Source organism: Mucilaginibacter gracilis, from assembly GCF_003633615.1.
GTDB lineage: Bacteria > Bacteroidota > Bacteroidia > Sphingobacteriales > Sphingobacteriaceae > Mucilaginibacter > Mucilaginibacter gracilis.
This window is the reverse complement of the sequence record NZ_RBKU01000001.1, coordinates 807,400-922,742: the sequence shown is the minus strand read 5'-3', so window position 1 is coordinate 922,742 and position 115,343 is coordinate 807,400. Positions and strand designations below refer to the sequence as shown.

General features: G+C 43.5%; 98 protein-coding genes, 3 tRNA genes, 3 rRNA genes and 2 pseudogenes (2 of these 106 only partly in view). 49 read left to right on the top strand and 57 right to left on the bottom strand.

Annotated elements, in window-relative coordinates:
• The 5 genes in view from BDD43_RS03860 to BDD43_RS03840 are tightly spaced (at most 49 nt apart) and all read left to right on the top strand, a layout consistent with a single transcriptional unit that may run on beyond the window.
• Window positions 1–1,004, top strand: the 3' portion of a protein-coding gene (locus tag BDD43_RS03860) for an NAD(P)/FAD-dependent oxidoreductase (RefSeq protein ID WP_121196464.1). Its footprint begins 118 nt before the window's first position; the window shows 1,004 of its 1,122 coding nt (coding positions 119–1,122); the start codon falls outside the window, past its left edge; the stop codon is at window positions 1,002–1,004.
• Between the two features lie 5 nt (window positions 1,005–1,009).
• On the top strand, window positions 1,010–1,708 hold the full coding sequence (locus BDD43_RS03855) for a methyltransferase domain-containing protein (RefSeq protein WP_121196463.1): 699 nt from the start codon (window positions 1,010–1,012) through the stop codon (window positions 1,706–1,708).
• Between the two features lie 37 nt (window positions 1,709–1,745).
• Window positions 1,746–2,804, top strand: coding sequence for a sensor histidine kinase (locus BDD43_RS03850; RefSeq protein ID WP_121196461.1), 1,059 nt, complete (start codon window positions 1,746–1,748; stop codon window positions 2,802–2,804).
• Window positions 2,805–2,853: 49 nt separating this feature from the next.
• Window positions 2,854–3,504 (top strand): DUF47 domain-containing protein, encoded by a 651-nt coding sequence (locus BDD43_RS03845; protein WP_121196460.1) that lies wholly within the window; start codon window positions 2,854–2,856, stop codon window positions 3,502–3,504.
• Window positions 3,505–3,506: 2 nt separating this feature from the next.
• The gene (locus BDD43_RS03840; protein WP_121196459.1) at window positions 3,507–4,508 is read left to right on the top strand and encodes an inorganic phosphate transporter; all 1,002 of its coding nucleotides are present in this window, start codon (window positions 3,507–3,509) and stop codon (window positions 4,506–4,508) included.
• 5 nt (window positions 4,509–4,513) lie between these two features.
• On the opposite strand, the gene BDD43_RS03835 is transcribed toward BDD43_RS03840, so the two are convergent.
• Together BDD43_RS03835 and BDD43_RS03830 are read right to left on the bottom strand one after the other, a co-directional pair.
• Window positions 4,514–6,361 carry an ABC transporter ATP-binding protein gene (locus tag BDD43_RS03835; protein ID WP_121196458.1) on the bottom strand — a complete coding sequence of 616 codons (1,848 nt, stop codon included), beginning with the start codon at window positions 6,359–6,361 and terminating at the stop codon, window positions 4,514–4,516.
• 140 nt (window positions 6,362–6,501) lie between these two features.
• A complete protein-coding gene (locus BDD43_RS03830; protein WP_121196456.1) occupies window positions 6,502–7,833 on the bottom strand; it encodes a carbohydrate porin in 1,332 nt (443 codons plus the stop codon).
• A gap of 189 nt (window positions 7,834–8,022) precedes the next feature.
• On the opposite strand from BDD43_RS03830, the gene BDD43_RS03825 reads away from it, so the two are divergent.
• The 6 genes from BDD43_RS03825 to rrf all read left to right on the top strand — a co-directional run bounded on the left by BDD43_RS03825 (window position 8,023) and on the right by rrf (window position 15,491).
• Entirely contained in the window at window positions 8,023–8,223 is a 201-nt protein-coding gene (locus BDD43_RS03825; protein WP_121196454.1) for a hypothetical protein, read from the top strand.
• Window positions 8,224–9,765: 1,542 nt separating this feature from the next.
• Window positions 9,766–11,287 (top strand): 16S ribosomal RNA (locus BDD43_RS03820).
• A 372-nt stretch (window positions 11,288–11,659) separates the two neighbouring features.
• Window positions 11,660–11,734, top strand: a tRNA-Ile gene (locus tag BDD43_RS03815).
• Between the two features lie 107 nt (window positions 11,735–11,841).
• Window positions 11,842–11,915, top strand: a tRNA-Ala gene (locus BDD43_RS03810).
• Window positions 11,916–12,195: 280 nt separating this feature from the next.
• A 23S ribosomal RNA gene (locus BDD43_RS03805) occupies window positions 12,196–15,073 on the top strand.
• Between the two features lie 306 nt (window positions 15,074–15,379).
• A 5S ribosomal RNA gene (rrf, locus tag BDD43_RS03800) occupies window positions 15,380–15,491 on the top strand.
• The 16S, 23S and 5S rRNA genes sit together here with 2 tRNA genes alongside, the layout of an rRNA operon.
• Window positions 15,492–16,141: 650 nt before the next feature.
• Here the strand turns inward: rrf and BDD43_RS03795 are convergent.
• The 3 genes from BDD43_RS03795 to BDD43_RS03785 form a co-directional block, all read right to left on the bottom strand.
• Window positions 16,142–16,330 carry a hypothetical protein gene (locus tag BDD43_RS03795; protein WP_121196453.1) on the bottom strand — a complete coding sequence of 63 codons (189 nt, stop codon included), beginning with the start codon at window positions 16,328–16,330 and terminating at the stop codon, window positions 16,142–16,144.
• 255 nt (window positions 16,331–16,585) lie between these two features.
• Complete coding sequence (locus tag BDD43_RS03790) at window positions 16,586–17,470, bottom strand: hypothetical protein (RefSeq protein ID WP_121196451.1); 885 nt, start codon at window positions 17,468–17,470, stop codon at window positions 16,586–16,588.
• 140 nt (window positions 17,471–17,610) lie between these two features.
• Window positions 17,611–18,729 carry a TPM domain-containing protein gene (locus BDD43_RS03785; protein WP_162846972.1) on the bottom strand — a complete coding sequence of 373 codons (1,119 nt, stop codon included), beginning with the start codon at window positions 18,727–18,729 and terminating at the stop codon, window positions 17,611–17,613.
• Between the two features lie 518 nt (window positions 18,730–19,247).
• Here BDD43_RS03785 and BDD43_RS03780 point away from each other — a divergent pair.
• On the top strand, window positions 19,248–21,131 hold the full coding sequence (locus BDD43_RS03780) for a sensor histidine kinase (protein WP_121196448.1): 1,884 nt from the start codon (window positions 19,248–19,250) through the stop codon (window positions 21,129–21,131).
• Window positions 21,128–21,820, top strand: coding sequence for a response regulator transcription factor (locus BDD43_RS03775; RefSeq protein WP_211339650.1), 693 nt, complete (start codon window positions 21,128–21,130; stop codon window positions 21,818–21,820). The genes BDD43_RS03780 and BDD43_RS03775 overlap by 4 nt, the downstream gene beginning before the upstream one ends.
• A gap of 80 nt (window positions 21,821–21,900) precedes the next feature.
• On the opposite strand, the gene BDD43_RS03770 is transcribed toward BDD43_RS03775, so the two are convergent.
• Both BDD43_RS03770 and amaB read right to left on the bottom strand, forming a co-directional pair.
• On the bottom strand, window positions 21,901–23,556 hold the full coding sequence (locus tag BDD43_RS03770; protein ID WP_121196445.1) for a S8 family serine peptidase: 1,656 nt from the start codon (window positions 23,554–23,556) through the stop codon (window positions 21,901–21,903).
• A gap of 200 nt (window positions 23,557–23,756) precedes the next feature.
• Window positions 23,757–25,298 (bottom strand): L-piperidine-6-carboxylate dehydrogenase, encoded by a 1,542-nt coding sequence (amaB, locus tag BDD43_RS03765; RefSeq protein WP_121196443.1) that lies wholly within the window; start codon window positions 25,296–25,298, stop codon window positions 23,757–23,759.
• A gap of 255 nt (window positions 25,299–25,553) precedes the next feature.
• Between amaB and BDD43_RS03760 the strand changes: the two genes are divergently transcribed.
• Window positions 25,554–26,960: a tetratricopeptide repeat protein gene (locus BDD43_RS03760; RefSeq protein ID WP_121196442.1), complete on the top strand. Its 1,407-nt coding sequence runs from the start codon at window positions 25,554–25,556 to the stop codon at window positions 26,958–26,960.
• 302 nt (window positions 26,961–27,262) lie between these two features.
• Here the strand turns inward: BDD43_RS03760 and BDD43_RS03755 are convergent, their stop codons facing one another.
• Both BDD43_RS03755 and BDD43_RS03750 read right to left on the bottom strand, forming a co-directional pair.
• The gene (locus tag BDD43_RS03755; RefSeq protein ID WP_121196441.1) at window positions 27,263–28,249 is read right to left on the bottom strand and encodes an aldo/keto reductase; all 987 of its coding nucleotides are present in this window, start codon (window positions 28,247–28,249) and stop codon (window positions 27,263–27,265) included.
• Between the two features lie 96 nt (window positions 28,250–28,345).
• Window positions 28,346–29,263 carry a PfkB family carbohydrate kinase gene (locus BDD43_RS03750; protein WP_121196439.1) on the bottom strand — a complete coding sequence of 306 codons (918 nt, stop codon included), beginning with the start codon at window positions 29,261–29,263 and terminating at the stop codon, window positions 28,346–28,348.
• A gap of 87 nt (window positions 29,264–29,350) precedes the next feature.
• Here BDD43_RS03750 and BDD43_RS03745 point away from each other — a divergent pair.
• From BDD43_RS03745 to BDD43_RS03735, 3 genes are all read left to right on the top strand, one after another.
• A tRNA-Asn gene (locus tag BDD43_RS03745) sits at window positions 29,351–29,427 on the top strand.
• A 188-nt stretch (window positions 29,428–29,615) separates the two neighbouring features.
• Window positions 29,616–30,935 carry a site-specific integrase gene (locus BDD43_RS03740; protein WP_121196438.1) on the top strand — a complete coding sequence of 440 codons (1,320 nt, stop codon included), beginning with the start codon at window positions 29,616–29,618 and terminating at the stop codon, window positions 30,933–30,935.
• Between the two features lie 105 nt (window positions 30,936–31,040).
• Window positions 31,041–31,268, top strand: coding sequence for a hypothetical protein (locus BDD43_RS03735; protein ID WP_121196437.1), 228 nt, complete (start codon window positions 31,041–31,043; stop codon window positions 31,266–31,268).
• A 645-nt stretch (window positions 31,269–31,913) separates the two neighbouring features.
• On the opposite strand, the gene BDD43_RS03730 is transcribed toward BDD43_RS03735, so the two are convergent.
• Complete coding sequence (locus tag BDD43_RS03730) at window positions 31,914–32,681, bottom strand: hypothetical protein (RefSeq protein WP_121196435.1); 768 nt, start codon at window positions 32,679–32,681, stop codon at window positions 31,914–31,916.
• 162 nt (window positions 32,682–32,843) lie between these two features.
• On the opposite strand from BDD43_RS03730, the gene BDD43_RS03725 reads away from it, so the two are divergent.
• From BDD43_RS03725 to BDD43_RS03715, 3 genes are read left to right on the top strand one after another with little or no spacing between them, the layout of a single operon-like run.
• Complete coding sequence (locus tag BDD43_RS03725; RefSeq protein WP_121201867.1) at window positions 32,844–33,176, top strand: type II toxin-antitoxin system RelE/ParE family toxin; 333 nt, start codon at window positions 32,844–32,846, stop codon at window positions 33,174–33,176.
• Window positions 33,177–33,196: 20 nt separating this feature from the next.
• Entirely contained in the window at window positions 33,197–34,297 is a 1,101-nt protein-coding gene (locus tag BDD43_RS03720) for a HigA family addiction module antitoxin (protein WP_121196434.1), read from the top strand.
• 20 nt (window positions 34,298–34,317) lie between these two features.
• On the top strand, window positions 34,318–35,436 hold the full coding sequence (locus BDD43_RS03715) for a beta family protein (RefSeq protein ID WP_121196432.1): 1,119 nt from the start codon (window positions 34,318–34,320) through the stop codon (window positions 35,434–35,436).
• Here BDD43_RS03715 and BDD43_RS03710 read toward each other — a convergent pair.
• A complete protein-coding gene (locus BDD43_RS03710; RefSeq protein ID WP_121196430.1) occupies window positions 35,433–36,206 on the bottom strand; it encodes a sce7726 family protein in 774 nt (257 codons plus the stop codon). The genes BDD43_RS03715 and BDD43_RS03710 overlap by 4 nt on opposite strands.
• Window positions 36,207–36,704: 498 nt before the next feature.
• On the opposite strand from BDD43_RS03710, the gene BDD43_RS03700 reads away from it, so the two are divergent.
• Window positions 36,705–40,346: a YobI family P-loop NTPase gene (locus BDD43_RS03700; RefSeq protein ID WP_121196427.1), complete on the top strand. Its 3,642-nt coding sequence runs from the start codon at window positions 36,705–36,707 to the stop codon at window positions 40,344–40,346.
• A 10-nt stretch (window positions 40,347–40,356) separates the two neighbouring features.
• Here BDD43_RS03700 and BDD43_RS03695 read toward each other — a convergent pair whose 3' ends face one another.
• The 35 genes and pseudogenes from BDD43_RS03695 to BDD43_RS03530 all read right to left on the bottom strand — a co-directional run bounded on the left by BDD43_RS03695 (window position 40,357) and on the right by BDD43_RS03530 (window position 70,028).
• Window positions 40,357–41,331: a restriction endonuclease gene (locus tag BDD43_RS03695; RefSeq protein ID WP_121196426.1), complete on the bottom strand. Its 975-nt coding sequence runs from the start codon at window positions 41,329–41,331 to the stop codon at window positions 40,357–40,359.
• 390 nt (window positions 41,332–41,721) lie between these two features.
• A complete protein-coding gene (locus tag BDD43_RS03690) occupies window positions 41,722–42,174 on the bottom strand; it encodes a PH domain-containing protein (RefSeq protein ID WP_121196424.1) in 453 nt (150 codons plus the stop codon).
• Between the two features lie 6 nt (window positions 42,175–42,180).
• Window positions 42,181–42,807, bottom strand: coding sequence for a hypothetical protein (locus BDD43_RS03685; RefSeq protein WP_121196423.1), 627 nt, complete (start codon window positions 42,805–42,807; stop codon window positions 42,181–42,183).
• Window positions 42,807–43,586: a DUF4099 domain-containing protein gene (locus BDD43_RS03680; RefSeq protein ID WP_121196421.1), complete on the bottom strand. Its 780-nt coding sequence runs from the start codon at window positions 43,584–43,586 to the stop codon at window positions 42,807–42,809. Before BDD43_RS03680 ends, BDD43_RS03685 begins: the two co-directional genes overlap by 1 nt.
• Entirely contained in the window at window positions 43,567–44,028 is a 462-nt protein-coding gene (locus BDD43_RS03675) for a M23 family metallopeptidase (protein WP_246001448.1), read from the bottom strand. The genes BDD43_RS03680 and BDD43_RS03675 overlap by 20 nt, the downstream gene beginning before the upstream one ends.
• Window positions 44,029–44,084: 56 nt before the next feature.
• The gene (locus BDD43_RS03670; RefSeq protein WP_147425564.1) at window positions 44,085–44,552 is read right to left on the bottom strand and encodes a hypothetical protein; all 468 of its coding nucleotides are present in this window, start codon (window positions 44,550–44,552) and stop codon (window positions 44,085–44,087) included.
• Entirely contained in the window at window positions 44,518–44,958 is a 441-nt protein-coding gene (locus tag BDD43_RS03665) for a hypothetical protein (protein ID WP_121196417.1), read from the bottom strand. The genes BDD43_RS03670 and BDD43_RS03665 overlap by 35 nt, the downstream gene beginning before the upstream one ends.
• Window positions 44,959–44,978: 20 nt before the next feature.
• Complete coding sequence (locus tag BDD43_RS03660; protein ID WP_121196415.1) at window positions 44,979–47,009, bottom strand: type IV secretion system DNA-binding domain-containing protein; 2,031 nt, start codon at window positions 47,007–47,009, stop codon at window positions 44,979–44,981.
• Between the two features lie 61 nt (window positions 47,010–47,070).
• A complete protein-coding gene (locus BDD43_RS03655) occupies window positions 47,071–47,508 on the bottom strand; it encodes an RsmD family RNA methyltransferase (protein WP_246001446.1) in 438 nt (145 codons plus the stop codon).
• A gap of 111 nt (window positions 47,509–47,619) precedes the next feature.
• On the bottom strand, window positions 47,620–53,127 hold the full coding sequence (locus tag BDD43_RS03650; RefSeq protein WP_246001445.1) for a helicase-related protein: 5,508 nt from the start codon (window positions 53,125–53,127) through the stop codon (window positions 47,620–47,622).
• Window positions 53,128–53,140: 13 nt separating this feature from the next.
• Window positions 53,141–53,527, bottom strand: a complete 387-nt coding sequence (locus BDD43_RS03645; protein WP_008506562.1) for a hypothetical protein — start codon at window positions 53,525–53,527, stop codon at window positions 53,141–53,143.
• A gap of 11 nt (window positions 53,528–53,538) precedes the next feature.
• A complete protein-coding gene (gene traN / locus BDD43_RS03640) occupies window positions 53,539–54,390 on the bottom strand; it encodes a conjugative transposon protein TraN (protein ID WP_121196410.1) in 852 nt (283 codons plus the stop codon).
• A 9-nt stretch (window positions 54,391–54,399) separates the two neighbouring features.
• Entirely contained in the window at window positions 54,400–55,590 is a 1,191-nt protein-coding gene (traM, locus tag BDD43_RS03635; RefSeq protein ID WP_121196409.1) for a conjugative transposon protein TraM, read from the bottom strand.
• Window positions 55,587–56,012, bottom strand: coding sequence for a hypothetical protein (locus tag BDD43_RS03630; protein ID WP_008506559.1), 426 nt, complete (start codon window positions 56,010–56,012; stop codon window positions 55,587–55,589). Before BDD43_RS03630 ends, traM begins: the two co-directional genes overlap by 4 nt.
• Window positions 55,990–56,604 carry a conjugative transposon protein TraK gene (gene traK / locus BDD43_RS03625; RefSeq protein WP_121196407.1) on the bottom strand — a complete coding sequence of 205 codons (615 nt, stop codon included), beginning with the start codon at window positions 56,602–56,604 and terminating at the stop codon, window positions 55,990–55,992. The genes BDD43_RS03630 and traK overlap by 23 nt, the downstream gene beginning before the upstream one ends.
• 66 nt (window positions 56,605–56,670) lie before the next feature.
• The gene (locus BDD43_RS03620) at window positions 56,671–57,129 is read right to left on the bottom strand and encodes a hypothetical protein (protein WP_317128743.1); all 459 of its coding nucleotides are present in this window, start codon (window positions 57,127–57,129) and stop codon (window positions 56,671–56,673) included.
• 109 nt (window positions 57,130–57,238) lie between these two features.
• Window positions 57,239–58,960 (bottom strand): group II intron reverse transcriptase/maturase, encoded by a 1,722-nt coding sequence (gene ltrA / locus BDD43_RS03615; RefSeq protein WP_246001443.1) that lies wholly within the window; start codon window positions 58,958–58,960, stop codon window positions 57,239–57,241.
• Window positions 58,961–59,073: 113 nt separating this feature from the next.
• Complete coding sequence (locus tag BDD43_RS03610) at window positions 59,074–59,265, bottom strand: hypothetical protein (protein ID WP_121196404.1); 192 nt, start codon at window positions 59,263–59,265, stop codon at window positions 59,074–59,076.
• Window positions 59,266–59,586: 321 nt separating this feature from the next.
• Window positions 59,587–60,318: a hypothetical protein gene (locus BDD43_RS03605; RefSeq protein WP_246001441.1), complete on the bottom strand. Its 732-nt coding sequence runs from the start codon at window positions 60,316–60,318 to the stop codon at window positions 59,587–59,589.
• 15 nt (window positions 60,319–60,333) lie between these two features.
• A complete protein-coding gene (locus BDD43_RS03600; RefSeq protein WP_246001440.1) occupies window positions 60,334–61,077 on the bottom strand; it encodes a hypothetical protein in 744 nt (247 codons plus the stop codon).
• 96 nt (window positions 61,078–61,173) lie between these two features.
• Complete coding sequence (locus BDD43_RS03595; RefSeq protein ID WP_211339649.1) at window positions 61,174–61,641, bottom strand: hypothetical protein; 468 nt, start codon at window positions 61,639–61,641, stop codon at window positions 61,174–61,176.
• Window positions 61,642–61,696: 55 nt separating this feature from the next.
• Complete coding sequence (locus tag BDD43_RS03590) at window positions 61,697–61,927, bottom strand: DUF4134 family protein (RefSeq protein WP_246001438.1); 231 nt, start codon at window positions 61,925–61,927, stop codon at window positions 61,697–61,699.
• Between the two features lie 97 nt (window positions 61,928–62,024).
• The gene (locus tag BDD43_RS03585) at window positions 62,025–62,318 is read right to left on the bottom strand and encodes a DUF4134 family protein (RefSeq protein ID WP_121196401.1); all 294 of its coding nucleotides are present in this window, start codon (window positions 62,316–62,318) and stop codon (window positions 62,025–62,027) included.
• Window positions 62,315–62,677 carry a hypothetical protein gene (locus BDD43_RS03580; RefSeq protein ID WP_121196400.1) on the bottom strand — a complete coding sequence of 121 codons (363 nt, stop codon included), beginning with the start codon at window positions 62,675–62,677 and terminating at the stop codon, window positions 62,315–62,317. Before BDD43_RS03580 ends, BDD43_RS03585 begins: the two co-directional genes overlap by 4 nt.
• A complete protein-coding gene (locus tag BDD43_RS03575) occupies window positions 62,674–63,030 on the bottom strand; it encodes a hypothetical protein (RefSeq protein WP_121196399.1) in 357 nt (118 codons plus the stop codon). Before BDD43_RS03575 ends, BDD43_RS03580 begins: the two co-directional genes overlap by 4 nt.
• Window positions 63,027–63,656 carry a ParA family protein gene (locus BDD43_RS03570; RefSeq protein WP_121201866.1) on the bottom strand — a complete coding sequence of 210 codons (630 nt, stop codon included), beginning with the start codon at window positions 63,654–63,656 and terminating at the stop codon, window positions 63,027–63,029. Before BDD43_RS03570 ends, BDD43_RS03575 begins: the two co-directional genes overlap by 4 nt.
• Window positions 63,657–63,684: 28 nt before the next feature.
• Window positions 63,685–65,073 carry a relaxase/mobilization nuclease domain-containing protein gene (locus BDD43_RS03565; protein ID WP_147425563.1) on the bottom strand — a complete coding sequence of 463 codons (1,389 nt, stop codon included), beginning with the start codon at window positions 65,071–65,073 and terminating at the stop codon, window positions 63,685–63,687.
• A 404-nt stretch (window positions 65,074–65,477) separates the two neighbouring features.
• Entirely contained in the window at window positions 65,478–65,891 is a 414-nt protein-coding gene (locus BDD43_RS03560) for a hypothetical protein (protein ID WP_121196396.1), read from the bottom strand.
• A gap of 30 nt (window positions 65,892–65,921) precedes the next feature.
• Window positions 65,922–66,341 (bottom strand): plasmid mobilization protein, encoded by a 420-nt coding sequence (locus BDD43_RS03555; RefSeq protein WP_121196394.1) that lies wholly within the window; start codon window positions 66,339–66,341, stop codon window positions 65,922–65,924.
• A gap of 258 nt (window positions 66,342–66,599) precedes the next feature.
• A complete protein-coding gene (locus BDD43_RS30515; RefSeq protein ID WP_246001437.1) occupies window positions 66,600–67,037 on the bottom strand; it encodes a hypothetical protein in 438 nt (145 codons plus the stop codon).
• A gap of 322 nt (window positions 67,038–67,359) precedes the next feature.
• Window positions 67,360–67,605: pseudogene (locus BDD43_RS31020) on the bottom strand (DNA cytosine methyltransferase); the annotation flags it as partial.
• A gap of 95 nt (window positions 67,606–67,700) precedes the next feature.
• Window positions 67,701–68,657, bottom strand: a complete 957-nt coding sequence (locus BDD43_RS03545) for a toprim domain-containing protein (protein WP_121196391.1) — start codon at window positions 68,655–68,657, stop codon at window positions 67,701–67,703.
• 51 nt (window positions 68,658–68,708) lie between these two features.
• Complete coding sequence (locus tag BDD43_RS03540) at window positions 68,709–68,984, bottom strand: hypothetical protein (RefSeq protein ID WP_121196390.1); 276 nt, start codon at window positions 68,982–68,984, stop codon at window positions 68,709–68,711.
• The gene (locus tag BDD43_RS03535) at window positions 68,974–69,489 is read right to left on the bottom strand and encodes a hypothetical protein (protein WP_121196388.1); all 516 of its coding nucleotides are present in this window, start codon (window positions 69,487–69,489) and stop codon (window positions 68,974–68,976) included. Before BDD43_RS03535 ends, BDD43_RS03540 begins: the two co-directional genes overlap by 11 nt.
• Before the next feature lie 257 nt (window positions 69,490–69,746).
• A complete protein-coding gene (locus tag BDD43_RS03530; protein WP_147425562.1) occupies window positions 69,747–70,028 on the bottom strand; it encodes a hypothetical protein in 282 nt (93 codons plus the stop codon).
• A 530-nt stretch (window positions 70,029–70,558) separates the two neighbouring features.
• Between BDD43_RS03530 and BDD43_RS03525 the strand changes: the two genes are divergently transcribed.
• Entirely contained in the window at window positions 70,559–70,789 is a 231-nt protein-coding gene (locus BDD43_RS03525; RefSeq protein WP_008506536.1) for a hypothetical protein, read from the top strand.
• On the opposite strand, the gene BDD43_RS03520 is transcribed toward BDD43_RS03525, so the two are convergent.
• On the bottom strand, window positions 70,778–71,980 hold the full coding sequence (locus BDD43_RS03520) for a hypothetical protein (protein WP_121196387.1): 1,203 nt from the start codon (window positions 71,978–71,980) through the stop codon (window positions 70,778–70,780). The two genes, BDD43_RS03525 and BDD43_RS03520, sit on opposite strands and share 12 nt — an antisense overlap.
• Before the next feature lie 155 nt (window positions 71,981–72,135).
• Window positions 72,136–72,786: a Crp/Fnr family transcriptional regulator gene (locus BDD43_RS03515; RefSeq protein ID WP_121196386.1), complete on the bottom strand. Its 651-nt coding sequence runs from the start codon at window positions 72,784–72,786 to the stop codon at window positions 72,136–72,138.
• Window positions 72,787–73,329: 543 nt separating this feature from the next.
• Here BDD43_RS03515 and BDD43_RS03510 point away from each other — a divergent pair.
• From BDD43_RS03510 to BDD43_RS03500, 3 genes are read left to right on the top strand one after another with little or no spacing between them, the layout of a single operon-like run.
• Window positions 73,330–73,617 carry a hypothetical protein gene (locus BDD43_RS03510; protein ID WP_121196385.1) on the top strand — a complete coding sequence of 96 codons (288 nt, stop codon included), beginning with the start codon at window positions 73,330–73,332 and terminating at the stop codon, window positions 73,615–73,617.
• Window positions 73,604–73,861 carry a hypothetical protein gene (locus tag BDD43_RS03505; RefSeq protein ID WP_121196383.1) on the top strand — a complete coding sequence of 86 codons (258 nt, stop codon included), beginning with the start codon at window positions 73,604–73,606 and terminating at the stop codon, window positions 73,859–73,861. The genes BDD43_RS03510 and BDD43_RS03505 overlap by 14 nt, the downstream gene beginning before the upstream one ends.
• Window positions 73,851–74,390, top strand: coding sequence for a hypothetical protein (locus tag BDD43_RS03500; RefSeq protein ID WP_121196381.1), 540 nt, complete (start codon window positions 73,851–73,853; stop codon window positions 74,388–74,390). The genes BDD43_RS03505 and BDD43_RS03500 overlap by 11 nt, the downstream gene beginning before the upstream one ends.
• An 18-nt stretch (window positions 74,391–74,408) precedes the next feature.
• Here the strand turns inward: BDD43_RS03500 and BDD43_RS03495 are convergent, their stop codons facing one another.
• Window positions 74,409–74,918 (bottom strand): hypothetical protein, encoded by a 510-nt coding sequence (locus BDD43_RS03495; RefSeq protein ID WP_121196380.1) that lies wholly within the window; start codon window positions 74,916–74,918, stop codon window positions 74,409–74,411.
• Window positions 74,884–78,345: a DUF6443 domain-containing protein gene (locus BDD43_RS03490; RefSeq protein ID WP_121196378.1), complete on the bottom strand. Its 3,462-nt coding sequence runs from the start codon at window positions 78,343–78,345 to the stop codon at window positions 74,884–74,886. The genes BDD43_RS03495 and BDD43_RS03490 overlap by 35 nt, the downstream gene beginning before the upstream one ends.
• Before the next feature lie 356 nt (window positions 78,346–78,701).
• On the opposite strand from BDD43_RS03490, the gene BDD43_RS03485 reads away from it, so the two are divergent.
• From BDD43_RS03485 to BDD43_RS03435, 11 genes are all read left to right on the top strand, one after another.
• Window positions 78,702–78,986: a helix-turn-helix domain-containing protein gene (locus BDD43_RS03485; protein WP_246001436.1), complete on the top strand. Its 285-nt coding sequence runs from the start codon at window positions 78,702–78,704 to the stop codon at window positions 78,984–78,986.
• 391 nt (window positions 78,987–79,377) lie between these two features.
• Window positions 79,378–79,596 carry a hypothetical protein gene (locus BDD43_RS30510; RefSeq protein ID WP_246001435.1) on the top strand — a complete coding sequence of 73 codons (219 nt, stop codon included), beginning with the start codon at window positions 79,378–79,380 and terminating at the stop codon, window positions 79,594–79,596.
• 112 nt (window positions 79,597–79,708) lie between these two features.
• Entirely contained in the window at window positions 79,709–82,042 is a 2,334-nt protein-coding gene (locus tag BDD43_RS03475; RefSeq protein WP_121196375.1) for a TonB-dependent receptor, read from the top strand.
• Window positions 81,969–83,219 (top strand): PepSY-associated TM helix domain-containing protein, encoded by a 1,251-nt coding sequence (locus tag BDD43_RS03470; protein WP_121196374.1) that lies wholly within the window; start codon window positions 81,969–81,971, stop codon window positions 83,217–83,219. The genes BDD43_RS03475 and BDD43_RS03470 overlap by 74 nt, the downstream gene beginning before the upstream one ends.
• Window positions 83,220–83,310: 91 nt before the next feature.
• A complete protein-coding gene (locus BDD43_RS03465) occupies window positions 83,311–85,668 on the top strand; it encodes a TonB-dependent receptor (RefSeq protein ID WP_121196372.1) in 2,358 nt (785 codons plus the stop codon).
• A 12-nt stretch (window positions 85,669–85,680) separates the two neighbouring features.
• On the top strand, window positions 85,681–86,646 hold the full coding sequence (locus BDD43_RS03460) for a DJ-1/PfpI family protein (RefSeq protein ID WP_121196370.1): 966 nt from the start codon (window positions 85,681–85,683) through the stop codon (window positions 86,644–86,646).
• A gap of 11 nt (window positions 86,647–86,657) precedes the next feature.
• Complete coding sequence (locus BDD43_RS03455; protein ID WP_121196369.1) at window positions 86,658–87,431, top strand: MbnP family protein; 774 nt, start codon at window positions 86,658–86,660, stop codon at window positions 87,429–87,431.
• A gap of 1 nt (window position 87,432) precedes the next feature.
• Window positions 87,433–88,491 carry a cytochrome-c peroxidase gene (locus tag BDD43_RS03450; RefSeq protein WP_121196367.1) on the top strand — a complete coding sequence of 353 codons (1,059 nt, stop codon included), beginning with the start codon at window positions 87,433–87,435 and terminating at the stop codon, window positions 88,489–88,491.
• A gap of 38 nt (window positions 88,492–88,529) precedes the next feature.
• A complete protein-coding gene (locus BDD43_RS03445; RefSeq protein WP_121196366.1) occupies window positions 88,530–89,027 on the top strand; it encodes a DUF3347 domain-containing protein in 498 nt (165 codons plus the stop codon).
• Between the two features lie 41 nt (window positions 89,028–89,068).
• Entirely contained in the window at window positions 89,069–91,252 is a 2,184-nt protein-coding gene (locus BDD43_RS03440) for a TonB-dependent siderophore receptor (RefSeq protein ID WP_121196364.1), read from the top strand.
• Window positions 91,253–91,261: 9 nt separating this feature from the next.
• Window positions 91,262–91,864: a PepSY-associated TM helix domain-containing protein gene (locus BDD43_RS03435; protein ID WP_121196363.1), complete on the top strand. Its 603-nt coding sequence runs from the start codon at window positions 91,262–91,264 to the stop codon at window positions 91,862–91,864.
• Here the strand turns inward: BDD43_RS03435 and BDD43_RS30330 are convergent.
• A pseudogene (locus BDD43_RS30330) lies at window positions 91,779–92,872 on the bottom strand (ISAs1 family transposase). The gene BDD43_RS03435 and the pseudogene BDD43_RS30330 overlap by 86 nt on opposite strands.
• 39 nt (window positions 92,873–92,911) lie before the next feature.
• Here BDD43_RS30330 and BDD43_RS03420 point away from each other — a divergent pair.
• From BDD43_RS03420 to BDD43_RS03390, 7 genes are all read left to right on the top strand, one after another.
• Window positions 92,912–93,514: a PepSY-associated TM helix domain-containing protein gene (locus tag BDD43_RS03420; RefSeq protein WP_121196358.1), complete on the top strand. Its 603-nt coding sequence runs from the start codon at window positions 92,912–92,914 to the stop codon at window positions 93,512–93,514.
• A 23-nt stretch (window positions 93,515–93,537) separates the two neighbouring features.
• Window positions 93,538–95,802 (top strand): TonB-dependent receptor, encoded by a 2,265-nt coding sequence (locus BDD43_RS03415; protein WP_121196357.1) that lies wholly within the window; start codon window positions 93,538–93,540, stop codon window positions 95,800–95,802.
• 255 nt (window positions 95,803–96,057) lie between these two features.
• Window positions 96,058–97,659 carry a DHA2 family efflux MFS transporter permease subunit gene (locus BDD43_RS03410; protein ID WP_246001434.1) on the top strand — a complete coding sequence of 534 codons (1,602 nt, stop codon included), beginning with the start codon at window positions 96,058–96,060 and terminating at the stop codon, window positions 97,657–97,659.
• A gap of 144 nt (window positions 97,660–97,803) precedes the next feature.
• A complete protein-coding gene (locus BDD43_RS03405; protein ID WP_246001433.1) occupies window positions 97,804–98,325 on the top strand; it encodes a Crp/Fnr family transcriptional regulator in 522 nt (173 codons plus the stop codon).
• 7 nt (window positions 98,326–98,332) lie between these two features.
• The gene (locus BDD43_RS03400; RefSeq protein WP_121196353.1) at window positions 98,333–99,163 is read left to right on the top strand and encodes a siderophore-interacting protein; all 831 of its coding nucleotides are present in this window, start codon (window positions 98,333–98,335) and stop codon (window positions 99,161–99,163) included.
• 406 nt (window positions 99,164–99,569) lie between these two features.
• A complete protein-coding gene (locus BDD43_RS03395; protein ID WP_008506486.1) occupies window positions 99,570–99,932 on the top strand; it encodes a response regulator in 363 nt (120 codons plus the stop codon).
• A gap of 16 nt (window positions 99,933–99,948) precedes the next feature.
• A complete protein-coding gene (locus BDD43_RS03390; RefSeq protein WP_040625844.1) occupies window positions 99,949–100,476 on the top strand; it encodes a DUF892 family protein in 528 nt (175 codons plus the stop codon).
• A gap of 13 nt (window positions 100,477–100,489) precedes the next feature.
• Here BDD43_RS03390 and BDD43_RS03385 read toward each other — a convergent pair whose 3' ends face one another.
• Window positions 100,490–100,846 carry a hypothetical protein gene (locus BDD43_RS03385; RefSeq protein ID WP_246001431.1) on the bottom strand — a complete coding sequence of 119 codons (357 nt, stop codon included), beginning with the start codon at window positions 100,844–100,846 and terminating at the stop codon, window positions 100,490–100,492.
• 424 nt (window positions 100,847–101,270) lie between these two features.
• Window positions 101,271–101,585 (bottom strand): hypothetical protein, encoded by a 315-nt coding sequence (locus tag BDD43_RS03380; RefSeq protein ID WP_121196352.1) that lies wholly within the window; start codon window positions 101,583–101,585, stop codon window positions 101,271–101,273.
• A gap of 499 nt (window positions 101,586–102,084) precedes the next feature.
• Between BDD43_RS03380 and BDD43_RS03375 the strand changes: the two genes are divergently transcribed.
• Window positions 102,085–102,687 (top strand): RNA polymerase sigma factor, encoded by a 603-nt coding sequence (locus BDD43_RS03375; RefSeq protein ID WP_121196350.1) that lies wholly within the window; start codon window positions 102,085–102,087, stop codon window positions 102,685–102,687.
• Window positions 102,688–102,701: 14 nt separating this feature from the next.
• Window positions 102,702–103,253 (top strand): hypothetical protein, encoded by a 552-nt coding sequence (locus BDD43_RS03370; protein WP_121196348.1) that lies wholly within the window; start codon window positions 102,702–102,704, stop codon window positions 103,251–103,253.
• 374 nt (window positions 103,254–103,627) lie between these two features.
• On the opposite strand, the gene ltrA (BDD43_RS03365) is transcribed toward BDD43_RS03370, so the two are convergent.
• On the bottom strand, window positions 103,628–105,304 hold the full coding sequence (gene ltrA / locus BDD43_RS03365; RefSeq protein WP_121196347.1) for a group II intron reverse transcriptase/maturase: 1,677 nt from the start codon (window positions 105,302–105,304) through the stop codon (window positions 103,628–103,630).
• A gap of 620 nt (window positions 105,305–105,924) precedes the next feature.
• Window positions 105,925–106,725, bottom strand: a complete 801-nt coding sequence (locus tag BDD43_RS03360) for a hypothetical protein (protein ID WP_121196345.1) — start codon at window positions 106,723–106,725, stop codon at window positions 105,925–105,927.
• A gap of 105 nt (window positions 106,726–106,830) precedes the next feature.
• Here BDD43_RS03360 and BDD43_RS03355 point away from each other — a divergent pair, with 105 nt between their 5' ends.
• The 4 genes from BDD43_RS03355 (at window position 106,831) to BDD43_RS03340 (ending at window position 114,652) form a co-directional block, all read left to right on the top strand.
• Window positions 106,831–108,072, top strand: a complete 1,242-nt coding sequence (locus BDD43_RS03355; protein ID WP_121196344.1) for a FecR family protein — start codon at window positions 106,831–106,833, stop codon at window positions 108,070–108,072.
• A gap of 199 nt (window positions 108,073–108,271) precedes the next feature.
• Window positions 108,272–111,811, top strand: coding sequence for a SusC/RagA family TonB-linked outer membrane protein (locus BDD43_RS03350; protein WP_121196342.1), 3,540 nt, complete (start codon window positions 108,272–108,274; stop codon window positions 111,809–111,811).
• An 11-nt stretch (window positions 111,812–111,822) separates the two neighbouring features.
• On the top strand, window positions 111,823–113,211 hold the full coding sequence (locus BDD43_RS03345) for a RagB/SusD family nutrient uptake outer membrane protein (protein WP_121196340.1): 1,389 nt from the start codon (window positions 111,823–111,825) through the stop codon (window positions 113,209–113,211).
• A 10-nt stretch (window positions 113,212–113,221) separates the two neighbouring features.
• Window positions 113,222–114,652: a TlpA family protein disulfide reductase gene (locus tag BDD43_RS03340; RefSeq protein ID WP_162846969.1), complete on the top strand. Its 1,431-nt coding sequence runs from the start codon at window positions 113,222–113,224 to the stop codon at window positions 114,650–114,652.
• A 55-nt stretch (window positions 114,653–114,707) separates the two neighbouring features.
• Here the strand turns inward: BDD43_RS03340 and BDD43_RS03335 are convergent, their stop codons facing one another.
• Window positions 114,708–115,004: a hypothetical protein gene (locus tag BDD43_RS03335; protein ID WP_121196337.1), complete on the bottom strand. Its 297-nt coding sequence runs from the start codon at window positions 115,002–115,004 to the stop codon at window positions 114,708–114,710.
• 88 nt (window positions 115,005–115,092) lie between these two features.
• Window positions 115,093–115,343, bottom strand: the 3' portion of a protein-coding gene (locus BDD43_RS03330) for a MauE/DoxX family redox-associated membrane protein (protein ID WP_121196336.1). The gene runs 205 nt beyond the window's last position; the window shows 251 of its 456 coding nt (coding positions 206–456); the start codon falls outside the window, past its right edge; its stop codon occupies window positions 115,093–115,095.

Here is a 115,343-nt window from a genome sequence, read left to right as displayed (position 1 = left end):
TATGCGGCGAGTACATTAGTAACGAAGTTATTCCTTTCCTTTCGGGGTTGGATATTGATCTCAATGCTTTGGATGTTGCCCGTATTAGCCGTTTGCAGGTTACGGCTGTATCTGGAACTGTACTTTCAAAAAAGCTTGATCTGGGTGGTTTCGGCTTAAGCCGTTATACCTTTGATAATTATCTCTATAAAAAAGCGGTGGCCGAAGGTGTTAACTTTTTGTTGGATACCAAGGTTGATGATATTGTTTTTAAGGATGACCATTTTGAAGTAACAATTCCGGGAAGGGTTTTGAGTGCGCCTTTGGTTATCGGGTCGTTTGGTAAGCGGTCTAATCTGGATCAGAAATTAAAACGGGATTTTTTTTACAAACGCAGTCCGTATTTGGCGGTGAAGTTTCATATCCGCGCCGATTTCCCCCAAGATGTGATACAACTTAATAACTATAAAGACGGCTATTGCGGTGTAAGCAAAATTGAAGCCGACAGGTATTGCATGTGCTACCTGGCACACCGCGATGATTTGCGAAAGTACGGCAATCTACAAGAACTGGAACAGAACATCGTTTGTAAAAACCTGTATCTTAAAAGAGTATTTGATAGCGCCGAGTTTTTGCTTGATAAACCGGAAGTAATTAATGAAATATCTTTCGAGAAAAAGCAACCTGTTGAAAACCATATTTTAATGAGCGGCGATACTGCCGGGATGATAGCACCGCTTTGCGGCAACGGCATGACGATGGCCATACACTCGGCTAAAATTTTGTCGGAAACTATTTTACAATATTATAAGCCCAATAGCTTTGATGCACACGCGCGAACTTTGATTGAGCAAAGGTACACCCATGAATGGGAAGCCAAATTTGCCCGCAGGCTTTGGGTTGGCCGGCAACTGCAAAAGGTATTTGGTGCCAACGCCATGACCACCCTGAGCTTAAAAACCCTGAATGCCTTACCGCCACTGGCTGATTATTTAATGAGCAAAACCCACGGACAGCCTTTTTAATAACTATGCTAAACCTAAGCAAACGCGCTACCGAACCCGAAATAATGGACGACTTTAGTTTGCCCGAAGGCGAGGTTGTGCCCGTGTTAAAAGGTTTAGAGAAACTAAATGCCTTATTTGGCGGGCATAAAACATTAGTAAAGGCACTCAAATACATCCCGGTTAAAAGCGGCTATCACATTAGCGATTGGGGTTGTGGCGGGGGCGATGCTTTGCGTGCCATAGCCCAATGGGCAAATAAAGCAAATATTAAACTGCAACTAACCGGCGTTGATGCCACGGCTTCGGCAGTAGAGTTTGCACGCGTGGAGGCTAAAGCCTATCCAAACATTAGCTTTATTTTGAGCGATGTAATGAGTGATGAATTAAAGCCGGGGCAATTTGATGTGGTGTATTCCAGTTTATTCAGCCATCACTTTGCCGATGATGAGTGGGTAGCCCTGGTAAAAAAAATGGTGTCGTGCAGCAAAAAGGCTGTAATTATTACCGATTTGCACCGGCATTGGCTGTTGTATTATGCTGTAGTTTTTATTGCCTATACTTTTACCAAAAGTAAAATGGCCCGGTTTGATGGGCCGCTATCAGTAAGGCGAAGCTTTAAAAAGCACGACCTTGTTAACTTATTGCACCAAAGTGGGTTAACAAATTATAAAATAACGTGGAAATGGGCCTTTAGGTGGCAAGTGCTGATTTACAAATCGTAACTTTACGGGCAACAAATAAATTTCCCGGTAATTAAACATGAAACTTCGCGTACTCGTTTTTATTAATGCGCTGGCTGTAGCCATAACCATATCTATTGTTAACTACTATTTTAGGCACAGCTGGTACGATGTATCCATTACCTTTTCGGCAAGTTTTGTGAGCAGCTACGTGTTTATTTATTACCTCATAGAAAAATATATTGTAGCTAAAATTAAAATCATTTATAAGCTCATTCACAATTTAAAGCTGGGTAAAGATTTAAAAGATGCCATTGGCGACCACGTAACCAGCGACCCGATAAACGATGTGGAAAAGGATGTAAAGGAATGGGCAAAGCAAAAGAAATCGGAAATTGAGGACCTGAAAAAGCAAGAGCAGTTTAGGCGCGATTTTTTATCTAACGTATCGCACGAGTTTAAAACGCCGCTGTTTGCTATTCAGGGATATATTGAGGCTTTGCAGGACGATATGGACGACCCGGAACTGGCGCGCCAGTTTTTAGAAAAGGCATCAAAAAATGTAGACCGGTTAAGCTATCTGGTTAAAGACCTTGACGAAATATCGAAACTCGAATCGGGTGAGATACCTATCAATTATACTAAATTCCGCATTAATGATTTAATTAAGGAAGTTATTGAATCGCTTGAATTAAAGGCAAAGCAGCATAAAATTAAGCTAACTTATAAAGATAAGTATGATGAAGCGGTTATGGTTAATGCCGACAGGGAAAAGATACGCCAGGTTTTAGTAAACCTTATTGATAACTCATTTAAATACGGAAAAGAAAACGGATGCACCGCCGTTCGGCTTTACGATTTGCACGAACAAGTGTTGGTTGAAGTTACCGATGATGGTATAGGTATTGAAGAAAAATACCTGCCTCGTTTATTTGAACGTTTTTTTCGTACCGATAGCAGTCGCTCAAGGCAAATAGGTGGCTCGGGCCTGGGTTTAGCCATTGTAAAACACATTATCGAATCGCACCAGCAAACTATTAATGTGCGCAGTACCGAGGGTATAGGCTCAACATTTGGTTTTACGCTGCAAAAAGTGCGGCAATTACCCTTCCCGGCGTTACCGGTATTGAAAAATTAACATAAACTTAACATGGGCCCCTTACCTTTGGGCAAAATTAATTTAAAAAATGTCGTTAAATAGTATCTTCCAGTATTTTGTCCCTAAAGATAGAAAAGTATTTTTTCCGCTGTTTGAGCAGGCCTCGGGTAACTTAGTAGTAATGTCTAACGTTTTGATAGAAGCACTAAACACAGCCGATTTAAAAAAACGCGAAGAACTATACAACCAAATAGATAAACTGGAAAATTTTGGCGACGAGTTAACTCACCAGATTTACCTGGAACTGAGCAAAAATTTTATTACGCCTTTTGATAGAGAAGATATTACACAGCTTACAAATGCTATTGACGACGTTGCCGATTATATACAAGGCTCGGTAAACCGGATGAGTTTATATAAAGTTGAAAAAATAACCCAGCCCATTATTAAACTTGCCGAATTGATTTTACTGGGCAGCATTGAAATAGATAAAGCCGTAAAAGAATTAAGCGACCTTAAAAATGTTAGGCACATTGCCGATTCGTGCATACGCATTAACAGCATAGAAAACCAGGCCGACGACGTTTTTGACCGCGCCGTGGCCGATTTGTTTTTGTATGAAAAGGATGCTGTTGAACTTATTAAATATAAAGAAGTTTTAGCCGCCCTTGAAACCGCTACAGATATGTGCGAAGATGTAGCCAACGTTTTAGAAACTATATTAGTTAAAAACGCCTAAGCATGGCCTTGTTGGTTATTGTTATAGCTCTGGCTATTTGTTTCGATTTTATAAACGGTTTTCATGATGCGGCAAACTCTATTGCCACCGTCGTATCAACAAAAGTATTGAGCCCATTGCAGGCCGTTTTATGGGCTGCGGCTTTTAACTTTTTAGCTTATTTTTTAATTAAAGACCATAAGGTTGCTGCCACGGTATCTAATACCGTTTACGAGCACTTTATTAACTTGCACGTTATACTTGCCGGCTTAATTGCAGCCATTACCTGGAACTTAATTACCTGGTGGTTTGGCATACCTTCAAGTTCGTCGCATACGCTAATTGGCGGTTTTGCCGGTGCCGGCATGACGCATGCCCTATTTATGCACGAAAATGCATTAAGCGCAGTAAACGCCGGTCCAATTATTCAAATTGTGGCTTTTATATTTTTGGCGCCTATTATTGGCAGTTTTATTGGCTTTGCCATTAACGCGGCTATATTACATATTTGTAAAAACGCAAGGCCATCAAAAACCGAGAAATGGTTTAAACGCCTGCAATTAATATCATCAGGAGCGTTAAGTTTTGCGCATGGTGGTAATGATGCGCAAAAGGTGATGGGTATCATTTATATTTCGCTGGTTGCTGCAAACGTAATTCACAGCAAAGACCCTATGCCCGAATGGATACCCTTAGCCTGTTACTCGGCAATAGCATTTGGTACCATGAGCGGCGGATGGAAAATTGTAAAAACAATGGGTACTAAAATAACCAAGGTTACACCACTGGAGGGTTTTAGTGCCGAAACGGCAGGCGCCGTTACCTTATTTGTTACCGAGCGTTTTGGTATCCCGGTATCTACCACGCATACCTTAACAGGTTCAATTATTGGTGTTGGTTTAACCAAGCGCGTTTCGGCTGTGCGTTGGGGTATTACCATTAACCTTATTTGGGCATGGATAATTACTATCCCCATCTCGGCCCTAATTGCCGGTATTGTATTTGCTATAGTGCGAAATTTTTAAGCGTTTTACCTATAGCCTGCGGCCTGCAAATTAAACAGTTCGGCATAGCGGCCACCTAAATTAAGCAACTCCTGGTGGCTGCCTATTTCTTTAAGCTGGCCTTTTTCCAAAACCAAAATCCTATCGGCCATTCGCACGGTTGAAAAACGATGTGATATTAACACTGCCGATTTACCTTCTGTTAGCTGTGCAAACCGTTGAAAAACATCATATTCGGCCCGGGCATCTAAAGCTGCGGTGGGTTCGTCTAATATCAGCAACTGGGCGTCGCGCATGTAGGCCCGCGCCAGTGCTACCTTTTGCCATTCGCCGCCAGATAAGTCAACCCCGTTAAAAAACCTCCGGCCCAGCATTTGGTCGTATTTATTGGGTAACCTTTCGGCCAGTTCGTCGGCAAGGCTTTGGTGTGCGGCAACTTTAATTAGTTCGTGGTTTTCTTGTTCGGCTATGTTACCCACGGCAATGTTTTGCGAAAGGGTTAGCTGATACCGCAAGTAGTCCTGAAAAATAATGCCAGTTTGTAAACGGAGTTCGGCTAAATCGTATTCTTTAAGGTCGTGTCCGTCAAGGGTTATGCGGCCTTCGGTTGGGTCGTAAAGGCGGGCAAGCAGTTTTACAAGCGTAGTTTTGCCGGCTCCGTTTTCGCCCACAAGGGCCAGTTTTTCGCCGGGTTTAAGTGTAAAACTCAAGTGGCGGTTGGCCCATCGCTCGGCGTTTTGATATTTAAAGCCAACATCTTCAAACACAAAACCCAGTTTAATTGGTTTGGGGAACGGACGTGGGTTTTTGGATAGTGTAATTTTAGGTTTGATTTGGAAAAACTCAAAAAAATCGGCGAGGTAAATTGCCCCTTGCGATACGCTGGTAAAACGGGTTAAAATATTTTCGAGCAAACTACGCATTTGCCTAAACGAACCTGCCAAAAATGTTAAATCGCCAATACTGGTGCTGCCATTTACTGCGCGCAAAATAATAACCACATAGGCAGCGTAATAACCGGCACTGCCCAGCATGGCAAAAAAAACGCCCCAGCCCGATCGTTTTAAGGCAAGGCGCTTGTTATCGCTATAAAACTGGTTTGACAGCACCTTAAACCTATTGATAATAAAGCCCGAAAGATTAAATATTTTAACCTCTTTGGCTGTTTCGTCGCTGGCTCCTAAATAGCGTACATAGTCTAACTCGCGGCGTTCGGGGGTTTGCCCCCGGGTTAATGCGTAACCCTGATCGTTAAAGTAAGATTCGCCTAAAAATGCCGGAATTACGGCAATAAGCAATAACACAATAAGCCAGGGATTGTAGGCCATTAAGCCGGCTGCTAAAAAGCCCATCGTTATGAGGTCTTGAACCTGGCTCATCATCTGCGAAAGCAATACCGTGCGGCCAACGGTTTGCTGGCGGGCGCGTTCTAGCTTATCATAAAATACCGAATCCTCAAACTGGTCCAAATCCAGCGTTGCCGCATGGTTCATTATTCTGATCGAAGTTTCGTTAGAGAACAGATCCCCCAATAAACTGTCTAGCAAGGTAATGCCGCGGCTCAGCGTGTCTGATAAAATTGCCAGGCCAAACTCAAGTGCCACCAGTTGCCACAGGTGATAATGAGATTGCCCGCCGTGATTGCGACTAAGCATCACAACCTGATCTATAATTAACTTGCCCACGTATAAAATAGCCAGGGGTATTGCCGAGCGAATAATGCGGAGCATAAAGCTACAGGCTGTCATCCAGGCACTGGTTTGCCATACCAGTTTAAAAAATTGCGGCAGGTTTCGCAATGCCGCCAATCGCTCTTTAAAAGTAATTTTATCGGGCTTTGGCGGTTGTTTTTTCGAACTTCGGGTGGCATTCATCGCGGCAAATTAAGCAAATGCCGGTTAATGTTAGGTTATAGTGCTGTAATTTTTAGGCAGTTAATTGTTATTGAGCTATTAAGTTACTGAGGGGGCATCATACCTTAATAACTCATTAACAATTAATCCAATAACAAAGCTCAAAACTCAACATGCAACCGTATGGCAAATAAACTTACCGGGCCGCGGTCGGCGTTGTAAGCCGGGTTAGCCACAAACTGGTAATCGCCGGTAAGGGTAAGGTTTTTATTAAGCTTTGCGCTATAATATGCTTCGGCAATTTTTTCGGTGCTGTAATTGGTGAGTTTGCCATCGCCAACAATAAAGCCGTAGCCGCCAATTTGTAAAAAGTCGCGATGATCGTTTGATATACCGTTAACAACGCCCGCAATGGCAAAACAATCATCGGGGCGTTTCCATTTATCGCCTTTATAACTTAAACCAAGGCTAAGGCTTTGGTCAATTTCGGTAAAGGCCCAGGTAGCAGTTTTACCGTCGTTCCAACTGGTGCGAAAAAATGCGCCAAGGGAAGTGCTAAGTTCCTGCTCGGCGTTAATGCCAAACCCGTACTTTACGTTGCCGTAATTTTTACCATTAATTACATCTAATGCTTCGTCGGTGTGGTTTAAGTAGTTGTTAATTACCTCGCGGTAAACAGGGGCTTTGGTAACGTTACGATACAATAATAAATTAATGCGGCCCTTGTGTTTTTTAACCATGAGGTTTTTACTCAGTTCAACGGTGGTGCTATACGCGTCCCAAAAATGATAATCAAAATCGGGCCCGTTAGCATACGTACCAACAAGGGTTGTGGCCGCGCGCGCTTCCCAATCGGGGCTAATATATTCAACCACAAGGCCATCGGTATAACCGCGGGTATTGGCAGGGTAGTCCCAGGCGCCATTGCCCATAAGTGCCCAGTTTAAAAACTGGCTTCGCGGATCGTGACTGTAAGCATTATTATCGAAAAAATCTGAAAGGGCAAATTTACCGGCGGTTATTACAATGCGTTTTTTTGGCACATATTCCCTGAGCTGGTTGTTTGCTGCATCAAGGGTATCAAGCTCTTTAGTTAAGGCTATATATTGCCTTAAATACAGGCGGCCCAAATATAAAGCCGGTGCGGGGTTGCCTATTCTAAAGGTTTCGCCATTTGCAAAACCGGCAATGCCCTTGGCTCCGCTTACGCCGCTGCCGCCCGAAACTTCGGGATTAAAATAAACGGCGGCACCGGTCCATAATTTGCGGCCAATAAAAAGCGTTGTTGTTAACGATAATGCTTCGTCGGCATCGGCATTTAAACTATTTTCGCCCGAGTAGGCCGATTTGAATGATGGATGGCTTTGATCGATAACCGTTAACTGGAAATGGGTACTCCATTTCTCCACAGAATCTTTAGGTTGCTGGCTCTGTGAAAAAGCGTAGCTACTAATTAACAATAATATAATTATTGGGTAATAATTTTTTTTCATGCTTTACTGTTTTATTTATTGCAACAAATATAGGCTTTAATGTTATATTAGGCAAGTCTAATATAATTTTTAGACTAACCTAAATTTAGATAGGTTGATTTGATTGATACACGTTTAACTAAACATATTTGGGAAATTAATTGCTAAACATTAATTATTCACTATTTTTGCCTTAACATATAAAAAGCTATGAGTAATCACCACCAACATCAGGAAGAAGAAGCAAAAAAATACGACTACTTATATTATGTTATCGGGTTAGTTTTCGGGCTAATTACCGGTTTCGTTATCGATAAAGATTTTATCTGGATACCCATTGGCGGTGTTTTAGGTTTGCTTACAGCAGCTTTTTTTGCAAATGTAGTTTCAAAGAGCAGCGAAAAGGGTTAAACCTTTTTCACTTAATTATCAATTGTGCCAACCGTTGCTAATTAATGTATTGCCTATGTGATTGACGCAAAACTAATACCCTATTTTGTGTCAATTACAAAAGTGCTTGAAAGCAAATATACTCCGAACAACTTTGTTGTGTTTAGTTTTTGTTGCGATAGTTTAGGCCATTAGCTATTGATGATTTTTGAGCCATTTGTTTTATTCCTTACGCGCCAGAGCAACTAGTTTGCAAAAAAAAACCACAAATCGTAAGGCGTTTGATTTTTTCACACCAATATATCGACTGGAAATAGCTTGTAGGCGCCTATGCCAAACTGCTTCTTAAAAAGTCCGTCCAAAAAACTTGTTTGCAACGCTCAGCCTGTTTCTTTCGAAATATTGGATTTGTCGTCGTCCGTTAGTAGTTGCCAAGCTTTTATCAGGCGGCCAATGTTAGCAAGCTTAATAAGCGCTAGTTTGCTATAACGGTATTAGCACCCAATACCCCAATCCATTTCATTTTTGATTGCAAAGCATAGTTAACTTTAGTACTATATATAAGGTATAAGGATGCGATGCAAATCAAATTTTGTTTAGCTACAATCAAGCCTGTTTATAGGCCGCGCCCTATTATTGGCAATTTTTGCGCAATGCCCGTTGCTGCTCCCCTGCAATTTTTTTTTAACTACAAAATAATGGCGGTTTGGCTATACTATATATACTGTATACTATATATAGTGTGGTGGCCCGTTTACTATATATTCAAAAGTGCTCTACCGGGGCGGCATATTTGTAGACTGGGGGCTATGAATGTGATGTTTTATTAGTTTCCCAGCAATTAGTTTGCAGGGAGTATAGGTAGATGTGTATTGGTTTAAAAATGAATAGTATTGATAATGAATGGATTGGTTTAAATAGTAGAAATAAGGACAAAATAGGTTGCATGTTTGAGAAAAGTAAGTACCTTTGCAACCCGCAAACGAAATAGCGGGAAGTTCTTAAAAAAGCAGGCAAAGAGTTAAATTAAAGCAGTTTATGCTGCGTAGGTTTAACAAAGAATAGTTTAGCGGTTGCTACAGAAGAGATGTAGAGAGGTTAAAAACGGAGACGAATTTTTTATCAAAAAAAACATTGTTAAAGTTAAAAAGATTCTTACCTTTGCAACCCGCAAACGAGGTGATAAAAAGACCGAGTAATTGTGAAAAGGAGAAAGAAAATAAAAATTTATTTTCTTTGAAATAACAAAAAGGTTCTTACCTTTGCAGTCCCAAAAGAAACGAAGGTTTCGGAAGGGTAAAAAAAAGAAGATACCGGAAGCGATTTCCGGGATTAAACAAAGCAGAAGATTTAAGCCTTACGGGGTTATAAATATAAAAGGCGAAGCGGGAAGCGGAGCCGAGAAAGTTCTTTAAGAGGAAGTAATAATGAATGTAGCGGAGTAGAATTCGAGAGGAAACTACGAAGCGACAAAAAGGATAGCGAGAGATTATCTGTATAAAGATATATAATACAGAGATTCTACAAATAATAAAGTAGGGTCACGATTAAAACTTAAAATTTACAATGGAGAGTTTGATCCTGGCTCAGGATGAACGCTAGCGGCAGGCCTAATACATGCAAGTCGGACGGGATTTGGGAGCTTGCTCCTGATGAGAGTGGCGCACGGGTGCGTAACACGTATGTAACCTACCTTATCCAGGGGGATAGCCTCTCGAAAGAGAGATTAAGACCGCATAACATTACGACTCAGCATTGAGATGTAATCAAATATTTATAGGGATAAGATGGGCATGCGGGACATTAGCTAGTTGGCGGGGTAACGGCCCACCAAGGCGACGATGTCTAGGGGATCTGAGAGGATGACCCCCCACACTGGTACTGAGACACGGACCAGACTCCTACGGGAGGCAGCAGTAAGGAATATTGGTCAATGGGCGGAAGCCTGAACCAGCCATGCCGCGTGCAGGAAGACGGCCCTACGGGTTGTAAACTGCTTTTGCAGGGGAATAAACCTTCGTATGTATACGAAGCTGAATGTACTCTGAGAATAAGGATCGGCTAACTCCGTGCCAGCAGCCGCGGTAATACGGAGGATCCAAGCGTTATCCGGATTTATTGGGTTTAAAGGGTGCGTAGGCGGCCAATTAAGTCAGGGGTGAAAGACGGTAGCTTAACTATCGCAGTGCCTTTGATACTGATTGGCTTGAATGGACTAGAGGTAGGCGGAATGTGACAAGTAGCGGTGAAATGCATAGATATGTCACAGAACACCAATTGCGAAGGCAGCTTACTATGGTTTAATTGACGCTGAGGCACGAAAGCGTGGGGATCAAACAGGATTAGATACCCTGGTAGTCCACGCCCTAAACGATGAACACTCGATGTTAGCGATATACAGTTAGCGTCTAAGCGAAAGCGTTAAGTGTTCCACCTGGGGAGTACGCCCGCAAGGGTGAAACTCAAAGGAATTGACGGGGGCCCGCACAAGCGGAGGAGCATGTGGTTTAATTCGATGATACGCGAGGAACCTTACCCGGGCTTGAAAGTTAGTGAATGATTCAGAGACGGATCAGCTCTTCGGAGCACGAAACTAGGTGCTGCATGGCTGTCGTCAGCTCGTGCCGTGAGGTGTTGGGTTAAGTCCCGCAACGAGCGCAACCCCTATGTTTAGTTGCCAGCACGTTAAGGTGGGGACTCTAAACAGACTGCCTACGCAAGTAGAGAGGAAGGAGGGGACGACGTCAAGTCATCATGGCCCTTACGTCCGGGGCTACACACGTGCTACAATGGATGGTACAGAGGGCAGCTACCTGGCAACAGGATGCAAATCTCTTAAAGCCATTCACAGTTCGGATCGGGGTCTGCAACTCGACCCCGTGAAGTTGGATTCGCTAGTAATCGCATATCAGCAATGATGCGGTGAATACGTTCCCGGGCCTTGTACACACCGCCCGTCAAGCCATGGAAGCTGGAAGTACCTGAAGTGCGTAACCGCAAGGAGCGTCCTAGGGTAAAGTCGGTAACTGGGGCTAAGTCGTAACAAGGTAGCCGTACCGGAAGGTGCGGCTGGAATACCTCCTTTCTGGAGCAGATAATCGCTCCTCGCTACTTTATAGCGCACGCTGCATTCATTATTTATTTTCTTTTTATAAAAAAACAGTTTAGTATTGAGTAGAGCGTATAGCGTATTGAGACAAAAGACTCAGAATGGCTGATGCTTGAAGAAAGAATGTGAAGTGTCGCAATACGCAATACGCACATCTCAAGACTAAATAAGAAACACCCAAAAGACAAGCCAATTGGTGGCTGTAACTATAATTAGTGTACAGATTATTCATAAGGCAGTGAAAGGTCGGAAGTCAGAAGTCTGAAGTCAGAAAGTTAGTTAGCAAAAGCGGCTAACCGGAAAAACTAATGACAAATGAACGAATGACCAATGACTGACAGAAAAAATAGTCCGGTAGCTCAGTTTGGTTAGAGCACTACACTGATAATGTAGGGGTCAGCAGTTCAAATCTGCTCCGGACTACACTTTGGTTTATTGGTTCAAGAGTTCAATGGTTCATTAGTCCTTTTAAAAGGCACGAATGAGCGAATGGCTAGTGAACGAATGAACAAAAGACACACTTGCCTTAAGGGGGATTAGCTCAGCTGGCTAGAGCACCTGCCTTGCACGCAGGGGGTCAACGGTTCGAATCCGTTATTCTCCACGCTGCTTGAAAGAGTCAAGATGCAAGAATCAGGAAGCAAGACAAAAAGTCTTGGTTCGTGGCTCTTAACTCTTGCTTCTGCGAAGCAAAACGTTCTTTGACATATTGGAAGAAGTAATTGAAAAAAGAGAAAACAACAGTAGAGACGTTGTTTTGGCTTTAGAGGTTTACGGAATCAAAGGTAAAAAGGTAGTAATACCAATGAACTGATGAACAAGTGAACCGATAAACGGAACAACAATCAAAAAGCATACTATACGAGCAAAAGGCGTATAAGTAGAAGAAAGTAAGAAAGGGTACACGGGGGATGCCTTGGCTCTCAGAGGCGATGAAGGACGTGATAAGCTGCGATAAGCCGCGGGGATTGGCAAATATGAATTAATCCGCGGATTTCCGAATGGGGAAACCTGGCCGTTTGAAGAACGGTCGTATAAATACGCAAACCCGCTGAACTGAAACATCTAAGTAAGCGGAGGAAGAGAAAACAATAGTGATTTCCTGAGTAGTGGCGAGCGAAAGGGAAGAAGCCCAAACCGGTTATGTTACGGCATAACCGGGGTTGTAGGACCACAACATGAATATTAAAATGAATCTGAACAGGGTGGGAAACCTGGCCATAGAGCATGAGAGCTGCGTAAGAGTAAGTAATAATAGGATAGTGGTATCCTGAGTACCGCGAGGTCGGAGACGCCTTGTGGGAATCTGCCGGCACCATCCGGTAAGGCTAAATACTCCTGAGAGACCGATAGTGAACCAGTACCGTGAGGGAAAGGTGAAAAGAACCCCGAACAGGGGAGTGAAATAGAACCTGAAACCGTGTACTTACAAGCGGTCGGAGCGGACTTGTTCCGTGACGGCGTGCCTTTTGCATAATGAGCCTACGAGTTACTCCTCTCTGGCAAGGTTAAGTGATTAAGTCACGCAGCCGAAGCGAAAGCGAGTCTGAATAGGGCGTGCAGTCAGAGGGGGTAGACGCGAAACCTTGTGATCTACCCATGGACAGGTTGAAGGTGCCGTAACAGGTACTGGAGGACCGAACCGATAAACGTTGAAAAGTTTCCGGATGATCTGTGGGTAGGGGTGAAAGGCTAATCAAACTGGGAAATAGCTCGTACTCCCCGAAATGTTTTTAGGAACAGCCTGGCGGTTGAGTTATATAGAGGTAGAGCTACTAATTGGGTGCGGGGGAGTCAAATCCTACCAAATCCAGATAAACTCCGAATGCTATATAATATACGCTGGAGTGAGGCTCTGGGTGCTAAGGTCCAGGGCCGAGAGGGAAAGAACCCAGACCATCAGCTAAGGTCCCTAAATTACCACTAAGTTGAACTAACGAGGTCCGATTGCACAGACAGCTAGGATGTTGGCTTGGAAGCAGCCATTCATTTAAAGAGTGCGTAACAGCTCACTAGTCGAGCGATCGGGCATGGATAATAAACGGGCATCAAGTGGTATACCGAAGCTATGGATTTGCAGCAATGCATCTGGTAGGGGAGCATTCTACTGTCAGCGAAGCAGATACGTAAGTTACTGTGGAGATTGTAGAAAAGCAAATGTAGGCATAAGTAACGATAAGGCGGGAGAGAAACCCGCCCACCGAAAGACTAAGGTTTCCTGATCAACGCTAATCGGATCAGGGTTAGTCGGGGCCTAAGGTGAAGCCGAAGGGCGTAGCCGATGGACAACTGGTTAATATTCCAGTACTTTTTATAACTGCGATGCGGTGACGGAGTAGTGACACTGACGCGAACTGACGGAATAGTTCGTTAAATGCCGTAGGTATAGGAGACACAGGTAAGTCCGTGACTCTTGCTGAAAGCAGATAGTACTCGGAACCTTCGGGGGATGGGATAGTTCAGGTAATCAGACTTCCAAGAAAACCCGCTAAGCTTCAGGTTATAAAAACCCGTACCGTAAACCGACACAGGTAGTCGAGGAGAGAATCCTAAGGTGCTCGAGTGAATCATGGCTAAGGAACTCGGCAAAATGGCCCTGTAACTTCGGGAGAAGGGGCGCTGGCAGTAATGTCAGCCGCAGTGAAAAGGCCCAGGCGACTGTTTAACAAAAACACATGGCTTTGCAAAATCGAAAGATGACGTATAAGGCCTGACACCTGCCCGGTGCTGGAAGGTTAAGAGGGGATGTTAGTCGCAAGGCGAAGCATTGAATCGAAGCCCCAGTAAACGGCGGCCGTAACTATAACGGTCCTAAGGTAGCGAAATTCCTTGTCGGGTAAGTTCCGACCTGCACGAATGGTGTAACGATCTGGGCGCTGTCTCAGCCATGAGCTCGGTGAAATTGTGGTATCGGTGAAGACGCCGGTTACCCGCAACGGGACGGAAAGACCCCATGCACCTTCACTATAGCTTAACATTGACATCGGGTACAGGATGTGTAGGATAGGTGGGAGACTGTGATCTGGCTTCGCTAGGAGTCAGTTAGTCAACGTTGAAATACCACCCTTTCTGTATTTGGTGTCTAACTCTGCAATGTGGAGAACATTGTTTGGCGGGTAGTTTGACTGGGGTGGTCGCCTCCAAAAAGGTAACGGAGGCTTTCAAAGGTAAGCTCAATACGCTTGGTAACCGTATGCGGAGTGCAATAGCATAAGCTTGCTTGACTGTGAGGCAGACAAGCCGAGCAGGGTCGAAAGACGGATATAGTGATCCGGTGGTTCTGCATGGAAGGGCCATCGCTCAAAGGATAAAAGGTACGCTGGGGATAACAGGCTGATCTCCCCCAAGAGCTCATATCGACGGGGAGGTTTGGCACCTCGATGTCGGCTCGTCACATCCTGGGGCTGGAGAAGGTCCCAAGGGTTGAGCTGTTCGCTCATTAAAGTGGCACGCGAGCTGGGTTCAGAACGTCGCGAGACAGTTCGGTCCCTATCTGTTGTGGGCGTTGGAAGTTTGAGTGGGGCTGACCTTAGTACGAGAGGACCGGGTTGGACTAACCTCTAGTGAATCTGTTATGGCGCCAGCTGTACTGCAGAGTAGCTACGTTGGGAATAGATAAGCGCTGAAAGCATCTAAGTGCGAAACTAGCCACAAGATGAGACTTCCATTGAGGGTCGTAGGAGACTACTACGTTGATAGGTTACAGGTGTAAAGGTGGTGACATCATAGCCAAGTAATACTAATAACCCGAAGCTTTCTCATAGCAGGTATTTATGGTTCATTAGTTCATTGGTCATTAGTTGATTGGTCTTAGCAATAAGAGCAGATTACAAATGAACAAATGACTAATGAACCGAAACACAAAGCTGTTGTTTTCTCTTAAATCAATTCCTTCTTTCAATAATATGTCATTGTTTAATGGTTCATTAGTTGAGTGGTTCATTGGTCATTAGTCCAAGAAGAGTCATAAGCTTATCAACCTTAACAAATTAAAATATCAGTTCGGTAAACCAACGTTAGCAGATACCAATCCGCTAATGAACAAGTGAACCAATGAACTAAAAATATTCAGGTGCCTATATCGGCGGTGTCTACCTCTTCCCATTCCGAACAGAGAAGTCAAGCCCGCCAGAGCCGATGGTACTGCGGTAAAACGTGGGAGAGTAGGTCGGTGCCCAATCTTAATTAACCCTGTCAACGATAGTTGATGGGGTTTTTTGTTGTAGGAGGGGTCCGGTCTCTTTGAACTATCGTGATACGTCTCTCCTTTTATTAAATCAAAGTGAACAATAGTGGATCAGTGCGGAAAGTTGAAGGCTAACAAGATCAAGCATAGATATAGCCAGGCCCTTAGCCCGCTTATCCTAAAGCACAAGTGACGCTTGCGGAAGCGGTGGGGAAATGATTTGCTGAATAGCCATAACAATCGTAGCTTATAACAAAAGCTTAAATAGTTATGGCTATTTAGCTTTTGCACTCGATTTATAAGCAATAATAGTGCAAGTAATGTTAATTATTAAAAGGACGAGTATAAAAAGACCATAATATATAACAACCCGATAAAAGTCGTGGCTTACTTCTTCAAAATTCGCAAACGGTTCATCATAATTATATTTAATATCCACCATTATCCCAGCTGTAAATAGCAATAAGATGAAAAAAAATAGAACGTTTGAAAATATTTGAAATTTAAAATTTTTTTCATGAATTAAAGTTTTTTATTCGATCAGTATCTTGACTACTAATGCTACCTGAAGATCCAGAGCCGTTTCCACTTGATGATTGATCTGTAATATAACTGTTGGCTGAAGATCCAGAGCCATTTCCAGATCAACCCGACGCATTTCGAGCACTTTCGACAAGTTTTACAACGCCCTTATTATCAGGATAGGCTTTTTTCAAATAATCAATTATATCTCTTACATTGGTTCCTACTTGAATAGCTTTACCGGAAAGGAAATTTTGCAAAGATTTGGGGATTATAAAATCTTCATCATAATTATAAAACAATCCGTTCACATCAAATATATTAGTTCCAGCTGCCTTTAGAGCATGGCAACTGCCCCCGCTACTGCAAGAGTCACCTGTGGCTTTAGGACAAGCGAACTATACAGAGCCGCTCTGCACAGTATTGCCCCATCCGGTTAGTTTACCAGCTTGATGCCGACTAGCTACCATCCGAAGAATCCGACGAAAAACCACTATCGGCCGATTAGGAATAACTACTGCTATCGTCATCGCCGACGCACCGGTCCCCCATCCCGGCCAGCCAACCTACTTCATATTAAACAAACTTTTTCTGCCCGGCATAAAGCGGATGGTTGGGTTATCCATACTATCCAAAAATTTGCCCCTAAAATCTAAATTATTGATAAGCATATTGGTTATTTTAATGGTTTCGCCGTTGTTAAAAAAAACTTCAAAGCTGCCGCCAACGTTAAAATTTCCCTGTCCGCGGCCTTCGTAACTTACAATTTCTTTAATATCGGTCTTATTATAAGCATTTATGGTGTCGGTATTTTGGCCGAAGTAAAAAACATTGTTCCCGCGGGATATATGCAGGTAATTGTGGCGGTTAACATACGCGTTATAATATATACCGAAAAGCAGCCAGCAGTAAATTGCAAATACTATGCTAAACATAAAAACAAAAGGCGCAGGGGTATGTCCAAAAAGCATGGCGGCATTCCCCATAAAAAAAAGTAGGCCAAATAATAATAAACTGCTGGTTAGCATTAAAACGCGCCAAAGGCTTTGCCGATATTCAAAGCTGGCGGTTTCAAAGTGTGCCTTATTGCCAATATTAACAAAGTGTTTTTCAAATACCGAAACATCAAGTACGGCGTTAAAAAAATCAGTTACCAGTTTATTTACCGTTGCCAAATCGGCCGCATGGTATTCGTATAAGTGGTTGCGGCCGTCAAGGTAATAAAGGCAATATTTTCCGTTAAAGTACAGGCCCGTTTTTAGGTAATTGGCCTGTTCGTTGCGTATGGTTACAGATGGGCCGGTTAGCTGCACCACGGTAAGTGTGCGTTCGGCATCCCACGGAAAAGTGTTTATCAATTGTATAGTTTCGTCAAGGCTTCGCGGTTGTTCGTCGCAAAACTCACCCTTCTCATAATTTTTGTGCTGTACCTTAACGTTTAAAAGCGGCATTGGTAAAATAAATAAAAAAAACCTCAATAACCCTATCGCTGGCGCACGCGCAATGCCATCAAGTAAAGAAAATCATTACCGAACATCTAATATTCACCATTGTACTATGGGATAAAATTCGGTGTTCGATATTTGTTCTGTTACCAGCTTGACGTCGACCCGCTATCATCCGACGAATCCGACGAAAAACCGCTATCGTCCGATGAGGAATAACTACTACTATCGTCCGACGAGGTCGACGAATAACTGCTATCATCCGACGAACTGCTGCTGCCACCCCAATTTCCATAATCCGACGAGCTTGAAGTATCCGCCGGTGCCGAGTCATCCGCCTGAAACGAATTATCACCATAACCACCCGTAATGCCATTGTTTGTGTTGTAATTGCCGCCGTGGTGGTGGCCATGGTTGTTAAGCAAACTGTTGGCCGCATAACCCGCTATGGCACCCACCGCCGCACCGGCCACAAAACTACCAACACCCGAACCGCTATGGTTAGGGTAACTATTAACAGGCATGCCGCCATTGTTGTAACCACTATTATAGCCAGGGTTGTTATAACCAGCAGCGGGCATATTGTTATAGCTTGCAGCCGGGCCAGTACTCAAACCCGTGCCCGAGCCAACCGTGCTGCCGCTGCTTTGCTTATAAGAGTAAATTACGTATGCTACCACCACCAAAACAATTACCAAAATAATAATGCCATAAACGGCATTGTTATTTGGCACTGGCTTACTAACGCGTATGGCCGTATTTACCGCCGCAGATGTAGCACGGGTGGGGGCTTTTAGCAAATTAGCATCAAGCGTTTGGCCAATTTGGCTAACCAGTAATTGCAGGCCGCCGGCATAATCGGTACGTTTAAAATATGGGTTTAGTGCGCCCAAAATGGCTTGGCGGGTATCTTTGGTAAAAGTGCTATCAAGGCCGGTGGCAATTTGCAGGCGTTGTTTGTGTTGCTGTATGGCGGCCACGTAAACAATGCCGTTTTTGTTTTTGCCAACGTGCCATTTGCGGCCTATTAATAAAGCGTAATCTTCAATTTCGTAAGCCGCGGGTATTTTATTAACCAGCACCACAGCAAACTGTACCGATGTTTTTTGTTCTATCTCAAATATTGCTTTGTTTAACGATGCCACCTCGTCGGTAGTTAAAACCTTAGCAAAATCGTTAACGTAAGTATTTTTTTGAGGTTTAGGTATTTGGCTCCAAACGGTTTGTGTAACCAGTAACAGTGCCAGTAATAAAAATTTTTTCATTGTAAAAAGGTTCAAATTTGTTTTAAATATAAATATTTCCGGCTTTAATAAAATTTTATTTGTAGGATATTTTTTTGGCATAGTTGCGGTGGCTGGCGCAAATACTTTTGTATGTGCCCCAATTAAAAGTCGCTTAAAATTGTATGAACCGTAATTGCACGAATGATAAAATTTAAATAATTTTTATAACATAGTATTGCGCACAATCGCATTCTGCAAATTCTGATTCTATTACCTATGCCTTTTAAATAACCGGTTATTATGGTTTGGTATGTTAGCTTTGTGTTGTTTGTGAGGATACTGCGCAACTAATACCGAGGGTAACAATAATGAAACAATAATGCCGAGCGAAAACACAAATTGAAAGCCCTGATTTGGGAATTTTTTTTTCATGATAGGCGTGGTTTAAATGATTTGCTCAAAGATATTAACCAATTGTTTTTGAAGATGTTAAATGATATGTTAAAAAATGTTAAAGCAAATTATATTACTTTATTCTTCAATATTTTTGTAGTTCGATGAAGAAGAAAAATATTAGCCTCATTACCGGATTGATGGCTGTTGCGCTGTTTGGTGTAATGGCTATGCAATTCTATTTTCTTCGGCAAAGCTACAGTCTGCAATCCAGTTTGTTTGATCATTCCGTTAACGAGGCACTTAATAACGTGGTTGATAGGATAAGCAAACAGGATGCAAATAAATTTTTGATAGATAAAAGTAAATATCCAAACCAGCTTATTGCCCAACACCCCGCCTATTTACCGAAGCAGAAAACCTTTATCCTAAAATATTCCAGAACCATACACCATAGTATGCATGCCGCAACAAGCGCAGGCACACAAAACACCCAACATTCGCTTACGCGCGCGCAGCGCATAGCCAATTTAAAAGACAGTGTAAAACACTTGATAGAAGAGCGTAAGTTAGATTACGCGCTCGACCAAATGAGCGGGTCGATTAATTTACAGGTACGCGTTGAAGAATATACCGACGAAACAGGCGTAGTACGCCAAAACTTTATACCCCAAATTACCGCCAAACCGGTAGATCCTCGCCAGTTTTTGCGTACAAACGGCAAACTGCATAAGTATATTGATACCACTCAAATTGTTTATCTCGATCCGCAATTTGGCAAGCAAATTATTTCGGTACCAAACCTTAACCCGCTATGGGTTAAAGAACAGGCGCGCAAACGCAAGGCGCAACAGCTAAAACAAGTGCAACACTTATTGCAGATAGAAACTGCCGATACACCAAATAACACAACATTGCCCGAAAAATCCGGTGGCGTTATCGAAAACCTGGTGAGGGAGTACCAACGGGCAAACGAACCTTTAAAAGAGCGTATCAACCTGCTGGCGCTTGATACCATTTTACGTACCGAACTGCACAACCAGGGGATTGACCTGCCGTTTAGTTACGATGTTGCCAAACTGGATAACGATTCGCTCATATTTGCAAAGGCCTGGGATACCAAGGGCGATGTGCCGGTTTTTTTGGTGGGTAACTCTTACCAAAAGGCAATTTTTAGCAGCGCCGTAAACGACCCTGGCAGGCTGCGCGTGTCTTTCCCGCAAAAAAACTCATTGATATTGAGCCATATGGCTTCTACAATGGCTACCACCGGCGGGCTTATAGTTGTGCTCATCTTTTGTTTTGGCTATACCATTTATTCTATCGTAAAGCAAAAGAAAATATCGGAAATGAAAACCGATTTCATCAATAACATGACCCACGAATTTAAAACACCGGTATCAACCATTATGATAGCCAGCGAAGCTTTAAAGGATGTAGAAATTGCGGGCGATAAATCGCGGGTTGCCAAATTGGCCAATATCATATACGAAGAAAATGTGCGCCTGGGTAGCCATATTGAGCGCGTGCTTAACATTGCCAGGATAGAGAAAAACGATTTTAAGTTAGATATTAAACGTGTTGATGTAAACGAAACCATAACTACCGTTTTGGATAGCATGTTGTTAAAACTGCAAAAACACGAGGTTAACCTAAACCTTAACCTTAACGACCAGGAAATGGTGATAAAGGCCGATGAACTGCATTTTTCTAACGTGTTATACAACCTGATTGATAACGCCATAAAGTACAGCACCGAAACGCCCGAAATTACCATCAGCACCTTGAGTAAAGGCGGCCAGGCCGTTATCCGTGTGGCCGATAAGGGGATAGGCATGAGTACAGATCAGCAGGTTAAAATATTTGAGCAGTTTTACCGCATACCCACCGGTAACCTGCACGATGTTAAAGGCTTTGGCCTGGGTTTAAGTTACGTTAATACAATTGTTAAACGCCTTAACGGAACAATCAGTGTGAAATCGGAAAGAGAGAAGGGATCTGAATTTGAAATGAGGTTTGACGAAATTTCACAAGGTAAATCAAAATGATGAAAATATTATTGGTTGAGGATGATCCGAATTTAGGCATGTTGTTACAGGATTACCTGCAACTAAAAGGTAAATTTGATGTGGTGCTTTGCAAGGATGGCGAAGAAGGGCTTAAAGCCTTTACCAAAAGCAATTACGACCTGCTTATACTGGACGTGATGATGCCCAAAAAAGACGGCTTTACCCTGGGTAAAGAGATAAGGAAAATGAACCCCAAGGTGCCCATTATTTTTGCTACCGCCAAGGCCATGATTGAGGATAAAACCCAGGCCTTTAACCTGGGTGGCGACGATTACATAACCAAACCTTTTAGAATAGAGGAACTGCTTTTACGCATTAACGCTTTACTGAAACGCGTAAACGAAAACGGTAAAGAAACCGGTGAAACCCTATCGCACTTTAAAGTTGGTAAATACGAGTTTGATTATACCACCCAGATCATAAAAGACGGCGAGCAACTGCAAAAACTATCAACCAAAGAAGCCGAGTTGCTGCGCCTGCTGTGCCTCAAACAAAACGAAGTGCTTACCCGCGAAGAAGCCCTGCTAAGCATCTGGCACGATGATAATTACTTTAACGGCCGTAGTATGGATGTGTTTTTAAGCAAAATACGCAAATACTTAAAAGACGACCCCAAGGTTGAAATTATAAACGTACACGGCAAAGGGTACAAGCTGCTCGTGAACTAAGATAGCTTCACTATATCATAAAAAAAAAGACATCTCGAACCATTGTTTGAGATGTCTTTTTTTTTAAAACAGTAGTTTATTTACTTTTTCAACTCACCCTTGGTTTGCGACGCAATAAGCACCGCTTTATAAGCATTAACAATACCGCCGGTTTTTGATAGCGTTGTAAAGTCAACCTTTTCGGTGGTGCTGCCTGGTTTTAAAACCATAGTGCCTGTTAACGGCGTTGCCGATTTTAGTATAATTTGCTTTACCTGCCTTGCACTTAGGGTTGGGTAATATTCAAGCAACAGCGCTGCAATACCGGCCGTTATGGGCGATGCAAAGCTGGTACCATCGGCGGTATCAAACTCGGCGTCTTTATCAATTGATGTTACTTTAACGCCGGGGGCAAAAACATCCACATTTTTTTTGCCGTAATTGCTAAAGGTTGCGGCCAGTTTTTCGTTAAGCTTGGCCGACGATGCACCAACATTAATCATGTTAGCGGCATCATTTCCTGATCCATCGGCAAACTGGTCGTTGGGGAATTCTGGTTTAGCATCAATATCCTGGTTATCATTGCCGGCAGCCATTACCAGCAAAACATTATGGGCGGCAGCATATTTAAAGGCCGAGTCGACCCAGTTTTTATGTGGCGATATTTTTTTGCCGAAACTCATGTTGATTACCTTGGCCCCGTGGTCAACCGCAAAGCGGATGGCGTTGGCAATATCCTTATCATATTCATCGCCATCGGGCACGGCTTTAATGGGCATTAGCCTAACATTATCGGCAACGCCATCAATACCGTAGCCGTTGTTGCGTATGGCGCCAATTAAGCCCGCAACACCCGTACCGTGCGATGCATCTTCAAATTTTAGTAAGTTGTTACCGTATTTGCTGCTGCTGTTATCATCGGGGTCGTTATCCATAATGGTTTTGCGCGCATCCAGGTCGGGGTTAATATCGCTGTTTAATTTTTTAAGATATTCGCTTAAATCCTTAATTGTTTTAGCGCTGGTGGCATCGCCGCCTTCCTCCTGCAAAATGCCCGTCCAAATGGTTTTGCTCTGCATCACGGTATCATTTGCCGATTTAATCTTATCCAGATCAGCAACCGTAAATGATACGTCCGAAGTGAGTTTTAGTTCATTTTTAATAATACCGCTCGTAACCATCAGCACATTTAATAACGGCGAAAGTTGTTTAATTTCTGCCTGTGCTTTATCAACTGTCGAGTCGCGCGTAGTTTTAACCTTTAACCAATAGTTATATTCTTTCTTATTGCTTGCGGTTGCTTCGGTAGCGTTGTCATATTTTGCTTTTAACCGTGCATATTCGCGTATTTCTTCGGTAGTTTCGTTAAAGTCGCACTTGCCGTTGGGGCCGCCTAAAAAGTTCCAGCCGTGTACATCGTCAATATAACCATCATGGTCGTCGTCAATGCCGTTACCCGGTATCTCTTTGGGGTTAGTCCATAAAACACCCGTCAGGTCGCGCTGCAGGGTATCAACGCCGCTATCAATAATGGCAACAATAACCTGTTTGCTTTTTTTGCCCTTTAGCAAATTATAAGCCTGTTTTAAGCTAATGCCATAATAGCCATCGGTTTTGTAATCAAGCTGGTGCCAGTTTTTGGGTAGTGGTGGTTCAACAGGTAAAGCGGCAGGAGCGGTTTGTGCCATTGCAACAGCATTAAGCAACAAAGCGCCGCCGGTAACCAGGCCTAAGATTTTATAAGATATATTAGTCATTTAAAACAGAAATTTATTGGATGCTATATTATCCGGCATAGATAAAACATTTGTACTACATTTTAATGTAATAGCACATAAATTTTACTTTGAGGATAGGTAATTATGAATACCGGGCATTAGGGTTAATGCCAAACCAGTTTTTTATTTTTAAGTTTCACGGTTATGTATTAAATGCGCAATACATAACCGTGAAACAGTTACAGCTCAAACTTTATTCCCTGCGCCAGTGGCAGGCTGGTTGAGTAATTAATGGTGTTGGTTTGCCTGCGCATATAAACCTTCCAGGCATCCGAGCCCGACTCGCGCCCGCCGCCTGTTTCTTTTTCGCCGCCAAAGGCTCCGCCAATTTCGGCTCCCGATGTGCCTATGTTTACATTGGCAATGCCGCAATCAGAACCCGATGCCGATAAAAATGCTTCGGCTTCGCGCAAATGGTTGGTAATAATGGCCGATGATAAACCCTGCGGAACGCCGTTTTGCAGTTGGATAGCCTGGTTTAAAGTGCTATATTTAATTAAATACAAAATAGGTGCAAAGGTTTCGTGCTGCACAATGCCGTAATGGTTTTCAACCTCGGCAATACATGGCCTAACATAACAGCCCGATTCATAGCCATCGCCGCTTAACACACCGCCTTCCACAATAAATTTACCGCCCTGAGCCTTGCAAGCCGTTATCGATTTTAAATAGGCCTCAACCGCATCATGGTCAATTAACGGGCCAACATGGTTATGCTCGTTAAGCGGGTTGCCTATGCGTAGCTGGCTGTAGGCATTTACCAGTTTTTGCCTAAAGGCATCATAAATACTTTCGTGAATAATTAGTCGGCGTGTGGTTGTACAGCGTTGCCCCGCGGTGCCTACTGCCCCAAAAACGGCTCCCGTTAAGGCAATATTCAGGTCGGCATGTTCGCTAATAATAACGGCGTTGTTGCCGCCAAGTTCCAGCAAACTTTTACCCAGCCTTGCACCCACGGCAGCAGCTACGGCCTTGCCCATGCGGGTAGAGCCCGTTGCCGATATTAAAGGTACGCGGGTATCATTAGCCATCAGTTCGCCAATGCTCCTATCGCCTATTACCAGGCACGATACCCCTTCGGGTACACTATTGGCCTCAAAAACAGTTTGTACAATATGCTGGCAGGCAATGGCAGTTAAAGGTGTTTTTTCGGATGGTTTCCAAACGCAAACATCGCCGCAAACCCAGCCCAGCATAGCGTTCCAGCTCCAAACCGCCACCGGGAAGTTAAATGCCGAAATAATGCCCACAACACCAAGCGGGTGATATTGCTCGTACATGCGGTGCTGCGGCCTTTCGGAGTGCATGGTTAAACCGTATAGCTGGCGGCTAAGGCCAACTGCAAAATCGCAAATATCAATCATCTCCTGCACTTCGCCGCGTCCTTCCTGCAGGCTCTTGCCCATCTCATACGATACCAGGTAACCAAGGTCGTCTTTATGCGCCCGTAGTGCAAGGCCAATTTGCCTCACTATTTCGCCGCGTTTGGGTGCAGGTATGCCGCGCCAGGTGGTAAACGCTTCGGTGGCTTTTAAAATAGTTTTATCATAACAGGCTGTGGTAGCCATGTTAACGTCTGCAATTTTTTGCCCGTCAACCGGCGATGATATGGTGCTTACCGTGCAGCCGGGGGCACTTCCCCAAGTACTGCCAGTACTAAAAGCATCATTTATTGCGTTAATACCTAAATTACTTAGTATAGTTTTGGTTTTGTTATCCATGGCTTTTATAATAACTTTGTCAAAGTTAAATAAATATACCGGCCCAATTACCCTCTCGTTGTGCTACCGGATGTGATATTCGGTTAAAATGTTTTCAATTTAATATCAGGCACTTAATCAAAAATTTATGTTAAATGGGGATATGTGGAAAACTAAATTAGTTACCGGCGGGTATTATAGCTATCTTAACTTAACGAAAGTTTATACTCTAATTATATAAAAGGACTAAAGCAGAAGTTCTGCAAACAAGATTGAATGGAAGAAGAGTTTGAATTTGACTTCACCGAAGACCCAAAATTTTCGGTGGAACGTTACGAAGAGATGATTCGTAACCACGATCAGTACTTTTTTGATGCACAAGCGTTTGAGAACATCATCGACTATTACATTGAAAAAAACGATCCGGTTAAGGCTTTACAGGTGGTTGAGTATGCCCGCGCCCAGCACCCTTTTGCAGCAGTTTTTTTAATTAAGCAGGCCCAGCTATTTGTAGTTACCAACCGCGTGGGCGATGCTTTTGCCGCGCTCGACAGGGCTCAAACCCTCGAAGCATCTGATGTTGATATTTACATCATCCGTGGTAACCTTTACGAAAGTATCGACCGTTACCCCGAAGCTTTGGAGAACTACGAAAAGGCCCTCGGCATGGCCGAAGAAACCGACGAGATATTGTTACACGTAGCCTACGTACATCAAAACATGGGCGATTACGATACCGCCATAACCTACCTTAAGTTATGCCTTGAGCAAAACATGGAAAACCAGGACGCTTTATACGAACTGGCCTTTTGCTATGATGTAATGGATAACCAGGCCGAAAGCGTACAATTTTATCAACAATATATTGATAATGAGCCGTACAGTTACGCCGCCTGGTACAATTTGGGTAATGCCTTTACTAAATTGAGTTTGTTTGAAAAAGCTATCGACGCTTACGATTACGCTATATTAATTAAGGATAGCTTTGCATCGGCCTACTTTAACAAGGGTAACGCACTGGTTAACCTGGAAAAATATGCCGAGGCCATTGAGGTTTACCGCCAAACTTTTGAGTACGAACAACCCAATGCCGATACTTATTGCGCTATTGGCGAATGCTACGAAAAGCTGGAGCAGATGGACGATGCACGTTCGTTCTACAAAAAATCGGTTAAAATGGACCCTAAGCTGGCCGATGCCTGGTTTGGTGTTGGTGTAACGCTCGATTTTGAAGAACGCTATTTTGAGGCCCTGCATTTTTATAAAAAAGCCCTCGATTTGGATTTAACCAATGCCGATTACTGGTTTGCCATTGCCGATGCCGAATACAAACTGGGCCACTTAACCGAAGCGGAGTTTGGTTACGAAAAGGTTGTTGAACTAAACCCGCTTGATAGCGATGCCTGGTTAGATTATTCGTCGATACTATACGAGCAAAAAAAACTGGATAGTGCCATAGAGATCATCACCGAAGCCATAAAAAACAATCCCGATTCGGCGGAACTGTACTACCGCATGGTAGCCTACCTTTTTGCAAAAGGCGAGTTGAACGAGGCTCTTAACTTTTTAGAACAGGCCCTTACTTCGGATCCCGAAAAGCACTATATCCTTTTTGATTACCTGCCGCAACTACAGGAGAACAAAGTGATTATTGACATTATAAACCGGTATACCAATAATTAGCGATTAGGAAATTATAAAATATTATTGTCGTCCCCTACGAAGGAGAAATCTTCTGCATCCAACAAAACTACAACTTACCGTTGGATGCAGCAGATTTCTGACAATACTCATTCTAAACTCCGCAGGAGTTACAGGTCGGTAGAAAAGAACCAGTCAATTAGTAGGTGCCTTACCTTACTCATGGCAGAAATCGCTCGGACTAATCCTCGTGCTGTTATTTGCTACTTCTAAGTCTGTAATTTGCAATAATTCTTGAAATATCCCCACTCAATCAATTTTGAATGGGGATTTAGCTTTATGGGTTATTTGTCTACCAGTTTCATGCCGGCTTCGGTGTAGCGGGGCCCGGTGTTGGGGTGTTTTTTGAGTACGTCGTTAATGGCTGTAAAGTCAAACGGGGTTAATTCAATATCCACCGCGTCGGCGTTTTCTTTAAGGTACTTTGTTTTTTTTGTGCCGGGGATTGGGATAATGCCATCGCCCTGGGCCAATACCCAGGCCAAGGCCAGTTGGGCTGGTGTGCAACCTTTATCGGCAGCAAGTTGGGCAAAATCGATAACTAGTTTGTTGTTGTTATCCAGAAACTCGCCCTGAAAGCGCGGGATAGTATGGCGAAAATCGGTAGCGTTTAATTGGTTGGCATCTGCGGGCAGTGTGGCGGTTACCAGTCCCCGCGAAAGCGGACTAAAGGGTATAAAACCAATACCCAGTTGGCGGCAAGCCGGTATTATTTTGTCTTCCGGGTCGCGGGTTAACAGGGAGTATTCGCTTTGTAATGCCGCAATGGGATGAACCTTGCAGGCACGGGCAAGGGTATCTGCCGACGCTTCGGACAAGCCAAGGTAGCGCACCTTGCCTTGTTTAACCAGTTCGGCCATGCCGCCTATCATCTCTTCGAGCGGTATGTTAGGGTCAATGCGATGGGCGTAATACAAATCAATCACATTAACATTAAGGCGTTTTAAACTGGCTTCAACAGCTTTTTGGGCATAAGCGGGAGATGCGTCAAAAGATCGGTCGTAAGCCCCGCTCTCCAGGAAGCCAAATTTGGTAGCTATAAACACTTTGGAGCGGTTTGGTGCCAATACCCGGGCTATGAGTTGTTCGTTGGTGTGCGGGCCGTAAATATCGGCTGTATCCCAAAAGTTGATACCCAGATCGAGTGCCAGGTTAAGCACGTTGATAGATTCGTCGTCGTTACGGTCGCCGTAAGCATGCGTCATGCCCATGCAGCCCAAACCAATTGCCGAAAGTTGTTCGCCGGTATTGCCTAATTCGCGGTATTTCATAGCTGTGTTATTGAGATGCAGGAGTTAAGAAGCAAGAATCAAGATACGAGATGTTTGAATTTAGCCTTGTATCTTAACTCTTGCTTTTGGTTTTTATTATTCGATAACGAAAGACGAAAGGCGCACAAACTGCTGTATGCGTGCTTTTACATCGTCTTCGGTTAAGCTTTTTAAGCGTTCGGTGCCAAACTTCTCTACGCAAAACGAAGCCAGTGCCGAGCCGTAGATGATGGCATTTTTCATGTTGTTGAAGTTAACGGTGCCAACTTTGGCCAGGTAGCCAATAAAGCCTCCGGCAAAGGTATCGCCCGCGCCTGTTGGGTCGAAAACGTCGGCCAGTGGCAGGGCTGGTGCCGAGAAGATCAAATCGTCGCTAAACAACAGCGCGCCGTGCTCACCTTTTTTAATGATGAGGTATTTAGGGCCCATAGCGAGTATCTTTTTAGCGGCCTTAACCAAGGAGTACTCTCCCGAAAGCTGGCGGGCCTCGGCATCGTTAATAGTTAGCACATCAACCATGCTGATAGTTTTTAGGAGGTCGTCCATCGCAATGTCCATCCAAAAGTTCATGGTATCCATCACAATGAGTTTAGGGCGCTTATGTAAGCGTTCAATAACCGTTTGCTGAATTTGCGGTGTGAGGTTGCCCAGCATCAGGTATTCGCAATCCTGATAGCTTTCGGGAATAATGGGATCAAAATCGGCCAAAACATTAAGTTCGGTTACTAATGTATCGCGGCTGTTCATGTCGTTATGATACCTGCCAGCCCAAAAGAACGATTTTTGGCCCGCTTTAACCTGTAAACCTTCGGTGTTAATGTAGTGATTGTTAAGTTCTTCAATTTCAAAAGCAGGGAAATCGTCGCCTACAACGGCCACAATTTTAACTTTATCGTAAAAGTAAGATGCAGCCAAACTTGCGTAAGTAGCAGCACCGCCAACAATTTTATCTGTTTTACCAAAAGGCGTTTCAATGGCGTCAAATGCCACAGTACCAATAACAACTAAACTCATTTATAATTTTTTTAAATTTTTTTTGTACAAATATTGTGAAATTAGATGAATAATCATACTTTTGCCCCACTCCAAACAGGAAAACACTCCTGAGTAGCTCAGCTGGTTAGAGCATCTGACTGTTAATCAGAGGGTCGCTGGTTCGAGCCCAGCCTCAGGAGCCAAGCCCCACATGTCTGTGGGGCTTTTTTTATACAAAAATGGCCTATTTAGTGCAAAAAATGCACTTTTTGTCATTCTGACTTATCAGAGGCTATACTTTCAAATTTTAGGTTTTACAGGGTTTTTTGTTAAACTTCACGGGGTTTTGTTACAAATATGTAACAGAGTTTCGTGGTTAAATCACTGATTTATGGCCACTTTAAGCGCTAAAGTATTTAAGCACCACAAAAAGGCAGATGGTACCTACAACGTAAAAATTTGCGTTTACCACAAAACAGAACGGGTTTTTATAGATACAGAGCATTATGTAACTGATAAAAAACTCACAAAATCATTAGAGATAAAGGACACTTTTATCTTGAAGGTTTTAAACAATACCCTTGATAGCTACCGCGAAGAAATAAGCAGGCTCGGTAGTAAACTTGATTATTACACGGCTAAGGACTTAAGGGATTACCTATTAAAATCGAATGAGGGTGTGGATTTTCTTCAATTCTGTCAAATCCATATCAATACGTTAAAAGTAAATGGCCAGGCTAAGAGCGCTACCAACTATAACACGGTTGCCAATAGTTTACAGGATTTTTTTAACAGGAAGTCATTACCTATAGAAGAAATTACTTTGAGAACTCTCTATGCGTATGAACGGTATTTAAGAGGTACCAGGAAAATGGAACGCACTAATCAATTTGGTAAAACCTATACAATAGAGACCAAAGGCATATCCGATGCAAGCGTACATAATTATCTAAGAGACTTCAGGGGTTTGTTTTCCGCAGCAATGGCTTATTACAATAAACCATCGTTAGGAATCACCTTGATTACTTATAGTCCCTTTACGGAGTATAAGATTGTTGATGCCCCGGAAACCAAGAAACGTAACATCGAAATTGAACAAGTAAAATTGATTAGGGATTGTAAGGTCAAGGCGGGTAGCCGGGCAGAACTTGCCAGAGACATGTTTATGCTGTCGTTCTATCTATGCGGTATCAACGCTGTTGATCTGTACCATTCGCGATATGTAGTACGCAATGGACGGATGGAATACAACCGCTCAAAGACTAAAGGAAAACGTAAGGACAAGGCTTTTATCAGTATTCAGGTACCGTCTGAGGCTGTTGGTCTACTTTCAAAATATGGTGATTGCCTGGGTGAAAGATATGCTACGATAGGAAACTTAAATGCAGCATTAAGTGAGGGGATGGTCGAGGTGTGTAAAACAACGGAATTATCGGGGATAACCTATTATTGGGCACGACACACTTTTGGCAACCTTGCTCGAAACAAATGCAGGATGTCCAAAGATGATGTTGCGTTAGCGCTTAATCATGTAGATCATGGGCGAACTACGACTGATATTTATTTGGATAAGGATTGGAGTATTGTAGATGAGGTACAGGATGCCGTGCTTAATCTATTAAGGAGTTTGGATAAGAAACAGGACGATGATCCCTTTGCAACTGTAAGAATTTTGTTTAACCAAATTGAATTACCGAAGTTACAGGCATGAAAAGTCAAGAAGAAAGGCCCGGTATAAAATATCAGGGCCTTTAATAATCATTATTTGAGGAAAATTTCTTTTGGAATTAACTAAATTAATTAGCAATTTAGACTTATGAGAACGTTCATCTTTTTTGTTTTAGCCGTGTTTATTACAACCGGCGCATTTTGGGGAGCTTTGTTTTCAAAAAACCTCTTAACCGGTTACATAACTGCATTTGTAGTCGCGGGTATAGTATGGTCACTGTTTGCCGCCTGGGTGCGTCACCGTAACCGGAAAACGGAGTTAAGGGAAAGCCAGGAGCGCCTGTTTCGCCACCATATGCAGATGCAACGTCGCTGATAACCAAATCCTTAGCTCAATTCTAAAATTTTATTGTTTTGCCTTGCGCGCCGGACCGCCTCGCCAAGCTGATTAACTAATTCCGGATGGCAAGGCAATGCTTTAGGCGCAAAAAGATCGTAACGTATTTGTAACGTAATTACGCGGAGTTAAACAAAAAATTGAATAAAACCCATCGACAGAACAGCCCGACGAAATGGCCCTATGCCACGAAATGTGCCTTTTAGATAGAAAGAGGCCTGTTTTTGTTTGTGGTGGCTACTGTACAAATCTCAAACTATTTCCTGTCTGATTGGCATTTAATCGACGATTTGGATTTGTAAATCTCATTCTCGTATTGAAGAAAGAGGGATTTCCCAATAGTACCTTTAACAGTACATGCATAATGTCTGATGACCGTTAAGCAGACTGCCAATGCACCCCAAGCATTGATTTTTCAAACAATGAAATGTCAATGCTTTTAAAAAAGCTATCAATGGGATATGATAATAAATAGTTATCAATAATTGAACACGGTAGATATTGAACATTCATCAATCGGTTCAAAATGGTCATTCAAAATTTACATAATTAATCGCCCAAGTATTAAGAAGTATGATCCTCTTAATTAAAAAGAGGAAATTGGTTATAGTACTGACCGCCTTTTTATCTTCTTTTCTTGTCTTTGTAAGCCAAGTAAATATCATGTGTATTTGCTAGTAAATCCTGATGACTGCCCTGAGTGTCAATGTCCGAAAAGGTATCTACAATAACTTCTTGCCTGTACGGATGGACAATGGTACCCTGTATATTGTCGAAAATGCGATAAAATTCCTCTTCCATATCATTTTTCAGAACAGCTGATTTAGATAGGATGATATAAAAATAAAAGGAATTGACCGAAATGAACCTTACGAGGAAGTTTGGCATTGGGCCGCCAAGCTGTATAGTTCCACACCTAGCAGAGGATGGGTAGAATTTACGGGCGTCAATTATTGTGGGCTGGACAATATCTAATTTGACCAGAATGTTTGGATGCATTTTATTCCCGTTTAAAATATAATCGCGGTATGTTTCGAAATCATTATAGTCACGAGTCACTGTGCGGGAGGAATTATAAGTGATCTTGAGCAGACTGCGCAGCAGCAGGTCGTAATCATAGGTGAGAGTAAACGGTGTCAGGTCTTCTTTAAAATCTTTAAAATATTGGTCGTACAAGGAACAAAAATAGGCATCCAAAGGCGACAGCTTTTTGTTATTGCAATCCGCACAGACATCTGCGACCACCAAATCGCCGGCCATTAGAACGTGTTTTTTACCTAAATAATTAACTTGCAGTTCCGGCATGCGGCTGATCAGGCAGCTGGGCCAGATATGCTCCCTGGTCAGCTTGGCTTTCTTTTGGCAATAAGCGCAGATTCTCTGTTTAGGCATATCGATTTTTTGATCTTGTCTGTAAATATAACCTATAAGTTTTATGCTGGCCTAAAAATACACTCATTATCAGCCATATAAAAAGTCTGAAATTTGGATTTTCAAAAACAATCTGTACCTTTGAAAAAATATTACCGAAAATCGGTAATTAAAATTATTAAAATGAACATCAGTTACCGTTCAAATAAAATAAGGAAAAAGCTAAGTTCTGCGGCCGAGATAAAAAAGGCCTATGGGACGATGGCTAAAAAAGTACAGCAGCGATTGGATGATATTGAAGCATCCCCCAATCTGAAAGTACTGATGCAGATCCCTGCGGCAAACTGTCACCCGCTGTCAGGTGATATGCAAGGCGAATGGGCTTTGGACATTTCAGGGAATCACCGGTTGGTATTTGATATCAACCATGAGCCGGTTCCGCAAAAGGAAACGGGTGGCGTTGATACCCTGGAAGTGACTGATATCAGGATTATAGATACCACAGATTACCATTAATCCATCCCAAAAGAATAGACATGAGCAGCAATATAAAAATAGAAAGAGAATTGTTAACTAAGCCCGGCGATACCATTTTGGAGACCATCGAGTATCTGAAAATGAGCCAGGCCGAATTGGCTGAACGCATGGGGAAAACGCCTGGAAAGATCAATGACCTGATCTCGGGTAAAGCACCTATTACGGTCAATACCGCTATGCAACTGGAAAAGGTGCTGGGTATTGATATGCAGTTCTGGCTGAACCGGGAAATGTATTACCGTGAAAAGTTGGCGAGAATTGAACAGGAAGAATTTTTAGAGCAATGCCTGGACTGGCTGAAAGAACAGCCGATTAAAGAGTTACAAAAATACGGGTATCTGAAAACCAGAAATGTAGGAACGGAGATGGTCGAGGAGTGCCTGCAATTTTACGGTGTTGTCTCCCCTGTTGAATGGGAGAATGTATATATCGAAAATTACGCACAAACCAGTTTTAGGAAAAGCCCCAGTCACAAAACTTTATTGAGCAGTATGGCCGCCTGGTTAAGAATCGCGGAACTGCAATTAAGGAAACAACAGTTCCCTGAATTTAAAAAGGATAGTTTCAAGGTTGTGCTGCAGGAGATCAAAAGTTTAGTGGTATCCCAGCCGGAAGACTTCCCGACGACCCTGCAATCCTTGTGTCAGCAAGCGGGTGTCGCGGTCATTTTTTCCAATAGTCTGCCCAAAGCCCCCATTAGCGGTGCGGCGCGCTGGGTCGGTGGTACACCTTTAATTCAGATCACTGATCGCTACAAGACCAATGATCATTTTTGGTTTACGTTTTATCATGAAGCCGGGCATATCCTGCTTCATGGGAAAAAGGACATTTTCATTGAAGAATTCGAAGGTGTCGAAAATGACACTGCAAAAGAACAGGAAGCTAATGATTTTGCCCGAGACTGGTTACTCCCGGATGACTTTTTGGAAGGGATCGATCAACAGCAGGTGGACGAAAAAGCGGTGCGGCGAGTTGCTCGCGAGTATGCGACGCATCCGGCTATTGTTGTCGGCCGTTTGCAAAACCTGAATTTGGTTCCCCATCATTTCGGAGCTAATCTAAAAGTAAAGATCAACCTCGATTATTTCATCCAACATTAGTTTATTTAATTCAACCAGCCATGAGTATACCAACCTATATACCAGTTTTCAGATTACGCCAGGAAGAGAAGAAAGTACTAACCTCGTTTGAGTTTGGTCCCGATATTTTCCCTTATGTAGAAATTTTCAAGGAATTCGAGCGTTTGCCCCCGAAACCTAAACCCGGAAAGCCCAAGAAGGCCCGTGAACCCAAGCATTTCAACGAAATTTACATCCCAACCTTAAACAGCATTAGAAGCGAGAAAGTTTTTGTAGACCTTCCGGTGCATTTAAACCAGTCCAGGAACATGAAGAAAGAGGTGCTGGAGTTTTTACGCGGTGTGGTAGGTCAGCGAAAGATACGCACAGAATATTTGCTCAGTTTGAATTACCTGCGCAATAAAATCATCCCGGTTATCAGCACCTATTCGCAGTTAACGGGTGAGCCAAATTCAATTAAATTACAGGAGGCTGATCTGCGGGTGGTATTTCCGACAGTTGCATTCAGAACTTCGGAAAAGACCTTTACCAATGACATGAACCAGATTAGCTCCGTAGCCCAAGGGGATGATTTTCTGATCGTTGACTTAGAAGATTATTGTTTGTCAGACAAAGACGATATGGCAACTGTCCAATTCATGATCGATTATTTAAAAGACTTTGACAAATGCCATGTAGTTCTCCTTCGTAATTGCATTTACAATAGTATTAAGAATTTTGAACTGGAACAGGGCGAAAGGATCGAGGTGATTGATAACAGTTTGATGAATAAGTATGACCGCATGGGTGCGGATTGTTTTGCGGATTATGCGGGTATCAAAAAAGACAAGATCGAGGGCGGCGGCGGTATCAGTCCTGGTTTTATCTTTTATGACGCCGTTCAAAATAACTTTTATGGGTATAAAGGTTCGGAAGCGCGTGAACTGGCAGATTTCGAAAACATCATCGTTCCCGCTGTATTGCGGTCAGATACGGCCGCGCGCATGCAAAGCGATGAACTGGAATATCTCTCTGCTGATAACAAAGGCTGGAAAATGATCGAAAATATCTGGGACAAAATAGAAAGCGGTAAAAACCAGGCTAAGTTCAAAAGGATATCCATGGAACATTATCTCCATTGCATCCGGACAAAAATACAGGACGGTTATTTCGTGCTTTAGCTGTAAATGTGTGCCGGTTTGATATTCTTATTAAAGAAAAACTGGATATCTATCGGCATGATATCTTTACGGTGTTCGACAATGAATTCCCACCTGCTGCGATATCGATCTTTCAGCGCCAGTTTAAAAAGGTCGTTGATCGTCGTGGTATTATTACTGATCAAAATATCTTCCTGATTTGCCGAACCAAAACAATGGAGCAGTTCTTTTTTGGTCAGCAGCGACAACTGAACCGCTGGATTAAGGTGTTGATTGAACTTCGGTTTGCGGTAAAAGCTGTGCTGGTCTTTGTCCACGGTGATGATCCCAAAATTTGCGGGTATCATGTCAAGGCATTTTCTAAGGTGGCGCTCATGAATCACAAGGTTATTGAGCTCGAAGGCCGATAAATAGTCTATCGATTGCTTAACCAACTTATCCAGATTGTCAAGGTTGGACTTAATTTCAAAACTGGTTGTATATCCGTTGATGGTCAGAAAATCCACTCGACTGCTTTTTACTTTGATCTCATAAGCCGCAACCACGTTTTTGTTATAAAATTCCTTGAAGAGTTCGTACTTGAGCACTTGTTCCCCATCATAGCTATGCAAGATCAAATCGTTCAGTCTCCGATGCAATTCCAACTTACAGCATTTGTTAAAATTATTTTCGGGATAGACCATTAAAAGCAATTCCCGTAACTTCGGACCGTAATCCAATGTATTATAACATTTGACTACTTCCTTAACCGCCTTATAATCAATTACCGTCTGCTGACTACGTTTTCCCATGAGATTAATGTAAAATAACTCAAAAAAAACAAAGTTTAATAAATTATTTTATGAGCTTTCATTTTGCTTTACAGCAACGGTGTCGGGGGCTCTTGCTGCGGTCTGTCATTTACCAAACAATCTAAATCCGTTAGGGCATCCTGAATGATTCGCTAAATGAAATCAAACTTATTGTTACCAAAAAGATGCGTAGGACTCATGCCACTAACTATAAGCACTCAGTCATCCTATCGATTTTGTTAATATTGAAAAGTGCTGAGGAGAAAATACAACTCAGCTTGTTCAAGCGCTTTATCATATATTTTAAAACAGTCATGATGACTGTTTTACGAACGCTAGAAAAATCAGCACCCAGTCATCGTCGGCATCATGGATACCTAAGTCAACCACCGGGAAAGATGAACTATGAAATCGCAAATTTGATCATAGCGGGTGAAGCTGGCACATGGCTACATCTGTTAAATACTGTATCTTAGGGTTTTATTTGTCCGAAACCTTATGTCAGTAAAGAAATATTTAAAAAAATGCATTAGTACTATTCTAGTCTATATTATTCAAGGTTTAAAACTCCTCAATGAAAGATTTACCGGGAATGCTTTTTTGCCCAATCCTAATTCATTTGAGGACCTTACACCTGTTGGGAATGCTGATGAGGACCTCGTATATGCCAAAACCCTCTCTTGGGCGTTGGACAATCCTAATATTCGAAATTTAGCACTAACCGGACCTTATGGCTCAGGCAAGAGTAGCATCTTGAAAACATTTGAGCTTAAACACCCCGAGTATAAATACCTAAATATATCACTGGCCTCCTTTGATGAGATTTCTGCGGACGATGAACAAGACCGGAAGCGGATTGAGATCAGCATTCTTCAACAGATCTTTTACCGGGTAAGTGGCCAGCAAATGCCGGACTCACGCTTTAAACGAATCAAAGCCACAAAAAATGGCTATTTGTTATTTCAGGCGATTTGGTTGCTATTTTGTGTAATAGCCGGAATCTTTCTTTTTAAACCGACTTTCTTCGATCGGATTTCCTGGTGGCCTGCATTTAAGTTAAAAAACAATGACCTGCTAGTTTACTTATCCGGAAGCATTTTTCTGACTGGCGTAGCGTTGATTTTAAAAAATTTGTTACGCAATTACAACAGTGCCCGTTTCCATAAACTGAACTTGACTAGTGGCGAGATTGAATTGGCAGGCGATGTCGATGCATCGATTCTCAACAAACACTTGGACGAGATTTTGTATTTTTTCGAAAAAACAGGTTATAATGTGATAGCCCTGGAGGATCTGGACCGTTTCGAAGATCCGGAGAAGCTATTCTCTAAATTGCGGGAGCTTAACAACATCATCAACAATTCAAGTCAGATCAATCATAAAGTGACTTTCGTTTACGCCTTAAAAGATGATGTATTTATCAATGATGAGCGAACTAAATTTTTCGATTTTTTTATACCGGTCATACCGGTGATCAATTCCTCCAACTCCGGTGAGCTTTTGTTAAAGAAGTTCCAGTTTGCCAAAGCACAAGGCAAGCTGACCGATAATTTTTTGATGAATGTTACTTTTTTCATTGAAGACATGCGACAGCTTAAAAATGTATTCAATGAATATATCATTTATAAAAATAAATTAAAATTGAACCTTACCGAGGAGAAGCTTTTCAGCATGATCCTTTATAAAAATTTCTATCCCACAGATTTCGCGAATTTGAACGTCAATAAGGGACTGATTTACGGGAGTTTTGATAATAAACGGGAGATAGTTAATGGTATGATTATAACCATTAATGAACAAATCGCAAACGCCCGTACCACGATCACTGAATTAGAAGGCATTCACCTGTTAGATCTGAATGAGCTGCGCAGCGTATACTTATATGCCTTAATCAAAGCACTACCAGACTCGTACCGTTTCGATCTGGGGGGAAACAGCTATACGATCGCGCAACTGAATGAGGACAGTGTCTTCGATGCGCTAACCAAAGAGAACAATATCAAGACGATCACCGTACAATATGGTGGCTGGCGAAATTCCAACCTATCCTTTAAAACAGTTGAAAATACAATCGATCCAAAACGCAGTTATCAGGACCGAATAAAACAAGTGTCTTTAAAATTCAACCAGGAAACTGAAAAATTAAAACAGCAGATCGGCAAATGGCAAGAGGAAATCGCTAACCTGGAACACTTGAAATTGGCTGACATTATTGAGCGAAATCCCGAGGCAGCTATATTGCCGGAATTGGAGAAAGAGCGCATATTGATCTACTTGTTGCGCCACGGTTATATTGATGAAACTTATCAATCCTATATATCGCATTTTTATGAGGGCACCATCACGCGGACCGATATGGAATTTGTATTTAGCGTCAAAAATCATTTACGTTTGCCTGCCGATTATGACTTGGTTAAAATCGATCAATTAATTAAAAAACTACAGCCGAGCGAATTTCGCCAGCGTGAGGTTTTGAACTACCAGTTTGTAGATTTTTTGGCAGAAAACAACCTCACTTACAAGACGGAATTACTAACTGTTGTAAAGCAGCTTAGTGATAAACAGCCCGTTTCATTGAAATTTATTGATGATTACCTGCGCATAGGCAAACTGACCGGCGTATTTTTTAAGGCATTGTGCAAACAGTGGCCGGATATCTGGGATGAACTGAACACGACCTCTAATTTTACTAAAGAAAGACTTGACGACTATCTAAAACTGATCGTGAAGTTCGCTGACACGAGTGACCTTAAGGAATTAAACAAATCCGGACGGTTAAAGAAAAGCATTCAAGACCATAGTCAATTCCTTACGTTGTTCCCCACAATTGAAGATGATGGGCAAATCAAAAAAATGCTGAAAGAACTGTCCATTAAGTTCCGCGACCTAGAGTTTATAGCATCAAGAAAAGAATTGTTCGATCATATTTATCAACAATCTTATTATGAAATCAATGAAACGATGATCCAAACAATCATCAGCCATTATGCAGACCAATCAAAAACGTATGATTTAGTAAAGGCCAATTATTCGGCCATACGCAATTCTGGCTGTGAACTCTTGAACAATTATATCGGGGCTAATATCAATGAGTATCTCGGCATGGTGCTATTCAGTCTGCCGGATAATACGCTGGAAGCTGAACAATTTTATCTGGAATTGCTGAATAATAATGACATAGAGCCCGACGACAAGATCTCGTTAATCGAGAAGATTGAAACTTCAGTTAGCACACTTACCAGTGTGGACCCATCGTTATGGGGTGCCCTATTGGAGCACGTACGTGTCCTGCCTACCTGGAAGAACGTGAGCCTACGTTTTCTGGAAACCAGTTCGCTGGATGGCACCTTGCTGGAATACCTCGACACCCCATCCGTCTACGGCGCACTTGCTAGCAAACGCATGCTTACCATTGGTACTGATGCACCAACTAATGAACAGATAGCTGTCGCCATCCTTACCGAAGACAGGCTGAGTGATTCCGCTTACGCTAAACTTATCGCAGGCATACCATGGACCTGGAACTCATTGAACATGGAAAAAGTGTCCGCCTCCAAAGTCAATATTTTACTTCAGGTGAAGAAGGTCAATATGACGCTGGCTAACTACCAGACCTTAAAAACACACTTTGACGGAAAAAATGTGCATTTAGTAGAGAATGACTTTGTGAATTACAAGAAGCTGAAGGCCCAAATCTCTTTCGACGAAAGCGATTATCGTTTGCTCTATGCTTCGCAGGTATTGACCGGCGCGCAAAAGAAAATGTTGCTTACGGACATGAATGTGGACCTTATTAACAGCAATAGATTAGGAGAACTCATCACCACCGTGGTATATAAGCAAAGAATGCTGCCATTAGCTTATCCTTTGTTAGTTAAACTCATATCATTTAATAACAATACGAAGATCAAAGTAGAACTCTTAAATCAGCATTTGCAATCGATAGATAACGCCCAGTTGACTACGCTGCTAAACGCATTGCATGGAAATTATGCAAAAATCACGGAAAGAGGAAAACAACCCTCGCTGCCCGGTACACCGGAGAACTGGGCGCTGGCTAATTTCTTGGATAGCAGTGATTATGTTTCCAGCATTAAACCGATAAAGGACCATATTGTAATTAATACCTGGAGAAAATGATGCGCGCCGATCAGGCATTTTTGCTCATCGTTTTTGCCCATTGTTTAACTTCTTCCAGTTCAGCGAAGGTAAGCGGGTACTTCCGGGCTTCGCATACTTTTTTACCACCGGGTGCGATCTCAGAGGTCGTAACGATCATCCCCAGTTGTGCCTGCTCAAATTCCACATCGGTATAAAATGCTTTTACCGTTTCAATTCCTACTTGGTGGCCTTCTTTATAACGCTTGCATTGGATAATAATCAAGGGTTTGCTATTATCGTTGGGATCAAACGCGCGAATATCAATACCGCCGTCACTTCCTCCTGGACCAAGTTGAATTTGATAACCTAGCCGGTTAAAGAATTCAGCGCAGAATCGTTCAAAATTTCGCCAATGCATCTTTTGCAACTCGTCGGCGTTTGCAGCGATATAATCAAGGAATTTTTGATCCATGAAATTTTCTGCTGATTTAATTTCACAATTAAACAGCTGTTCCAGTGGGGTACCGCCGTCCCATTCTTCTTCTTCCGGCCGGGATATATGATGACTTTGCTGTTGATGGTCTACCCATATTTGTATTACCCCAATAACGAGTTCTAACGGCGTACCAGGGAGCATTTCCAGAATGTCACGGATGATATCGTTAGGGTCAATCTTTTGCCCCGGATATTTGCGAGTAGATTCAGAAAAAGCTTTTAATACCGGGAAGGCCTGATGGCCTTCTCTATCCAGCTCCACTAGCCGGTCAGCCCAAAGAAAAGGATGCTGCATTTCCGGTTTCAGGTTTCCGATCTTGACCCGTACATAGCGAATATGATCCTCATAGGTTTCACTCCTGATACGTATACCCTGGTCAAATTCCTCCTCCAGCAAATCAAAATCGGGATCGCGGCCTTTTAGGATATCGATCACTGTCATTCGGGACAGCAGGATACCCGATTTGATGCCGACAATATCGATAATGGTATCCAAGAAATTCTTGACTGTACATACAATTGCGCCCATGCTGAGAATTTGATAGTTAAAATTATTTTAAAAATCCGATATTCTACCTTTACGATATGTCGAAAGATCTAGAATTGAAACTTACCACATGCCATTGTCAAAACGTTTAAACTAGCCGTAGAGCATGACCATTTTCAATAATTTATATTCGGCTATTAGCGAGGGTGATATCAACAAAGGATAACTGAACATTATCGATGGAAAACACCACCAGTATCAGGTTCGCGAAGAGAAGTACAATTAGCCCCCTGCAGGTAAACTCCAACCCACATGAATAATCGGAAAAGCGCTGAAATTTAAACGCGAGGTGCTCTCTGATACTTTTTTTGCAAAGATTTAAATCTTCGTCAGCCATATATGCAGATACAACGCCGCAGATCATAACCGTCCTTAGCCCAATTCTAAAATTTTATTGTTTTGCCTTGCGGCCCGTACCGCCTCGCCAAGCTGATCAACCAATTCCGGATGATAGGCTATGCCGTACATCGTAAGCGTATTATTGGTCACATCCGTACTGATCAACGTCATATTCATTAATCCTGCAATACGCATCAGAAGCGATTGGGTAATCACATAATCCTTGACACGGAACAACGCTAAGCTATCAATCCGCTTACTGAATAAACCACAACTTGTTTGCAGCGCATGGGCATCCAATACGTATTTAATCGCACAAATATAGAAGTACCTGTACCATCCATATAAGCAAGTCCCAATACCTGGTAAGATGAACAACGGATGTATATAATAGCCCAATATGCTAACCAATGCAGCAATCACCAGGACAGGCGCAGTTTTAGCTAATGCATAAAACGGATGTGGCCGGAATGTTAATGTTTCCATGACTTTTTATTTTTTAGCAAGTTTTTGAAATAATTGATTTGCCCAGGAAACGGCGCGCCTGGGTTTAAAAGTCCGGCGGCGAAAACGCTGGCCGGACTGTTTTTCAAATTGATTTAAAGAGAATTTATCGGCTGTAAAACTGTAATCGCGGTAGAGGAACCTAACGTTTACTGTGTCACCAGCAAGGGTAACAGATAAGAATAAGCTGTGCAATCCTGCCGCTACTTTCAGGTCGGTGATCTTGTCCAACAGATCATTGCCGAACAACAGGCCGATATTGCGGTGTGGAAAGTTGGCAACGATCCAATCGAGTTGCGCCCGGCAGGGACGTAAACCTGTAGCCACGAAAAACAATTGATCAAAATCAGGAAATGCCTTGTAGTTAAGGCTGAGGAAGGCTATGGCATCCATCGCCGAGCGGCAGACAAAAACCTGCCTGATCAAATTGTAATCGCTGTTTCCCGCTAACCATATACCGCCTGAGGCCGGAACACGATGGAAAGCAAGGCCGTATGTTTCAGTGCCATCGCCATAAGAGAACAGCAGGTTACCTCTGGCATCGACCCTACAGGATTCTTGAAAGAACGACTGTATTTCAGCCGAAATACCGAGCCTGGTAAAATAAGGGTGCATCAGCGGCTGAACTTCCGTAAGTTATCGCGGCTATTGCTTTCGTATTGCGCCAGTGCATTTTTGTTAGCCTCCATATCCCGCAAGGCCTGCTCATACCCTACGCTGAACTGCTCAGATTCCTTTTCGTCACGTTTCTTGCCAAACAGCGCATTCAACCCTTGGTAAAGCATATAAGACACACCGCCGTCAACAATGATCGAGGCGACTAATGCCAACCGGTTAGAGCGGACACCTTGCCTTTCCGTACCGGAAAATTGAAGTTTTGTACCATCTGATATTTCAACTTCCTTGCCTTTACGGTACCGCTCTTTTTGCTCAGGGGTTAAGTACTCATTGTTAACCAGGTCAGGTATCAGGATTTTCTCGGTGTCGGTGATGATAAATTCTTTGGTCTCCTGGTCAAACTCGATCAGTATATCCCTGGTCTGGTTATTTTCGTCCTTGACCAGTTTCCAGATACTCACTGCCTGGCCTCTTTCAAGTTCTTCGGCCTCCGTATCCGTCAAAAAATCCGGGAATTGAGGTTCCCGGTAAATGGGATGCACCAGCAGATCAAGGTTACCGCTTTCATTGGGTTTTAAGGAGAGTTTGGCATCCAGTTCAGGGATTTGCAGTCCATCGCCGGAAAGGCTTTTCAATCGCAGCATATTGGTTCTCCTGCCCGATACCAATGCTTGCAGGTCTTCAGTTTCCAGTAACAGGCGGCCTCCCCTGGCCAGCCCGATCTTTTCGAGGTCTGCCATAGGCAGCTCATCTTCGTTAAAAATTTGCTGTATCATATTGGATTTTTGATTGTGGTGTTATTAAAATTTTGGAAAGGAATTGAAGCGGGTCGATATATCGCCCGCTGTAAAGAATGCTGAAGTGCAGATGTTCGCCGGTCGTTCGGCCACTGCACCCCGTCAGGCCGAGAGTTTGGCCCATTGTGACCGTTTCACCGGAAAACACCCAGGGAACGGATAAATGTCCGTAAATGCTGATTAAATGCATGGCATGGGCGACCTTGATGTAGAACCCCAATAAGCGGTCATAACCGGATTGAACGACCATGCCGTCCATCACGGCAAAAACTGTGTCCTGGTGCGCCCGAAGATCTACGCCGTTATGAAACTGTTTTAAGCCGGTTACCGGGTGGATGCGGTAGCCAAAGCCGGATGTAACCTGTAATGACCGTAAAGGCAGCGCGGATACAATACGGCTGCTATCATGGGCGGCAGCCATATTGATCCCCGGCAGTAAGCACCCTATCGTTAACCAAGCGGCCAATAGCCGGGCTATCACCGGCCTATGGAATGATGTTGAGCTATATCCTCAGACAGGCCCCTGTCGATATAGTCTTTTACGGTCACGAGGGCATCCCGCCCTATGGTATCATAGCCAATGGCCCAGCGCAATGCTTCCTCGATAGCTGCGGGCTGTCCGTTCCGTTGCAACCGGTAAATATCCAACAGGATACGCGCGTCCTTGGGTTCGAGTTCTTCCAGTTTATCATGGATATGAGCCAGTAGCATCTCCTTTGGCAATAAGGTTAGCACCGCGTCCCTACTGTAAATACCGGTTTTGTTATAAGGAAATTCGACATAGACCTCATCATTTTCATGAACAATATTGCTGATAATCCCGATCTGGCCCTGCATCCGCTGCGGATCATGGGTCAATAAGGGATGGACTATCACCCCTTTGTTATTTAGTTGTTCCATCATATTACATTTAGCGGCCACGACGATGGCCCTGGTGTAGATCATCCTGTTCAATTTGCTGATCTTGCTGAATGCCCAATTTGTCGCTGAGAGCGATCAGGCTGAATTTCGCAGTCGTTTCATTGGTCGTTGCCAGTTCTAAGGCAGTTTTATGATCCAAGGGATAGATGGATTGCTGTTTAAGGCTCACCTGTAACAAAATGCGAAAGTCTGGCGTGGTCAGTTCCGAAACTTGGGAAACCACATCCCGGTAAGTATCATTGCCTTTTCGCAGTACGAGCAATTCATTGCTGCTGTACCGTCCCTGTTTTCCGTCCGGGAAACTGAGGTAAAAATCATCTTTACCGGCTTCGGCGTATGTGAACATGCCGATCTGCCCCTGGCGTTCCGCCGGGTCTTCTAATAATCTGGGATGCACCTGGGCATAGGTGCCGTATAATTCGTCTGTCATATCAAAAAGGATTTAAAGGGTTAATGATTCTTTTTCTTGTAGGTTATGTTCATGCTGCCTTTGTTGGCGGGCGGCACCGGTGGTGGCACGGCAGGTTTGAACTGCTTTATAATTTCCTCGACCTCCCGGTTGATCTTAAAGAAGTTCTGTAAAAGGATTTCGTCCTTTTTGCCAGCGAAGTCATAGTACACAGGCAGGTCTTTGTAGTTGGCTTCTTCAGCTTCGATCTCCCTGCGGTCCAGGTTTACCCGGCAATTGATGGCAGAGGTTTCAAACCTTCCGGTAAAGATCTCCTGTACGTCAGCGGCGATCAGCCCCACCATTTCCCCTGTATTCAGCGAAGCGATCTTACCGGCAGGTATCAGGGATTCCAGCTTCTCGTTCAGCGAGGTGCTGGTCTTGTTGCGGTCGATGGACAATCCTTCGCCGATCTGCTTATTTTTGCCCAATAACCTTTCCAGCCACTCCAACGTTTCCTTGTTGCGCACTGAACCGGACAATAGGTTGCCAACTACCGAGGTGATGGTGGCTGCGGTATCTTTACCGTATTGTTGGTTAAGCTGCGGCAATTCCTGCAAGCCTAATAATACCGCTGAAAGATTGCTCCTTGCCTGTGAGATCAGGTTCTCGATCTTGTGCGTATACAACGTTGGCGCTTCATCAATGAGCAGTCCGACCGGGTTATTCCCTTTGGAATTAATGACCTGGGTGACGCGGTTCATGATGACCGAGTAGCAGGCTGAGTTAATGCTCTGCGTGGCCGGATCATTGGCTAAAACCAGGATGCCCGGATTTTCCTTGTCCGATATTTTCAGGTTAAAGTCATCGCCGGAGAACACCCAAAAGGTTTCTTTAGTCGCCAGACGGCTGATAAATATCTTCAGGGTGCCGACCTGGCCTTCCAATTGATCAAAGGCCCGCATCTGGTAGGCACTGCGGAAGGGCGACAATAACGAGGTCAGTTCCGGTTCAGTAAACAGCGTGGTAAAAATCTCATCGTAAGAGCGGTTCAGAAAAGCCAGTACATGCGGGTAGCTGGAATATTTTCCTCCGTTGTACTTGCTGAAGAAATAAACGCAGGCAGATAAGAAGTTAATGGCAGATTGTGTGAAGAACTGGTCACTGCCGCTGCTCCGGTCACCCTTCTTCATCGCTTCGACCAAACCTTCTGCACTTTCTGAAGCATCTGCCAGTGTCCGCAGGTACTCGCTGCGCCAGGGGTTCACCCTTCGGCTTCGCTCCACGTCAGTCAGATTAATGACGTGGAAACTGTGCTTTTTACATTTGCCTTGCTGTTTGGCCAAGAGGTATTGGTAATAAGCGATCTTTCCGAGATCTGGGTGCTTGAAATCGTAGATGGCCGCCGAAAACTCCTTAGCAATCATCTGCCGGATAAACGAATTAACGATGCCGTAAGACTTCCCGGAACCGGGCGTGCCGATCAGCAGTGTTCCACGGAAGGGGTTGACAATATTGATCCAGCCGTCCCTGACCTTACCTTTAAAGTAGAACTGCATTGGGATATTGACCGAATAGCGCGTATTCACCGGAACGGTCGGCTGCATAAAGCTTTCACCTTCGACGTTCCACACATCCTTGCCCAAACCGGAACGGATGAGTTTGGAAACATTGTCCATCGCCAGGCTGGTCACCAATGCCCCTGCAAATGAACAAACCATATAAAAGAGATTGCACCAGCTGGTATAGGCAAAGGCCAGCGCGGACGGACGATTGTATAACAGCAGGCTGCCGAAGAATAAAAGCAGCCCGGCAGTTAAGGGATAAACGATGTGCTTTTTGGGGTCAAGGTCGGTTTCCTTTTTGGCCAGTGTGCCAATACTGACCAGGCAGATCAGTAGCAGCGTGGACAGCTTGCTGTAAACCAATTCATGATAGATCGCGATATGGCTGATCTTGATTAACGCTTTAGCAAAAAAGCCCCAAAACGGGGCTTTCAGATAAATAAACAAGCTGGCTTCGAGTGCTATAGAAAAATAAATAGCGCACTGCATAAAGCCATGCAGCTTATGTTGCTCATGGGTTTCCTCCATAATGTTGATTGATTTTTAAGGTATGGAGGGAGGGCTTCGCCGTTCTTCCATAATTTGTTGGTTAAGTAAGAGATAGTTTTAACTGCGCCGGAACATACCGCTCAATACTGGCGATGGTATCATGAATCGCGCCGCCATGACTGAACAAAGCGATCTTTTCCAGTTCAAACTGGCGGTTTCTGCCCATGACCACCGAATGGTATCCGAAGGTGATCACCAACCCATCCGGATACAGACAACCTGGAATAGCATCTTTAAGCTGCCTGAACGGACTGCATACCATGCCCTGGTACATGGTCATGCTTTTACGGTAGGCATACGGCGGGTCAAGCAGAATGGTATTAAATCTTTCTCCGTTCCAGGTGCGCAGAAATTCGAGCGCGTCGAGGTGGTGATCGGCTGGCATGTCCGGGTTGAGGTCGTTCCGAATTTCATTGAGGGCCAAACGGGTGGGGCCGCAAAACAGGTTCAGCACTTTCCCTTCGCATTCCTTTTCCACCCAACGGCGTATTGGCCCGACTGTAAACGTATAGCGATGCAGCGGGCACCGGATATGCTCGAAATGGATCATTGGATTGCTGTTTTATAAGGGTGAATGTGTTGCAGTGGCTTACCGGCCAATACCGGTGCTTCGGTATTCCGTTTCGTCGTCGTCATCCTCCGCGGGACGGATGGAACGGATATTGTCATCGGGTTGGATAGCCTCGTCCGTTAGTTCGATGGTAACCTCGCTGCCTTTCATCTGGTTCGCCTGGATTTTGGCGGAGATCTCTTTTTCAAGACGGCCCAGCTCCAGCTTCATTTCCAGCAGTTCCTGCTCCTTTTCAAATGGCTTTTGCGTGATGGCGCGGTATAGGGGGATTTCTTTTTCAATTCCACTGAGATCGCCCTGGTATTTCTCTTTTAAGGAATTTACCCGGTCAATCGCATTCAGGAAATACCGCGCCGTCAGTTTGGGATTGTCCGCGTTCGGTGCGCCGTTACTTTGCATGTATTTGATACCCGTCTGCGGACTTTCTGCATATAGGCTGTTAAAGTTCCTCGACTGAAAAAGGCCGTCCATTTCAAAAGTCTCGCGTTCCCGCCGGATGTACAGGTCAAAACCATATAGGCTACCGATCTGCCGGTTATCCGGTTCGTCGCGTTTAGGTTCCCATTTACGGTAGAGTTCAATGAGGTGTTTGCCCATTGCCTCCGCATCAGCAGCGGAAGCCAGGCCCGAGAGTTGCAACAGGTTCAGCTTAACGCCGTCTTTGTCGTGTTGTAAAACCCCGCTATAAGATGCGGCATCAATAACCAGCTTTTCAAGGGTGACACTAATTTTGGCCTGTTCTTTTTCCAGCGATTCCAGCTTGTACCGGCCATTGGCCACCTCTTTGAAGTGTGTGGACTTCCAGCTTTCCAAAACCGCGACCTGCTTTTCGATCTTCGTTTTTTCCAGCAGCGAAGTATCGCCGGAAAGGATGGCGATATATTCCGAAAAGTTCATGCCGCTTTTTTCGTCCATTGCACCCTCGTCGAGTGTGCGCACATTTAGCTCGCAGTTTTTCATCTGAGAAATAAAGGTTTGCTTGTTTTTGAGCAGGTTGAACTTATAGTTGTCCAGCGATTGCTCGACCGCGTAGATGAAATTGCGCACCTTATTGCCATAATGAGTTTTCGCGAGCCAGTTGCCCTGCCTGGCCCCGCGGCCATCCCGTTGTTCCAGCTCTGCCGGTTTCCAGGGTATATCACAGTGGTGCATCGCAACGACGCGCTTTTGTACGTTCAGGCCAGTTCCGGCTTTCTCGGTACTGCCGATCAGGATACGGATTTGGCCGTTGTTCATCTTTTTAAACAACTCCGGTTTCTGCTTGTCCGTCCAGTCATGGATAAAGGTGATCTCGTCACGCGGGATATTAAAATCATTGACCAGCTTGTCGCGCAGCGCATCATAGATATTGAACGCATCCGGCTTCGGTGTGCCAATGTCTGAGAAGATGATCTGCGTACCCCGGTGCGGCGTACTTTCATGGTAGATCTCCTGTACCTTGCGGGCGCATACGTTCACCTTGTTGTCCGGGTGGTCTTCATAATCCGGATCGATCAGTCGCATATCCGCCGACATTTTCTTAGCGTAGTTGGTAGCGATCAGCATCCGCGCGTTATCTTCCTCATTGGTCAACGGCGCACGGCCTATCAGCGTGGCATCACCCGTTTCCGCAAATTTCATCAGGGCGGCAATAAAGTTTTCCTGGTCAGGTGTAGGCTTAATGTTGACCAGCGTTTCTTCCAGTTCCGGTTTGTCCAACTGGATATGCTTTGCCGTTTTATAATCGGTGATCTCGTTATAAAACAGGGCCAGCTCCGGTACCTTGATAAAATGACGGAAGCGCTCCTTAGCCACGATCTGGTTGGTTACGGAAAACTCGAAATCGGTGGTTTTTCGCGCGTAGACCGCAGCCCAGGCATCAAAGTTCTCGATGCGCTGCCGTTCCATTTCTTTGGGCCGCAGGTATTTAAAGATCAAATACATTTCGGTCAGGCTATTGGAAATAGGTGTGCCGGATAAGAACGTAGCACACAGGTCGCTGTTAAATTTTTGCTGCAAAGTGCGGATGGCAAACAGCATGTTCAACGCCCGCTGACTGCCTTCGGGATTGCCCAGACCCGCCACGCGGTTATGGCGCGTACTAAACAACAGGTTTTTGAATTTATGCGCCTCGTCGATAAATAAATGATCGATGTGCATACTTTGAAAGTGGATGCCCGCGTCCTTTTGGTTCTCAATGGCATAAAGGACACCGTTCAGCTTGGTTTGCAGGTTATTCCGCCGGATCTCCAACCCTTTGAGCATCCGGCGGCTGATCTCGCCGCCCAGGTCTGCCAGTGTATCCAGGTCCATCTCAATGTTATCCAGTTCGGCCTGAAAAATATCCCTTTGTATTTCGGGTGATTGCGGTATTTTAAAGAACTGGTCATGGGTCAGGATAATACAGTCCCAATTATTATTCTTGATCTGGTGGAAAAGCTGCTGGCGTTTAGCAGGCGTAAAATCATTTTCGCCCGGTGCCAGTATTTTTGCATTTGGGTACGCCTTGCGGTAGGTATCGGCAATCTGCGTAACGTTGGCTTTTAAGGCTAAGATAACCGGCTTATGAACGATACCCAGCCGTTTCATTTCCTGCGCGGCGACGATCATGGTGAGCGTTTTGCCTAAGCCTACTTCATGGTCAATCAAAGCCCCCCTTTTTTGAATGGTGCGCCAGGCGGCATTTTTCTGTGAGCTGTATAAATCGTCGATCCCCAGGGCTTTTTTATCCAGGCCGGGGAATTTTAAATGACTGCCGTCATATTCACGCAGCACAAAACAATTAAAAGTGTCGTTGTACAGTTTTTCCAGTTGCTGTTTTTCACTGTCCGGTCGTTCTTTCAGCCATTCCAGGAAGCGGGCGCGCATACTCTCTACTTTTTGGTGCGCCAGTTGGATCGCATCGTTATCGGGCACGCGGACGGCATCCTCGCCGTCACCGATCTTGTAAGAGAAATAGGGCGAGGTGTTTTCCAGCGCATGTTCAAGCAGGCTGTTCGGGTACATTTTATTACCCAGCTTCGGGGCAATAGTATATTCTGCTAACATGGCCGCCGTCGCATAGCGGTAGTTTACCTTAAAGGTGTCCAGAGAATTAAAATATTCGATCTGCGTTTTAGAGCCGAACAGGTCAGAGGCAAAACGCTCGTAATAATCGATGGGTATCCACCGTTCACCGAGGTTAAAATCAAGCAGCTCAAAAGGGATAGGTTCCGGCTGTACCCTGGTGATGTTCGCCAGGCTGCGCGCCAATTGCAGGTCGTCAGGGTTTTCTTTGACAATGGCTTCAGCTACCCTTAATTTTTCTACCACGTTGCCGGACAGGTAGGCATCGGTGGTTTCCCATTGCAGCGTAGCCGGGTTAAGCAGGATATGCTGGTTCAGCCCGCGTATCACCTCGCTTTCACCGAGGCCGGTAGCCTGCATGATATATAACAAGTCAACCCCGCCTTTGTCATTCAGGCAACGTGCCAGGGCCTCGGCAGGGTCATCGGTTTTCAGTTCGGTTTGCTGAGGGAACACCGGCCCGTTAAAAATGTCTGCTTTGATCCATTGCTCGTTTTCCTTGCGCTCCAAAGAGGACAGCAACAAGAAGCCGAAGGCTGCATCCGCTAAAACGCGTGCGCGATTATTCGTTTTATTCAGTTCCCCGAACCTGCCGTGCAACTCTTCATAAGCCTGGTTCAGATGTTCCCGCTGGACAGGCTGCTCCTGCAATGTTTCGCTTTCGAGGGCGGACAATGCAAGGTAGTTGTCGCGCAGGCGCACATACATCCCGTAAAACTCCGTGTGTTTTTGCTCTTCGAATGGTTTAAAATCAGCCCTGTCCCGGTTTGGTGTGTCGATCAGGCCCGCCTTACCCAAATGCACTACTAAGGTGTCCTTAACATAAAAAGGCTTGATATGCGTAAAAGGTTGCACCCGGTCGGCCCCGAGGGTAAAAGCGGATTCCAGGCTCTTGTCGCCCTCGTAGCGGTAATCATGCCCGAAATATTTAAGTTTGGCGGCCAGGGCTTTGAGTTCATAACTCAGGGCGTTCCCGTTAAACCACTTAGCAGGAAATTTGATCTCGGCCACGTTACTGTATAATTTATACAGGTAGCGGTTATTGGCCTTCGCTTTGGCCGTGATCATCACCAGGCTTTCATGGTCGGGCCGGTCAGTCGTTTTGATCGTACTGATCAGACGGGCGGTATAAGCCTCCACCATTCCAGCGTCAACATCCGATAAATAAGCCTGCGCCCGGTTGTTGTTCTGTGCCGGGGCCTGGTCAAACAGGCCCAGTTGCACGGTCATGATACCGCCTTTATCCTGAGGTACGGGCAGAAAGGTAAACTGCTTTGCCTTGTCCGTTTCGGAGGTGGATAAATCCTGAGCCGGTGTTTCCGGCTTTTGCCAACCTTGTTGCAGTGCCTCCCATTTGGCATGGTCAAAATGCTGCTGTAAACCGGTACTGATCTGCTCCTGTAAAGGTTGCAGCAAGTCGTCTAAGCTGCAGTTCTGCCAAAGCATTTGCGAAGCGTTGCCGTACTGATCCCTGCCTGCACCTACTTCGTCGCCCAACAGCAATTCCATGCGGCCTACGAGGTAAGCATTCATGGTGAACTCACCGTGTTCATTACGCAGATCCATCGTTGTCAACAGCAATTCTTCGGCTTTGGAAAAACTTTCCTTATGGTCGTTTTTCTGAACGATCAGCAAATGGCTGGGTGCTTCTGTATTGGCGATCTCTTTCATCAGGTTATCCGGCAATACCGATACGCTGATCAGGTCGGCAGAGGTAAACAGATGTTTCCGTGCCAATTCATTCGATGGGTTATTTAAAAAAGCATCGGTGGTCAGGTAGGCCATAATACCGCCATCACCCAGCTTATCCAGTCCTTTGGCAAAAAAGTAATTATGAATTTTGGAAGTGATGCCGCTATTGGCGTATGCCGGGTCAAATACCGAGAAATTACCGAACGGGATATTACTTGTTACCAGGTCATGCTGCCCTTTTTCGGCAGCGGACGTATCTTCCAGCCCTTTGATCTGCACAGCCGCAGGAACGGGCAGGCTGCTGGCTATCGCTTCCAGGACTTTGCCGGTCAATATATCCTTTTCTACTGCGCTGACCTGCGTTAAGGCAGGCAAAAGTTTAATGGCTTCGTCTATAAAAACACCAGCGCCCGCGCTTGGCTCATATAATTTACGGGGTGCAATACCCTGTGACTTTAATGCCTGGTAAATCGCCTGCGGTACAAAGGCCGGGGTATAAAAGGCTGTCAGGGAACTTTGACGCATGGCCTCTACCGCCTGTTTATATTCGGCTTCGGACAAGTGTTGCCTTAATAGTTCGTGCAGTTTCATGACCTGCGGGTAAAGGCGCAAATCGTTATCCGAGGCATTGCGTTTTATCCATTCTTCGCGTTCACCATAAGGAAAGTAGACGGCCCGTAACCCGCCGAAACCGGCATACGCCCGTAAGGTATCCAACTCTTGTTCGCTGAATGCGCGCTTTTTGTCCCAGGTGAGGGCAATGCGGATGGCCTCGATATTCCCGGCCATTTTTTCTGAAGGATTAAAGGCCATTTTCCATTCCTCCTTTCAGGTATTCCGCAACGGTGCCGATGATGGCGTAGCGCAGCATCCGGTCATCCTCGTTTTCTGGAAAGCTGTACTCCTGGAACACCGGAGCGCAGACCAGCACCAGGTTGATCAGCTCGTAGGTCAGGATACCCGCACTGCTGAAACGCAGGTATTCCTCTTCAAATTCTTCTTCCATCAGGCTGTCGAGGTATTCATAGCAGGAGCCTGAAAGCACGTTGCATAAAGCTTCTTCCGGTTCCGGTATCCGCAGAAAGCTGTTCAGGTATTCGGTTACTTGCCGCTCGTCCTGTAAACGGACGTATAGGCTGGGGTCGAGGCCGGCCAGCCTGCGCTGCAATTTTTCCAGTTCTGTGATCATGGCTTAAAAAATTAGGGTAAGGGAATGGTGTCGGCTTCCAGCACATCTTTGTAGGTGATGCCCAGCGTGATCACCCTGCCGGAAAGCTGCTGTTCGCTCATTTCTGCTTGCAGCACTTTGTTGCCGGGGAAAGTGAATTTTTTGAACACAAAGACGTTGCGGTAATGTCTTTTAAAGGCGGGAACGGTAAGTAGGGTAAAATCCGGCCTGATCTCCAGGGATTGCACTGTAGTTGCCTTATTGACCTTTTTATCATTGATCTTAAAGCGGATGCCCTCTATGCTATAGCTAAGGTTCGTACTGTTCTCAAAACTCAGGTCAAGAAAGATGTAGTCGCCGAGCGTATAGGCATGGTTCAGGTTGGCTTTGATCCCGTAGGCCTTACTGTGCGCCAGGTGTTTTTCCGGCTTTTTATTCAATATCCCGAAAGCATATTTTCTGAGTTCCGGTTGGGAGAGGCTTATACCGGGAAAGTCCAGCGGGCGCGTATCGGCAGGATTGATCTCTATATCAGTCTGAACAGCGCCGCCCTGCGGTTCTGCCGAATAAATGACATGGTATTGTGCCATGAACTTTTCGCCGACGATGGTGACGACCGCATCATGCGGAAAAACGCGCTTCGCCGAATCTGTGCGGTATTTGATTCGCAGCACATTTTTAACTGGCAGGTCACCCGCGATGCTGTTGCTGGAAATATCGACGTACTGTATCGGCTCCGGTGAGATAAAATGCACTGAAAGGCTGTCCGGCAGGTAAATGACCGGCAGGTCGCTCTTACGGACACCATCGGCTAAATTTATTTTTTGGGCATGGGATTGCAGTGCCGCTATAATGATAGCGGTTAAAATGATCAGCTTTTTCATGGTTAAGAGTTATTGCGCGGTTTGCGCGTGGGTGTCAATTAAATAGATGTAAGAATTGTATTTGATCTTCGCCTTGTTCTTGCGGATGGCCGATGCTATGGCGGTAGAGGTAGATTGAAACAGCTTGTCGGCGGTACTCATCAGGAACTGGCTGCCGTTCTGGGAATTGCCGTCGATGCTCACCCCTTGTATGCTGTTGGTGCCGAGGTCTTTGGTGAAGTCCCGGAATTGCGATGAGGGGACATAAAGGCCCAATAGTCCGTCCATATCATACACATCCAGCTTAACGGGTAATAATTGACCGTTGTACAGGATGGATTTGATGGTGAGCGTTACCCGCTGGCCGGAAAATCCGCTGATCAGCGCGTAGATATACGTGTCCTTTTTGACCAGGGCGTTACCTGCCTTAATATCTTCGAGCAAACGCAGCCGGATGCGGGAACCGGCGTAGCCGGTCACGTTCTCGTCGATCACTGCCGTCATCAATCCGGGGTGTTGTTCCGGCAGCACGGTATTGAAATCGGACGAGGCGTAATCGGCCTTACTGACCGCCAGTGTATTTTCTATGGCCTGTTTAGCCGCCGCCTTCGCCTTTGTTTCCGCTTCCTTTTTCTGCCTTTCCGCTTTATAAGCCGGGTCGTTCAACTTACCGACGCTGTCCATATAGGCCATTTGCTGCTTAAATATTTCCAGCGGGTCTTTTTCCTTTGGAGGCGGTGTGGCCTTGTTGCGGTAAGCAGCGCTTTCCCGTTGCCGCTGCAAGGTATTCAGTGCCTTGGCTAAGGCCTGATCCTGTGTAGAAATCCCACCGGGTGGTTTTGCGCTTCGTTTGCCCTGCACTGCTAAGGCCGCATATTTCTGCTTCATAGCCTGGCTGATCGAATCCAGCGTTTTCTTTTCCCGGTCGCTGTACTTACTGCCATAAGCCGCGCCGCCCGATTGTTCGGTTGGTATCGGGTTAACGGCGGTCAATCCGTCCGCGTCTTTATAGGTATTGCGAAAAGCGTCCAGTTTGCCGTCCAGGCGCTTCTTTTTGATCGATGGCGCGACGTCGCCTACGGATGCATTGATGGCATTTGTTTTTTGGACATCCGGCTTTTTTTTGCCCGCGCTGCTGTGGTACACGGCAAAGAACAAAAGCAGGAATGGCAGCACGAGCATGGGCAAAACATACTTGGGTTGTTTTAAATTGATGGTCATGGCTTAAATTGTTTGTTTAATTGTTGGAGCTTATCCAGCGCTTTTTCGAGCGCGGCGCTGTCCGCGTTGGTCAGGGTCTTTTTTGCGATCAGGCTATCCACCTGCCGTTTCAGGGCAATGGTTTCGCGGAGCGACTCGCCTGTTTGCAGTAACTGGCCTAACCCTGTGGTCAATGAGCTGCTTTTTTGTGCTGCGGGGGCTTTTTTATTGATCACCGGCTCTTTATTCCGGAACACGGTAAAGGACAAGCCAGCCGAAACCAGCATCAATACGATCATGCTGCTGAATACAAAGCGTGGAAAACGGTCAACAAAATGCTGCCCTTTGCCTGCTGCCTTGGTATAATAGCTGCCAAACTCCTTTTTTAATTCGCTTAACAGGGTATCCTTGGGATCCCGGTTAGAAGTTAGTTTTTTGAGCATCAGACAGGTCTTTGTTTTCTATGGTTTTCCAATTGGTGATGAGTACGCCGTGAGGATTATTGTCGCTGCGCGGAATGTCCTTTAAGCCCCCTTCGGTAATGAGAGAGCGCACGACCGTGGAACTGCGCCGGTCGATTTTCAGCTTGCCGTAATAACGGAAGTGCCTGGCGGACATGTCCAGCACCACCGAATCGGTTTGGAGCGTGAGTACCGAACTGGAAGAAAGAATAGAATTGAAATAGCCGTTCTCGCGCAGGTTGTTGTATTGCTGCATCCCTGATTCGTCAATCAGGTACATCGCCTTTTTGATCTGGTATTCGATGTATTTGTCATCAGGCGTGAGGGAAAAGAACAGCGAATGGAAAAGGTCAACGTCTGCCCGGTATTCCGCTGGACGATTCATAGCTATATCGGTCTGCGTAGCCATGATGGGGATATTTTTATCCAGGATATAAATGCTGCGCTGGGCGTTACTGACCATTTTGTAGGCATAAGCCATACCTGCAACGTCCATCAGCAAGGCAGTGAGCAGGCTGCCGAAAGCGATGTAAGTAGCCAGCCGTATTTTGGCTTCTATATTTTTGACGATCATAAAATTGAGGGAATAAAAAAGGCCGCCCCGGTTAAGGGCAGCCCGGTGAATGAAAAGGGAGACTGCTTAAAGGAAAGAGCCGGATGCCTTTCGGGCTACCCCGGCAACAGTAGCGGCACCGCGCCCAAAGCTGGAAGTAGCGGAACTGATACCCGAAGTAGAAATGATCCACGTCGAAATGCTTGGCACGGTAAACATACATACGGCACCGATCAGGAATACCACGATCACTGTTCCGAATGATAAGATGCCGTTACCCGCAAATACGGCCATTTTTGCCATATCAGCCGCTGTGCCATTAGTGCCGACTAATACCTGGTATTTGCTGATCTCGGATTGCAAAGCATATTCCTGCATCAGGCCGCAGAGGTACATGATTAGGTATCCGATCCCGGAATAAAGGCTCACCGAAATAAACCGTGCGATCCAGGTGCTGAAGCTATCGCGAAAAGCGGGCAAAATACTGGCTGCGACGGCAAAAGGGCCGAGAATGACCAGGATGGAGGAATAAATAATCTGGATCATAAGTAGGCTAAGCACCCAACGCCTTGCCATATTGCTATGGTAGGTTTTCAAATGCTCGCCCCCGAACCGGACTTACACCTTTCAGCGTATCCGGCTCTCCATTAAAGAGTTAGTCTATCGTTCCTGCGTGTGTTTTGACATGACAACTTTTGCAAAGGGCAATGGTCTTTCTGTATCTCGCCCTCATAACCTTTTCGACATGTGTTTTGCCTTTTAGGTCTTTGAGTTTTCTGACGTGATGCATCTCCAATGTTTCCTCTGCTCCGCATATTTCACATTTTTCGGCTTTAAGCCTGTCTATCAAACTATTTTTGGAATGATAGACAGTGAGATTTGCGTCTAATTGCACATCTGTTGCAGGATTTCTTCTTTTAAAACTCTCGTTGTAGAATGATTGGCTTTTTACATCGCCATTTTTATTGGCATATTGAACTGTAAACACTCCGTTTTTTACGTATTTACGTGCTATTTCAGGTACGCTGCTGCGATATTTTGCAGCAAATGTTTTGTACATACTGTACTGCATTATGTACCTAAAACGGCTTAGGAGTGCGCTATTGTTCGCAATAGCAAAGTAGTTATGAAATCCTCTTATGGTATAATTATAAGTTTGGAGGATTTCCAAATCATCATTGTGTAAGCTCTTGCTTCTTTCCCTTGCTTTCCACACTTCTTTTCCCTCGTTCCGTTTGATTTCCAGAACTTCGAAGTCGAAGAGTTTCTTTTTAATGGTGTCCATGTTAAGGCTTAGATATACTTTTTTATTGTATGTCCTTACCAATTCTCCATCAATGTTTCGCTTTGCAAGATTAGATTTGTTTACCGTTACTTCATACCCAAGAAATTTGGCGGGTTTTTCCGTATGCGTAATTAGGGTCTTTTCTTCGGATAGTTCCAGTTTTAGTTTGGATTCAAGAAAGGTTTTGATATCCTCTTTAATTCGTTTACTATCTTCTTTACTTCCAATCACACCAATTAGAAAATCATCCGCATATCTTACATATTTCAGTCTTCGGTAATCGCTATCCATTTCATCACAAGCAGGGATAGACATCTTTTGCTTATCAATCTCTTTGATTTTTTTAACTAATTCAAGACGTTCATTAGCGTCTTCTACAACTTTAAGTTTTCGCTTTACCACAAGCTTTCTGCTATCAAGTGTCCTTTGAAAGCTAAGGCGTCTTTTAATCAAGCCCCTGTCAAAGCTTTTGACATATTCCATAACATACCTGTCTAATTTATCCAGATAGATGTTTGCCAAAATTGGACTGACAATTCCACCTTGCGGGGTGCCGCTGTAGGTGTTGTGAAACGTCCAGTCTTCGATATAACCTGCTTTAAGGAATTTCCTTATTAATCGTAGGAAACGGTCGTCTGAAATTCGTTCCTTGAGGATATTTATTAAAACCTCGTGGTCGATATTATCGAAGAAGCCTTTAATATCTCCTTCGATGAACCATTTCGCTCCGGTAAATGTCTTTTGAATCTTCGTTAGTGCCGTGTGGCAGCTACGCTTAGGTCTGAAGCCGTGTGAACAGTCCAAGAACTGTCCTTCATAAATAGCTTCTAACATAGTTCGCACTACCTCTTGCACTAATTTGTCGTCAAAAGATGGAATACCTAAAGGGCGCATTTTTCCGTTTTTCTTCGGAATGTACACCCGTCTTGCAGGTTGGGGTTGATAGGTTTCTGTCCTTAGCAATTCAATTAACTGCTTGATACGGTCAAGGCTCATTTCGTCTATTGTTTTTCCGTCGGAACCTTCCGTCATGTTGCCTTCTTTCGCATAAATGCGTTGATAAGCAGTGAAGAACATTTCTTCGTTAAACAATAACCTATAGAGTCTTTCATACCTATAGTCCGCTTGCGGTCCATGCTTCGATAGACCGTTTAATACTTTCGATGAATTTCTCATAATGTCTCACACATTGTTCATTAATTGTATTAAACCTTTAACTGCTTCCCTTCGCCATGTACAAGGCTTTCCCTTGCTCGGACTACTACGGAAGCTCCGTTACCATATCGGATATTCAAAAGCCTGCGCTTTATAGCCGCGCCAGCGGCATTCCGACTTAGGTAATCCCCGTTTGCTATGTAATAACTATGGCGTGATAGATTGTCGGATATGGTTTCCATCCTTTACCATTTACTATGGTTGCGTTACAGTTTATTCCTGCTTCTCCTACTCATCTTCAATAGAGAAGTACCGTAATGTGGCGAGTTTAGTTATCTTACGCCACAGGCTCTACAACGACCGCTCGGATTACTATTCAATCAATTCGGACTTTATCCTTATATCTATCTTTTCATCTCCATCATTCAGTCGCAGGATGATAACTTCCTGACTTATGACTTTTCCGACATGCTACACTCCCTGATCGATTTCTCTCAACAGATAAGTCGGATGATGACAGGCAGTTGGAATACTTGCCTGATGTCTTGCCAAAGACATATTTATTACACAGCCTGGACGGGCGCACATATGATATATACCGAAATCCGGAGTATCCAGATACCTAATATCTCCAATAGTTGGGTAAATAATAATTGCAGACCGACCGTCAGCCGGTTCTTTAATTCCAGTAAGGGTTGCACAACGGTGGAAATTCCTTCCTTGACCGTGCTGGTTACGGAATCCCACGCCTGCCCGTACCAGGTATCGCTTTCCTTTTCAGCCACTTCGGTCTGTGCCTGGAAGGTATACAGGGAATTGGCAACCGCCAGCATCAGGTTCGCCCGCTGAAAGCGCAGGTCATCTACGATGCTTTGTTCACTTTCAAACATTTCTGAAGTGGTGCTGGCAATGACTTTAGTGGGATATTCGACGACCTTCACGAATGTGCCCCACCACAAAATGATCATAGCCAAACCAAAAGGCCGCAAAAGCGGCATGATCTCCATTTTTTTGTCGCCTACCATCATTTCATAACTTTTGATGGAAAAGAATATGATCATGAAAATGGCTGCCAATGCCTTAGCATCAGTAATAAATAAATCAAAGTGTGTCCAGATGGAATCTTTGAGGCCGGTAAGAAAAGCCATCACACCGGTTTCATAAACACCATCGCCTTGCAGGAATTGCAGGGACTGTTTATAGGCGCTGGTATCCACAGTTGCGGTTTGCGCAAAACAAAAAGTGCCGGTCAATAATAATATCGCCAGCACTGCCAATCGTTTTTTATTCATCATCAGGTTTTAATTAGGTTAATACTGCCGCCTGGCTAAAACACCATTGGCGATCTGTACATCGGTATTCGGAGTCCATCCGGGAATCGTTGCCTGCCCGGTATGTAGTTGCTGCTGTTGTACGGTCATGTTAATGCCCTTTTGTGCTGCTGACGTTCGGATAGCCCATACTCCTGCCAATACGCGGTACTCTTTCAAAAGCCGGTAATAGGCCATGATGCGCGAACCCCTGTCCATGTCCGTGCTATGCGCGGCCTGCACCCGTTCCTTCAGCATAGCCAGTTCATTGGTGTACCAGTCATAAGTACCTTCCGAAACCAATTTTGTGCTGACCTGGGCGGGTAAAGGGCTGAGGATAGTGGCAGCCGAATAGTTCAGCAAGGGCTGAAACTGCTGGTTATAATATAGTAACCACAAAGGATCAGCACTGGAAACTACCCCTGTCGTATTAGCGATCTGGGATAAGGCAGTATTGCGGACAGTATCCGAATTGAGCTTGTAGTTGCCGTCGATGGTGTTCATAGAACTGATCAAAGCGAGGCGCAGCGTTTGCGGGCCGCTAGCGCTCAGCGGCCTTAAATCAGTCTTGTGATAGTTGGGGTCGAATAATCCCCAGACCAACCAGTAATATGGATTCAGACTGAGGAATCCGGGCTTCGGGTAGAACTTATTTTGGTCCCATTGCTGGAAAACCATGCGCTGGCTTTGATTGTCAACGGCATCATCCTTGATGACGGACTGTGCGTACGAAGCTGAAAGCAATAGGCTGAAAGCTAAGATCATTACATGTTTTTTCATTGTTTTGAATGAGTTAATCGTTCTTATCGGTATTCAAGAATTTTGCTGGGTTATTAATTTTCATTGCCGCAAAAACTTAGCGTTGGAAATAATTTGGGCAGCAAAGTTTTTGTCTTTGTTGATCCATTTGGCAAAAGGGTTGGCGGAGGCCAGCACGCCGCGTTCGGCTGCCCAATGCATCGCGCTCCAGGCACCATAAGCCAATCCGTCGATGATCTGCAATTGCTGGATGATCTTGCGCAGCAATTGGTCGCGGGCATTATAGTCGGCCAGCATATTATCGCCCTCTTTGAGTACAAAGCCTGAAATATCACTGACAAGGGCGGTGATATGCGGCCCTATGTAATTCTGGTATTGGGAAACGAATAAGAGCAGGGCGGGATCATTCCTGGCTATTTCTGCCGTCTTGCCCAGGTAATAAATAATATCGCTGGTCATAGCTGTGATATTTTTAATAGCCAGGCCATCTTTTAGTGCGGAGTTTACATTGGACAGGCTGTTATAAATGATGGTTTGTGCCGCGACCACGGTACTGACATTGGTGTTGACCGTATTCAGATTGCTGTTGATATTTCCGAGATACTTATGATGGGTGGTTTCGGCGCTGTTTCCACTTGGAGTAGACGCGGATAGCGCCGACGATCCCGACTATTCCCCCGATGACCAGGGAAATGTTAGTTACGGGATCAACGTAGGTTTGCAGGGTTGAGGTCGCTGTGTTCAGGCCGGTTACACCGCTTTGGGCAAAGGCTTGTACCGATGCCAGGACGAATAGGATAGCTGTCGCCAATACAGATTTGATTTTGTTAAGCATAAAAAATTGGGTTGTTAAAAATTTGAGGTGAGGATTGGGCATAAAAAAAGCGGCCACCTGTTGGGGAACCGCTTACGCCTTGACAATAAATCATGAATCAAATACCAAAAATGGCCCGGAGAAACGCGCCCATGAGCACCATAAAGAGGGCGGCATAAAACCAGGCTGCTACATCGGAATCGATGCGCGGCTTCCCCGCCTGCCAGTTATGGTATATTTTAATGGCCCCGGTAATACCGAAAATTGCGGCGATCACTAAGGCACAGTCCAGCGCGGAAAAGAACGAATTGGACAGATCCTGCCTGGCCTGCTGCATTTCGTCTATGCCGGGCTGTGCATGGGCGACGATGCCGTAAAGCAGGACAAGCAATAATAGGGTTAGTCTCTTCATGTTTGAAAATTGACTGGCCGCGTGTAAAGGATCGCTTCTTCGCGGACGAGATTAAAGAGGTTTTTGAGTGTTACCCCGCCGGAAGCAACGTTATCAGGTTCGGGTTTGCGTTCCGGTGGTGGGGGTTGTTGCGGCGTTTCAGCGGCCACTTGCCGGGGCATACTGTTCTGCGCAGTCAGCGCTTCCGCGGGATGTTCCACTTTTTCTGCGGCCACCGGCTCGGAAAAACTGAGTTCATAACTCATGGCCTTACCGGTTTCTGCCCGCGCCTTACCGCCTTTGAGGTCAAGCAAGATGATCGCCAGGTAATACAGGAAGTAAACCCCTGTCACCCATAGTATAAATTGTAACCAGGTCATAATTCGAGGTTTTTAAAGTATTCTTTAATGATCTCCCGGATCTCGGGATGCTGTTTGGTAAACTGCCGGACGGCGTATGCGACCAGCCGGGTAACTTCCACGCCCGTAGCCATCTTGAAATGTGCCAGTGTTTGCGCGGTTTGCGCGTCGAAGCGCACATGTACCATGCTTTTATGGTCGCTGTTGTCATAGTCCAGCAGTTGTTTGATCAGGTCGGGTATTGGTGGCGGGCTGTTGTTTTCGGGAGTAATGGTTTTGTTTTCCTTCGGCCTGGTTTTGGCCGGTGGTTGGTTTGTGGCGGGCTTCGCGATCTGGTTGCGAAGCTGTTCTGCCAGGTTTTTCATTTCACTCATAGGGGTTGGATATAGTCGTGGTAAAGCTGTTCAAATACAGGCCCCACCACGGGATCTAAGGATTGGGGTGTGTGCAAAGTGGTGATCCGTTGAAAGTCAATCCGGTCGGGCAAGGGTTCGGTAACTTGCCCGAAATTGGCTAACTGCTCGTCTACGTCACGCCGGAGTTCATAGCGGACGTTGGCTTTGACCCGGTTAGGTATATAGGTGATCATCGCCCTGGGATTAAGCTTTTGCAGTACTACTGAAAAAAATATCGTGGATTCAAAGCTCAGTTCATCATACGCGAAAGGACAGATCACCCAATGCGCCGACTGGAATATTTTGATCAGTCCGTCATCATCCAGCTTGCCGGGCAGGTCGATCAGGACGACCTGGTTTGTTGAGGTAGCGTTCAGCAACTCGTGCATGGATGGGTAATCGGCCAGGTCGGCGGCCATAACCTCGTAGGGCGGGACGTTATCCGTTATTTTGGACTTTTCATATTTCTGCGCCACGGATTGCTGGTGATCCATATCTATCACCAGTACATTGCGCTGTTTAACCAGCGTTAAAAAATTAGCCAGTAACAAAGTGAGCGTACTTTTTCCTGCGCCACCTTTCTGGTTGCCGATGAGTATGACCATAAAAATTATTTTTAAGTGAGTAAATGGATCAGCGGGTATTGGTTCTTGCTTTCTTTTGCCGCCGCCTTCGCATCCCATGAATTTGCTGGTCGTCCACATCGTCCGCGATGTAAATACCCGGAACATAAACATGGTGGTGATATTGCTCCCTGAAATCGTCAAGGTCATCGCCTGAGAGCAACTGGCCTACCGGGATGGCGGTATTTGCTGGCGGGTCTATTAACAGGGGATCTTCTTCCGTGCCGCCGATCTCCAATCCCTGGTGTAGCAAGCCCTGTCCGAGGTCGGGATAATTATGAAGCGCGGCTTTTAGCAGGGCACTATAAAAATCTGTAGTTTCTGGCCCGGCCTCCTGTACTTCCGCTTCCACCGCCACAGGATTTTGCACTTCAGGTTCCTGCTTAGTAAATGTTTCGCGTCCATTCAGGGCCAGCAGCTCTTTGAGCGGCATGATCTCGCCGCCTTTCCATACTGTTTTAGCCGCATGGTCGATCAGCGTATAACCATAGGGTGCTTTGCCTTCACCCGCGTGGAATTGCAATTGTATTCCCATTTTGGCCCTGAGATAAGCTGCCAGCTCCGAGGTGTACCGGCCTGTCGCCTTATTAAAGCCGCCGGGTAATGGCGTGGTCAGCGGTTTTAACTCTGTATCATAGATCGCGGCGTATTTATGCAGTATTGCTTTAAGCTGGGCCTGCCTGCCGGTGTCTGGCAGGTATGATTTTAATTTTTCGGCTACCAGGGCCAGCGGAATTTCGTCCTGCTTCTTCCCGAATTTGATAACTTCCAAAACCTGTCCGGCCTCGCGCAATACATAGCCCTGGCTTTCCAGGATCATCATGAACTGCGCTTTGGTCGAAAAGGAATAGCTTAATGCTTTATCAATTGCGGCTTTGGTGCCGTGCTTTTCATCCACGCCCATGACCTTATTGATAAAACGCACCGAGCGGCTGTGTTCATAGCTGTCTTTAATGGTGTCGCCGTTGCGGTCTACCCGTACCGAAACCACATGAACATGATTGTTACCGGTGTCATTGTGGAAGACGATCAGATAAGGTTGGTCGGCATAACCCATCTCGGCTAACCAGGCTACGGCGATGCCGGTCAGTGCCTGTTTATCGTGACTTTTGCCCTCTGCGGAGATCGTGGCGTGGAACTGCGGCTCCGCGACATCCTTGTTCAGTGCTGCGAGCGCAGACAGGTAAGCCTTGTAGTCTTCCGGCTTTAAATGATCAAGTCCCTGTAAGGGGCCGAAGTTTGCAACCAGCATCAACTCACCTTTACCCTGATCCATTTTTTCGGTGTTGTAGTTAACCGCACCGAACAGGGATGATTTACCCAAAATTCTTGCGATCATGTTACTGTATAAATTGATACGGGATATTAAATAGCCTGACTGGTTATATCGGCATAACAAGTTCCGTGATAGGTTATATCGTGTTATTGCAGAGCTTGGTCGTTTATAAACTGATATATTATATCAGGTATCAAAGTCAAACCTATCTTGTTACGGTATATCAGGTTCTGACGTAATTTTGGCATTTATAACAACGGTCATGCGCCGTTATACCACGATAGGCTATACCGCGTTACTTCAGAACATGGTCGTTTATAAACTGATACATTATATCAGGTATCAAACTCAAACCTATCTTGCGACAGCATAACGGATTCATGTGTAACCTGAGCGTTTATAAACTGATACACTATATCAGGTATCAAAGTCAAGTCTATCTTGCGACAGCATAACAAGTTCTTCCGTAACTTGAGCGGATATAACAATGTGTACGTGCGGTTATACCGGGATAGTTTATAACAAGGTCAGTGTTTACTTGTGACTGGATAGCTTGTCGCTTGCGGGTTGTAACTCGTGGTGTCGGCAGCAGCTTCCACTTTGTCAAGCATTGCTTCCGTCAGGTCTTCGGTTTGGTAAATACCGTAACGGTCTTTATACAATACATTCCAGGCTGGGCAGTAATTGATCGGATTTGCGGGGCTTAAAATCAATACCGTATCGCCGGTAAAACGAAAAACCGCCCGGTCATCCGTTTCAAATGTGTCGTCCGAGGGTTCAGGCAACCCTTTTTTTATACTTAATTCCGGGGCAGCCTGTTTTTCCGGCCTTTCAAAAAAGCTGTACCGCAGGCCAAAGAAAATATTGCCTGCCAGTAAGATCAGAATAACGAACGCCGACACGGGGCCGGTAAAGATGTAGATTGGTTTGTTAGTTGCCATGATATTAATTTTAAGTGAAAATTGATTGAATTACTTGCCCATCTGCCGGATGACCTGGCGCAGGACAATGATGATTTCTTTGTGCTGGCGGTTATAAGTTTCAAAAAGCAGGTTAAACCGCTCAATGACGACCGCCGACAAAATGCCCCGCTTCTTAAGGGTATTGGCATAGCGCGCCAGTTGATTGATATTATTACCTGACCTGCCTAATTCCGCTCCGATGATGTCCAGGCTGCCGATAAGCGCAGCCGCGTTGACTACGACATTCCGGGCGTTTTCCAAAACTCGCAGCCTGATCAGGTCGGTTTTAGAAATACCTAACTCTTTTTCCAGATCAAGAATGAGCTGATATTCTTCCTCGGTAAATCGGGTATCTATCTTTTTAGCGCGCTTGCCGCTATCCTTTTGGGGGCGGCCCCTGAGTTTGGGCTGGCCTTTTTCTCTTTTCATAGAGGGAACGAGTTGCGAGTTCCCGATACTCCTTAATCTGCCGCGTAGGTACGGAGCGGCAGTTTAAGGCAAGAGGTTTTTGTCTGATAAAAATGGAGTGAAACGTAATTTTTGTCGGACAAAAACACATCTTGCACGGGTAAAAACGAAAGGGTATCGGTGTAACACGTTACACCGGTCAAAGAGGACGGTGTACCGCCTGGATAGCATTGAAAAGTTCAAAGGCTACCTGTGGTACAATGGCATTGCCATAAGCTTTTATACTTGCGTTCCGCCACTTCGAAAAGGCAATTCCGTCCAGTTCACGGGGAATCCCATCATTTCTGCCACAAACCGGGGGTTGAGTGGGCCATTCATCCCAGCCAGGAATTTCACCGTACCAGGCAGGCTGCTTTCCTTTCCCTGATAATCTTTGGCCTGCGGGCCTTTCCAGTCCCTCGCCGTAGGTGTAGGTAGCAAAGCGATCAGCCTGCTCAGCGTCATGCTGTGCATACTGCCCTCTTTCACCTGGGCCGATCTCATTTTCGCGGTTGACTGCGTACTGTCCATCGCTGTTACCGTTGGGGTCAGTCCGTGCTGAGCCGCCATGATCAGTAGGGCGTCCCGGATGGAACGCTGCCTTGGTTTGCCGTCTTTCCTCATCAGTTCCGTTACTTGCAGCGTTTCCTTGTCTATCACCATACGCGGGATTTGCACGGTGTTGGGCGTGGGCAACAAACCAGGTTCGGTCCCGGCGGTGCGGGGCGTTAACGGCGCAAGCTGGAACACACAGAACGATTGGTGTGCCATCCTCAAGCTGGGGTAATAAATATCCTGCTGACCCAATTTCTGCAATAATGCTTCCAATGACTCTTCGCTGGAGGCGGATAATGGTGGCGTTTGCTTCCTGTTCATTGTCCGAACAAAAAAGCTCAATCGCTTTGACCTCCATTTCAGATAAACTCTCCGGCTCCAGAATGGTGAACAATCCAGCAACGTTTTCAAGAACGATCCAGTCGGGCTGGACTTCTGTAATAATTCGCCGAGTTTCCGGCCAGAGATAGCGGTCATCTGCCTTGCCCTTTCGTCGTCCTGCGCTGCTGAAGGGCTGGCAGGGAAACCCGCCGCTGAGGACGTTGATTGTCCCCCGATAAGGAGTTGCATCGAATTGGTGTATGTCTTCATATTGTTCGGTTTGGGGCCAGTAGAATTTTAAGATCTTCCTGCAAAAAGGATCTTTCTCACAGGAAAATATGTTATACCATCCTTTCCAGGTGGCAGCCATATCAAAACCGCCTATCCCGCTGAATAAACTCGCGTGTGTAAGCATGTGTATGGATTAGTTAAGTAGCTGGTTACCCGGTAACGGGATATGCCCTATCAGCGGGAGAATGCTGATTTGAAAAGAACCTCGGTAGGCTGTTGATAAGCGAAGTCCTGATTTGCCTTTATACTGGCGCGCAAATAATCATTGTAATCGCCATAGCCTTGGTAGGTGGCCGAACGGTCAATGGCTGTTGGCAAAGCTTTAATAAATTCAAGTGATGCCTGCTCGCCGGATTTATCCCTGTCTAAATAAAGATCAATTTCATTGAAGTCGCTGGCTTTTTTAATGCCGGCCTGTAATAAGGCCAGGGAGTTCAGCACTAACACATTGGAATCGGCTTCCGGGTTTAAAGTCAGCCAGCTTAAATAATTGATATAGCCCTCAAACACAGCCAGACGGTCATTTTCACCTGGAATCAGGGTCAATCCTTTATGGCCCAAACATCCTTTGAAATATTTGTTGCGGACTTCCCAACCTTGCACCTCGTTCTGCCAGCCTGCGGCAAAGAATTGTTTGCGTTGTTTTTTCTCGTCCTCTACATAATAATAGATTTCCTTTAAACGGCCTTCCGCTGCTTCCCATACACCACGCTGTTGCAGGTATGCAGTAATGGCGGGGTTGTTGCCTAATTCCTTAATATCCTCGATCTGGTAATGTGGGACTTTCAGAGCGTGCCTGCGCCTGGTGTTTGGTTCGGCATCCGGCTTTTGGCTGGTGAGCGGCAGGTTGGAAACGGCTACGATCTTTTCCAGTACTTCTTTAAAGGGCAGGTTTGGCCAGTATGCCAGGCTGAAGTCAATAACGTTACCGCCTTTGCCCAGCCCGTGATCGTACCAGACACCTAAATCATCATTAACGGCTAAGGAAGGATTGGTATCCGAATCGCGCAACATGCTGATATACAGCTGTTCCTTTCCGGATGCCCGTACGGGGTAATAGCCCAGCCGGGTGAGCAGCCCGACCAAGGAAACCTGTTCCCTGATCTCGCTCGCATTTAAATAATTAGACATAAGATTTGAATTAAGATTTATAAAAAATGGTGGGATTTCGCGTGATGCGCCTTATAATCTTTGCAGTAAGATTTTGGCCTTGACAATGGCCTCTATTTCCATGCGATCTATGCGCCAGCAGGCAGAATGATTGCCGTCTTTGCGAATGGTGATGAACCCCTTTTCGGCCAGGTGCTCAATGTTAGCTCTTCCATATTTTCGGAATGCCTCAGATTTATTGAGGTATGGTTTCAGTTTGCCAGCTTTGGTAAGCGCCAGTATCGCACCGAGTTCAGCGGCTTCCTGGATGATGATCTTAAGATCGTGGGCTGATATTTCAAACTCCATTGGTAAATAAGTTTTGAGGTATCCTGTCAAAGCCTACGGTCACAGATGCAAACTGCGCCGCCCGCTTTCTGGCGGCAGGCAAAAATTCCGGGTGGTTAAGAATCAGAAGGCTTGGAAAATCGTTTTTATGGTCATATTTCCAGCATAGGTAGTCGGTAAGGTCAGTAAAAACGAGTAGCCTGTCCGGCTTGCCAGCAATAAAGGTCATTCCTTTCGGGCCGATGCATCCGGTATAACGGGGATGCCTGATCTCCCAACCGCCATTTTCGTTGGGCCAGCCAATAGCGCAGAAGTTCTTGCGTTTTTGGTTTTCATAGACTTTGTAATAGTATACTTCCCGAAGTGGGCCGGTTACGAGTTCCCAAAGTCCGCTGGATTCAAGACAGGTACGGACAGACGGTGTATCGCCCAGGGGAATATCGTACTGAACCCGGTAATAGGGCAATTGTGCAGGCTTCCGCTTTCGGTGGCAGGAATTGTTTTGATTAACGGTTATTGTATTCATTTTCGAATGATTATGAAAGAAAAAAAATATGGAACCGGTAATGGGTAACGAACCCAAAGAATCCGCTTTTACCGGTATATAAGAAATCCGGGATTACCTGCGTTAGCCTGTACAGACTATGCCCAAACGGGCTGCCCAAGGATCACTGGTATCCGGTTGCCGCCTGTAAAAACGTACAGAACGGGCAACCGCAGCTGCTCTTGATTCCCGGCTCTGCGCCGGGTAATGCTTCATCCCATGTTGTCAAATAACGGTCGTTACCGCTCTGCCACCGGCAGATAGGTGATCCGGTTACTGGCCGCAGCGATCTGCTCCAGTTTAACCCGGTCGATACCTGATGCGGAGATGAAGTGCCGTCCTTTGACAGGCTTAAATAAGCCTTCAGCGATCCAGCGGTCAACCTGCGACCGACCATATAGCCGGTAGGCTTCGGCTTTACTGATCCGTTCTTTCTGAATGCCGGTTTCTGACAGTGTTTTGGAAATGCTGTCGTTAACTGTTTTCAATAGTAGGCGGGCCAGTTCAGTCGGTTTCATCATCTTCCCATTGGTGATCATGGGAGCAAAGCAAGTGGATGGAATGAACGAAAACCAGGAAGTAAATTTTGGAAAAGACTTCACCCCCGCAGGAGATGGCTCTGAAGGCCGTTTTGGGATGAAAATATTTTGAAAAAAAATGAAGAGGGAAATTATTCAATAGCGATTAAATAATCGTGTGGAGTTTTAGAGGATCGTTTATCTTTGCGGAAATAGAGAAATAGGTATATACCCACAGTGGTATTACAGCTAAATATAGAGCGATAGTTATTTATCCTGGCATTTGGGAAACCGCGAATTTTTCAGAGATGTACCGTGGATGATGGACTTCGCCCATGCAAAAGCGTGGGCCTGTTTATCTGCGTACATCAGGGTCTTCGCGGTCCCTCCAAATGCGCAATAAACTGAGCCCACGCTTTTATTTTGAACTGGGTTCGATGTTAAATGACTGATCTTTAACTATTCATATATCGTATATCTGTAGATTGATTTATCATAATTCGTAAATTAGTTCATTAAATAGTGCAATATTCATGCAAAAGATTTCAAATTCCACTAAACTTTTGGCAAACCTGGATGCCAGTGACGAGTTTAAGTCCCGTGCAGCAAGTATGGGTATCAATTGCTTACAGGATGTGCTGGATCAGGATGTACGACAATTGAAAGCACATCCCCTGTTTACTTATTTATGGTACACAGACTTGCTCAATTTACTGAAACAGGAAGGGCTGCTGGATGATTTTCAGGATAAGCTATCGGATTGAACGCTTTATACTCCTGACGTTGAACTTCAAATCAAGCCAGTCGAGCATAAAGGTCAGCAAATCCCATAACTTTAGCACCGTTGTAAACTCTACATCAGTGGATCGCTTCAGCAAATTGGCCGATGAAATAAATGGCGCTTTATCCGTGTAAAAATGTATTGCAAAAAAAGTACACATTTCGGTAATCCCCGTCTTCAATATAAACTTCGTTTCTTTCAGCATTCGCACAAATAAGGCAAACACCGGAACGGGAATATCAATGAGCATCCGAAAGGCGTGTTCAGCTTCCAGCTTATCTTGTATGGATTGACGTCGGTGCGATAATAATTCATCCAGATAAATAGCCTTTTCGTTATAGAACTGCTGTAATTCCAGCTTTAAAGGAAGGTGGCCTGGATATAATCCCTGGCCCGATATAATCTTTTTATTACTTAGGGCTTCTCTTTCCTGCAAAATATATTCATATTCCTCATGGAGGCCGTCAATTTGAAACCTTTTCATATTTACCGCATTTGTCAAATGCAGATAAAATTCCGGTAAATTAAAATTTAACCGTATGAGCAAATCCGTTAGTTCATCCGTACTGAAAATTTCCAGGCCGGTAATTTCATGAATTAGGCAAGTAAGGTATTCTTTACCGGCAATTGTCAATTTCCCGGGGGCTAAAAGTCCGTTCATCCCTTTGATAATCAGCTGTACCAGCACAGGATCAATTGCCATATTCAACAGAATGACTTTCAGGCCATAAATCCGGTTGCGCAAAGAGGGAATAACTTCTCTTAATTTATAATCGGTAATTTTTAAATTCGGGGCAGAATATTCCGGGAAGTTTTCTTCCGTAAAACTGAGCAACTCTTCGTAAATCGCAAGTGATTTCCTGTAGCATGTTCGGATCTGATCAGCCCATTTATGCCCTGACCAGATTTTTTGATCCCTGCATAAATACTGGTTTAGCTTGTTGCTCAATAAGGTTAGTTGAATTTGCTGCGCTTTCAGGTATCGCATTTTCTCACCATCATCCGCTACACCCAGCAGGTATGAAGAGATGGCAATCCGCCATTCAGAACTTTCCGACTTCAGTACTGTTTTCCAGTTTTCAAAATCCGCAGTTGTAAGGTTACTGCCTGATAATTCCGCAGGTGCGATGGACTCGGTAACCCATGCGAGCAGCTTAGAAGATGTATCATTCATAATAAAAATATATTGGTCAAGTATATTTTATCCCATCACATCCTTTCTTTTAGAGGCTTTATTGTTTTTTTCGGGAGAACGTATCTGTCAAAAATCCAGAATCTTTCAGAAAAGTTCGCGCATATTTCTGCGCGAACTCATGATTTTATCAGTAATTAGCCGTATTTGAGGGTGATTTCTCCTTCTTTAGCCGGTAGTTTAAGTAATCCTTCCCTCAGCAACCGATTTCTTAAATCCCGTAAGGTTCCTTCTGCAAGCAACAAATAAGAAGCTATATCCCGATCCCTCAATACTTTTCCCGGCTCAATAAGTTCCGGGTACTCCTTGTAAAATGTTTCCACCATTTGTATTCCGGGTAAAAATAGTAACTGCTTATGCCGCACTTCTTTTTCCTCAGCCATACTTAATCTTATTCGGCCCAGTTCCTGGGTTTCCGGGAACTTGCGGTAGACATCGTCAAGTTGATTTCGGGTCATGTGCAATGCGTAAGATCCTGCACAAACCATCAGGTAATAAGTACTTGGGATCTGCCGGGTAAAACTTTGCCCGGCGACGTGCTCATTCTCCCGGTAAATCTGAAGAACTTGTTTGTCGCCGGAATCAGTAAAGTTATACGCTACCATATTACCGCTGGCCAGGAAGAATATTTGATCAATAATTTCACCTGGAACGTAGAGAATTTCATCCTCCGGGTAAAATTTAGCACCTATTACCTCATCGAGATAAGCGTAGGTAGCTGCGCTTTGTGGTTTATAAGTGTCATACAATTTATAAAGACGATTTAATATTGGATGATGTTTTTTCATAGTCTTGATTTTTATATACGGCAGGCAGGTGCCTCCGAAGTAGATGAATAGCCCGTCAACTGATTTTCAGTGAAAATTAGCAGGTATTGCAAGAAGGGGGAATGACTTCGAGGCTAAAAAGGATAAATGCCTTACCCAATGAACATTAAAAAGCCATCCCGCAAATTCTTGCAGGTCATACGCTTGTTCATATTTGGCATTCAAAAAAAATAATTTCCCGTTAGTGGGAAGCGTTATAAAACGCCCTATGGTTAAACAATTTAATTTATAGCTGTAGGCAATGTGTTTTATTGCTTATCAGTTAATCTAATTTACTAAATACTAAGTATTAAATTTGTTGTATTATTCCACAACATAATGTACCTTGCGTTAAAGAAGTAACCGTTCTGGTTTACTTTGTGATAAGGTTTAGGTAAAAAAGGCTCGGCGCAATGTTTGGGCCTTTTTGTTTTTATCTTAATTTCAAATCACGTTCCTGAAAATTGTTTTTGTTGTATTATTCCACAACAAGTAATATATTGGTTACTAAATCTTATTACTATAATGGCACGAATTAGAAACCTAAACGAATTTCATAAAGCCATCGTAAACGTAAAAAAAGCAGCGCATCAAATGCGTCTTGAATTAGAACGTAGGGAGGCTTGGTACGCAGGCAAAGATGATTACTACAAACTGAGTAAAAAGGGGCAGGAATGGCCTGAGCATCTTTTTGAAGTTCGCCAAGTCGTAGAGGCTATCGAGGATTTAGAGTTCGTGGGGAAGAAATTCAATATCAGTTACGGGGAAGTGGTTTTTCCGCCCTTCAAAACGCTTCATTATGAAAAGGGATGAGTATTTTGAAAAGCACCCCGTATACAATTTACTACCTTTCCAATCCATCATCGGTCTGATCCAAATGATGATTGACGAGGGTTTAGTAGATGCGGATGAAAAGAATGGGTTTTACCGTGATTTTAAGGACTTCCGAAAACATGTAGCCAAAATGTACGAACGAATGAAGCATGAACAAAAACAGGAATATATTGCCTATTTTCGTTATAAACATCACTTGTACAAACCTTTCAATGGTGAATAAGCATCTTAGTATATATGTTGCCATTGGTTGGTTCATCATTAGCTCAACTGCCTTTGGCCAGCAAATTAAAGGTGTTTATTTTGGTCAACGTGCCGATAGTGTCCAGGCTTTGGTCGCATCGGAAGTGCAGTCCCATTATAATTCGGGGGGATGGCTGATGAAGTTAAATGCCCGAACAATTGACTTTAAGGGAGAGATCAGGGAAGTTGTATTGTGTAAGGAAAATGTTTTGATCCACAACTTTGATAAAGGCATAAATTTATGCGTTCACTATGTGATGTCCAATGGTGTATTAGTAGCAATTTCGACCCAATATGCCAACCTCAGTATAGCAGAAATCAAAAACCTGTTTTCTCCGGATAGAAGAAATATCGGCGGCTATTTTTTCGATAGCGATTATCGGCATTACAGTAGGCTATTTGTTGCCAACAATGGATTAGCGACCGATGAATACCGGCAGACGATTTGGACAGAGTTACCCTTGCAAGTCCGCCAACAATTGGAAATAATGGCAACCGGGATGCATTAATTGTCCTGTAGAAGAATATTAATGTTTCTTCACCGTATCGGGCACTGCGATTTTCAATTCCCCATTTGCAGGAGCGTCTATAATAATCATGTGCCTATCCAATTTCTTTTTAGTCCTTGATATTTCCGGTTTTAATTCCGAAATATCAAGCAGATCATACGCATCCATACCATAATAATGCGGCAGATCTCCATGTTCCTCATGTTCGAGGTAATAAATTACGCATGAAATGTCCTTCCTGTGCTGTTTGCCAAAACTTTTGATTCCGGACTTATACTTGCTTGAGAAATCAGCCTCCAGCTTTCTATGGTCGCGCAATAAATAATAGGCCACATACATTTTAATAGCTTGTCGCAGTTGAATGGACGGTATAAGCTTTGCATCTATGAAAAGATTAACAGATTGATTGGCCGCGTTATAACCTACCACATAACTGTCATTCACTGGCTCGATATATACTTTTTTTGGTGGCGTGTAGGCCACCAAAAAAAAGCTAACGCTGATTAAAATTTTTAACCTGGTTTTCATCTCTCTTTTGTACATTAATTAAAATAACATCACTTTTTCCTGCTGCCTCATTTAGTTTTACACGATTTGAAACATCACCGATAAACCTATTAACACCCTCGTTGCTCGCATCCTTTAAGGTAAGTGTAAAACACCCTTCAGAACCTGTATTATGGGTTTGACCATCGGCGTTAATATATTTGCCACCAACGTGTATTTGTATGTTTTTCCTCCCATCGGCAACACCGCTGCCTGGATTATCCCGGTCGCTCAATTCTACACGCGGCCCTTGTCCATGGCCATAATCACTACGGATTTGCCCACTATATGTTTTGTCTCCGTCTTTTGGCTCGAACGTTGTATTATCAACACGGTATTTTTGTTTATCATCACCGGTATAGATGCCATTAGGGTCTTTGTTAGCCTCTGGTGAATCCCTGGTGACCGCATACTCCGTTGTGGAAGTTTCGCCTGTGACATCATCTGTCACAGTCATTTTATAGACATCTACGTTTGCCCCCCAGCCGAAACCAAATGCTTTTGATCCCACGATCCTGATCAAAGATTTTTCGTTTTTGCCGTCCTGTTGCTCATTCTCCTTAGTAATCGTAATACGTACTGTGTCACCTCTCGGATCAATATTACGGATCGGGTTGTTTAATACATAGTTATAAGGTGACCATTTATAGTACTTTTCTGCTTCCGGGTCTTGAACGTGCCATCTGGCTATTACCGGGTCATAAAAACGCTTACCATAATCAAGTATATTCAAGTTTTCCTGCAACTCTTTTCCGTTGTACTGATAATCTGTTCGGCTTGATGTGATGGGGCTTCTTTCTTTACCTAAACCAAATGGATAGTAATCCTGTTTCTGTAGCAGCTCTGCCTGGTGTGTAGAGGGGTTTTTGTAAAAGGCGATACGGGTATTACCAAGCTGATCTTTTACCCAATATTCATAAATGTAGGAATTTCCTGATCTTCTTGCCTGTCCTTCGTCGGTTAGCAATACTGACAAGCTATTGTTTTCGTATTGAATGCCACCATCATAGTCAGTTGTCTTATTTTGATAATGATTTACGCTTCTCAGTTTATTTCCAGCTGCATCATAAACGTATTCATATTTCAACCCCGTGTTATCGGACAATGTTTGCGGGAGACTAAGTACATTGTAAGCAATAGAGCTGATATTACGGGTATCATCATGTGTTACGTTCCCGTTTTCATTGTACTGGAAGTATTTGGCGCTGCCAAATGAACCGCCACTTACTGCGTTCAGGCGATTTCCTAATTCGCCTCCATAATTGTAATCATAGCTGATTGTCTGGCCATCGCGGGTCAGTGACCTAATATTACCGACATTATCATATACGATACCGCTTTCGCTCATATCTGCGGCGGAGCCGGACAACATGCGGCTCATTTTATCATAGTTATAGGTAAATGTATTCTGATTAGGACTAGCCAAATCGCCCCAATTAACGGCTGTTACGTCTCCGTTAAAACGTTGATTTTCCTCGTATTTCAGGCTCATGGCAAACTGCGGTGAGCTAATGGTCTTTGCCCAACCACGTGGATTATAAGTATAATTCACAGCGTAAAGGAAACTGCTGGCATCAGGTGAGCTATTATTATAATCTTCTGAATGCAGGTATTTAGTCATCAACTGGCCAACTTCGTTATAATCGTAACGGGCAAGTACAATCGGAGAAGATGTTACCCCATCACTTCCAGTTATTTTTTCCTTGATAAGTTTTTTTCGTCCCATGTGATCATAGGTAATATCATTTTGCACAGTTACACTGCCATTGATAGAATTATGGGTTCGGATGATTTGGGTGATGTCATTAGTAAAATCATAGCTACGCACGCTTCTGTCTTTTCCTCCTATATTATTGTCCCCGACACTTTCTCTTAGCCTACCGTTATCGTCGTAATAATTCACGGTTAATAGCATAGTGCTTGTACCTAACACATTGGTTTTGCTGCCGGTAACCAATGATTTGGTCATATTACTGACACCTGTAGCCGAGGATGCATAATTGTTATTACCGGTTGGTATAAAACTATAATCATCGTAGTAATTAACCAGTAAAGTATTTGTCCAGGCAGTTGGAAATGTTGCAACACTATAGCCTAAAGCGGAATTATCGCGGTTGTCCCATTGTGCCGATTGATTATCTACCTGCCCTTGCATATAATCTCGATAGGAAGTGTTTGCCTGGCTACTGCTATGTTGATAAATGCCTGAAACGACGATTTGGCCAAAGGCGTTATACTTCATCACATTCCATTCCTGGGGTGCTTTTGCTCTTTGTACGGCATCCTGCGTCATTACGGGCAAATCTATCTTGTTGTAAACAATGTATTGCCAGCCCCTTCCGGGAAGTTTCTTTTCAATGATGCGATTTCTGCCATCGTAGTGATAAGCATAAATAAAATTCCTGAATACAGCATCCGATTCAGTAAAAACTGATGGTAAAGTAACCTCCGCTGGTAGTGGTGGGACAACATAGCGTAAATTCCCCAAATCGTCGAATACCGAATAAGTGCTTAATAGTCCATTATCGCTCTGTACCTGTTTTAATACGATCTTATTTTCTTTATCCTTAAAAACTGTACTGATATTGCCGTTTTCATCGGTTGTAATCGTTTTATAAAGCGTATTCGGCTGGTAGTAGGTACTTCCATCTGCGCCAGTTGTCGTGACATTCCAAATTTTCACCTCATTCGCCGCATTGGTACTGTAAGTGGTTTGAATGGCATGCCCTTGTGATAGCTGCCAGGCATCACCGGGAGCACCTTGTTGTGTAACCCGGTTTAAGGGCGACGGCTCAAATTGCGTTTCAGCAAAAGGGCTCAAAGTGGCCGCAATAGCAGGAGCGCCTGGGCTTGATGGATTATAAAAGGCTTTTACAAGTGCATCGGGATCACCAACTTTAAAACTACCGTTCGCGGTCGAGGATATAAATGGTTGATACTTTTTCGTTTCTCTGCCGAATTGATCATAAACAAATGGTTGTACTACGTCCTGGAGGTTAGGGCTTCCTTTAACCTGCGTTGTTTGAATTGGCCTGCCTAAACCATCAAAGTACTGTACCGATGCCATTACCTGGCAGGTTGTATTATTGGGATCAGCGGGATTGGTTATACCGGCGATCCGGGGCGTATAAGTTGCGATATAGTTTTGGTTATTGCTTAATGTTGTATTTAAAGCAACGCATTGCCCCAAAGAGGGATCAATGTACGCGCGAAAAGTAGCACCAGCGGCGGTGCTGAAGCCTGGACTTAATTTAATGCTATGCGGCGCAACAAATGTTCCTGATTGATTAGGCTGATTCAAGGTAGTATCCCTCTGGGCATAGGTGTTTTTACCTTGGAATATTGACAGACATAAAACAACTAACAACGTATATCTCCGCTGCTTTGATGATAATGTTCTTATTTTCATAGAAGGTTAGGTTAGAGGGAAATAACTAATTAAAGGTAAGTGATTTATTTTTAATTATTATAATATTGGGGCGTGGTTGTTGTCGTTTATTGAACGTTTGATGAATTTACATTACTCGCTTTATTATTTAGCGAGAGATCGATTTTTGCAACTGCGTCAACCTTTTTTTTTCATCACCCTTTGCGTTTTTTATTAAAAGATTCTTCTAAAAGGAATACTTAAAAAGTTATTTCGCATAGTATAAATCAATCATTCATAATTTCTGCCCCCTTTAAAAAAATAAATAAGAGCGCTTTAATAGTTCATCAGGCTATAAACAAAGCTACATCTTGTTGTGGTAAAACACAACGATAATCATGTATTATTATTACAATTTTCCTAATCATTTATTAGCAGGAATGGTTAGCGATTTGGATAAAGGAATTTTAATACAATTTGGGAAACGTCTTAAATATCTAAGGCAATCTAAAAATCTGACTTATCGTAAAATGGCCTTATTATGCAATGTGGAATATGCCGATATACAACGGTATGAAACCGGAAAAATAAATATTACTCTGCTTTCGCTTGGAGAATTAGCAAAAGCTTTAGATATTGATCCGCAAGAATTATTGAATTTCAAAGAGACATTACCAGCTTAAAAAGCATAGGTATACAGCGACTATCTGCTATCTTTTGCTAACAGAAACACAACAACATTCCCAAATCTTAGCAATAACGAGATTTTTATTAATGATTTTATTCTGCTAATCTAAAGGGTCTTGACATTTCATCCGGATCGCTCTTTTTTGATACATAGCGTTGAAAATGGGATGTTGTGTTAATGTAATTGCCGAAGTCTCACAAATTCTTACCTTTGCGCCAATGCTCAAACGGTTCACCGCCATATTGCTGCTCATAACGCTGATAAGTTCCAACTTTTCACTGTTCATGGTATATGCCGGCTTTGAAATGAACCATCAATATATTGCGGAAACCCTTTGTATTAATAGAAGCCGTCCCTGGATGCATTGCAATGGCAAGTGCTATTTCATGAAAAAGATCCATCAGGCCGAGGAAAACGAGAAAAAGCAGGAAGCCAAAGACAATTTGAACCGCCTTGAAGTTTCTTTTTTCCAGGAGCCATTTCAATTTACTTCTATTGCTCCCTCAATTTTAGAAAAGGTAATAAGTACTTTCCCGGCTTACACCTATCAATACAGCAGCCGCTATATTAACACCATCTTCAGACCACCTAAGTTTACCGTATAAGTATTTCATTTTGTTTGGCACGCTCTAAAAAGGGTAAGCCATGCTATGTATTATTTTTTGCTGCGGTCTAAGTTGATGCGCAGCCTATTCCTATGTACTTATACAAACTCCTATGTTCTCTAATTTTTACAAGAACGTGTTCTTGCTATTGCTGGTGATGACCAGTTTCAACCTGGCTATAGCCAAAAATATCACGAATACTGAAGACCCTGCCACCGGAACGGTTAAGGGTAAAGTACTCTCGTCAGATAAACAACCGCTTACCGGCGTAACCGTTGGTTTGAAAGATACCAAATATCTTACTGTAACAGACAATAACGGCAACTTCCGCTTAAAAGCCCCGGCTGGCAATTATATACTGCAATTAACCTTTATAGGCCTGTCTCCCTTGGAGCAGGCTGTGGCCATCAGCGCAGGGAAGACTACGGCTGTACCTGACATATTGCTCAGTGATTCTTACGCGCAATTGCAGGAGGTGGTGATCAGTACCGCCAAGAAGAATAAATCAGTCAGCAAGGAATCCGATTATATCGCGCGGATGCCGCTGAAGAACCTGGAAAATCCGCAGGTTTATACTGTGATCCCCAAAGAACTGTTAAAAGAGCAGGCGGTAGTAGGGTATTCGCAGGCATTGGCGAATGCGACCGGTGCGGTTAGCGGTGCTAAAGCGGGAAACGGACAAAACTATTTGATTTTAAGAGGCTTTGCCGATCCTGGTTTCATCAGGAACGGTCTAACCAGTCCGCAATATACTGATGTTGACCCGGCCAACCTGGAACGTATTGAGGTTTTGAAGGGGCCGTCAGGGACGCTATTTGGGAGTGCCCAGATCTCCTATGGCGGCCTGGTGAACCGGGTAACCAAAAAGCCGTTGGATGGTACATTTGCTAACGTTTCTTATACCAGCGGCTCTTACAGCCTCAGCCGTTTTACCGCCGATATTAATACGCCGGTTAACAAAGATTCGAGCGCACTGTTCCGCATCAATCTCGCTTCGCATCACGAGGGTAGCTTCCAGGACTACGGTATTACCCAAAACTATTTCGTGGCACCGGTATTTACCTATCGGATCAATAAACGCCTCGATCTTTTGGTGGAAGGTGAATACTACACCCGCAAGGCGACCAGCACGCCTATCCTGACCATCCCGGCAACTTCGGGTATTAAAAGCCTGGATCAGTTAAGCAGCAGCATTTATAAAAAATCGTTCCTGACCAATGAAATAGCCTTTAAGGGAACGGTGACCAATTTCAACATGCAGCTGAATTATAAAATGTCCGATAACTGGACTTCCAGTACCAACCTGGCCAGTTCGCATACCGATTACGATTATCCATTTTTAGCCGCTACCATTGCCAGCGATACCTTGTTGACCCGCGCCGCCGGAAAGACCTATTATGATCTGAACTTTTTGGAACTACAACAGAATTTCAATGGTAAGTTCTTCCTGGCAGGCATGCAGCACCGCATTTTAGTGGGACTTGATTATTTACAACGCAGGCATACGTTCTATTCCAGCCGTGCTGCTTATGATAAGTTCAATTATCGGAAATCATCAGGCCCATATGTCGGCATAGACCAGTTTGATGCCGCGATTGCCAAGCTGACCTATAATCCAAGCAAGCCCAATAGCAATATATACGCCGCTTATGTTTCGGACGTAATCGACCTGACCAGCCGTCTGAATGTGATGGGCAGTTTGCGTTATGATGATTACGTGGATAACGGTGGTGCTAATTACAAACAAGGTTCCTTATCACCGAAGCTGGGTATCGTGTATCAATTGGTAAAAAGCCATGTATCGCTGTTCGGTAATTACATGAACGGCTTTAATAATGTGAGCGGCTTTGACCAGAATGGTAACGCTTTTAAACCGCAACACGCCAACCAATGGGAAGGTGGTGTTAAAGCGGAATATTTAGACGGCAGATTGACCTCTACCGTTAGCTATTATGATATCAAGGTGGAGAACATCCTGCGAAAAGATCCGGGCAACAGCGCCTTTTCAATTCAGGACGGCACCCAGCGCAGTAAAGGGCTGGAAGCAGAATTTATCGGCAATCCTGTTCAGGGTTTAAACATTATCGCCGGTTATGGTTTGAATGACAGCCGTTATGTACAATCCAACCCGGATATCCAGGGGCACCGCCCGGCACTGGTGCCCAACAATACGCTAAACTATTGGGTAAGCTATACTTTATATCAGGGAGCTGCTAAAGGTTTAGGTATCGGAGCTGGTGGAAATTACTACGGGCAGAATTTTTTTGATGATGCCAATATTGTAAATATTGCTTCTGTTAATGTATTAGGCGCTTCTGTGTTTTACAACCAGCCGAAGTTCAGGATCTCGCTGAAAGCTGATAACCTGACCAATGAGAAATACTGGGTATCCTCCACGCCGCAAATGCCTGCCCGTGTACTCGGTTCACTGGAACTTAAATTTTAAGATCATGACAGCAAAAAAGGTTATCGGATTTATCCATCTCTGGTTGGGATTGATCTCCGGCATTATCGTAGTGATCGTTAGCATCACCGGCTGTATCATGGTATTTGAAAAAGAGATCCGCAGCGTAACCGAACCCTTTCAATATGTACAAACCGGTAAAGTGCTCTTGCCGCCTTCGCAACTGAAAAAGATTGTTGAAGAAAAGTCTAAAGACAAAAACGTCGGCACCATTACCTATAACGGGCCGGGCAGATCGGCAGTAGTCAATTATATGGGCATGAAAATGGGCTCGATGGCGACCAATATTTACGTCGATCCCTATAACGGCCAGATCTTAAAGATCAAGGTGATGAAGGATGATTTTTTCAGAATCGTACTGCAAGGACATTATTACCTGTGGCTGCCAAAAGAAATAGGTAAGGTTATTGTTCCCGCTGGCGTACTGATGTTCTTCTTCCTATTGATCACAGGTTTGATCTTGTGGTGGCCGAAAAGCAGGAAACAGGCTGGCCTGAGCTTCTCAATCCGCTGGGGGGCCAAATGGAAAAAGCTGAACTATGACCTGCATAACGTGTTGGGTTTTTATGCCATGCTCATTCTGCTCTGTATCTGCACTACAGGCCTGGTCATGGGCTACAAATGGTTCGGCCAGGGTTTTTATTGGCTGACGAGCGGCGGGCACCAATTGAAAACCGCAAAGAAACCCATGTCAAAAAATCCTGTGCTAAGCGATTCGCTCAACAATAAGGCTGATCTTGTTTGGGCGGAATGCCTGGGAAGAAAACCATACGTCGAGGAAACCGCGTTTACATTTTATTACCCTGAAAAAAAGAACGCGGCCTTTATGGTGTTTTATAACCCCAATAAGAATACCCATTACCTACGTGAGACCTGGTATTTTGACCAGTATAGTCTGAAACCATTACAAGGCAAAGGCAGCGGCTTTGAAGCGGGCCCTTATGAAAAAGCGGGCTTGGGTGATAAGATCAAGCGCATGAACTATGATATTCATACCGGTGGAATTTTAGGTATATGGACTAAGGTGCTGGCTTTCATCGCCAGCCTGATCTCGGCGACACTGCCGGTCACCGGATTTTATGTCTGGTGGGGTAAACGTAGAAAGAAATCTAAAGCGACGAAAGCCGCAACCGTAGATAGGGAAATGTCCTTGGTGTAGGCTACGAAAAAATTGGCCGGGATGAAACCTGACCGAAGAAAATGAAATAATGAGCTTGTTGGTTCAGTAACTATAAAATGTAAAAACATTTATGAAAACAATTTTTAAAATTACAACCCTCATATTGGTATGCTTTAGTATCCCCGCATTGGCCCAATCAGGGAAAATACAGGGTGCCGTTACCACATCGGCGGGAGAAGGCATTAATAAAACAACCGTTAAGCTGTTGAATACCAACTATGGTAGCTTAACTGACAACCAGGGGAAATATAGCATAAGCAATTTAACAGCCGGTAATTATACTATAAGCGTTTCTGCCGTAGGCTATGCTTCCCAACTTAAGTCTTTGGAACTGAGTAAAGGCCAGACATTGGTCATCGATTTTAAACTTGCGGAAAGCAACCAGCAACTCAATGAGGTGACGGTATCATCCGAAAAACGCCAGGAGGCTATACAGAAAATCCCGGCGGCGATCACCGCCTTAGATGCTAAACAAATTAAGGAGTATCGGTTATGGGATATCACCAACCTCACCGCCATTGCCCCGAGTTTATTTGTGGTAGAACATGGTAACAGCACCAGCTCCAACTTCTTCAACATCCGCGGAGTGATGGGATTTTCCAACGAACAGGCTGTAGCTACCTATGTAGATGGTGTTTACCAGTTCGATTATTTTTCTGCGCCGCCTTTGTTCAATGACGTGCAAAGCATCGAGATACTGCGCGGGCCGCAGGGAACCTTATATGGTCGTAACGCCTATGGGGGTGTGGTGAACATCACCACTAAGCAACCTGGCAACACGCCTTCCGGTTATGCAGAAATGACTTTCGGTAATTACGGACAACAGCGTTATACGGTCAGCCTTTCAGAACCTTTAATCAAAGACAAGCTGTTTGCCAGCGGTTCGTTTACCTATAACCACCGTGGATCGATCTATTACAACGAGTTTACAAAGAGTGGTTTTGATCGGCGCGAGGATTATTCAGGCAATTTTAATTTACGGTACCTGCCCTCTAAACAATGGTCGCTTGCGCTGAATGTTAAAAACGAAAACGACAACGACCGCGGCAGTTTTCCCTGGGTAGGATCAATCGAAGACGTCTTTTCCAAACCTTACCAAGTGAACACGAACAATACCAATGTGGAACGTCGCAATAACTTCAACACCTCGCTGGCTGCCAACTACTATGGCAAGGACTTTAACTTCACTTCAGTATCATCCTATATCAACTGGCACGAATATTACGAAGGAAGAGGCGTTGATTATGATTTCAGCCCTTTAGACGCCATCAGCACTGCTCCCGATCAGCGTCAACATATCTTCGCACAGGAGATCCGTCTTTCTTCACCGTCCGCAAGTGGAAGCAAGTTGAAATGGGTAGCAGGAGCTTACGGGTTCACGCAAAATCTCCACATGATCACGCCGACATTTTATGGGCCGGATTACGTGCAATTTGACCCGACTTCCGGTGCACCATTTACAACCATCGGTAACAGCCACGGCAACAATAAAGGCTATGCGTTCTTCGGACAGGCCACCTATTCGCTAACTAACCAATTGGACTTTACCGCGGGCGTACGTTACGATTATGAAAATCGCGGGCTTAGCCAATATACCGATTATCAGAAAGATCCTGCCCCTGCAACCTTACTAACCCCGAACGCGGATTACCGGGCCAGCTTTAACGCGGTCACCCCCAAATTCGTGTTGAGCTATAAAATTAAGGATAACATGCTGCTTTACGGCTCCTATGCCAGGGGCTTCCGTGCAGGCGGATTAAACACCAATGCGACCGACCCGGCACAAGTTCCTTACCAACCGGAACATTCTGACAATTACGAGATCGGCTGGAAAAACATGCTTTTGGATAACAAGCTGAAATTCAACCTGACCGCATTTTATCTCGAACAGCACAACCAGCAGATCAGTACGGCCATGGACGGAATCAACGCCTTAATCCTGAATGTTGGTGAAATGCATAACAAAGGTATTGAACTGGAAGTAACGGCCCTTCCGGTAAAAGGCCTGCAAATTGACTGGAATACCAGCTATTCCTATGCACGTTATACCTCGCTATTGCTATACAGTGCAGATGCCAAAGCCGTAGTGAATTACAAAGGCGAGCAGCCCATTAACACACCGCCGGTCAGTTCGATGCTGGCGGCGCAATACACCTATGATTTTGCGGGTAGCAAACAAAAATTAGCGGCTTTCGTCCGTGGCGAATATCGTTATATAGACAAATATTACTTTGATTTTGTGAATGGCTTAAGCCAGCCAGCCTATAATTTATTTAATGCCAAAGCAGGTATCAGCAGTAAAAACTTTGAACTGAACTTCTGGGCGCGAAACATCACGGATAAAAAGTACGTCGCTTACGGCTCATTCGGTACTTTCCTTTTGGGAAGCCCGAGAACTTACGGAACAACTTTGATCGCCAAATTTTAAATAGAAGATCTAATGAAAAAACTATTTTTTGCGGCAACCCTCATTTTGATGGTTGCTGCGTGTAAAGACAAATCAAAAGATACAGCAACTGGCACACCAAAAAGCCATGAACAACAAATGGCAGATATGCTCCCTGAACCAAAAGTGCAGATCAAAACAGTAGGCATCCTGCTTTATGATAACTATGCAGTTTTGGATGCGATGGGGCCTTACCACGTCTTGAGTGAATTGATGGGTGCTAAAGTGTTTTTTGTAGGACGGCATAAAGGATTGATCACTACCGGCGACGGCATGAAGGTGCAATGTGATACGTCCATCAACGAGGTAAAGCAATTGGATATATTGGTTATTCCCGGCGGTTTGAACGAAACTTATACCGCAACTAAGGATACTGCTTTATTAAACTGGATCAAAGCGATTGATAAGCAATCCAAATACACCACCAGCGTTTGTACCGGTGCCTGGATACTGGCGGCCACTGGCTTACTAAAAGGCCATGAAGCCTCTACGCATTGGTTCGGTAAGCAGATATTAAAAGATCAGTTTGGGATCACCGCAGAAGATAAACGTTATGTTCAAAGCGGCAAGTACTGGACGAGTGCAGGTGTTTCTGCCGGTATTGATATGAGCCTCGGGTTGATTAACGACATCATGGGAGAAAAATACACCCAAACCGTGATGCTCGACCTGGAGTACGATCCGCAGCCACCGGTCAAGGGCGGCAGTGAGCATAATATGGATAAAGCCCTTGTGGAAAGTGTACGTACGATGTACAGCAGCGCCTTGGCACCGTTGGTGCATCCGGAAAGCATTTCAAAGATCAAGATCGATAATGATAAAGACCCCGTTTGCGGTATGGCCTTAACTGGTTTTGCCGACACAGTTCACTACAAAGGAAAGATCATCGGCTTTTGCTCAGCTCGCTGTAAAAACGGTTTCAAGAAAAATCCATCCGGTTACGAAATTCATACACATTAATATTAAATAACATGAAAAAACTAATTATGCTTTTTTGCGGTCTGGCCTTAATGGTATTTGCCGCTTCGGCCAAACCAAACCCCGGCGACCCTAAAAAAGCCACAAAAACAGGCAATATAGCGATTCACTTTAAAAACGTGGTGAACGGCCAAGAGCTGAAATTGAATGATAGCTTATCGCTGTATAAAAACGCCAATGGTGATGATTTTAAGATCACCACGTTTAAATACTATATCAGCAACGTTAGCCTGATCGCTAAGAATGGCGATAAGGTAGCGATACCTGATTCTTATTTTTTGGTCAACGCGGCGGATTCCGCTACGCAAAACCAGCAGATCGCTAATATCCCCGAAGGAAAATATACAGGCATCACGTTTACTATTGGCGTGGACAGCCTGCGTAATTTCGCTGGTGCGCAAACCGGTGTGCTTGACCCGGCCAAAGGGATGTTCTGGAGCTGGAACAGCGGGTACATCTTTGTCAAACTGGAGGGGGAGTCTCCGAAATCTACGGCTAAGAAGAACCGTTTGACCTTTCATATCGGTGGTGTAAAAGCCCCCAATAATACGATCCGCACCTTTACACAAAAGCTTCCGAAGACCTTAAAGATCAATGACGGCAAACTACCGGAACTGGAACTGATCGCTAATGCAGGCGCTTTGTTCCAGGGTAAAACTACCGTAGATTTTGCCAAACTGAACTTCACGATGGGCGGGCCAAATTCAGTTGTCGTTGCGGATAATTACGCGGATGGGCTTTTTAAGATCACCCAAGTAAAAAACTGATATGAAAGCTAAGGGAATTGTCTTTTTAGTGCTGCTTATATTTATCATGGTCAGTACGGCATTCAATTATGGATTTAAGGGAATTAACTATAGTATCGCAGCCGATAGCGTTCGCTTCGCCGTGCCTGCCAATTTCCCTAAGCCCGTATATGATTTCAAAGACAATCCGGTAACCAGCAATGGCTTCAAGTTGGGCAGGATATTATTCTACGATCCGATCATATCAAAAGATAAGTCCATTTCCTGCGCGAACTGTCACCAGTCTTTTGCCGCTTTTGCCAATCTCGACCATGCGGTAAGTCACGGCGTAGATGAATGCCTGGGCACAAGAAATGCGCCGCCCTTATTTAACCTCGCCTGGCAAAAAGAATTTATGTGGGATGGCGGTGTGCATCATATTGAAGTATCACCAATGAACGCCATGACCAATCCTTGCGAGATGGCAACCGACCTGAATACCATTGTAAGCAGGTTGCAGGAAACCAATGCCTATGCCCCTTTATTTAAAGCAGCTTTTGGAACGACGGAGATCAATTCACAGCGCACCTTCAGGGCACTTGCGCAGTTCACCAGTATGCTTGTTTCCGCAAATTCCAAGTATGATAAGTACATCAGAAAAGAAAAAGGCGGTGACTTTACGGCAGAAGAAATAGCAGGTTATGCCCTATTTAAACAAAAATGCAGCACCTGTCACCAGGAACCATTATTTACTGACCTGGCTTACCGAAGTAACGGCCTTGACCTGAAACCGGAGGATATTGGCCGGGACAGTATTACGCACCTCGAAACAGACCGGGGTAAATTTCGCGTGCCATCCTTACGCAATGTTGAACTTACCAGCCCTTATATGCACGACGGCAGGTTTGAAACATTGAAAGAAGTATTAGCCCATTATAACTCCGGCGTAAAGCCGACTGCGAACCTTGACCCCCTTCTACATCAAAACAATGTTTACGGGATCAGGCTAACGACTCTTGAACAAAGCCAACTGATCGCCTTTTTGAAGACCTTAACCGACCGGGACTTTGTGAACGACAAACGTTTCCAGGCACCGGAATAACAATCATTTGAAAAAATTAACCATTAAAAACTACAGACATGAAAACGTTAAAAATTACAGCACTTTTTTTGGCAATGACCGTAACGTCCATCTTAACTGTTAAAGCGCGAAGCCCCCAGGCTAAATCGTTGAATACGGTGATCACCAACTATATGGCCTTGAAAGACGCCCTGGTCGGCGGCGATGGCACAGTTGCTGAAGCTAAAGCGAAAACTTTACTTGCTTCCATTGGCGAACTTCCTAAAGCAGGTTTAAGTACTGATGAAGCCGCCTTGTTGCCTAAACTGGAATTTGACAGCAGGCATATCAGCGAAGTAAACAAAATCGCTCATCAGCGTGAGCATTTCGCCAGCCTTTCTAACAACCTGTATAACCTGGTAAAAAGACTGAAAGTAAACAACACAGTACTTTACCGCCAGTATTGCACCATGACCAAAGCGTACTACTTGAGCGAAACCGATAAAGGCAAAGACCCTTACATGGGAATGAGCAATTGCAGCAAGGTAACTGAAACATTACCAGCAGCAAAAAAATAATCCGTCCATCCCAATTCCATCCAAAATATACTATCCTTTAGATGAATAAATTTTTAATTATAACAGGTGCAGTATTGCTATCCGGCAGCTTGTATGCACAGCAAAAAAAACTGGCTAATCAAGATACGCCATCTGTTAAAAAAGATACGACCACGCACAACCTGAAAGAGGTAACGGTTACCTCTAAATATTACAAAAAATACAAAACCGATAAAGCCTCCGGTACATTAAAGGTAAATACCCCAATTTTAAAGCTTTCTCAAAACATCCAGGAAATTGATCAAAGTGTCATTGCCGACCAGCAAGCAATTACCATCAATGAAAGTATCACCCGTAATGTGAGCGGTGCCGTGCGTAACAATAATGCTGACCTGTATACGCCTTATGTTTACATGCGCGGCGCCCAGATCACGCCTTTACGCAATGGGATGGATATTTCTATGATCTATGCAGGGCCAAGCGCCGAGGATGCCGCCATTATCGGGCGGGTGGAATTTATTAAAGGTCCGTCCAGTTTTATCAACGGCTTGTTTGATCCCGCCGGTTCATTTAACGTATTGACCAAACAACCGATGGGTACGCATTCCAATCAAATCAACCTTACTGCCGGCAGCTTCAATCTATACCGGCTCAGTGCAGATCTGGACGGTAACTTAGACGAGTCGGGTAAATGGCAATACCGGTTGAATGCGGTTGGGCAAAAAGATAAATCATTCCAGAAATATAACTTTAATGATAAGGTAGCGGTGGACCCGGTATTGAAATACAATATTAATAAGCACTCATCCATTTCGGCAGAGTACATCTTCCAGACCCAGCGTTTCCAGCAGTACTTCGCCACGGTGTTTGCGCCTGATGGGTTTGCTTCTCTTCCACGCGATTTTAGCATTAATGACCCTAACAAGAAGCCTTATCAGTCAACAGAAAATAATGGTTTCCTAAGTTATTATAATGAGTTTAACAGCCATTGGCGGTTTACGGTAAAGGCGGCCTACGCCAAAGACCATTTGGAGGGCACTTATTTCTTTGTTTCGAGGTACAATGCCCAGCAGCCTAACCTCATTATGCGCCGGGCCAGTTACGAGCGGTTAAATACCGACGTGTTAGCCATCCAACCTTACATCAGTGGCGAGTTTAACACCGGAGCAATCAGTCATCATTTCCTGGGCGGAATTGATGTGAACCGCAAGCATTTTCTTTCCTACTCAGGATCTAATGACCCCACGGCCAATCAAACCCTGTATCCGCTGGATGCTTATAACCCGGTATACGGGATCAGCTTTGATGCTAATGCGCGTACGGGCAACCTGTCTGATATTGCTACCGATCAGCAGTCTATTAGCTACCAGGCGGCTTACGCACAGGACGAGATCGGTTTATTAGATAATAAATTACGCCTGACACTTGCGGCAAGGTTGACTTTTTCCAATACCGGGGTGCAGAAGAACCCGGTAACAACAGGTTTGGGCAGCACCGATAACACCGCTTTCACACCTAAAGTTGGCCTGAGTTATTCCCTGATGCCTGATTTTTCGGTATATGGATTATTTGACCAGACCTTTACACCACAAAGCGGCGTAAGCACCACTACCGGAGAGGCTTTTAAACCTTTGCTGGGAAAAAACCTGGAAGCAGGCTTAAAGAAAGACTGGGCAGGTGGCAAATGGAATACCACGGTATCGGTTTATCGCATCGTACGTGATAATGTTAAAGTAACAGATCCGTCTACCAATATTCAATCGCAGCTGGGCCAAACGCTGTCTAAAGGTATTGAGTTCGACTTGAAAGGTGAGATCGTAAAAGGCCTCAACGCGGTGGTTAACTACGCCTACACAGACAGCTATATTTCCAAAGATGCCAACCCGCTGCGCGTAGGGCTGGCAACCCCGTTCCGGGTGAAGCATATCCAAAATACCTGGCTTAACTATCAACTACCGGGTGCAGCGTTAAAAGGTTTTTCTGTTTCCAGCGGTTATCAGTTACAGGTAGGCCGAGCCGGAAGGTATGAATTGCAGAAATTGCAGCTTGCACCAGTTTTCAGGGTGGATGGAGGTCTTGGCTGGACGAACGGTCGCTATTCGGTTAATGCAATCGTGAATAATATACTGAACCGCTACAATTATGGCAGTGCCTGGATCACACCCTCATCCGGCACAGTCGGCACTTATGCCTATGTTCCGTATCCGCCGCGTGAGCTGAGGCTGAACTTAGGCTTTAACTTTTAACAGATCAGCATGGCCTGGAAAAAGAAGTTAACTAAGATTGCATTTAAGCTGCATGGCTGGATGGGCCTCTTTGCGGGTCTGTTCTTTTTGCTTTATGGTATCACCGGTTCCATGCTGATGTTCAGGCATCAGCTGGATCGCTACTTTAACCCGGAACTGCATCAGCTTAAGCCGACAGCACATCCAATCCCAGCTGACCAGCTTTACCGGATGGTATTGCGTGCACATCCTAACTTGAGGAAACTGGTATTACATGATTTTCCGGCAGATCAACAGGATTGCTACGAATTCATGTTGTATAAGCGGCAGCAAAAGCTGACAGACAATTATCTGTACTATGTATTTGTAAACCCTTATACGGGACAGATCATCAGGGAAGGTAGTTATGGTGATGTAGCGCCTTCCTTCTTCAGGTGGTTATATACGCTGCATTACAGTTTGCAGTTAGGCATACCCGGTATGCTATTGACTGCGATCATGGGCATCGTCATGTTGCTCTCCCTTTTAACAGCAGGGCTGTTGCATTCTAATTTATTAGTTGATTTAGTTTCGTTATATCATTGGCGACGAGCCTTTGTGCTTGTGCCATATTTTTATAGTCATTTGTTCTGAATAAGTTAATGGCGATATTCCTGAATATAGATGTGTTTTGTGGGGCGTTCGCTGTTCTTATTCGTGAAGCATCTTCTTTGAAAGTCATATCTTTTACCCAATGCAGGCCGTTCTCTATACTCCAATGGTTCCGGATCCCGCTACAGAACGCCTGAGCAGTAACTTTACGGCTGCTGATGTAGTATGCGTCTTCCTCCCTCGTTTTACCTTTGTCTCTTACCATACGTTTTACTTTGATGATCTGTTTTAAGCCGGCCCAATGTTTATCCATGTGACCAACCGCATCGCTTACAACTACTTCACGGCGTTCTGTACGCCCCTTGCTATATTCCCATTCAGAGAACCGGCTGGTGACCGTCATCATATCTGCGGTCATCGATTGGATGTGTTGGCATAGCGTTCTTTGATTCATTTTTACGCCAATGACATAATCATTCTTTGTATCTATGATCACCCTTACAGTTTTTTTTGACAATGAAGTGCATCTAAAGTTAAAGTTGTTCCGCTCAATCCCAGATCTGCTATAAGTTTCTGTACAACAGGTATCTCGCTTTCCTTAGAGTTGTCAACAAGTGCGTTGCCGATAACAAGCTTTTTACGGCTACTGTAAATACTCACCAGGTTGATGAACCGCTGCTTTTCTATCGAATAGTCGCTCATGGTTCCTTTCATCGCTTTCCCATCCACGTGTAGCCACTCTTGTTCAGTGATATCGGTGTGCTGCCGCACCCATTTATAAAAGCTTTTACTCAACTTGTCAAAATCCAGGTCTTGTATTACTCGCCGAACCGTGTAAAAACTTGGCAATCTGTTCTTTTTCGGCTTCAGGGAAGCTAAAAGATCTACTTCATTGCGGGTTATAAAGTCTCCAATAGCTCGATAACCATGATAACCACTCATCGTACTCATCAAAACAAGTAAGAGTACAAAGGTCTGGTCGTGTCGTTGTCCTGCACGACGACGACCGTCCGGGAGTTCCGCCAAATAAGATATAATGCCTTGATTCATATTTAAAGTTAACTCCTTATTTTTTAGAATGCAACAGCCCTGCTTTTAACAGGGGTCATTGTTTATCGTAAACACTTTTGGCAGGCCCTGCGATTTAAAGCCGGGTTGAATTTTAAGAACAGGCGTACGGCTGTTTCGTCACTGCACCGCATACTGGGTGTATGGTCTTTAGGTTTTACCGCTGTCTTGTTTTTTACCGGGTTCTGGATGCTGAAGGAGTATTTCACACCGGAGCAATGGGAGTTACCCAAATATCAGGCGGCCTATACCGTGTCGGCCAATGTCGATTCGATGATCATGAGCGCCAAAAAGATCGTGCCCGGATTTAAACCGATTGCGGTGAATATTCCAACTACTAAGGGAGCGGATGTATTATTAAGGGGATTAATGCCGACAACCGGCTTCTTCCTGCTGCAGGGCAAGGCCAGCGGCATATCTTTTAATGCTGAAACAGGAGGATTTAAAAAGATCTCTGATATCGATAAGCAGGGGTTTGATCAGCGGTTCGAAACAGAAGTTTACAATCTGCATATAGGATCTTATGGCGGCGACGTTATCCGTTGGTGCTATGTGGTTTTAGGTTTATTGCCCGGAATTTTATCGGTCTCAGGCGCTATCTTATGGTTCAGACGGAAATATTGAGCATTTTCGTGACGGCTTAAAATATGAAGAAATTTTTACTTTTTATCTGCTTACAGTTTATCATTAGCGGTCTGTCGGCACAGCAGCGCAACCTATCCGGCAAAATTATCGATAGTGCAACCCAAGTGCCGATCAATGGTGTTACGGTTATAATAAAACCTAACAATAGGACGGACATCACGGACGAAACGGGACGATTTTTTTTCAAAAATATAGCGGGAAATACAAAAGTACTGACGGTATCCGCAGTGGGCTATCAAAAGAAAACCTATCAGCTCGACGATTTTAAAAATGGACAAACCATTAGCCTTGCGCAACGGCAAACGCAATTATCAGATGTGGTGATCACCGCAGATAACCGAAACCCCTACAAAGCCATCAGCGAAACGGACATCAAACTGCGCGGCGTTTCCAATTCTCAGGAAGTACTCCGCATTGTACCCGGATTGTTTATCGGGCAGCACCAGGGCGGCGGTAAAGCCGAACAAATCTTTTTGCGGGGCTTTGATAATGACCACGGAACGGATATCAATATGAGCGTAGACGGGATGCCGATCAACATGGTTTCACAGGCGCATGGCCAGGGTTATGCGGACAGCCACTTTATCATTCCGGAAACCATCGAGAGCACCACTTATCAAAAAGGCATGTACAATGCAGAGAAAGGTGATCTGGCAGTAACCGGCTTTGTGAATTTTAATACGGCCAATGCGATCAGTTCCAATATGGTCAAGGTTGAAGCAGGGCAATTCAATACCTATCGCCTGATGGGTATGGTTAACCTCTTAGGTGAGAAGGCCAAAGCCAATAACCAGTCCTGGTATGCGGCTACTGAATATCGTTACAGCGATAGCTATTTTGACAATCCGCAGCACTTTAAACGATTCAATTTTTTCACCAAATATCATGGCAAACTGAATAATAATAACTGGTTGACGCTTTCTGCATCAACCTTATACAGTACCTGGAAAGCATCTGGACAAATTCCTGAAAGTGCTGTGAATGACGGAACCGTCGGATTTTACGGTGCCATTGATCCGAACGAAGGCGGCATTACATCCCGTACTAACTTCAATGCACAATTGCTGACCACATTACCCAATCATGATATTATCAAAAATCAGCTTTATTATTCCCGTTATAAATTTGACCTGCATACAAATTTTACTTTTTTCCTGGTAGATGCTATCAATGGTGATGAGATCAGGCAGCGGGAAGCCCGTAACCTTTATGGCTACAATGGCAGTTACCAGCATGAAGGGTATATCGGCAATACAAAGGTCAATACCGAAGCGGGTATCAGTGCCCGTTTGGATATGACGACAAATTCAGAATTGTCGAATACGGTCAATAATTTCACAGTGATCAAGCCTTTCAAGTTAGGCGATATTACGGAATTGGGGGCAGGTGCTTTTATTAACGAAACATTCCGATTCAGTCCAAAATTCAGCTTGAATGCTGGTTTAAGATTTGACCAGTTCTATTATAAATACAATAACAAATTAGCCAGCGACAGCACGTTAAATGGTGCCGGTGTCTACTCAGCCAATAATAATATAATTAGCCCGAAATTGAACTTTTATTACCAGGCAACGGATAAAACGCAGTTCTATTTATTCCTGGGAAAAGGTTTCCATTCCAACGATACCCGCGTAGTGGTTGCTGAAAAAGGTTTGCAAACCCTGCCCGCTGCTTACGGCGCTGACCTGGGAACAGTTTTTAGACCTGCGAAAAACTTATTATTCAATGCCGCTTTATGGTACAGTTACTTGCAGAAGGAATATGTTTATGCAGGTGACGGCGGTACCGTTGATTTTAGTGGCCGTACGCAACGCCTTGGTTTTGACCTCTCTGGACGTTATCAACCTGTTACCTCCCTGTACTTTGATGCGGATGTTAACTATGCGCATGGCCGTTCTTTGGATGATCTTAAAGGTGAAAACTATATTCCATTAGCACCGGTATGGAGTAGCACAGGCGGCATCACTTATATTTTTAAAGATGGATTCAACGGAAGTCTTCGTTACCGCTGGTTGGGCGACCGGGCAGCCAATGAAGACTATTCGTTAAAAGCCGAAGGATACTTTATCAATGACTTGGTATTGAACTACACGAAGCGTAAATATGAGTTCGGCTTAACCGTCAATAACCTTTTAAATGTGAAGTGGAAAGAAACACAATTTGAGACGATTACCCGTTTGAAAGGGCAGTCCGCTGTTGATGGAATTGCTTTCACGCCAGGAACCAAATTCGCTGCATTATTGCATATCAGCTATTTTTTTAAATAGGTGTAAAAGTCTTTGTTTTACACCTGCTACATTATACTTTTTGCAATAGCTGATTTAATTGATTGGATATTGGTTTGCAACACAGTAATTCCGAGTCTCTCTATAAATTTCATTCTTCTAACTTGTCTTTTGTCTTTTAAAAAATGTTTTCTGCCGTAGCAACTCTACATTATTAACTTAACTACCAGGATGTTATTTTGATGTAGATCAATGCACAGGCTCTGCGTTCTTGAGACATTCGCATCATATTAGAATATGATGTCATACAAAAAGAACACAAAACAAACTGTTCCTGTATCAACCGGTTTGGCGGAAAAGGGATTTAGAAAATGGATCATTACTATCACGATGGTATTGGCATGTATGCTTGAGTTTTTAGATACTACCATTGTCAATGTAGCAATTCCACATATCCAGGGCAGCATGGGGGCTATATTGGAAGATGTGGCCTGGGTTACTACCGGCTATGCAATAGCCAATGTAATTGTACTACCCATGTCGGGCTGGTTGGGAAACAGGTTCGGTCGTAAAAGCTATTTTTTATTTTCTATAAGCATTTTTACGCTGGCATCCATGCTTTGCGGTGGTTCAACAACATTGGCAGAACTGGTCATGTTCCGGGTTTTGCAGGGCCTTGCAGGCGGCGGACTCATCTCTACCGCTCAAGCTATATTGCTGGAAACCTGGCCTCCTGATGAGCGGGGTACGGCTACAGCCATTTTTGGTTTTGGTGCTGTCGTGGGGCCAACAATTGCACCGGCTTTGGGCGGTTATATTACCGATAATTTGTCTTGGCCCTGGGTGTTTTACATCAATCTTCCTTTAGGTATGATCGCTGCCGCACTTACCTATTACTATGTTAAAGTAACACCCAGATCCGGGCAAGATAAACCTGTAGACTGGTGGGGCATTCTTTTGCTCAGTATTACAGTGGGCAGCTTGCAAACTGTGTTAGAAAAAGGTGAAGACAAAGACTGGTTTTCCACTAATTACATTATTATACTAACAGTAACAGCAATACTTGGCCTGGTGATTTTTATATGGCATGAACGGGATACAGATTATCCCGTTGTTAATATGCACCTGTTCCGTTACAGAAGTTTCTCGGCAGGCATGATCACTTCCTTTGTATTTGGTATCGGACTTTATGGTTCTGTTTTTATCTTTCCGCAGTTCTGTGAGAACCTGTTAGGCTTTTCTGCACAGCAAACAGGCTTGTTACTACTCCCTGGCCAGGTATTTACTATTATCCTCATGCCCACTATCGGGAAACTATTAAAAAAAGGCTTGCCACCGCAATTATTTGTTATTGCCGGGTTCTGCTGTTTTTTTGTTTTTCCAACCTTAATGAGCAAAACCACACTTTTATCGGGCTTGGCTGATCTTACGTTTCCATTATACTTTCGGGGCATTGGTATCGGCTTGTTGTTTGTTCCGCTGATCACACTTGCCATTAAAGACCTGAAAGGCCCGGAAATTGGGCAGGGGGCCGGGTTGTACAATATGATGCGCCAGTTGGGCGGCTCATTCGGTATAGCAGGGCTGGCTACATCCATCCATATCGGGCAAGCCACCCATCGAAATTTTCTGCTTGAAAATATCAATAGCTATAATAATGCCTTTTTATCCCGGATGCAGTTTTATATATCCGGTTTTATAAATAAAGGGTATTCATCCTTACAAGCCCGCAATATGGCGCTCAAAGTAGTAGATAACACGGTTAATAAACAGGCCTCGTTAATGGCTTTTGCCGATTCTTACCGATGGCTGGGTGTCGTGATGCTTTGTTGTATCCCTTTGATCTTTCTACAGGGTTTGAAAAAGAAACAAGTGGATATTCCAACTGACTTACACTGAACACCTAATGATGATTATAAAATCTAAATCGAAGAGTTGGGGATAGGAAAAGTAGCGACCTTTGGTAAAGAACTATTAAAACTAAGAATGGAAAACGCCCTGACCAAATTTATATTGACCAATACAACGATTAATGAATCGGATATGAAAACCGTTCTCGCTTGTTTTCGACCGCTCAGGGCTTTAAAAGATGAGATTTTGTTAGGAGAAGGAGATGCGTCAAAAAGAATGTATTTTGTAATCAGCGGTTGTTTGCGTATTTATTTTTTACAGGCCGACGGTTCGGAAGCTACCCGGTATATCGCATTTGAAAATAATTTCGCCACAGGTTTAATGGCTTTTATCAGTCAGCAGCCTTCGTTGGAATATATACAGGCACTTGAAAATTCAGAGTTGCTTTATATCTCGCACGATCATTTCTACCGGTTGCTGGATACCATTCCCGGATGGGAGAAATTTTTCAGGAGTTACCTGGAGCACGCATACGTTACCAATACAAACCGCTTAATGAGTTTCATTACAATGGATGCCACCGAAAGATACCAACTTTTAATGAAAGAGCATCCTCACATCACGCAACGCTTGTCAAATAAAATGGTAGCGAATTACCTGGGTATATCACAAGAGGCTTTAAGCCGGCTTAAAGGCCGTATTAACAAAAAATAATTGCAAAATGGATAACATATCAAATGAACTGGATAATAGCCAAAAGCGCATTTACACCATTGCGCAGGTTTCTGATATAACCGACGTAACACCGCACCTAAGAAGAATTACATTCAAAGGTGATCAATTCAAAGATGCTATAGGATGCTCTTCGGGTATGCATTTAAAGATATTTCTTCCCTTACTCGGACAAACTAAGGCTGAATTGCCGAAGATGATTAACGGAAGACCATCATGGGAAAATCCGGCAACTAAACCTATTGTACGCACCTACACCATCCGTCTTATAGATCAATTAAAAGGCGAACTTAGCATTGAATTCTTTTTGCATGGAGATGAAGGTTGCGCCTCTACCTGGGCGTCAAATGTTAAAATAGGAGATGAACTTGGCATAGGCATAAAACCCGGTAAACCGTTGCCTCAGGTAGACTGGTATTTATTCGCGGGAGACGAAACGGCTATACCGGCTATAGCTGCTATGCTGGAATCATTGCCGGAGTCTGCCAGGGGAATGGCTCTGTTAGAAGTTGGTAGTGCGGTAGATACTTTTGAAATTAAAACCGATTCCAGTGTAATAATAAGATGGTTTGGCAGGAATGGAGAACCGGCTGCGGAATCGGGCTTGCTATTAAGCGCAATAAAGGATGTTAGCTTTCCAGACCCAGATTTTGGATCAAGGCTGGTTTGGATTGCGGGAGAATATACCCCGGTACAGGCAATTCGTGCCTACGTAACCCAAAAAATGGGGCTAAACAGAGACGAATTGCGCGCCGTAGTTTATTGGAAGGCCGGATTGGCCGAAGATGAATTTCAGCACATCAGCAAGCCGCATAAATAATTTTAATTTTTAACCAGTGGTAACGGTTTTTTTGACAGGCACGCGGTTATTGTTTTTTATCAAATTGATTATTCTACTCCCGGTGCCTGAATACTTATATCTCGTTTTGAAATAGAAAAGATTGATCTTAAAGTTTAAATAAATAAAATTTCACATTCAATTTCTATTCTTCCAGCTTATCTTGAACTTTCTTGAAAATATTCTCAGTTGTAGCTACCAAATTTTTCAAATCTTGCAAAAAATGGCTCGAAAAATCTGGTTCGTCTGTCACTAAATAGTGTGTAGAGATTAGGTAAAAGGATTTAAAGCATCTGCCTGATAATTATTCATTTAACCCAAACAACTATTTGTTAATCTTTGTTGACTATAAGGTCATAGGTGGGACTATTATTGCGTATGAATTAACATGGGAAAAAGGATACTCGTAATTGACGACGATGAAGACATCTTGGAAATATTAAATATTGTTTTTCAGGAGAACGGTTATGAGACCGTTATATCCAACACGGGTGAAGCTGCTGAACATATCCGGGTTATACAGCCGGATATTGTTTTGCTTGATGTACGCATAGTCGGCTCTGTAAAAAGTGGGCCAGAAATATGCAGAGAAATTAAATCGCAATTGGAGACCAGGCACCTTCCTGTTATGCTCGTCTCCGGCGAATCAGATTTGGCTGTACTCGCCAAGGAATGCGGTGCTGATGCCTATATACCTAAGCCATTTGATATTTTCGATCTGTTATCCCATGTAAAAAAACACTTATCTTAGAGGCAAACTAATGCTGATGTCAGGACTATCCGATAAATCATCATCTCCAAAAAAAATAAAGTTAGGTTCTGAAAAACTAAAAACTTTTTTTGTTAACCACCTTAACCGTATCTATTATGCCAAGGCACATCTGGTCGAAAGGCTGCCGCAGCTCAAGAGCGAAGTATATTTTAATGACTTGCAGTTAGCTATTAGGGAAACGGTAGATGACGTGGAAAAGCAAATAGCGCGAATGGAAGTAATCTATGAATTGTTGGACGCACAAATATCAAAAGGCAGTATTCACGGCTTGACGGGTTTGGTGGATGATGCTTTTGAAGCTATTAATGAGCAATCAGGAGAGGCAGAACTTAGAGATATGTCAATCATTTTTTACCTTCAAAATATTGAAAGTGTGGAGATGGCCTCGTTTCAGGTACTTCAAATGGCTGCGGTAAAACTTAAAAACAAACAGATAAAGCAGCTTTTAAAGGAAAATTACGATGAAGCTAAAGCTGATAGAACGCTACTCTTATTAATTGCAGCAAAATATATTACAAAATAATTCAGCAAACATACTATGCTGTCGTCACAGCCGGTTTCAGATATACATAACGGTTGTTTTCCTCGCTTTTCACGCGTGATAATTTATTGACCTTAATTAGCTTTAGTAATACACCTGATATTTCACTTGTTTGAAGCACGGTATCATATTTCGTGGCACTAAAATCAGTAATAGAAGCAATAGATTTCGGGGTATCAAAAAAATCAGTCGTCAACAATTGGTTTAAGATTTTAGTTGAACCCATCTTTTTACTCTTGGGATTTGCCAGAAGGACAGGGTTTATTTTGCTATTGGCGTTGGATACCAGTGCCGTATCCCCTCCGCTTAAATCTGTTTCACCTCCACGGTCTTTAACTGCTAAATGGTTCAAAATACGGTCAATAACAATGCATTGTACCGTTTCCGACTGGAATGCATTTATAACATCCGTTAACTCAATTAATTTTTTTTTAGCCGTTCAACCTGTTTGCTCATAGAACCTTGTTCTCTCAAATATATAAAGCTTTCAGATACTTTAAAACCGCTTAACAGTTAACGAAGAAGTACGTATTATAGAATTGAATTAGCAACAAATTGTCTATGGAATAGAACTACTGAATGATTATCCAATAATCAACCAATCGAAAGATCTATGGCTATTTAACCCCAACGTTTACAGCTGGTGAAAAGATCTACGTTTTTGGCTTGATAGAACATAACGACGGTGGTAAGGCACTGATAGATCGTCTTATTGAGGAAGCATATACCAATGAATTAACCCAAGACCAGATTGACGATGCAGTTGTTCTTGGCATTTATTTCGGCTTTGGTAATAAGTGTGAAATATCTCTGGGCTTCACGTTTTTTGTAGCCTGTTTGAGAACAACTTTGAGAATTATATTAATATCCACATCTATTACTTGTGATAACTTGATTAAATCTTCAAGAAGAAACTTTTCGGGTGCCGCACATTTGTTTACAAATCCATCATAGCCAATCCCTAATACAGCCAACATGCCGGTAACGTACATGTCAGTTAAATCGTTCATGCTATTTATAGTGTTGGTTTCAAATCGTGCTTTGAGAGAGGTAATTGTGCTTTGTAACCTTTCAGAATTTATTTTTGCCATAGATTTTCTGAACAAAAATGTGCAACCCCATACCTAAATCCATGAAATATTCCAGTATAGACAATATAAATTCTCATTTTGAAAATAAATATTTTCACTTTAGGACTAAATGTTTTATTTTAGTATCAAATATTTTCGATTTTGTAATTTTTAATCCTGATTGCCACTTAATAGTTCTATTGACGGAATAATCGTTTCCAAATCGAAAACTTAGTTTTATTAGTTAGAATTTATAATTTAGCAGTTTCTTAGAGACTGCCAAAACGAGCCTCGCCCGCAAATCTGGTAAATTTTACGCGATGGTAAGTTGAGTACTCTGGCCCTACGTATTTTAATATGATAGGGTCGGTGCTCGCTTATTTCAGTGTGTAAGCCTTTCGAAAGAAAGGTGGCTTACCAGAGCCCGCGGACACTGGATATTAGAGTTACCGGCCCTATTGTATTTTTTTCGATGACTCTCAATCCGTTGTTTTAGAGGCTTGCATTTATGCAACGGTAGATGATCACTGAAAATGTAAATATCACTTTTCTTCTTCAGCAACTGCAACAAGGCAGTGAGCGAGCTTTTGCCAAGATTTACGATCATTGTAGCAGGCCCTTGTACCGCAATATTTTGTTTTTAGTGAAAGAGGAGGAAGTTGCTCAGGAGCTTTTGCAAGAGCTTTTTTTAACTGTGTGGACAAGGCGTGAACAAATTGACCCCGATAAAGCATTTTGGCCATACCTATACATGGTTGCGCGATGGCTGGTGTTGAACCATTTTCAAAAAGTTGCCCGTGATAAACGACTCATCGACCATTTGATAATAACTACGGTAGATCATGTTACCAACGCTGAAGAAAACATGATCGACCAGGAAACCTACGAGCTTTTAATGAGGGCTATAGAAGATTTACCACCACAACGCAAGCAGGTTTTTAAGCTGTGTAAGTTTGAAGGTAAAAGCTATCAGGAAGCAAGTGAAATTTTGGGAATCTCCACCTCAACAATTCGCAATCAGATTGTGTCAGCCAATAAATCTGTAAAAGAATTTTTTCTATTAAATACTGATTTGACTGTCTTTCTGATAGTATCTGTAGTACTATATCGCATTAATCCATAGTAAATTAAAAAGTCATGGCCACACCCGCACTATATACAAATGCATCATCAAGTGAGGTAAATTCGCCGTTCGTGGCCATTGCTGATTTCTTTAATTCGGGCCTGCCCGCAGAGCACCGAAAAGATCTAAACAAGTGGCGGTACCATGTTATTAATGATGCACAATTCAATAGTCGTCACGGGGCGGTATACCTCCTTTCTGTTTACGAAGAAACAATACAGTTAATAGAGGCTGCCCATCTTTTATTAGCTTCCGGTAATAGCATGTTTCTATCAAATGAAAATATAACAGAAAGCCAAATTGAGCAAGAAAGAAAAGATTGGGAGTTTTTCCCACATAATCTTTCAGAAAAAGAGATCCTCAATCCCTTGGCAGTAATAAAAAGGTTTTTCAAGCAAATTACTTTGGAACAATATAAGGAGTACCTGCACGAATGGCTCCGCATAGCCTTGTCCGATAAAGCCGTTCTCGAAACACTTACTGCAAGGGAAATTATTGAAGTTTATGATAATCTGCGAAAACTATATTCCGCAACCTGGCTTATTTATCAACGTAAATGTCGATAACATCTTATAGTGTCACACATTTACATCTTTTGATGTCACACTTGTGATGATAAGAAATCCATTACGAGTGAGGCGCTCTTTTAAATTTCAGCGCTATCTCCAATTGTCTGACACTGATAGTATTTTCATCGATAATGTTCAGTTAGCAAGCCTGGATAAAAGTTTGATAGATCGTGTAAACCAGTGTCAAAGCATCCGTATGCGGGTTGCAGGTGTAAGGGAAGAATAATTCGAATCAGGGCGTTCCCCACTTCCAGCGGGGTCGGCTATCCGCTGTATCCGCTGCGCGGGATTAAACTCAGCCGTAAAGTCGCCTTTACGGCTGGTCTTCAGAACCGTGCATGAAAGTTTCCCTTCACACGGCTCCTCGTCCGTTAATCATTTATATGAAGCAAGCTGTCTTTCCTCGTTTTGGTCACATGACAATGAGCATGTAATAGTTGCACATTAGCCCATATATCTTTTCCTCCCAAATACAAAGGAATAATATGGTCGGTATCCATATCATCGCCTAATGTAAACTGTAATTTGCATATTGAACATCGACCTTTCTGTTTCCTCAAAAGCATGGCTTTTCTGTTTGATAACGTAGGGTATCTACCAAGCCTTGCTCCCCAATAAGACCAGTCACCATCGTATGGTGAGCGGTTCTCTTTAACTTTGACGTGCCTAATGATTGGAGTTTCACTATAGAGTCTAAGAGGCTTCCCTTTACGAGCAGCAAATGTCCAACGACCGGTTTCCAATCGCCAGTACTTGCGGTTTACCCAAGTTTGGGTCTTATTCGGGTGTCTTCGATTCGCCCATCGCCTCAAAGATTGAAACAACTTATGTGACATATTACTAAACACCCTCTTTGATACAACTGTTGAATGAAATTTACTCCATCCCCTTATGACAGGATTAAGTTGTTCTATCAGGCGTTCTTGTTCGATTGTACGATTACGACGTACAATGTTTTGTATGGCTTTATGTTGTTTCTTTTGAGACTTTTTCGATGGCCTAATAAAAGTTTTGAAGCCGAGAGGCTTCCCATAGTTGCTTTTTCCTGTATGCGTTTTGCCAACATTGTATTGGCCAATGTGCATACCTAAAAAGTCGAATCCCCGGTTGCCATGTTCATCCTGTAGTAAGGTGTGTGCAATTCTCGTCTTTTCCTCTTTCAGGTTTAAATCAATATCTGCAAGCCATAATTCTATAGCTGCCTTACAATGATTTATAACCGCGAGATCTTTATGAAAGACTAAGAAGTCATCAGCATATCTAATAAGTATTGGGCCGCCGCGAACAGGGAATTTCTCTTTAACGATTTGTTCCATGCCGTGTAAAGCAATGTTAGCCAACAATGGAGAAATCACACCGCCTTGCGGCGTGCCTTGTTCAGTCTGGTTAAATACATCATCCTCTAACACCCCGGCTTTTAACCAAGCCCTAATCAATCTTCTTAGGCTGGGAATGGTATTTAACTTTGTTAACAGTTTTTCATGACTGATTTTATCAAAGCATTTCTCGATATCGGCATCTAATACATACTTAGGCTTACTTTTGATTGATAAAAAGATTGCTTCAATAGCATCATGGACTGAGCGACCAGGCCTAAACCCATAACTATTGGGTTCAAACCTCGCTTCCCATTCGGATTCAAGGGCTAATTTAACCAATGCCTGTGCAGCACGGTCTTTCATAACGGGTATGCCCAAAGGGCGTTTTTCATCGCTGTTTGGTTTCGGAATCCATATTCGGCGAGTTGGTTTAACCTTTGCTTCCAATAAGTCTTGGTTGCTAAGTTTCATTCGCTGCACCGGCGTTAGTTTTCTTACACCATCAACACCCGCTGTTTTCTTGCCTTGATTGTCCTGTGTTACTTTCCTAACCGCCAATAGCTTGGCGGCATTAGATTTCAATAACAGTTTTTGTAGTTTGCGCATAGATATTATATCTCCGCGCATGCTTGCCTGATAAATCCGTTTTTGCAGCTTGAAAACATTACGCTGAACCTTCGTCCAGTTAATTGTGTTCCATTCATACATCGGTCGTATTGCCGTGTTCATCGTCTTAAGTTGCTACTTACTAAATCTATCATTAACGTCGTGGGTACGTCTGCCTATCCTTTGGCTTTCCCAAAGGCATTTGCTTTTTACCCAATCTCTTCTTATTAAGGCATAAGGATGGCTTCCCTCTGCTACTGCAGAGCCTTAATAAGATTACCTTGTTCCGATTATCTGTATGGTCTTAATTGACTAAGGGTTAGCGTCCTATTCTTCACCGGATTACAATTGTTTGAACGATTGATGGACGACATAACCATCAATCCTGTAATCGCTCCCATTTTGGGCAAGCCTTACAACCGTAGTTGAATAATCTGAGTAGGCTTGTTGACAGTGACGATGATTCAAACATAGGTTCGTTGCCTACGCATACCTCTACACTCGCAAAGGATTGAGTGTCAGATTCCACTCGTACTTGCTTTCTTCCCTGCTGCACCTATACAGTTGCCACCTGTATAAATGAGGAAAGTGTTTTCATCTGTTCAAATAGATGGAATGGTGTTCCCATTCACCAGATAATCAGTTATTACAAAGAACATTTTTGTAATGTCCGCTTACTTTACTCACGGACAACAAGTCACACATGCCGCAGCTATCCGTAACGCGGTGAAGAACTTTAAACGTTATTCTAATGGCTTGGCGGCCTTTCTTACATAACCATGCTTTTTATACGGCTCTATAAATATCATTCTGGTATCGGCTAAAGCTGGCCCGCAGGGTTGCAATCTAAAATGCCCGCTTACATCAAATCCGTCGGTTCGTATGCTCGTTATATTCCAGCAACTGTTAACGATAGTTACAGGTACATTGATATCATTTGAAAGCGCATCAGGTTGTTTCTTCGTGCCATAGCTTTTACCTGGGTTAACAATAATTTCTTGGTTTTCAGATAGAAAGAAAAAACACAATAATTTATAGAAGGTTTCTTCCATACCATTTGCACTCGCGTGGGCAAAATAAGCAGTAGGTTCACCGGTATTCCTGTCTACATATAATTGTACCACATCTATACTACCTGTTGCCTTATACTTTAGCTTCTCCTGCTGTGAATAATAAACAAACTGACCATGTAAAAATTGGATAACATGGTGATGAATCCAGACACGTAAAAAACTATTATTTTTGAATATGAATGTTAGTTTACAAGGTTTTACATGCTTAAAAACCGTCCAGTCATATATCCCATTTTTATTGGTTACTTTAAGTAGGTCAAGCTTATCAACTACTGTATTGGTGATATAATAAGCTTTTTGTTCATCAATCTCCAATAGCTTGTACGTCATAGCGATCCTGTGCATTTCTTCGTCACTCTGCTGATGGCGAATCATATTTTCAACTTCTATGGGAAGCAATGATCTTAAAATATCGTTTAAAAAATGTTTTTCAGTTAAAAAGCGATAAACAATGTGATTTCTAAGCTGCATAGGACATGATTTACAATGATTTGCAAAGTTAAAGCAAAAATGTTTTGATGGTAGTAGATACGATAAAGCGTTAGCGATTTCAGGTTTGCAACCGCAAAATCATTAATGATTACCTATCGACAAACTTTGATGTCCTTCGGGTGCTCGTTCCGAATTACTTCGGAAAGCCAATTTGCGGTTTTCACCCTGCGTGTAATTGCAGCAAACAAATGGCCCATTAAAATAATTTATTTATTCAATAGCCCTATTTTCTCTTATGTTTTATTTTGTTGTGGAGTAACACAACAAATGAAGGATCAAATCTATATAAAAAGTCTCTTTAAAAAGTACCTCGACGTTGAGTGTACTCGTGACGAGATCAATGAACTGTTTAAGCTAATCAGCAAAAAGGAAAATGAGGAACTTTTTAATTCCCTGATTGGTGATGAACTCTCGAAAGACACCCTAAAGCCGCTAAAAGCTGAACAAGAAGATAAGATTATTATCAAAGTTAAATCTGTCATACTTAGCGAAATTCGGGCACAAATGCCCCAAAAGTCTAATCCATCCAAATTTTCCTATAAAATAGCCAATGCCTGGTTGAAGATCGCCGCTTTGTGGCTGGTGATCGGATCAGCCACTTTATTTTTGTTTTACCGGCATTTTAGGGATAGTTACGATGCTCAAATCAAAAATCCCTCAAAACAATTAGTTACCCAAAACGGCCAGAGAAAACTAATTAAGCTATTCGATGGAACCAAGATATGGCTTTGCCCGTCCAGCACCCTTAATTATGAAGATCAGTTAGTTAATAGTTATCGTGTAGTTTCGCTGGACGGCGAAGCCTTTTTTGAGGTAGCTAAGGATAAAAAACATCCTTTTATAATCCATAGCGGGCGGATGCAGACACAGGTTGTCGGTACATCTTTCAATATCAAATCCGATAGCAAGCTTAATACCTATTCCGTTACGGTTGTGACAGGCATCGTAAAGGTGGCTGTTATGTCTGCCAAGTCGGAAAAAATATCGGAAGTGACGCTGAAGCCCAAACAACAAATAGTTTTTAATAAAGGCACGTCCTCTCTGGCCAGCAAGGAAATACTTGATTTGCAACCTGTGATTAAAAAGCGGGACGGTATACTGAGTTACGACGGTACTCCAGTGGGTGAAGTTGTGGCTGATTTAAAAAAGTATTATGATGTACCCATCGAACTGGAAAACAGATCTGCCATGTGTCTTTGCTATGGTGAATTTGATACCAATAGGCCGATTAAGATTGTGCTCAGCCAGCTGGCAGCAGCGATTGGTGCCAATGTAGTTACAGAGAATAATAAATATACGATAGTGGGAGGATGTGATGAAAGATAGCGAAAGAATCTAATAGCGTTGCCTTAGCCCAGGCATTAAATATTTAAATTTTAACAAACACGATTAACTGCAAAAACATGAAAAATTGCTTTATGGGAACCCCTATGCCTTTAAAAGGGCTCTCCAATCCGCCGCCGCCGCGCAACGGCAGGCCAATAGTTATAGTTTTCAAATCCCCCAAACATATTATTTAACCACGATGCTCCCAAAATTACGCTCTATATTAAAAATTAAATCCATTGTATTAACCGCTGCGGCCAGTTGCTTTATAAACCTTGCCCTGGCTACTGGATTAGCACATTCACAAGGATTAGAGAAGCGGATTACTATTGATGTACAAAATAAGCCGCTTAAACAAACACTTGACCAGATCGCTGCAAGTGCGCAGATGGTTATTATTTATAGCAATACTAAAGGCATCATAGAAAAGCCGGTAACCATTCATGAAAAAGATCAGCCGGTTAGTAGAATTTTGAATGAATTGCTATTGCCTCTTTCGCTCACCTATGAGGTAATAGATGACCGCATTGTAATTAAGTTCGACAATGCAAGTTCCCGGCCTCCCTCGCGGGAAAAACCGCCGTTCCCGGTAAAAGGGAAAGTAACCGATGCTAACGGACTGCCGTTGCCTGGAGCAACAGTTAAAATCAAGAATGGCCCGGCTGTAGCGACGACTAATAGTAATGGTGATTTTCAAATCACGAATGTTGCTGACAGCACAATTTTACAAGTATCGTTTGTTGGGTACGTGACGAAAGAAATTGTTGTAAGGAAAGCAGAATTTCTAACCATTGTACTTGAAATTGGTAGCGCTCAACTTAATGAGGTTGTTGTTTCAACAGGCTATCAGACACTGCCTAAGGAAAGAGCTACTGGTTCTTTTGTACAGATTAATAATGAATTATTAAATCGGAGGGTCGGAACGGATATAATAAGCCGTTTGGAGGGTGTTGTACCCGGTTTGCTATTTAATAGAAATACAATTAACGGCACGGCTGGCGCAGTTGACATCAGTATCCGTGGTACAAATACTTTATATGCCAATGCCCAACCTTTGATCGTCATCGATGGATTTCCTTATGACGGGGACTTTAACAATATAAATCCGAATGATGTCGAAAGTGTCACGGTATTAAAGGATGCCGCAGCAGCCAGTATCTGGGGGGTAAGATCAGGGAATGGCGTAATCGTTATTACGACTAAAAAAGGAAAGCGCAACGAAAAGCTAAATGTAGAAATGAATGCCAATGTGACCATAGGTAATAAACCCAATCTGTATTATAGCCCCAATTTCCTGCCCGCTAATGACGTGATTAATCTCGAACAAACTTTATTCAATAAAGGCTATTTCGATAGTAATTTAAGCTCAGGCTACTCTCCGGTATCTCCCGTTGTGCAAATCCTTGCCAACCAGCGTGCAGGAACAATCAGCGCGGCTGATGCAACTTCCCAAATTAATGCTTTACGAAACACAGATGTTCGCGATCAACTCAACCAATATTTTTATCAAAAGACGATCAATCAACAATATGCGCTTAATCTCAGAGGTGGTAACAGCAATAGTGATTATGTTTTTTCCTTGGGCGACGATCAGGACAGAAGTTATTTTAAAGGAAATCAAAATGGAAGGATCACTTTAAATTCCCTATATAACTTTTACCCGTTAAAGGACCTTCAAATATCAGCGGGATTTAATTATACTCAGGTTGCAGCAACAACCAATAACCCAATTTATAATAACGGCGGGCGGCTCACATTCAACAATGATAACATTTATCCTTACGCAAAGCTTGTTGATGTGAGTGGTAACGCATTGGCTATACCTAAAGATTATTCTCTAAGCTTTACAAGCAACGCAGACGGCAAACTGCTGGACTGGGCCTACAGACCGCTTGATGAACTGAACAACGAAGATAATACCAGTAAGATGGTAGACAACAGGATAAGTTTGGGGATGCAATATGGTTTTCTAAAGGACTTTCGTATTAACCTGAAATATCAATATGAACACGCAGTGACGAATCAGTTGAGAAATTTTAGTAGTGATACTTATTACGCCAGGAACTTAATTAATCAATATACTCAAATTGGATCTGGTGGCAGTTTAACCTACCCGATACCTGTTGGTGGCATTTTACAACAGACTAATGCTTATCTGACCTCTCAGCGGGGCAGGGCACAATTGTATTATAATCATAGCTGGAACCAAAAACATGAATTGAGTGCCATCGCGGGAGCCGAAATCAGTGAAGCTATTAATGAGAGCAATTCTAATACCTCTTATGGTTATGATAAAAATACTGGAACAAGTTATGGAACTATTGATTATTCGGACTCATTTAATATAACACCTTATGGGTACGGACAGAGAATCCCCAACTCACTTGGGTTCGGTAAAACAACCGATCATTATATATCTTATTTTAGCAATGCATCTTACACCTATAATAATCGGTATATATTATCGCTAAGCGGGCGAATTGACAAGTCAAACCTTTTTGGAGTCAATACCAATCAAAAATCCGTTCCATTATACTCCAGTGGGTTAGCATGGGATCTTAGCAAAGAAGATTTCTATCATCTATCCTGGTTGCCCTATGCCAAATTAAGGGCAACTTACGGTTATACCGGTAACATCAATAAAAGTGCGACAGCTGTAACTACCATAAGGCAATTTAGCAACTCTTACTACTCTGGAAATCCTTACGCAATTGTTATTAATCCTGGAAATCCTGAACTGCGTTGGGAAAAGACACGTATGATCAATTTCGGTTTAGACTATGCGTTTAAAAATAGCATTATAGCAGGCAGTGTAGAATATTATATCAAAAAAGGAACTGATATTTTCGGTGATTCCCCGTTAGCACCTTCAACAGGATTAACAACATTTTTTGGCAACACAGCAGATATCAAAGGAAATGGGGTTGACATTGTAATCAATACCAAAAACATCAATGGCACTAACTTTAGGTGGACAACTAATTTCTTATTGAGCCATGTGGTAGATATCGTGACCAAATACGATGTGACACTTGCGTCTTCCAGTTATATTCAATTGAGTAATGCCAGTAGTGTCTATCCATTGACTGGAAAATCACTTTATGGGCTGTATAGCTACAAATGGGCCGGTTTAACACATAATACAGGTGATCCTCAAGGCTATGTAAATGGGCAGGTAAGTACTGATTATGCTAAAATCCTTTCCGGTACCAGCATTGATGATATGGTTTATAATGGATCTTCACGTCCAACTACTTTCGGTTCTTTTCGTAATACTTTTTCATATAAAGATATATCACTTTCGTTTAATATCATTTATAAGCTGAATTACTTTTTCAGACGTAGCTCTTATACTTCATCTGCTTTGCCTTACAATGGCAATACAGACTTTTATAAAAGATGGCAAAACCCTGGTGATGAATCGAGTACAAATGTGCCTGCATTGATGTACCCGCCATACAATACAAACAGGGATCAATTCTACCAAAATTCATCAGTATTAATTGATAAAGGCGACCACATTCGTTTACAGGACATCACCTTAAGTTATGATTTGACCAAACAGCAGTGGAAAAAATCTCCCTTTACCAAATTCCAACTGTATACTTATCTAAATAATGTCGGCATTCTCTGGCGTGCAAACCATGATCATTTAGACCCTGATCTGAGTACTAACTCGACTTTTGGCTCTTATCCACTTCCACGGATGCTATCTTTTGGCATCAAAGCTAATTTTTAAAGAAACCCGATATGAAAAAGCAACTTAAAAAATTTACATATATAACTCTGATTATTACTACATGCATGTCAAGCTGCAAAAAACAGGATCAGTTTCTGGCGACCAAGCCCGATCAGGCATTATCAGTGCCTAATACTTTGGCAGATTTGCGGTCTTTAGAAGAAAATGAGGCTATATTCAATCTTAATGAGCCAGCATTGGGTGAAATTAGTTCTGATGATTTTTATGTTTTAACCTCATACTGGAATAATTTATCAACGCTCGAAAGAAACAGCTATATCTGGGCGAAACAAATTTATAATGCAGGGGCTAATGTTTCTGACTGGAGCAATGCTTATAGCAAGGTCTACAATGCAAATGTTGTACTCGACGCGCTACCCAATATTTCATATAATAACAGCCAGCAGGATTTGTATAATCAAATTAAGGGAACAGCTCTTTTCTTGCGTTCCTATGCGTTTTATGACCTCGTACAAACATTTGCAAAACCTTATGATGTCATTACTTCGACATCGGACCTTGGTATACCATTGCGATTAAGTTCTGATCTGAATGTTAAGTCTACCAGGGCGACAGTAAAGCAGTGTTATGATCAGATTCTTGCAGACCTAAAAACGGCATTGCCATTATTGCCACCCAAAATAACATCTCAAACACAACCCTCACAGGTTTCTGCAATTGCATTGCTTGCCAGGATTTATTTGGCAACGGGAGATTATATATCGGCTTTAAAATATGCTGACGCCTGTTTAACGCAGTTCAACACCTTATCTGATTATAATACTTTGACCACTCCTACAACAACCTCTATCAATAACACTTTTGTTAGCGAAGATATTTACCATTCGACATTGAATAATTATTCCATATTGGCTGTGCGTAGAAATGTAGTTGTAGATTCCTTACTATACGCTTCTTATGATAACAATGATTTAAGGAAAACAAAATTCTTTGCCATACTTGATGGTCTTCTACAATTCCCACGCTTCGTCGGCTCATACGATTTTAATGGAAATAAATATAGCGGACTTGCAACAGATGAGATCTATCTGATCCGGGCTGAATGTTATGCGCGTTCAGGGAATACAACAGCTGCAATGTCTGATTTGAACACATTATTAGCAACAAGATGGAAAACCGGCACCTATGTTCCTGCCTCAGCGGCGAATGCTGATGACGCGTTATACCGGATTTTACTAGAAAGGCGAAAGGAGTTGTTATACCGGGGCATACGTTGGACTGATCTGCGGCGGCTGAACAAAGAAAAACGTTTTGCGATAAGCCTGAGCCGTACCGTAGATGGAGTTTCCTACACTTTGCCACCAAATGACCCTCGCTACGTATTGCCGATTCCTGACAATGAAATTCAATTAAGTGGTATTCCCCAAAATGAAAGATAAAACACCGTATATGAAAACGCTATCTAAATACATACTGATCTGGATGCTTTTTTGGGGTAAAACGGTGCTGGCTGGCACGGGCTATGCTACGATCCATGGTAATCTTCCTTTCGCGAAAGATGGTGACATCGTAAGTTTGGAAGTTAACAAATATGGTATAGGTGCTTTTTATCCTAATTTCCAGCAACACCTTGAATGTAAGGTAAAAAATCAATCTTTTTACTTTAAAGTTAAATCCGGGAAATTTCCATTGTTTTTCTATTTTCATTGTACTGCCTGGGATGCCAATCAAGCTATCAGAGGCTATTATTTTATAGAAGAAGACGATAATGTCCGAATAGACGATATAAGGGTTACAGGTTATTTGCATTTTTCAGGAAAAGGGGCCAAAAAATTAAATGTGCTTTACAAGATTTCCGAGATCAATAATTTTTATAGCTCTACTTTGCCGCCAGCCAAGGTTGGCGAAATAACCAAATACCTTCAATCACGCGATAGCTGTGCATCAAATCAACTAAATTATCTAAATTCTAATAAAAATCTACTTACACAAAATGCCTATAACTTAATAAAAGCCTATATAGTGTCTCAGATTGTTGGTAAAGCCGGCGATCTAAACCACGATTTCTTCCAACACGATTCCATAGGGGCAGTAACTGTATTAAATAATTACAGGGATAATTTATTGCATCAGTTTTATTCTCCGCTATTTTTAATGAATGAACAATTTCACTATTCTCCGGCTTTGCGAGCAAGTATAATAGCAAAGTATAAATTGGATTCATGCATTGCGGTAAATCGGCCATTTGATGTGAAAAAATGTTATCTCTATTTAAAAAATAACTTTAAAGCCGACCTACGTGAAAGATTAGTAACTGAAATGATTTATGATCGAAAAGATAAAGGTGTTGATCTGTCTGACGAAATTAGTGATGCCCTCGGTTATTTTAAAAAAAAGGACTTTGTTTTTATATTAAAGAAACTCAGAGCAGTTCGCCTAATGGGGGGATTAGCCAATAACTTTTCCTTACCGGATACAAATGGAGTATTAAAACACCTTTCAGATTTCAAAGGCAAAGTAGTTTTAATTGACTTTTGGTATACCGGATGTGGTAATTGCGCAGAATTATATCCTTATTTACATAAAGTAGAAACAACTTTCAAAGAAAGTCCTGTCACTTTTATTAGTATAAGCGTTGATAAAAGTCGGGATACGTGGACAAAAAGCATAAATCGTGGACTGTATACTTCCAATGAAGTTGTAAACCTTTATACAGGAGGTAGCGGGAACTCACACCCGCTTTTGGTAAAGTATCAAATTAACCTTTATCCAACTTTGCTTTTAATAGATTCCGACGGTAAACTTATTGGAAATGCACCAGATCCTCGACTGGATAATGGAGACAAACTAACTAAATTGATAATAAAATTTCTTAAATAATCTGAAGAAAAGAGCCGCTATGACAATCATCCTAGCGGCTCTTGGATTAAAATAGTTAGTTAGGCTGATAGACAGACCCACTGCCATTTACGATAGTATTTTGTGCAGGAAATGCATTTGTCAATCCTAAAACTGTCGCTTGGGGCGTTGTTGACGTTATAGTGCATGCAATAGATAATCCTGACTGACAAGAGGCGCCACTTGGCCTGCTTAGCGACCATTTACCGTTACCGCTTGAATCCATATACCCATAATAAGTAGTTCCAACTTGTTTAGCTGGTTTGAATGCAAAGGCGCCACCAATTCCAATGATGCCTGCAATGGCCATTAGGCCCATGCTGATCTTTTTCATGTTGTTAGTATGTAATTTAAATAATGTCCGATTTCTGTGCAGGTACCGGTTTTAACCTGTTGATTTTGAATTATTTTATCATCGTTCATTACATATTATTAAAATGCAGATGATTGACTGTTTTTCTTTTCCAGTGCTTGCTTTTTTTTAGCCAGATGGCCGTGCCGGAGAGAGCAACGAAGAATATATTGAAAATTAGATGCTCACCGTAATCAAATGATTTAATGATGCCGCCGCAGGAGCAAGGCACTTTTGAAAACACGTGTAGTAGTCCGGCAGCGATGTATATTGAAAACAAAGCCATCAGGATAAAAAAAGCATAAAGCGCTATAAGCCGGG

Excerpts from the sequence above, each read along its gene's own strand:
- BDD43_RS03855 (WP_121196463.1), top strand. The coding sequence starts at position 1,010 with ATGCTAAACCTAAGCAAACGCGCTACCGAACCCGAAATAATGGACGAC.
- BDD43_RS03850 (WP_121196461.1), top strand. The coding sequence starts at position 1,746 with ATGAAACTTCGCGTACTCGTTTTTATTAATGCGCTGGCTGTAGCCATA.
- BDD43_RS03845 (WP_121196460.1), top strand. The coding sequence starts at position 2,854 with ATGTCGTTAAATAGTATCTTCCAGTATTTTGTCCCTAAAGATAGAAAA.
- BDD43_RS03840 (WP_121196459.1), top strand. The coding sequence starts at position 3,507 with ATGGCCTTGTTGGTTATTGTTATAGCTCTGGCTATTTGTTTCGATTTT.
- BDD43_RS03835 (WP_121196458.1), bottom strand. The coding sequence starts at position 6,361 with ATGAATGCCACCCGAAGTTCGAAAAAACAACCGCCAAAGCCCGATAAA.
- BDD43_RS03830 (WP_121196456.1), bottom strand. The coding sequence starts at position 7,833 with ATGAAAAAAAATTATTACCCAATAATTATATTATTGTTAATTAGTAGC.
- BDD43_RS03825 (WP_121196454.1), top strand. The coding sequence starts at position 8,023 with ATGAGTAATCACCACCAACATCAGGAAGAAGAAGCAAAAAAATACGAC.
- BDD43_RS03790 (WP_121196451.1), bottom strand. The coding sequence starts at position 17,470 with ATGCCGCTTTTAAACGTTAAGGTACAGCACAAAAATTATGAGAAGGGT.
- BDD43_RS03785 (WP_162846972.1), bottom strand. The coding sequence starts at position 18,729 with ATGAAAAAATTTTTATTACTGGCACTGTTACTGGTTACACAAACCGTT.
- BDD43_RS03780 (WP_121196448.1), top strand. The coding sequence starts at position 19,248 with ATGAAGAAGAAAAATATTAGCCTCATTACCGGATTGATGGCTGTTGCG.
- BDD43_RS03775 (WP_211339650.1), top strand. The coding sequence starts at position 21,128 with ATGATGAAAATATTATTGGTTGAGGATGATCCGAATTTAGGCATGTTG.
- BDD43_RS03770 (WP_121196445.1), bottom strand. The coding sequence starts at position 23,556 with ATGACTAATATATCTTATAAAATCTTAGGCCTGGTTACCGGCGGCGCT.
- amaB (WP_121196443.1), bottom strand. The coding sequence starts at position 25,298 with ATGGATAACAAAACCAAAACTATACTAAGTAATTTAGGTATTAACGCA.
- BDD43_RS03760 (WP_121196442.1), top strand. The coding sequence starts at position 25,554 with ATGGAAGAAGAGTTTGAATTTGACTTCACCGAAGACCCAAAATTTTCG.
- BDD43_RS03755 (WP_121196441.1), bottom strand. The coding sequence starts at position 28,249 with ATGAAATACCGCGAATTAGGCAATACCGGCGAACAACTTTCGGCAATT.
- BDD43_RS03750 (WP_121196439.1), bottom strand. The coding sequence starts at position 29,263 with ATGAGTTTAGTTGTTATTGGTACTGTGGCATTTGACGCCATTGAAACG.
- BDD43_RS03740 (WP_121196438.1), top strand. The coding sequence starts at position 29,616 with ATGGCCACTTTAAGCGCTAAAGTATTTAAGCACCACAAAAAGGCAGAT.
- BDD43_RS03735 (WP_121196437.1), top strand. The coding sequence starts at position 31,041 with ATGAGAACGTTCATCTTTTTTGTTTTAGCCGTGTTTATTACAACCGGC.
- BDD43_RS03730 (WP_121196435.1), bottom strand. The coding sequence starts at position 32,681 with ATGCCTAAACAGAGAATCTGCGCTTATTGCCAAAAGAAAGCCAAGCTG.
- BDD43_RS03725 (WP_121201867.1), top strand. The coding sequence starts at position 32,844 with ATGAACATCAGTTACCGTTCAAATAAAATAAGGAAAAAGCTAAGTTCT.
- BDD43_RS03720 (WP_121196434.1), top strand. The coding sequence starts at position 33,197 with ATGAGCAGCAATATAAAAATAGAAAGAGAATTGTTAACTAAGCCCGGC.
- BDD43_RS03715 (WP_121196432.1), top strand. The coding sequence starts at position 34,318 with ATGAGTATACCAACCTATATACCAGTTTTCAGATTACGCCAGGAAGAG.
- BDD43_RS03710 (WP_121196430.1), bottom strand. The coding sequence starts at position 36,206 with ATGGGAAAACGTAGTCAGCAGACGGTAATTGATTATAAGGCGGTTAAG.
- BDD43_RS03700 (WP_121196427.1), top strand. The coding sequence starts at position 36,705 with ATGTCAGTAAAGAAATATTTAAAAAAATGCATTAGTACTATTCTAGTC.
- BDD43_RS03695 (WP_121196426.1), bottom strand. The coding sequence starts at position 41,331 with ATGGGCGCAATTGTATGTACAGTCAAGAATTTCTTGGATACCATTATC.
- BDD43_RS03690 (WP_121196424.1), bottom strand. The coding sequence starts at position 42,174 with ATGGAAACATTAACATTCCGGCCACATCCGTTTTATGCATTAGCTAAA.
- BDD43_RS03685 (WP_121196423.1), bottom strand. The coding sequence starts at position 42,807 with ATGCACCCTTATTTTACCAGGCTCGGTATTTCGGCTGAAATACAGTCG.
- BDD43_RS03680 (WP_121196421.1), bottom strand. The coding sequence starts at position 43,586 with ATGATACAGCAAATTTTTAACGAAGATGAGCTGCCTATGGCAGACCTC.
- BDD43_RS03675 (WP_246001448.1), bottom strand. The coding sequence starts at position 44,028 with ATGGCTGCCGCCCATGATAGCAGCCGTATTGTATCCGCGCTGCCTTTA.
- BDD43_RS03670 (WP_147425564.1), bottom strand. The coding sequence starts at position 44,552 with ATGATCTACACCAGGGCCATCGTCGTGGCCGCTAAATGTAATATGATG.
- BDD43_RS03665 (WP_121196417.1), bottom strand. The coding sequence starts at position 44,958 with ATGACAGACGAATTATACGGCACCTATGCCCAGGTGCATCCCAGATTA.
- BDD43_RS03660 (WP_121196415.1), bottom strand. The coding sequence starts at position 47,009 with ATGGAGGAAACCCATGAGCAACATAAGCTGCATGGCTTTATGCAGTGC.
- BDD43_RS03650 (WP_246001445.1), bottom strand. The coding sequence starts at position 53,127 with ATGGCCGGGAATATCGAGGCCATCCGCATTGCCCTCACCTGGGACAAA.
- BDD43_RS03645 (WP_008506562.1), bottom strand. The coding sequence starts at position 53,527 with ATGATCACAGAACTGGAAAAATTGCAGCGCAGGCTGGCCGGCCTCGAC.
- traN (WP_121196410.1), bottom strand. The coding sequence starts at position 54,390 with ATGAAAAAGCTGATCATTTTAACCGCTATCATTATAGCGGCACTGCAA.
- traM (WP_121196409.1), bottom strand. The coding sequence starts at position 55,590 with ATGACCATCAATTTAAAACAACCCAAGTATGTTTTGCCCATGCTCGTG.
- BDD43_RS03630 (WP_008506559.1), bottom strand. The coding sequence starts at position 56,012 with ATGCTCAAAAAACTAACTTCTAACCGGGATCCCAAGGATACCCTGTTA.
- traK (WP_121196407.1), bottom strand. The coding sequence starts at position 56,604 with ATGATCGTCAAAAATATAGAAGCCAAAATACGGCTGGCTACTTACATC.
- BDD43_RS03620 (WP_317128743.1), bottom strand. The coding sequence starts at position 57,129 with ATGATCCAGATTATTTATTCCTCCATCCTGGTCATTCTCGGCCCTTTT.
- BDD43_RS03610 (WP_121196404.1), bottom strand. The coding sequence starts at position 59,265 with ATGGAAACCATATCCGACAATCTATCACGCCATAGTTATTACATAGCA.
- BDD43_RS03605 (WP_246001441.1), bottom strand. The coding sequence starts at position 60,318 with ATGATGAATAAAAAACGATTGGCAGTGCTGGCGATATTATTATTGACC.
- BDD43_RS03590 (WP_246001438.1), bottom strand. The coding sequence starts at position 61,927 with ATGCTTAACAAAATCAAATCTGTATTGGCGACAGCTATCCTATTCGTC.
- BDD43_RS03585 (WP_121196401.1), bottom strand. The coding sequence starts at position 62,318 with ATGAAGAGACTAACCCTATTATTGCTTGTCCTGCTTTACGGCATCGTC.
- BDD43_RS03580 (WP_121196400.1), bottom strand. The coding sequence starts at position 62,677 with ATGACCTGGTTACAATTTATACTATGGGTGACAGGGGTTTACTTCCTG.
- BDD43_RS03575 (WP_121196399.1), bottom strand. The coding sequence starts at position 63,030 with ATGAGTGAAATGAAAAACCTGGCAGAACAGCTTCGCAACCAGATCGCG.
- BDD43_RS03570 (WP_121201866.1), bottom strand. The coding sequence starts at position 63,656 with ATGGTCATACTCATCGGCAACCAGAAAGGTGGCGCAGGAAAAAGTACG.
- BDD43_RS03560 (WP_121196396.1), bottom strand. The coding sequence starts at position 65,891 with ATGGCAACTAACAAACCAATCTACATCTTTACCGGCCCCGTGTCGGCG.
- BDD43_RS03555 (WP_121196394.1), bottom strand. The coding sequence starts at position 66,341 with ATGAAAAGAGAAAAAGGCCAGCCCAAACTCAGGGGCCGCCCCCAAAAG.
- BDD43_RS03545 (WP_121196391.1), bottom strand. The coding sequence starts at position 68,657 with ATGTCTAATTATTTAAATGCGAGCGAGATCAGGGAACAGGTTTCCTTG.
- BDD43_RS03540 (WP_121196390.1), bottom strand. The coding sequence starts at position 68,984 with ATGGAGTTTGAAATATCAGCCCACGATCTTAAGATCATCATCCAGGAA.
- BDD43_RS03535 (WP_121196388.1), bottom strand. The coding sequence starts at position 69,489 with ATGAATACAATAACCGTTAATCAAAACAATTCCTGCCACCGAAAGCGG.
- BDD43_RS03530 (WP_147425562.1), bottom strand. The coding sequence starts at position 70,028 with ATGATGAAACCGACTGAACTGGCCCGCCTACTATTGAAAACAGTTAAC.
- BDD43_RS03525 (WP_008506536.1), top strand. The coding sequence starts at position 70,559 with ATGCAAAAGATTTCAAATTCCACTAAACTTTTGGCAAACCTGGATGCC.
- BDD43_RS03520 (WP_121196387.1), bottom strand. The coding sequence starts at position 71,980 with ATGAATGATACATCTTCTAAGCTGCTCGCATGGGTTACCGAGTCCATC.
- BDD43_RS03515 (WP_121196386.1), bottom strand. The coding sequence starts at position 72,786 with ATGAAAAAACATCATCCAATATTAAATCGTCTTTATAAATTGTATGAC.
- BDD43_RS03510 (WP_121196385.1), top strand. The coding sequence starts at position 73,330 with ATGGCACGAATTAGAAACCTAAACGAATTTCATAAAGCCATCGTAAAC.
- BDD43_RS03505 (WP_121196383.1), top strand. The coding sequence starts at position 73,604 with ATGAAAAGGGATGAGTATTTTGAAAAGCACCCCGTATACAATTTACTA.
- BDD43_RS03500 (WP_121196381.1), top strand. The coding sequence starts at position 73,851 with ATGGTGAATAAGCATCTTAGTATATATGTTGCCATTGGTTGGTTCATC.
- BDD43_RS03495 (WP_121196380.1), bottom strand. The coding sequence starts at position 74,918 with ATGAAAACCAGGTTAAAAATTTTAATCAGCGTTAGCTTTTTTTTGGTG.
- BDD43_RS03490 (WP_121196378.1), bottom strand. The coding sequence starts at position 78,345 with ATGAAAATAAGAACATTATCATCAAAGCAGCGGAGATATACGTTGTTA.
- BDD43_RS03485 (WP_246001436.1), top strand. The coding sequence starts at position 78,702 with ATGTATTATTATTACAATTTTCCTAATCATTTATTAGCAGGAATGGTT.
- BDD43_RS30510 (WP_246001435.1), top strand. The coding sequence starts at position 79,378 with ATGAAAAAGATCCATCAGGCCGAGGAAAACGAGAAAAAGCAGGAAGCC.
- BDD43_RS03475 (WP_121196375.1), top strand. The coding sequence starts at position 79,709 with ATGTTCTCTAATTTTTACAAGAACGTGTTCTTGCTATTGCTGGTGATG.
- BDD43_RS03470 (WP_121196374.1), top strand. The coding sequence starts at position 81,969 with ATGAGAAATACTGGGTATCCTCCACGCCGCAAATGCCTGCCCGTGTAC.
- BDD43_RS03465 (WP_121196372.1), top strand. The coding sequence starts at position 83,311 with ATGAAAACAATTTTTAAAATTACAACCCTCATATTGGTATGCTTTAGT.
- BDD43_RS03460 (WP_121196370.1), top strand. The coding sequence starts at position 85,681 with ATGAAAAAACTATTTTTTGCGGCAACCCTCATTTTGATGGTTGCTGCG.
- BDD43_RS03455 (WP_121196369.1), top strand. The coding sequence starts at position 86,658 with ATGAAAAAACTAATTATGCTTTTTTGCGGTCTGGCCTTAATGGTATTT.
- BDD43_RS03450 (WP_121196367.1), top strand. The coding sequence starts at position 87,433 with ATGAAAGCTAAGGGAATTGTCTTTTTAGTGCTGCTTATATTTATCATG.
- BDD43_RS03445 (WP_121196366.1), top strand. The coding sequence starts at position 88,530 with ATGAAAACGTTAAAAATTACAGCACTTTTTTTGGCAATGACCGTAACG.
- BDD43_RS03440 (WP_121196364.1), top strand. The coding sequence starts at position 89,069 with ATGAATAAATTTTTAATTATAACAGGTGCAGTATTGCTATCCGGCAGC.
- BDD43_RS03435 (WP_121196363.1), top strand. The coding sequence starts at position 91,262 with ATGGCCTGGAAAAAGAAGTTAACTAAGATTGCATTTAAGCTGCATGGC.
- BDD43_RS03415 (WP_121196357.1), top strand. The coding sequence starts at position 93,538 with ATGAAGAAATTTTTACTTTTTATCTGCTTACAGTTTATCATTAGCGGT.
- BDD43_RS03410 (WP_246001434.1), top strand. The coding sequence starts at position 96,058 with ATGATGTCATACAAAAAGAACACAAAACAAACTGTTCCTGTATCAACC.
- BDD43_RS03405 (WP_246001433.1), top strand. The coding sequence starts at position 97,804 with ATGAAAACCGTTCTCGCTTGTTTTCGACCGCTCAGGGCTTTAAAAGAT.
- BDD43_RS03400 (WP_121196353.1), top strand. The coding sequence starts at position 98,333 with ATGGATAACATATCAAATGAACTGGATAATAGCCAAAAGCGCATTTAC.
- BDD43_RS03395 (WP_008506486.1), top strand. The coding sequence starts at position 99,570 with ATGGGAAAAAGGATACTCGTAATTGACGACGATGAAGACATCTTGGAA.
- BDD43_RS03390 (WP_040625844.1), top strand. The coding sequence starts at position 99,949 with ATGTCAGGACTATCCGATAAATCATCATCTCCAAAAAAAATAAAGTTA.
- BDD43_RS03380 (WP_121196352.1), bottom strand. The coding sequence starts at position 101,585 with ATGGCAAAAATAAATTCTGAAAGGTTACAAAGCACAATTACCTCTCTC.
- BDD43_RS03375 (WP_121196350.1), top strand. The coding sequence starts at position 102,085 with ATGATCACTGAAAATGTAAATATCACTTTTCTTCTTCAGCAACTGCAA.
- BDD43_RS03370 (WP_121196348.1), top strand. The coding sequence starts at position 102,702 with ATGGCCACACCCGCACTATATACAAATGCATCATCAAGTGAGGTAAAT.
- ltrA (WP_121196347.1), bottom strand. The coding sequence starts at position 105,304 with ATGAACACGGCAATACGACCGATGTATGAATGGAACACAATTAACTGG.
- BDD43_RS03360 (WP_121196345.1), bottom strand. The coding sequence starts at position 106,725 with ATGCAGCTTAGAAATCACATTGTTTATCGCTTTTTAACTGAAAAACAT.
- BDD43_RS03355 (WP_121196344.1), top strand. The coding sequence starts at position 106,831 with ATGATTACCTATCGACAAACTTTGATGTCCTTCGGGTGCTCGTTCCGA.
- BDD43_RS03350 (WP_121196342.1), top strand. The coding sequence starts at position 108,272 with ATGCTCCCAAAATTACGCTCTATATTAAAAATTAAATCCATTGTATTA.
- BDD43_RS03345 (WP_121196340.1), top strand. The coding sequence starts at position 111,823 with ATGAAAAAGCAACTTAAAAAATTTACATATATAACTCTGATTATTACT.
- BDD43_RS03340 (WP_162846969.1), top strand. The coding sequence starts at position 113,222 with ATGAAAACGCTATCTAAATACATACTGATCTGGATGCTTTTTTGGGGT.
- BDD43_RS03335 (WP_121196337.1), bottom strand. The coding sequence starts at position 115,004 with ATGAAAAAGATCAGCATGGGCCTAATGGCCATTGCAGGCATCATTGGA.